Here is a 111,766-nt window from a genome sequence, read left to right as displayed (position 1 = left end):
CGGCTGGCGACGATCCTCAAGGCCGACCGGATCCTTGTCATGGATGGCGGGGAGATCGTTGAGGAGGGGACGCATGAGGAACTCGTGCGTCGCTCCGGCCTCTATGCGCGGCTCGCCGAGCTACAATTTGGCAGCGAAGCGGCCTGAGCCGCCTTCTCCTATCGCTCGGTGAGCTTCAGCTCGATGCGGCGGTTCTTGGCGTTGGCCTCGTCGCTGTCGCCCGGCTCGATCGGCTGGTATTCGCCGAAGCCAGCCGCGACTAGATGCGTCGGCTGCACACCGCGATCGATCAGATAGCGCACGACGGCGATGGCGCGGGCGGCTGAAAGCTCCCAATTGTTGCGGAAGCGCCCCGTCCCCGAGAGCGGGCGGGCGTCCGTGTGGCCATCGACGCGCAGCACCCAAGCGATTTCCGGCGGAATCTCTCCCTCAAGCTGCTTGATCGCATCAGCGAGCTTGTCGAGTTCCACCTTGCCGTCGGTGTTGAATTCGTCCGAGCCGGACGGGAACAGCACTTCGGATTGGAACACGAAACGGTCGCCAACGACGCGGATGTCGGGACGATTGCCGAGAATCTCGCGCAGGCGGCCGAAGAAATCGGAACGGTAGCGGGAGAGTTCCTGCACGCGCTGCGCAAGGGCGACGTTCAGCCGGCGTCCTAGATCGGCAATCTGGGTCTGGCTCTCCTGGTCGCGCTTCTCCGATGCGCCGATGGCTTCTTCCAGAGCCGCGATCTGACGTCGCAGCGCCGCGATCTGCTGGTTGAGGATCTCGACCTGCGACAGCGCCTTCTGCGAGACGACCTTCTCGTTGTCCAGCGCCTTGGTGATGATGGCGATCTGCCCATCCGCCGAGTTTGCCGCCGCCGACGAGGAATCGGCCGTCGATTTCAGCTTGTCGCGCTCGGACTGGGCCTCGGTAAGGCTCGCCTGGAGATTGGCCAGTTCGCTGGCCAGCTCCTGCTTGCCGGAGCGCTCCATGGCGAGCAATTCGGTGAGTTCGGCGATCTGCGAATTCAGACGGTTGAGCACCGTATCCTTGCCGCTGATCTCACGCGTCTGGAGAAATTGCAGGAGCGCGAAGATCGACAGCAGAAAGATGAAGACGAGCAGGAGATTGGACAGAACGTCGACAAAGGCTGGCCAGACGTCGCTTCTGGCCTCGCGGCGGCGGGCTCGCACGGCCAAGGTCTATTCTCCAGCAGGTTGCTTGAGCGCCCGGGCAATGACTTCCAGCAATTGCTGGATCTCGCGCTGCTGATCCGATTGCTGTTCGACCCAGCTGCGAACGACCTGCTGCTCGGAGCGCATATGTTGCACGAGGCCCTGTATGCCCTCGGCCAGATTGGCCATCGCCGTCGTGGCGCGCTGGTTCGAGCCGCCGGACTGACCCGGCGTTGAGCCTTCCTGAACGGCCTGGGTCAGCCGCTCGATCGCGACGCGCAGATCATCGCCCGAATTCGTCCCCTCGCGAACATCCATCATCGAAGGATCGAGGTCGGTCACGGTCGAGAGCCAGTCCTCCAACTCGGTGTAGAACTTGTTCTGGGCTTGGCCGGCCTGGAGATCGAGGAAGCCGAGGATCAGCGAGCCAGAGAGGCCGAACAGCGAGGACGAGAACGCCGTGCCCATGCCGGCCAGCGGCGCCTGCAGGCCCGCCTTCAGATCCTCGAAGATGACCGCACTGTCGCCGGAACCCACGTTCAGCGAGCCGATCGCGTTGGCAACGGCGCCAACGGTCTGCAGCAGGCCCCAGAATGTGCCGAGAAGGCCGAGGAAGATGAGAAGGCCTGTCAGGTACCGCGATGTGTCGCGGTCCTCGTCGAGGCGCATCAGGATCGAATCCAGCACCGAGCGCATGGTCTGCGTCGAAATCGACATGCGGCCGATGCGGTCGCCGAGAATCGCCGCCATAGGCGCGAGCAGAACCGGTGGACGCTCCAGTTCCACCGAACGTTCGGCGGTGCGGAAATTATTGACCCAGCGCACTTCGGGGAAAATGCGGATGACCTGCCGGAAACCCAGCAAGATGCCGATGAACAGCACCGCGAAAATCACCCCGTTCAGCGCCGGATTGGCGAGGAACGAGACATAGACCTGACGATACAGGATCACGGCGACAAAAGCGGCGATGATCAGGAAGATGATCATGCGCCACAGATACACCTGCGGACTGGCCAGCCTATAGGGATCGAAATCTCTTGCCATGGTCCGCCGCTGGGTCAGGTTCGCATCGGTTGCCGATGACCTAACGTTTAGCGTGATTTGGCTGACGATAGAAAGGGGGACGACGCCGCAGTTCTGTGCGCCGTCGTCCGTTTAGTGTCACGCAGCCTGGCGTTCCAGCTCCGGCTGCCACTCGCCGAGGGCAGCGAGGCTGTTCATATGGCAGCGATGCAGGAAGGCGCGCTGGCCGGCCGCGACATTCTCCGACTTGCCGCCCCAGGCTTCCAGCGACGAATGCTGAAGCGCGCGCCCGAAGGAGAAGGTGATCTTCCAGGGCAGGTTCGGAATCTGGTTCATGAGCGACAGCCGTTCCGTCGCCTCGGCGCCTTCCTGGCCGCCGGACAGGAAGGCGATGCCGGGAACCGCGTGCGGGACCGTCGCATGGAATACCGCCACCGTACGCTCGGCCACTTCTTGGCCAGTCACGATCTGGCCGCTGTCCTTGCCCGGAACGATCATGTTCGGCTTCAGGATCATGCCGGTCAAATCGATGCGGGCGCGGACGAGCTCCTCGAAGACAACGTCAAGCGTCTGCCGCGTGACCTCGTCGCAACGGGCGATGTCATGCGTCGCTTCGGCGCCGTCCATCAGTACTTCCGGCTCGACGATCGGGACGATGCCGGCTTGCTGGCAGAGGCCGGCATAGCGGGCGAGAGCCTGGGCATTCGCCCGGATAGCCTCCTCCGTCGGCAAGCCCTTGCCGATGGCGATCACGGCGCGCCACTTGGCGAAGCGGGCGCCGAGACGGCGATATTCGGCAAGCCGAGTGTCGAGACCGTCCAGCCCTTCCGTGATCGTCTCCCCGGGGAAACCGGGCAGGGGCTTGGCGCCGCCATCGACCTTGATGCCGGGTATCGAGCCGGCGGCCTTGATGATATCGACGAGCGGCGTTCCATCCTGAGCATTCTGGCGGATCGTCTCATCGTAGAGGATCACACCGGAAATATACTTCTGCATCGCCTCGTCGGCGCGGAACAGCATCTCGCGATAATCGCGGCGCGTGTCGAAAGTGGATGTGAGGCCGATCTGGTCGAAGCGCTTCTTGATCGTGCTCGAACTCTCGTCGGCAGCCAGGAGGCCCTTGCCGGGCGAGACCAGACGACGGGCGATTTCCTGCAGGCTTTCGGTCATGCGTGGCGATCTCTTCCAATGTCAGATGGCCGGACTGCCCAAGCCAACCGGTTTTGGGATAGCGCGCAACGTTAGATTTTGCACTGCAAAATAAAACGTCGCTGGTCGATTAAGCACCTGCAACGTTTAATTTTCATGACCGAACAAACAAATCGGCCCGACGGCTCTCAGTTGGCCGTTGTGCGTCGCAGCAAACTGGATCAGCTGCGCTTCAGAACCTCGACGCCCGGCAGCACCTTGCCTTCGAGCCATTCGAGGAAGGCGCCACCCGCCGTCGAGACATACGAGAAGTCGTCGGCGACGCCAGCCTGGTTGAGCGCCGCGACCGTATCGCCACCGCCGGCGACCGAGAGCAGGTGACCTGCCTTGGTGCGCGCCGCGGCATGACGGGCCGCTTCATTGGTGCCGATATCGAACGGACGCAGCTCGAAAGCGCCAAGCGGGCCGTTCCAGACCACAGTCGCCGCATCGTCGATCGCGGCCTTGATGCGCTCGATCGACTGCGGCCCGACATCAAGGATCATGCCATCGGCGGGTATAGCCTCGACACTGTAGTTCTGGCTCGGGCTATTGGCCTCGAAATGATAGGCAACATTGGCGTCGACCGGCAGGATGATGGCGCAGTTCGCCTCTTCGGCCTTGATCAGGATCCGGCGGGCCGTGTCGGCGAGGTCCTTCTCGCAGAGCGAGGCGCCCACATTGTAGCCCTCGGCGTTCAAGAATGTGTTTGCCATGCCGCCGCCAATGACGAGAGCGTCCACCTTGGTGACGAGATTTTCCAGGAGGTCGATCTTCGACGACACCTTGGCGCCGCCGACAATGGCGATCACGGGTCGCTTCGGCGCCGTCAGCGCCTTCTCCAGTGCCTCGAGTTCGGCCTGCATGGAACGGCCGGCATAGGCAGGCAGGATATGGGCGATGCCCTCGGTCGAGGCATGGGCGCGATGCGACGCCGAGAAGGCGTCGTCGACATAGAGGTCGCCGAGTTCCGCCAGCGCGGAGACGAAGATCGGATCGTTCTTCTCCTCGCCCTTGTGGAAGCGGGTATTCTCCAGCAGCAGCACGTCGCCGTCGCTCATCCTGGCAATGGCGGAGGCGGCGTCGTTGCCGATGCAGTCATCCGCGAAGGCCACGGCGCGGCCGAGCAGTCGCTCCAGCACCGGAGCCACCGGGGCGAGCGACATCTCCTTGACCCGCTCACCCTTGGGGCGGCCGAAATGGGCGAGCAGGATCACCTTGCCGCCCTTTTTCGAGATCTCCTCGATCGTCGGCAGCACGGCACGGATGCGCGTATCATCGGTAACCTTGCCGTCCTTGGTCGGGACATTCAGATCGACGCGGACGAGCACGCGCTTGCCCTTGAATTCGGCGGCATCGAGGGTGCGAAAGCTGGTCATGGCTGGATTCCTCGCGCTCGGGTCAGGGCATTGGCGGAGGCGGCGCAGGAGTGTCCGCCTCCGATCTTATCGATTGGGCTGGCTTCAGATCGTCTTCGCGAGGGCGACCGACATGTCGGCCATCCGGTTCGAGAAGCCCCACTCATTGTCGTACCAGGCCAGTACGCGGACGAAGGTGCCGTCGATGACCTTGGTCTGGTCGAGGTGGAACGTCGCCGAATGCGGGTCGTGGTTGAAGTCGTGCGAGACGTTCGGCTGGTCGGTGACAGCCAGCACGCCCTTCAGCGCGCCTTCCGACGCCGCGATCATCGCCGCATTGATCTCTTCCTTGGTCGTTGCGCGATCGGCGACGAAGGTGAGGTCAATCAGCGAGACATTCGGCGTCGGCACGCGGATCGCGCTGCCGTCGAGCTTGCCCTTGAGCGATGGGATCACCAGGCCGATCGCCTTGGCGGCGCCCGTCGAGGTCGGGATCGAGGAAAGCGCAGCGGCGCGGCCGCGGTAGAGGTCCTTGTGCATCGTATCCAGCGTCGGCTGGTCGCCGGTGTAGGAGTGCACCGTCGTCATGTAGCCATGGTGGATGCCGACGAGTTCCTGCAGAACCTTGGCAACCGGCGCCAGGCAGTTCGTGGTGCAGGAACCGTTCGAGATGACCAGATGGTCCTTCGACAGGCCGCTATCGTTGACGCCGTAGACGGCGGTGTAGTCGGCGTGGTCGGCCGGAGCCGAGACGATGACGCGCTTGGCGCCAGCCGTCAGATGCGCGGCCGCCTTGTCGCGAGAGGTGAAGATGCCCGTGCATTCGAGCGCGATATCGACATCGAGCTCCTTGTGCGGCAGCGTCGCGGGGTCCTTGATCGCGGTGACACGGATCTTCTTGCCGTCGACGACGATCGAATCACCCTCGACGGCTACCGTCTTGGGGAAGCGGCCATGCACCGAATCGAAGCGCAGCAAATGGGCGTTGGTCTCGACTGGGCCGAGGTCGTTGACCGACACGACCTCGATATCGGTACGGCCCGACTCGACGATCGCCCGCAGAATGTTGCGGCCGATCCGGCCAAACCCATTGATTGCTACCCGCACCGCCATGGTCGATCTCCTTGAGGCGCGAACAAGCGCCTTCTCTCTGTGTCCGGGGCCGGAACCCCAACGTCCCGGCCGTATTTGTCGCAGTTTCAGGCGTTCGAGGCCAGACGCGCAAGCGCCGCATCGGCGGCCGCCTCGGCCGTGATGCCGAAATAGGGGTAGAGCGCCTCAATCGGCGCGCTGGCGCCGAAGCTGCTCATGCCGATGAAGATGCCGTCCGTGCCGATGAAGTGGTCCCAGCCCTGGCGGATGGCGGCTTCGATCGCGAGCTTGACCGGCGAGGTGCCAATGGTTGCCGCTTTGTAGGCCTCGTCCTGCCTGTCGAACAATTCGAAGCACGGGACCGACACGACGCGGGCCGTGCGGCCGGCCGCCTCGATCTTGGCCTTGGCATCGATGGCGATCGCAACCTCGGAACCGGTGGCGAAGATCGTGACGTCCGCCTCGGCCGGGCCGGAGAGCAGGTAGGCACCCTTCGCTGTCTTGTTCTCGGACGAATGCTCGACGCGCTGGGTCGGCAGATTCTGGCGCGAGAGGGCTAGAAGCGAGGGATTGTGAGCGCTTTCGAGAGCGATCTGCCACGCTTCGGCCACTTCCACGGCATCGCCTGGACGGAAGACCTGGAGGTTCGGGATCGCACGAAGCGCGGCCAGATGTTCGACCGGCTGGTGCGTCGGGCCGTCTTCGCCGAGACCGATCGAATCATGCGTCATCACATAGATGACACGCGTTCCCATCAGCGAGGAAAGGCGGATTGCCGGGCGAGCATAGTCGCTGAACACCAGGAAGGTGCCGCCATAGGGCAGGAAGCCGCCATGCAGCGAAATGCCGTTCATGGCCGCCGACATGCCGAATTCGCGGATACCGTAATGGATGTAGCGGCCGGAATAGTCGTCCGGGGTCAACGCCTTCTGCGGCTTGCCGCGCGTAAGGTTCGACCCGGTCAGATCTGCCGAGCCGCCCACCATTTCCGGAACGACAGCCGTCAGCATGTCGAGCGCCATTTCCGAGGATTTGCGGCTGGCGACATTCGGCTTTGTCTCGGAGAGCGAGCGCTTATAGGCCTCAACCGCTGCCTCGAAATTGCCGGGCAGCACGCCTTCGAAGCGGCGCTTGAATTCCCACTTCTTGTCATGGTCGAGCGCGTCGAGCTTGGACTCCCAGGCCTCCCGGGCTCCTACCCACTGCCGCGCGGCCTCATGCCAGCCCGTGGCGACATCCTCGGGAATCTCGAAGGGCGGATACGGCCAGCCGAGTTTCTCGCGCGCGCCGGCGATCTCGGTGGCGCCGAGGGCGGAGCCATGCGAGGCGTGGCTGTCGGCCTTGGTAGGGGCGCCATAGCCGATGATCGTCTTGCAGGCGATCAGCGAGGGCTTGTCGGAATGACGGGCCCGCTCGATGGCGGCGGCGACCGCGTCCTGGTCGAAGCCGTCGACGCGTTCGGCATGCCAGCCGAAGGCCTTGAACCGGGCGATCTGGTCGACCGAGGTGGCGAGGTCCGTGTGGCCGTCGATCGTGATGCCGTTATCGTCGAAGAGAACGATCAGCTTATTGAGCTTCAGATGGCCGGCGAGGTCGATCGCTTCGTGGCTGACGCCTTCCATGAGGCAGCCGTCGCCCGCGATGACGTAGGTGTAGTGGTCGACAATGTCATTGCCGAATTCGGCGGCGAGCATGCGCTCGGCGAGCGCGAAGCCGACCGACATGGCGAGACCCTGGCCGAGCGGGCCGGTGGTCGTCTCGACGCCGACCGTGTCGAAATTCTCGGGATGGCCCGGGGTCTTCGAGTGGAGCTGACGGAAGCGCTTCAGTTCGTCCATCGTGACGACATCGGAGCCAAGCAGGTTCAGCACCGAATAGAGCAGCATCGAGCCGTGGCCGGCGGAAAGGATGAAGCGGTCGCGGTCCGGCCAGTGCGGCGCCTTGACGTCATATTTCAGGAAGCGGGTGAAGAGCACCGTCGCCACGTCGGCCATGCCCATCGGCATGCCCGGATGGCCCGACTTCGCCTTCTCGACTGAATCCATCGCCAGCGCGCGAATAGCGTTCGCCATGCGCTTGTTGAGTTCCGTGTCCGTCATGGTTCGCTTCTTCGCTAGAGGGCCGGGGCCGCTGTCAGGCCTGAGCCAGCCGCTTCGGTTTCCGGGACGCCACCAGGCCGTGAGACCGTCGGGAAAGGTCGACGCGACAAATATCAGGTCGCGAAGGGTAGTCAATCGCGCGGCCCCGGAGGCTGACGTCCCAAGCACGGACGAAATTCGCCAATTTCTTCGCTGGCTTGCTCGCATTGACGCGAGGTTTGGCCGGTGCCTAATCTCTGCCGCACGGCCTCGATGGCCGGATTCGATGCGCCAGCCATGGAGCGCCAGAAGCCAAGATGTCTTCCGCCTCGCCGATCGACCGGGCCGTGCGCCGCCTGCAGGCGGCCCTCGATGCCCTCGAGGGAGTAGTGGAGGATCGACTCGGCGCCGACGCCAAACTCGCCGAACTGGAAGGCGAACTGCAGCGCATCGGCCTCGACCGTTCGCGCCTCGCCCAATCGGTCGACGCGGCGGAATCGCGGGCCGAGCGTCTCGAATCGGCCAATCAGGAGGTCTCCCGCCGCTTGGTCGGGGCGATGGAGACGATCCGCGGCGTCCTTGATCGCGATGGAGCCGGCTGATGGCCCAGGTCAACGTCACCATTAATGGCAAAGTCTACCGGATGGCCTGCGACGACGGCCAGGAGCCCCATCTGGAGGGGCTCGCGGCCCGTCTGAACGAAGTCATCGAGCAGCTTCGCGGCAGTTTCGGCGAGATAGGCGACCAGCGGCTCATCGTCATGTCGGCGCTGACCATGGGCGACGAACTCGCCGAGGCGCATCGCCGGATCCGCAGGCTTGAGACCGAGATCGCCGGCGTCAACGAAACCAAGGCCGCGGTGATCGCCCGCTTCGAAGAGGCCGAAGGCGGCTTCGCCCGCGCCATCGAGCACGTCGCCGGCCGGATCGAAGGCGTGACGCAGAAGCTGCGCGAAGGCGGCGGCTGACGAGGCCTGTCCGGCGGCTTTTCTATCCGCTCTGGTATGCCGTCGCCTCGTCGCCTATATTCGGACTCGGCGATACTGCGCGGCCCGACAGGATATCTAATTCCCCGGGGCCTTATCGATCCAAACGGGGGCTGTCCCTGACTGGGCCCGTGGGCCCGGATACATGGCTCCCACCTACGCTGTAGGTTCCCGGGATCGATCAATCCATCGGCCCATCGTGGGTCGCCACCTCTTCCCTCCGCGCTGTTTCCTGCTGACCATGGGCGCCGATTTTTGCGCGATTTGCCGAACCTGAAGGCGGATCTGAGAGCCACCGCGCTCGCGCGGCGCGATGCGATCGATGTTTCGCTTCGTCAGGACGCGGCCGAAGCGGCTGCCGTTCACTCGGCGCCGCTGCTCGCCCGGCTTTCTCCCCGTATCGTCTCCGGCTATTGGCCGATCCGCTCCGAAGTCGATCCGCAGCCGATCCTGGCGGCGGCGCGGCGGGCTGGTGCCTCGATCGCGCTCCCGGTACTTGTCGACCGTGCGACGCTGCGCTTCCGTCTCCACGAAGCCGACGAGCCGCTGGTGCCGGCCGGCTTCGGAACCTATGGCCCGCCCGAAACCGCGCCCGAAATCGTGCCGGATCTCGTCATCCTGCCGCTCGCGGCCTTCGACCGTGCGCTCCATCGCATCGGCTACGGCCAAGGCCATTATGACCGCGCGCTTGCGGCGATGATCGATGCCGGACGACGTCCCTGTCTCGTCGGCCTTGCCTTCGCGGCTCAGGAAGTCGAAAGAATACCCTTCGAGCCGCATGACATTCCCCTCGACTTTATCGTCACCGAGCGGGAACTCATCGCGGCACCCTCGCGCGGCTGATCGTTCGGAGCCTTCCTTGCGCCTCTTGTTCCTCGGAGACATTGTCGGCCGCAGTGGCCGTGCCGCCGTCACGGCTCTGCTCCCCGGCCTCATCGACCGCTATTCGCTCGATTTCGTAGTGATCAATGGCGAGAACGCCGCCGGCGGCTTCGGCATGACCGAGGAAATCGTCACCGATCTGATCGATGCCGGTGCCGACGCCATCACCACCGGCAACCACGCCTTCGACCAGCGCGAGGCGTTGGTCTTTGCCGAGCGGCAGCCACGTTTCCTGAGGCCGGCGAATTTTCCCGCCGGGACGCCCGGTCGCGGCGCCAATCTCTATTCGGCTCGCAATGGGGCGAATGTGCTCGTCTGCAATGTCATGGGCCGGGTCTTCATGGACGCGCTCGACGATCCATTTGCCGCGGTCGACCGCGAGGTTTCCGCTTGTCCGCTGGGCGAGCAGGCCGACGCGATCGTTGTCGATTTTCATGCCGAGGCGACCAGCGAAAAGCAGGCCGTCGCCCACCATCTGGATGGCCGGGTGACGCTGGTCGTCGGCACGCACACGCATGTGCCGACCGCGGATCACCGCATTCTGGCCGGCGGCACCGCCTATCAGTCGGATGCCGGCATGTGCGGCGATTATGATTCCGTTCTTGGCATGGAGAAGGACGAACCGGTGCGCCGCTTCCTGACGAAGATCCCGTCGGGACGCTTCACGCCGGCCGCCGGCGCCGCGACCTTGTGCGGCGTCGCGGTCGAGATCGACGAGAGCACGGGCCTCGCGCTCGCGGTTGCGCCGCTGTCGATCGGCGGCGTGCTCGAACAGAGGCTGCCGCCCTTCTGGGGTTGACGGCGGCGGCCTTCCATGTTGGGAGAGGCGCCCGCATCCCCAACGACCCAATGCTCGTCCGCGATTTCGCCGGATGTGGCCTCAGGAGTGAAGGCATGGCCCGTTCGGCCCTTCTCAACGTCATGGTCGCCGCCGTCCTGAAGACCGGCCGCACGCTCGCTCGCGATTTCGGCGAGGTCGAGAACCTCCAGGTCTCCATGAAGGGGCCCGGCGACTTCGTTTCCGCCGCCGACAAGAAGGCGGAGAAGACGCTGATCGAGGAGCTTTCGCGGGCGCGGCCGGGATATGGCTTCCTCACCGAGGAATCGGCGCCGATCGAGGGTACCGACCGCTCGCATCGCTGGATCATCGATCCGCTCGACGGTACGACAAACTTCCTGCACGGCATCCCCATCTTCGCCATCTCGGTGGCGCTGGAGCGCGACGGCCAGATTGTCGCCGGCGTCATCTTCAATCCGGTGATGAACGAGCTCTATGTCGCGGAGAAGGGTGGCGGCGCCTTCATGAACGACCGCCGCATGCGCGTCGCGACCCGCAACACCCTTGCCGACGCAGTCGTCGCGACCGGTATCCCGCATCTGGGGGGGCCGGACCATGCCGGCTATTTGAAGAAGCTCCAGCGGGTCATGCTCGAAGTCGCGGGGATCCGCCGCAACGGCGCGGCCGCGCTTGATCTCGCATGGGTCGCGGCGGGCCGCTTTGATGCTTATTTCGAGGACCATATCCACGCCTGGGACATCGCGGCCGGCCTCCTGCTCGTTCGCGAGGCGGGCGGATTCGTGTCTGACACTTCCGGCGGCGATCGCATGCTCGAAACCGGCAGCATCTGCGTCGGCAACGAGTCGATTCATCGCCGATTGCTGGCGACGCTCAAGGCTTAACGGCGCCCGGTCCCGTTTTCGCCACAAGGCTCCTGTGCAATCCCCGTTCGACGGAGAGCTCCCGATGGCGAAGAAGAAGGCCCGCATTCCCGAAACCCTGTTCGGCAGGCTGTGCCTTGTCACGCCCGCCGGGTTTGATGCCGACTGCTTCGCCCCGGTGCTCGACGAGGCGCTGCGCTCCGGCGATGTCGCCACGCTGATCCTCGATCTCGCCGGCCTTTCCGCCGCTGACGGCCTCGCCGCGGCCGAGCGTCTGGTCCCGATCGCCCAGGCCAACGGTGTCGCGGCCATTATCGTCGACGATGTCTCGATCGCGCGCGCCTCGGGCGCCGACGGCATCCAGGTCGAGGGCGATCATGCCGAATTGCGCCGGGCGACCGAAGCCTTCCATCCCGACGCGATCGTCGGGGCGAGCGGCCTGCGCACGCGCCATGAGGCCATGCTCGCCGGCGAGACGGAGTGCGATTATCTTTTCTTCGGCCGGCTTGATGGGGATACGAGCGAGGCGATCTTCGATAAAGCGCTCGACATGGCGGCCTGGTGGTCGGCTGTGTTCGAGATCCCGGCGATTGTCATGGGCGGCAATTCGGTCGCGTCGGTGATCGAGGCAGTGGATGCGCGGGTCGAGTTCGTGGCGCTGCGGAGCGCCATATGGAACCACGCGGAAGGCGCGGCGGCGGCGGTGACTGAGGCGAACCGGCTGATCGCCGCGCGTCAGGCGGAAGCCGTGACGTGAGCCGGCCTCTCATCGTCCTTTTCCTGGCCTTCGCGGCCTTGCCAGCCTTCGCGGCCAATCCCCCGCCGAAGCCATTGGTTAAGCCCGCCGATACGGCCGGGACCGCCGCTCCGGCGACGCCGGATAACGATCGCGCGATTCTGTTCGAGCCGCCGCCGGATCCACTCCTTGGCGTGCCGCCACCGGCCGCGGGGCTCATGCCCTCGCCGCAGGATTTCCTCGATGCTGGGCGTGGCATCGAACCCGACCAAGGCGACGCCGCCTATGGCGCCTATCAGCGCGGCCTCTATGATCGAGCCTTCCTGTTGGCGCTGCCGCGTGCCGAACGCGGCGATCCGGTCTCGCAGACACTGGTCGGGCGGCTCTACCAGGAAGGGCTGGGCGCCAAGCAGAGCGACAAGGCCGCCGCCGCCTGGTTCCAGAAGGCGGCGCTTTCGGGCGATCCGGCCGCGCAGTTGGCGCTGGGGCTCCTGTTTCTCGACGGCAAGGGCGTCAAGAAAGACAAGTCCAAGGCCGCTGATGCGTTCGAGCAGGCGGCGATCTGGAACGACCCGTCCGCGCTTTATAATCTCGGTCTTCTCTATCTCGATGGCGACGTTCGCCCGCGCGATCCACTGAAGGCCGCTGATTTCTTCGGCAGGGCGGCGGCGCAGGGCAGCAGCAACGCCGAATTCGCGCTCGCCCAGCTTTATTCCGTCGGTGACGGTGTCGTGCTCGACGACGGCATTGCCACGATGTGGACCGCCCGGGCCGCCAAGAACGGGCATTCCGAAGCGCAACTCGAATATGGGATCCGTCTCTTCAACGGCACCGGTGTTCCGAAAGACATCATCGGGGCGGCGGGTTGGCTCCAGCGCTCGGCCGAGCGCGGCAATCCAATGGCGCAGAATCGCTATGCGCGGCTCCTGGCGAGCGGGCGCGGCGTCGATCCTGACCCGGTCGCGGCGGTGCGATGGCACCTGATTGCCACCCAGGCCGGTGCGAAGGACGAGTGGCTGGACGATTTCATGAAGACACTCTCGGATGCCGATATGAAACGGGCGCAGGCAGAGGCACAGCGCTGGGCGGCGGTGGCGAGGCTGACGAATACGGCGCGAGTCAGCAGCCAGCCAGAGGCGCCGACGGAGGCGAAAGCCGCCGCGCCGCCCGCGGCGTCTTCGAAGTCCAACGATGATGCCCCCGAGGTTGTCGCCCCCAACGCGGCGGCGCTCCAACAAAGCGCACCGCCCGCCGACGCGCTGAAATAGAGGGCTTTCGCCGGTTCGCGGTGAGCCCGGCTTTATTTCGCTCGATCGAAACCCTATAAGCGGCCATCAACCGATGGCGGTGCCAAGCCGCCGCAGTATTTGCGAGCCCTTTCTCAAGGACGTCCGAGATGGCGGGACATTCCCAGTTCAAGAACATCATGCATCGCAAGGGTGCGGCCGACGCCAAGCGGTCCAAGCTCTTTGCCAAGCTCGCCCGTGAGATCACGGTGTCCGCCAAGCTTGGCTTGCCGGATCCGAAGATGAATGCGCGCCTGCGTCTCGCGATCCAGAATGCGCGCGCCGAGAACATGCCCAAGGACAATGTCGACCGCGCCATCAAGAAGGCGATGGGCAGTGATGGCGAGAACTATGACGAGATCCGCTATGAGGGCTATGGCCCCGGTGGCGTTGCTGTCGTCGTCGAGGCGCTGACCGACAACCGCAACCGCACCGCCAGCGCGGTGCGCTCCTATTTCACCAAATCGGGCGGTGCTCTCGGCGAGACCGGGGCCGTCTCGTTCATGTTCGATCATGTCGGCGAGATCGTCTACAAGCTGACCGCCGGTTCACCGGACGCCGTGATGGAAGCGGCGATCGAGGCCGGTGCCGAGGATGTGCAGAGCGATGCGGACGGTCATGTCGTCTATGCAAGCTTCGAAAATCTCGGCGAGGTCGCCAAGGCGCTCGAAGACACGATTGGCGAGGCCGCATCGGTGAAGGCAATCTGGAAGCCGCAAAATCTCGTGCCGGTCGATGAAGAGAAGGCGGCAGCGTTGCTGCGCCTCATCGATTCGCTCGACGATGATGACGACGTTCAGGCTGTGTACACCAATTTCGATATCCCTGAAGACGTGCTGCAGAAGCTGGCGGCGGCCTGAGCCGTCGGCTCTTTTGCCGCTGCGCCCTCGACAGGCGCGGGTTCGGTCCTAGTTGGAAGAGAATTCAACTTCCAGATCAGGCCGGACCCTATCCATGCGAGCCAGGATTGCCTTTTCCACCCTCATTGTCGCGATGTCGCTGACGGCGGCCGTTGCCACGCCGCCGCCGAAGCATCAAAACCGGATAAAGGGCACCGTCGAGGCGCTTGTCGGCGATAGGCTGACCGTCAAGGCCCCCGATGGACAAGACTATTCGATCCAGCTCCCTGCCAATGTTTCGGTCACGGCGCTGGCCAACCGCCGGCTGAGCGACATCAAGGCCGGCGACTATGTCGGATCGGCCGCTGTTCAAGGCGCCGATGGCAAGCTGCACGCGCAGGAAGTCCACATCTTCGCCGAGGCGATGCGCGGCGCGGGCGAGGGGCACCGCCCCATGGACGGTCCCAGCCAGTCCATGACCAACGCCACCGTCACTACCGTGATGAGCGATCCAGAGGGACAAGTCCTGAAACTGAGCTATCCGGGCGGCGAGCAGGATATCGAGGTCGGTCCGGACGCCCGAATCGTCGCCATCATTCCCGGCGATCGCTCGCTGTTGAAGCCGGGCGCCGCCGTCTCCGTGTTCGTGAACCGGCAGGGTGACGGCACGCTCACGGCCCGCGGAGTTCAGGCGGAGAAGGACGGCGTTCCGCCGCTGTAGCGCAGCGAACCGCCGCTCTGTTCACCGAACGTTCTTCCCAATCGGCGCGCGCTCGGCTACGCCTTGGCCATGATCCACGCGATTCGCATTCTCGGCATCGATCCCGGCCTCCGCCGTACCGGCTGGGGGCTGGTGGAGGTGAGAGGAAATGCGCTCTCCTTCATCGCGTCGGGTACGGTTCGCGCCCCGCTCGACGGCGAGATGGCGCATCGTCTCGTGGCGCTTCATCAAGGGCTGACCCAGATCGTGGCAGGATTCCAGCCGGACGAGGCCGCGGTGGAGCAGACCTTCGTCAACAAGGATGCGGCGGGCACGCTGAAGCTTGGCCAGGCGCGGGGGATCGCGCTGCTGGTCCCGGCGCTCGCCGGCATTTCGGTCGCCGAATATTCACCGAATTCGGTCAAGAAGACGATCGTCGGCACCGGTCATGCCGGGAAGGATCAGATCCGCATGATGGTCCGCGTCCTGCTCCCCAAGGCCGATTTCGATTCCGACGACGCCGCCGATGCGCTCGGCGTTGCGATCTGCCACATCCATCACCGCGGCGCGATCGCCCGGCTGAAGGCCGCCGGTGGCTGACGGCTGGATCCCTTGACGGACCTTGTGAATGTTCGTCAAATGTTCTATTCTTTACTTCAGAAAGTAAAGACGAGGCTCCGGCATGCGCGTGAGTTCGAAAGGACAAGTGACGATTCCCAAACCGCTCCGTGATCGGATCGGCATTGGCGCGGGCGGGGAAGTCGAGTTTGGTCTCGACGGCGAGACGATCACGGTCCGCAAGACACAACGGCCGGCGGGTCCAGGCCCAACCCGCGGCGAGCGGCTGGTCGAGGCGTTGAGAGGCACGGCGACCGCCAATCGCGATCTGACGACTGACGAGATCATGAAACTGCTGCGTGGCGATGACTGAAACACTTGTCGACACCAACGTCATGCTCGACGTCGCTGGTGACGATCCGATCTGGGGCGAATGGTCAGAGCGGGCTTTGGCGCGGGCGGTGGACGATGGTGGCTTGGTCATGAACCAGATCGTCTATGCCGAATTGGCGGGCGGCTATTTGCGGCGGGAGCAACTGGACGAGGCGCTGAAGGCGTGGCCGTTCCAGCGTGAAGACGTCCCCTGGGATGCGGCCTTCATGGCCGGGCTGGCCTTCGTCAACTATCGCAGGCGCGGCGGAGCCAGAACCTCGACATTGCCTGATTTCTTCATAGGGGCCCATGCGGCAGCGCGCGGCTATCGACTGTTGACCCGAGACCGGGGCCACTACGCTTCCTATTTCCCGACGCTCGACATCGTCTCGCCGGAGCGCCAGCCATGATCGGGAAGCTCAAGGGCATCGTCGATTCATATGGCGATGACTATGTCATCCTCGATGTCGGCGGTGTCGGCTATCAGGCCTATTGTTCCACCCGCACGCTGCAGGCTCTGCCGCAGCCGGGCGAGGCGGCGCAACTCGCGATCGAGACCTATGTGCGCGAGGACCTGATCCGTCTCTATGGGTTCGGAAGTGACGTCGAGCGCGAGTGGTTCCGCCTGCTGATGACGGTGCAAGGCATCGGGTCCAAGGTTGCGCTGGCGATCCTCAGCGTGTTGAGGCCGACCGAACTCGCGACGGCGATCGCGCTGCAGGACAAGGCCCAGATCGCGCGCGCGCCCGGCGTCGGTCCCAAGGTGGCGGCGCGTGTCGTTGCCGAGCTTCGCGACAAGGCGCCGGCTCTTTCTTCGGCCGATCCGGCAGTGGCCTCGCTGCAGTCCGATCTGGCCGATCGCCGCGCGCCGCAGCCGGTTGCCGATGCGGTGTCGGCGCTTACCAATCTCGGCTATGCCCAGATCCAAGCCAGCGCCGCGGTCGCCGCCGCCTCGCGCAGCGCGGGGGAGGGGGCGACGACGGAGATGTTGATCCGCCTCGGCCTCAAGGAGCTGGCGCGGTGAGGGCGAGGGGCCCGGCGCCATTATCCTTCGCCCGGGTCGCTGCGACCCTCGCCGTCTATACGGTCGCCGGGCCGCTGATCGGAACGGCATTCGGCCTGCTGATACTCGTCCCGCTGGCGATGCTGACCTTCGGCAGCGGCATCGCGGCCATCATCGGCGCATACTTCCTCTCCAATCCATGGCTGCCCTATTTCTATGGCCTGTTGCCGGCCGCGGCGACGGGGATCCTGCTCGTGCTTCGCGAGGCGATCGCCGGCAGGCCGCGTCTCCTGCTGGTCGCGGCGATCGGCCTGTTGGCCGGACTCGTTGCAGGCTATTTCACGTTCGGCCAGAATCCCTATCTCGTTGGCGTCTTCGCCGTGAGCTGTCTCGTTGCGGCGCTTGGTTGCCATGGCTTGCTCGCGCTTTTTGGCCGGGGTCGTCCATGAGCGACAAGCCGAGCGCCAGCAAGGCTCCTCGTCCTATTGGAGCGCCGCGTGCCGCGAAGGGAGCCAAGGCCGCCAAGTCGTCAAAAGCCCTCAAGACGGCGAAACAGCCTCTGCTTCTGTGGCGTACGCCGCTGATCTTCGCGCTCGTGGTCCCTGGCCTGTTCATGCTGATCGACATGTCGTTCGAGCAGGCGACGCAGCCGACCGGTTTCTCGCCTGCGCGGCTCTGGAGCTGGATCGCTGATGACGGCTTCCTCATCTTGCGCGCCGTCTACGCCCTCGGCGCGCTACCGGCAGCCTTTGCAGGTCTTCTCGTGGCGCGGCGCGACCAGCGCGGCGGTTCCGCGCCCCGTTTCGCATTTGTCGTCTTTGTGTTGTTTGCCGTGCCGGTAGCCGTTCTCTTCGCGCGCAACCTCTTTCTCTTCCCCCCGCCGCCGATCTCCGAGCAAATTCTGATCGGGCTCCGCGTCATGACAAGCGTGGTGATCGCCGGCCTCGTCTGCTACGCACTCACGCGGTGGATCGTGAAGGGAAGCCGATGAGCGAAAAGCGCGTCCTCTCGCCTGCCGAGCAGGCCGATGACGACCGCACGATGCGGCCGCAGGTGCTGGCTGATTTCGTCGGCCAGGCGCAGGCGCGCGCCAATCTCTCGGTGTTCATCGAGGCGGCGCGCGGGCGGAAAGAAGCGCTCGACCATGTGCTCTTCGTCGGGCCGCCCGGCCTCGGCAAGACGACGCTGGCGCAAATCGTATCGCGCGAACTCGGCGTCAATTTCCGCGCGACGTCGGGACCGGTGATCGCCAAGGCCGGCGATCTGGCCGCGCTGCTCACCAATCTCGAGGAGCGCGACGTGCTCTTCATCGACGAGATCCACCGCCTTTCTCCGGCAGTCGAGGAAATCCTCTATCCGGCGATGGAGGATTTCCAGCTCGACCTCATCATCGGCGAGGGGCCGGCGGCGAGGTCGGTGAAGATCGATCTGGCGAAGTTCACGCTGGTTGCCGCGACGACGCGGATCGGCCTTCTAACCACGCCCCTGCGTGACCGCTTCGGGATTCCGGTCCGGCTGCAATTCTATACGGTACCCGAACTGGAGCACATCGTAACGCGCGGCGCTCGCATCATGGGCGTACCTATGACGGCGGATGGCGCGGCCGAGATTGCGCGGCGTTCGCGCGGTACGCCTCGCATCGCGAGCCGCCTGCTTCGGCGGGTGCGTGATTTTGCCCTGGTCGACGGTCCCGGACATATCGATCGCGCCGTCGCCGATCGCGCGCTGCTGCGTCTCGAGGTCGATTCGATGGGCTTCGATCAATTGGACCGGCGCTATATGCAGACGATCGCGATCTCCTTCGGCGGTGGCCCCGTCGGCATCGAGACCATCGCCGCCGCGCTTTCCGAGCCGCGCGACGCCATCGAGGAAATCGTCGAGCCCTATCTGATCCAGCAAGGCTTCGTGCAGCGAACACCGCGCGGGCGCGTGCTTACTGTTCATGCCTTTCGCCATCTCGGCCTCGAGGCGCCGCAGGCACCGGCGCAGGCATTGCCGCTTTTCGATACGGAAGAAGAATGAGCGAAAAGATCTTGCTGCCATCCTCCGGCCGCCACACGGCCGAGGGGCATATCTTGCCGGTCCGGATCTATTTCGAGGACACGGATTTCTCCGGCGTCGTCTACCACGCCTCTTATGTGCGCTTCTTCGAGCGGGGGCGGACGGAGTATGTCCGCCTGCTGGATGTGCACCATAGTGCCCTCGATGCAGGCGAAGCGGGCGAGCCGATGGCGTTCGCCGTGCATCGGATGGAGATCGAATTCAAGCGACCGGCGCGTATCGACGACGTCGTCGAGGTCGTCACGCGGCACAAGGAAACCCGCGGTGCGCGGATCATCCTCAACCAGTCGATCCGCCGCGCAGGAACTATCCTTGTTGATGCGGTTGTGACGGTCGTTCTGGTCAACAAGGAGGGGCGGGCATGCCGCATTCCCGAGCTCCTCGCGGAACGCTTCGCCGCAGCGCCGAGATAACCATTGATTAACCACGACATCCCTATCATAAGCCGTCGTGCAGGCACCGGGAAAAGCCAGCAAACGCCCTCATTTCGACAAATTTGAAGGCGAGTTACCCCAACGGAAAGTCGTGTCCGGCCCGAAGCTTGCAGGACCTATTCCATCGCTGGTGTCGGCACTCGCGTGCCGGGTGCCGCCCTCGTCCGCCATTGCGCCTGGCGAGGTACAACCCCGAGAGGTTCGAAGCGAATGAATGCGGCCGACGTGGGCCAGGCAGCGCTCGACGCGCCCGCCGCGAGCCTGTCCCTCATCACGCTGTTCCTGCAGGCTCACATCGTCGTCAAGATCGTGATGCTTGGTCTTGGCTTTGCCTCGATCTGGAGCTGGGCGATCATCGTCGAGAAGGTTCTGCTCTTCACGCGCGTCCGTCGCCAGATCGACCGGTTCGAGAAGGTCTTCTGGTCAGGACAGTCGCTGGAGGAGCTGTACCGATCCCTGTCGAGCCGGCCGGCCTCCGGCATGGCGGCGCTGTTCGTTGCGGCCATGCGGGAATGGAAGCGGTCGTTCGAGAGCGGGGCGCGATCGCCGATCGGGTTGCAGATGCGCATCGACCGCGTGCTCGATGTGACGATTTCGCGCGAGACAGAACGCCTTGAGAACCGGCTGCTGTTTCTCGCGACCGTCGGTGCCGCCGGACCGTTCATCGGTCTTTTCGGCACGGTCTGGGGCATCATGACGGCGTTTCAGGGCATTGCCGCGTCGAAGAACACGTCGCTCGCCGTCGTGGCGCCCGGTATCGCCGAGGCGCTGATGGCAACGGCGCTGGGCCTCATTGCCGCCATTCCCGCCGTTATCGCCTACAACAAGCTGTCCAATTCCGCCGGCAAGATCGGATCGCGACTGGAAGGCTTTGCCGACGAGTTCTCGGCGATCCTGTCACGTCAGATCGACGAGAGGAGCTGAACCGTGGGCATGTCGGTCGGTGGAAGCGGGGGAGGGGGCGGACGCCGCGGCGGCCGTCGGCGCCGCCATCGCTCGCACGCCGTCATGAGCGAGATCAACGTCACGCCGTTCGTCGACGTGATCCTCGTGCTGCTCATCATCTTCATGGTGTCGGCGCCGCTTCTGACGGCCGGCGTGCCGATCGACCTGCCCCAGAGCCAGGCCAAGGCGCTTTCGGCCGACAAGGACCCGATTTCGGTGACGATCGACCCGGCCGGCAAGATCTTCATCCAGGACACGGAAGTCCAGTTCGACGAACTCGTTCCGAAGCTGAAGGCCATCGGCGGCAATGGCTATGAAGAACGCATCTTCGTGCGCGGCGACAGGACATCTAACTACGGCGCGATCATGAAGGTCATGGGCGCGATTTCGGATGCCGGCTTCCGCAACATCGGTCTTGTCACGATCGACGCCCAGGGCGGCTGACCGCGATGCGGACCGGGCTCATCACCTCGATCGTTGCCCATTTGCTCCTGATTTTCTGGGGTCTGTTCGGCCTGCCCGACACCAAGCCGTTCGACACGACCATGGTGGAAGCGCTGCCCGTCTCGCTCGTGCCGATATCGGAAGTGACGAGCCTCGCCAAGGGCAAGAAGACGGCCGATGTGAAGAAGCCGCCGGCGCCGGAGAAGACCGCCCAGGTGGATGCGCCGAAACCGGCGCCCGAGCCGAAGCCCGCCCCGCCGAAGCCGACCCCGGCGGCTGCCCCGCCGCCAGCCGCCGCGCCGCCGCCTCCGCAGCCGGAAGCCCCGACCCCGCCACCGGAGCCTCAGCCGGCGCCCGAGCCGCCAAAGGCTGCCGAGCCGGCACCGACCCCCGAACCAACACCGGAGCCGAGCCCCGAGCCGCCGAAGCAGGCGGATGCAACGCCGCCTCCGCCGGCCCCGAAGCCGCGCGCGCGACCGACGCCGCCCAAGCAGCCCGATACCGCCAAGAACGACGCGAAGTCGCAATCGGAACTGAAGAGCACGGCGCAGTCGAAGTTCGATCCGGATAAGATCGCCGCGCTGCTGGACAAGTCCAAACCCACTGGCGGCGCGCAGGCCGACCCGCAGCCAGCCGGCTTCGGGGCGGAAGACGCGCGCAATCCGACCCAGATGATGACGCAGAGCGAGCTCGACGCCCTTCGTGCGCAGGTGCAGCGCTGCTGGAACCTGCCGGTCGGCTGGACCGATCCGGCCGAGGTGACCGTGACGATCCGCTTCAAGCTTAATCAGGACGGCACGGTGAACGGCGTTCCGAGCATCGAGCAATATCCGGCGAGCCAATATGGAACGGTCGCGGCCGAGGGCGCGGTTCGCGCGGTGCTGCAATGCGGTCCCTATCAGCTGCCGCTCGAGAAATACGACCAGTGGAGCGAGGTTCAGATGCGCTTCAGCCCACAAGGATAGAGCGCGTCACCGCGTCGCCGTTATCTTCCGCCACAATTCGCCGAGATCGATACGATTCGCACGACAGGAACATCACCATGACGGTTCATGCCCTCGACCCAGGCGCCGCCGGGCAGCGCCGCGCTTCCCGGACGACCCTCGCGGCGCTCGCTCTTGCGATCGCCGCCTGTGCGGGCGTGATGCTGCCTGCTCAGCGAGCCGAAGCGCTGGTCCAGCTCGACGTGACCCAGGGCAATGTCCAGCCGCTGCCGATCGCCATTCCAACCTTTATCGGCTCCAACGAGGCCGACGCGAAGGTCGCGGCCGACATTACCGGTGTCATCGCGGCGGATCTGAAGCGTTCCGGTCTGTTCCTGCCGCTCGATCCGGCCGGCTTCATCGACAAGATCACCAGCGCCGACCAGACGCCGCGGTTCCAGGACTGGACCGTGATCAACGCGCAGGGCCTCGTCACCGGCGGCGTGGCGCGTCAGGCCGACGGCAAGCTCAAGGTCGAGTTCCGCCTTTGGGACGTCTATGCCGGCCAGCAGATGGCGGGGCAGCAATTCTCGACCGCGCCGGATAACTGGCGCCGCATCGCCCACATTATCGCCGACGCAATCTATCAGCGCCTTACCGGCGACAGCGGCTATTTCGATACCCGTGTGGTCTATGTCGACGAGAGCGGTCCGAAGGACAAGCGCGTCAAGCGCCTCGCGATCATGGACCAGGACGGCTTCAATTCGCGCTATCTGACGCGCGGCAACGATCTCGTGCTGACGCCGCGGTTCAATCCGTCGTCGCAGGAAGTCGTCTACATGTCCTATTCGGGCGACCAGCCGAGCGTCTATCTGCTCAATATCGAAACCGGTCAGCGTGAGCTCGTCGGCAATTTCCCAGGCATGAGCTTTGCACCGCGCTTCTCCCCGGATGGGCAGAGCATTGTCATGAGTCTCGAAGACCAGGGCAATGCCAACATCTACCGGATGGATCTGCGCTCGAAGCGCACGACGCGCCTCACCAATTCGGCTTCGATCGATACCAGTCCGTCCTATTCGCCGGATGGCTCGCGCATGGTCTTCACCTCGGATCGCGGCGGCAGCCAGCAGATCTACGTGATGGGCTCCGACGGCTCCAATCCGACGCGCATATCCTTCGGCCAGGGCTCCTATTCGACCCCGGTTTGGTCGCCGCGCGGCGATCTGATCGCCTTTACGCGGCAGGGTGCCGGCGGCTTCGCCATTGGCGTCATGAAGCCGGACGGCTCGGGCGAGCGCATCCTGACGGAAGGCTTCCACAATGAGGGGCCGACCTGGGCGCCGAATGGCCGCGTCATCATGTTTTTCCGCGATACCCCCGGGGCGAGCGGTGGACCGCAGCTGTGGTCGATCGATCTGACCGGCTACAACGAGTTCCGCGTGCCGACGCCGTCCTTCGCGTCGGATCCGGCCTGGTCGCCGCTGATCAATTAGTCGCAAGGCCACCGTCAGTCGCCATCTCGCGCGACCTACGGTGGCCTTGCCGTTTCATCGGCTCGGGGCGGCCGTACCGCGCCCCCGTACCGCGTTGCGTCCGTCGTGAGATCACGACGTTAAGTTTTGTTCAACCATGTTGCTGCACCCCAACTTAACCAAGCCGCTGCTATCAGCGGCTACGGTTCGAGTATGGTGGACAAGGAGTTACCTCGATGATGAGAATGGGATCGATTTCGCGGAGCGCCGGCATTGCTACGGCGCTTGTTGGCGCCTTGCTGCTCTCTGCTTGCGCCAACAAGCCGGGTGGACCCGAGACCGCCGGCCTCGGCGCCGCTACGCCGGGTAGCCAGCAGGACTTCGTCGTCAATGTCGGCGACCGCGTCTTCTTCGATACCGACCAGACGGACGTCTCGGCCCAGGGCAAAGTCACGCTCGACAAGCAGGCGCAGTGGCTGACGCGCTTCCCGCGCTACACCGTGACGATCGAAGGCCATGCCGACGAGCGCGGCACGCGCGAGTACAACATCGCGCTCGGCGCCCGCCGCGCCACCAACGTCAAGAACTACCTTGTGTCGCGTGGTATCAATCCGGGCCGCATTCGCACGATTTCCTATGGCAAGGAGCGTCCGGTCGCCGTCTGCAACGACATCTCCTGCTGGTCGCAGAACCGCCGCGCCGTCACGGTGCTGAACAACTAGTCCCGCCGCTCGTGCGGGTGCCGGGGTTCGTCGCGATAGGGCGGCCAACCCGGAAGACCGCGTTCCGCGATCGGGCGGAGCGTCGACAGGCGCCTAAAGGCTCCTACCACCATTGGAACACACTGACGGCGGCCCAAGGGGCCGCCGTCTTCGATTCCGCCCCAATTTGGCCGAACCCCCTGTGCCATAGTGGTTGCGAGACGAAGGCGCGATCCGGCGCCAAGGGTCATGGATCAGGGTATGAACAGGCGATTCATCCTTCCCGCGGTTGTCGCTCTGGCGACGGGGCTCCTGGCAAGCCAGCCGCTACCGGCCGAGGCCGGCCTCTTCGACATGTTCCGCCGCAATCCGGATCAGGCAGCGCCGGCGCCTCCCGCCGATCTCGACCCGGGTTCAGCCGGGCAGGGGGGCGATGCGATGCCGATCCAGTCCTCCTCGGCGGAGGCCCAGGCCGCGCTGCGCATGGACCGGGTGGAGCAGCAGATGCGCATGCTCACCGGCCAGGTCGAGGAACTGACCTATCAGGTCCGCCAGTTGCAGGACCAGCTCCGTTCCGTGCAGCCAGGCGGGGCAAAGCGCGCTGCGCCGGTACCTGCACCGGCTCCTTCGCCGAGGGCAGCGGCTCCCGCGGCTGCTGTCGACCCGGTTGGCGCGGCGATCGCCGCGCAAACGGATGTGCCGGACCCGTCGGCCCCCGGCGCGCCGCCGCGTCCTCTCGGGCAGATCGCCGTCGATCCAACCATTCCGCAGCCGCTGGATCTGAGTGCCGCCGGCAGCGGCGCCGCGACGGTTCCGCCAGCGCAGACGGGGAGTTCGCGCGGCGATTACGATGCCGCCTACGAACTCATTCTGAAAGGCGATTACGATGTCGCCGAGACGTCGTTCCAGCGCTTCCTCGCTTCCTACCCCGGCGATCCACTGGCGCCGGACGCGCAATACTGGATCGGCGAAAGCCTGTTCGCGCGCCAGGATTATCGCGGTTCCGCCGATGCGTTCCTTGCCGGTTACCAGCAATATCCCAAGAGCAGCAAGGCACCGGACATGCTGTTGAAGCTCGGCCTTTCTCTGAACGGCCTCGGCCAGCGCGAAGCCGCCTGCGGCACTTTTGGCGAAATCCTGAAGAAATACCCGAAGGCCTCGAATGCCCTGATCCAGCGCGTCAAGGCCGAGCAGGCCAGCGCGAGCTGCTGAGAACCGGGCGGGTGATCGACGAGGCGACACTGCGCCGCTGCTTCGCCCCGCTGGAGGCGGCGGATCATGTCGCGCTGGCGGTATCGGGCGGCGCCGATTCGCTGGCGCTGACGCTGCTGGCGAAGCGCTGGCGCGATCGCGATCATCCCTCCATCCGCCTGACCGTGCTCACGGTCGACCACGGCCTCCGCCCCGAGTCGGCCGAGGAGGCGGAGACCGTGGCGCGGGTCGCGGCGTCGCTCGGGCTCTCCTGCCAAATCCTGCGCTGGCACGGGCCGCATCCACTTGCCGACGTCGAAGCCGCGGCGCGCGCTGCACGCTATCGCCTGCTCATCGCGGCGGCGCGGGAAATGGGGGCTGGCCATCTCGCCGTCGCCCACCATCGCGACGATCAAGCTGAGACCTTCCTGCTGCGGCTTGCGCGCGGATCGGGTGTCTATGGTCTCGCCGGCATGGCGCGCTTGGCTGAGCGCGACAGCGTCCGTATCGTCCGGCCGTTGCTCGATTTGTCGCATTCCGATCTCCTGGCGGTCATCCGCGCGGCCGGTCTCGACGCCGCCGAGGATCCGCACAATCGGGACGAGCGCTTTGCGAGGGCGCGCATCCGGGCGCTGGCGTCGACCCTGGCGCGTGAGGGCCTCACGGCGGAACGCCTCGCGGCGACGGCGGGTCGGCTACGCCGAGCGGCCGCGGCGCTGGACCACTACACCGGGCGGCTGCTTGCCGCCGCCGTCGATGTCGACCCGCTCGGCGCGATCCGGCTGAGCACCGATGCGTTTCGGGGTGAGCCTGAGGAAGTGCGGTTCCGCGCCCTGGCCCGTATCCTCCGCGCCGCCGGTGGTGCCGAGCATGTTCCGCGGCTGGAAAGCCTCGTGGCGCTCGAAGCGGCGCTCGGCGACGGCCCCGTTCAGCGCACGCTCGCCGGCGTAGTTGTGAGCCCGGAAGGGAAGGCCATCCGCTTCGAGCGGGAGCTTGGCCGAGCCGGGCTCCCCGACATCGATGTGAGCTCCGGTTTCGACGGCATCTGGGATGGTCGTTTCCACGTGGCGATCACCGGCACGGGGGCATCGGCAAGGCTTGCCGCCCTCGGCCCGTCTGGCCGAACACAGCTGAATGCCGATATGCGGAGCGGGTCCATGCGAGCGCTGGAGGCGCTGCCGGCACTCTGGTCGGACGGCGTTCTGATCGCCGTTCCAACGCTCGCAATCGCGCCGCCGACGGCCCTGGGCATCAAGATCGAGGCCAAATCGATCGTTGGGAGTCGCCTCGCCGAGGGGGTCGAGGAAGATGAATCATGATCTTCCTCAACCATTGCCACATTTTGTGCGATATGCTTGGCGCTGGTGTTCTTGGCTTCGCAGGCTTGGCCACCTATCTTAGTCTCGACGAGCGGCTCCATCCTGCGGCTCCCATGCCCTTGAAGGGATTCTGATGAACGCGAATTTTCGCAACTTTGCAGTCTGGGTCATCATTGGCCTGCTGCTGATTGCCCTCTTCAATCTGTTTCAGAATCCCGGTCCCCGTGCCGCTGGGCAGGACATTGCCTATTCCCAGTTCCTGACCGACGTCGATACCGGACGCGTCAAGAGCGTGGTGATCGCGGGTCAGCAGATCAGCGGTTCCTACAGCGACAACACGCCGTTCCAGACTTTCGCCCCGCAGCAGGACAATGACCTGGTCGGCCGGCTGGAGGCGAAGAATGTCGGCATCACGGCAAAGCCGCCGACCGAGGGCGGTACCTCGCTGATCGGCGTGCTGATCTCCTGGTTCCCGATGTTCCTGATCCTCGCCGTCTGGATCTTCTTCATGCGCCAGATGCAGGGTGGCGCCGGCGGCAAGGCGATGGGCTTCGGCAAGTCGAAGGCCAAGCTGCTGACCGAGGCGCATGGCCGTGTCACCTTCGACGACGTCGCGGGTGTCGACGAGGCCAAGGAGGATCTGCAGGAGATCGTCGAGTTCCTGCGCGATCCGCAGAAGTACCAGCGGCTCGGTGGACGGATTCCCCGCGGCGTGCTGTTGGTCGGCCCGCCCGGTACCGGCAAGACCTTGACGGCCCGTGCTGTCGCCGGTGAAGCCAACGTTCCCTTCTTCACCATTTCCGGTTCAGACTTCGTCGAGATGTTCGTCGGCGTCGGTGCCAGCCGCGTCCGCGACATGTTCGAGCAGGCGAAGAAGAATGCACCCTGCATCATCTTCATCGACGAGATCGACGCCGTCGGACGTCACCGCGGCGCCGGCCTTGGCGGTGGCAATGACGAGCGCGAGCAGACGCTGAACCAGCTGCTCGTCGAGATGGACGGCTTCGAGCAGAATGAGGGCGTCATCATCATCGCGGCCACCAACCGGCCCGACGTGCTCGATCCGGCGCTGCTGCGCCCCGGCCGTTTCGACCGGCAGATCACCGTGCCGAACCCCGACGTCAATGGCCGCGAGAAGATCATTCGTGTCCATGCCCGCAAGGTGCCGATGGCGCCGGATGTCGAGATCAAGACCTTGGCACGCGGTACGCCCGGCTTCTCAGGCGCGGATCTGATGAACCTCGTCAACGAGGCGGCCCTTTTGGCGGCGCGGCGCAACAAGCGCATCGTCACCATGGCCGAGTTCGAGGACGCCAAGGACAAGGTCATGATGGGCGCCGAGCGCAAGTCTCTCGCCATGACGGCGGAAGAGAAGCGCAACACCGCCTATCACGAAGCCGGCCACGCGATGATCGCGCTGCTGCTGTCCTCGACCATCGACCCGATCCACAAGGCGACGATCATCCCGCGCGGCCGCGCGCTTGGCATGGTGATGACGCTGCCGGAATCGGATCGTTATAACTGGACCTATGAGAAGGCGATCTCGCGTCTCGTCATGCTGTTCGGCGGGCGCGAGGCCGAGATCCTGACCTTCGGTCCGGAGAAGGTGACGACCGGCGCTTCGGGCGACATCCAGATGGCGACCAGCCTCGCCCGCTCGATGGTCATGGAGTGGGGCATGTCGGAGCGGCTCGGCCGCGTTCGCTATCGTCCCAACGAGCAGGAGGTCTTTCTCGGCCATTCGGTCACCCAGTCGAGCAACATGTCCGACGAGACCGCCAAGATCATCGACGAGGAAGTTCGCAAGCTGATCGAGCATGGTGAGAGCGAAGCCAGGCGGCTGATAACCGAGAATCGCGACACGTTCGTCGCGATCGCCGAAGCGCTGCTCGAATATGAGACGCTGACCGGCGACGAGATCCGCGGCCTGCTTGAAGGCAAGACCCCGATCCGTGATTCGGGCGACAGCTCACCGCCCTCCCGCCCCTCTGCCGTGCCAACGACGCGGGGACCGCGGCCAAAGGGCGATACCGGCCTCGAGCCGCAGCCCCAGGCCTGATCGGTCTTCACAACGGCTAGATTGACGGGCGGAACCAGCAAGTTCCGCCCGTTGTCATTTGGGCGCTTGCCGCAGCCGTAAGGCGCGACTTAACAAACGCTCATCAATTTTGAACGGTTTCGGCATAGTCATCAGTCTATGAAGGGCCGGTCGACGTTAAGACGGAAGAACAAGATGGCGCGCAAGTTCTTCGGAACGGACGGTATCCGCGGCAAGGCGAACAGCTTTCCGATCACCCCGCAGATGGCGCTGCAGGTTGGGATTGCGGCTGGCATTGCTTTCCGCAATGGCGGCCATCGCCACCGCGTGGTCATCGGCAAGGATACGCGTCTCTCCGGTTATATGATCGAGCCGGCGCTGACCGCCGGCTTCACGGCTGCGGGCGTCGACGTCTTCCTGCTCGGTCCGATGCCGACCCCGGCCGTCGCCATGCTGACGCGCTCGCTCCGGGCCGATCTCGGCGTGATGATCTCGGCTTCGCACAATCCTTACGAGGACAACGGCATCAAGCTGTTCGGGCCGGACGGCTACAAGCTCTCCGACGAGATGGAAGCCAAGATCGAGGAGCTGATCGAGGAGGACCTATCGGGTCGCCTTGCCAAATCCGCCGATCTCGGCCGCGCCAAGCGCATTGACGGCGCGCGCGAGCGCTATGTCGAATTCGCCAAGCGCACATTGCCCAAGACGCTGGACCTGTCGGGCCTCCGGATCGTCATCGATTCGGCCAATGGCGCCGCCTATAAGGTGGCGCCGGAAGCGCTCTGGGAACTGGGTGCCGAGGTCATATCGATCGGCGATTCCCCGGACGGCCTCAATATCAACCGCGATGTGGGCTCGACCTCGCTGGAGGCGCTGCGACGCAAGGTGCATGAGGTGCGCGCCGATATCGGCATCGCGCTCGACGGCGACGCCGACCGCGTCATTCTCGTTGACGAATGCGGCGAGATCGTCGATGGCGACCAGCTGATGGCAGTTGTCGCTGCGTCCTGGGCCGAGGACGGCAAGCTCTCGAAGCCCGGCATCGTTGCGACGATCATGTCCAATCTCGGCCTGGAGCGTTATCTCGGCTCGCTCGGCCTGTCGCTCGCCCGTACCAAGGTCGGCGACCGCTACGTCGTCGAACATATGCGCCAGCACGGCTATAATGTCGGCGGCGAGCAGTCGGGCCACCTGATCCTCTCGGATTTTTCGACGACCGGCGACGGCCTCGTTTCGGCGCTGCAGATCCTCGCTGTCGTCCGCAAGACCGGCAAGCCGGTGAGCGAAGTCTGCCGGCGATTCGAGCCGGTGCCGCAGATTCTCAAGAATGTCCGCTTCTCCAGTGGCAGGCCGCTCGAATCGGCAAGCGTCCAGTCGGCGATCGCCGATGGCGAGGCCCGCCTGAAGGGTGGCGGCCGGCTGGTGATCCGCCCCTCGGGCACGGAGCCGCTGATCCGCGTCATGGCCGAAGGCGACGACCATGCTCTGGTCGAATCCGTGGTTGACGACATCGTCGGCGCGTTGAAGCAGGTCGCGGCCTGACGCCAAGCTGGCGTGCTTGGCGATCTACGACGATGGGCGGCGCGTTGCGGGGTTCGCTAAGCCCAGAATTCCCGGATTTTCGGCGCTTCCACCTTGGCCCGATCGTATCCGGCCTTGAGGGCTGGCTCGATCTCGCCGGCATCCAGCAGATTGACCCCTGCGGGCGTGCCGGCAATGATGAGCATTGCCTTCGTCCCGGTCGCCTCCAGCGCTGCGATTTCCTTGTAGATGTCGTGCGGGATGCCGCTGAGGAGGCTGCCCTCATAGCCGTTGGTCAGCGTGATCACGAGGGCGCGCTTCGATCCTGCGACGAGGTCGGTATGCGCCCAGGTCTTCGAAATGCCGCCGTCCATGCAGAAGCGTTGACCGAGCAGAGTCGGGCCGATGACGCCGGGGAGCGAGGAACTCGCTCCGGCCGCATGCGCCAGGGGAATACCGTTCTTCCGTGCAACAACCTGACCGACCACCAGCCTTTCGCCCGTGTAGCAATCGTTGGCGGTCGTATACATCTTCGCGACCGGCCAATCGGTCCGGCTATCTCCCGTGAGCAGCCAGGCGAGCCGCTCGACGCCGTCCCCGTTCAAGTGGTTGTCGGCAGCGAGCGCGGCGTGGCCGATGGCGCGGATCGATTCCGGGCTGCCGTCCTTCACGGCGAAGTTGATCTCCTGGGCCCGCTTCTGGCTGGCATTCGGCGCCGTTACGGGCGCAAGCTTGGCGAAGAGGCCAGGAAAGTGGCCGAAGAAGTCGAATTCGGTTCGAAGCTGCGCGAAGCGGCCCGAGGTCAGTGATGATCCGGCATAGGCTCCGGCGGACGTGCCAACGACCATTTCCGCCATGGATGCCGGATCGACGCCGAGGTCGAGCAGTCCGTGGAAGAAGCCGCAATACCAGGCGACGTAATATTCCCCGCCGCCGCCGAGCACCAAGGTCCGGTCGAGGCCGCGCGCCAAGTCGGAGATCACTGGTATTTCGGGAGCCAGTCTCGCCAGGCCGTCATCGTCGAACAGTTTGGCCGAAATCGACGCCGCCATCTCGTCCGGCCCGGCATCGCCAGCGGCCGTTTCGGCGGCGCTGGCGCCGTGGATGAGCGGCGTCGCCGATGCCGCCGACATAGCGGCGGCCGTGGTGAGAAGTGATCTGCGCGACAGCATTCCGCGTTCCTCCCTGCGCTATTCTGCCAGCGCAACGCGCCGGGAATTAGCAGCGGAATTCTCTCGCTGCTTCCATGAACAAACCCTCAAGGGAACGCCGACCGTTCGATCGGACCGCCAGCACTGGGCCGACAAAACTCGGTGCCCAGCAACCAGGGACAAATCGAGGGGTTTTTAAGAAAAGTTATCGAGCGCCGTCAGGCCAGCAAGCAATTCGTGACGAAAGAGACGCGTCGATGTTGCATGCGCGCAGATTTACGATCTGTTAACCTAAACAATCGTGGTTAAGCAGCGTGGTTAATCGCTTCTTAAGCGTTCGCGATCATGATCGGAGACAGAGAAGCGGGAGGCATTGGTCGCCTTGCCGATTTGCACCTTCGACCGGGAGACAGTCATGGCGAATGTAAGAAAGTTCATGCTCGCGGCGGCATTTGGCGCGGCAATGGCCGCGTCGGGTATGGCATCGGCCGCCGATCTTGCGGAGCAGCCCTATATCGAGCCTCAGCCGGTCATGGCGACGGGCGGCTGGTACCTGCGCGGCGATATCGGGTACAAATGGTACAATAACCCCGACATCAGCTTCGTGACGCCAACCTATAGCGACCCGTGGAACAACACGTCGCTCGACAATACCGGCCTGCTCGGCGTCGGCGTCGGCTACCAGTTCAACAACTATTTCCGCGCGGACGCGACCATCGACTATGAATTCAGCGCTGGTGCTTATGGCGAGGGCTATTGCGGCGGCTGCGGCGGTGTCGGACACACCATCGAATCAGCGGATATCTCAGCCTGGACGCTGCTTGCTAACGGCTATATCGACCTTGGCAACTATGCTGGCTTCACGCCCTATGTCGGTGCCGGCATTGGCACGTCCTATCTGGAAACCAGCAATGTCGGCTACATCAATCCCAACGGTGTAACCGGCGGCTGGGATGGGGCAGGGCAGTGGAACTTCGCCTGGGCGCTGATGGCCGGCGCCTCCTATGCGATCTCGCCCAACACCTCGATCGATCTGAACTACCGCTACCTGAACCTCGGCGACGCGGTTTCCGGCTATATTCCGGCGGGTGGCGGCGGTACGATCCAGTACGACAACATCACCGCCAACGAGATCCGTCTGGGCCTGCGCTACAAGTTCTACTGAGCCTTTTCCGGTCTCATCCTCTCTCCCTCGAAGGGCGCGCCGCGGCATCGTGGCGCGCCCTTTCTCGTGATCGCGGCCGCCGTTGACTTCATCTGGGGCCGGGCGTACACGCAGCGGCGGGACACCCCTCCCCAACGAGGGGCTACTATCTGAGAGGGTAGAGATGACTGACGTAGCGACTCCCGGCCAGAAGCCGGTGAATGCGAACTATTCTTCCGGCCCCTGCGCCAAGCGCCCCGGATGGACGCTCGAAGCGCTCAAGGATGCGGCTCTCGGCCGGTCCCATCGGGCCAAAATCGGCAAAACCAAGCTTCTTGAGGCGATCGAGCTGACGCGCGAGGTTCTCGGCGTACCGGCGGATTATCGCATCGGCATCGTTCCCGCTTCCGATACCGGCGCCGTCGAAATGGCGCTCTGGTCGCTGCTTGGCGCCCGCGGCGTCGATCTCCTCGCCTGGGAAAGCTTCGGCGAGGGCTGGGTCACCGACGTCGTCAAGCAGCTCAAGCTCGCCGATGTGCGTACCTTCACCGCGGACTACGGCGCGCTTCCGGATCTGACCCGCGTCGATTTCGACCGCGACGTCGTCTTCACCTGGAATGGCACCACCTCCGGCGTGCGTGTACCGGACGGCAACTGGATCGATGCGGACCGCAAGGGTCTCACGATCTGCGACGCGACCTCCGCCGCTTTCGCGCAGGATCTCGCCTGGGACAAGCTCGATGTCGTGACCTTCTCCTGGCAGAAGGTTCTCGGCGGCGAGGGTGCGCATGGCATGCTGATCCTGTCGCCCCGCGCGGTCGAGCGGCTCGAAACCTACAAGCCGGCCTGGCCGCTGCCCAAGATCTTCCGGATGACCAAGGGCGGCAAGCTGATCGACGGCATCTTCGTCGGCGAGACGATCAACACGCCCTCGATGCTGGCGGTCGAGGATTATCTCGACGCGCTCCGTTGGGCTAAGTCGCTCGGCGGCTACAAGGGCCTCGCTGCCCGCGCCGACGCCAACCTCGCGGTCCTCTCCGATTGGGTCGCCAAGACGCCTTGGATCGACTTCCTGGCGGAGAGCGAGCCGACGCGGTCCAATACCTCGGTCTGCCTGGTCGTCGTCGACCCGGCGGTCAAAGCGCTCGATGCGGATGGACAGGCGGCGTTCGCCAAGGCCCTCGCTACCTCGCTCGACAAGGCTGGTGTCGCCTATGATATCGGCGCCTATCGCGATGCGCCTCCTGGCCTCAGGATCTGGGCCGGCGCGACGATCGAGGCCTCGGATCTGAAGATCCTCACGCAATGGCTCGACTGGGCCTTCGCGTCGCAGAAGGCCGGCCTGAAGAAGGCCGCCTGAACTCCAAAGTTCGCTTCCTTTCCTGTCATTGCCGGGCTTGACCCGGCAATCCAGCCTCACCGCGCAGGGCGCGAAGTCTGGATGCCCGGTTCAAGCCGGGCGTGACGGCAGGTCGCTTCAAATCATACGTAAGGAAACCACTCCGATGGCACCGCGCGTTCTCATTTCCGACAAGCTTTCCAAGACCGCCGTCCAGATCTTCAAGGATCACGGCGTCGAGGTCGACTATCAGCCCGATCTCGGCAAGGACAAGGAGAAGCTCCTCGAGATCATCGGCAATTACGATGGCCTCGCGATCCGCTCCAATACCAAGGTGACCGAGAAGGTCATCGCTGCCGCCAAGAACCTTCGCGTCATCGGCCGCGCTGGAATCGGCGTCGACAATGTCGACATTCCGGCCGCGACGGCGAAGGGCATCATCGTGATGAACACGCCCTTCGGCAATTCGATCACCACGGCCGAGCATGCCATTGCGATGATGTTCGCGCTCGCCCGTCAGATCCCCGAGGCCAATGCCTCGACCCAGGCCGGCAAGTGGGAGAAGAACCGCTTCATGGGCGTCGAGGTGACGGCCAAGACGCTCGGAATTATCGGCTGCGGCAATATCGGCTCGATCGTCGCCGACCGGGCCGTCGGCCTCAAGATGCGCGTCATCGCCTTCGATCCGTTCCTGTCGGAAGAGCGGGCGCTGGCGCTCGGCGTCGACAAGGTCGAGCTCGACGAACTCTTCCGCCGCGCCGATTTCATCACGCTGCACACGCCGCTGATCGAGAAGACGCGCGGCATCATCAATGCGGCGGCGATCGCCCAGATGAAGGATGGCGTGCGCATCATCAATTGCGCGCGCGGCGGCCTCGTCGTCGAGGCGGATCTCGCCGAGGCGCTGAAATCCGGCAAGGTCGGCGGTGCCGGTTTCGACGTTTTCGTCGAGGAGCCGGCGACCGAGAACGTGCTGTTCGGCCTGCCGAACTTCATTGCGACGCCACATCTCGGCGCTTCCACGACCGAGGCGCAGGAGAATGTCGCGCTGCAGGTCGCCGAGCAGATGTCGGACTATCTGACCAAGGGCGCGGTTTCCAACGCGCTGAACATGCCGTCGATCACGGCCGAAGAGGCGCCGCGGCTGACCCCGTTCGTCAAGCTCGCCGACCTGCTCGGCTCCTTCGCCGGCCAGCTGACGGAAACCGGCATCCAGGCGATCAAGCTCGAATATGAGGGCGATGTCGCCGGCATGAACGTCAAGGCGCTGACCGCCGCGGCGCTCGCCGCCGTGCTGCGTCCGCAGTTGCAGACCGTAAACATGGTCTCGGCCCCAATCGTCGCGCGGGAACGCGGCATCGCGGTCGAGGATGTCCGCCGCGAGCAGCAGGGCGCCTATGAGAACTACATCCGCCTGACGATCGTCACCGACAAGCAGGAGCGCTCGGTCGCCGGCACGGTCTTCGCCGACGGCAAGCCGCGGATCATCCAGATCAAGGGCATCAATATGGAGGCCGAGATCGGCCCGCATATGCTCTACGTCACCAACAAGGACAAGCCGGGCTTCATCGGCCGCTTCGCCAGCCTGCTCGGCGCCGAGGGCATCAACATCGCCACCTTCAATCTCGGACGGAAGGCGGCGGGCGAGGATGCGATCGCGCTGGTCGAAGTCGACGAGGCGATTTCGGAAGATGTCATTGGCCGCGTCGCTGCGTTGGAAGGCGTGGTGCAGGCGAAGCGGCTCACCTTCTGAGGCGCGAAAAGCTATCGAGAGTTGCGACGGGCGGCCTTCGGGCCGCCCGTTTCGCTTTGGTTCAACCGAAGCGATTGCGGCCTTGTGTTCCACGCCGGCAGAACCAGACGATCAGGATGATTGTGCCGACGATTGGGAGGAAGTGGAGCAGAACCCACCAGCCGCTGAGGTCCTTGTCATGCAGGCGACGCACCGATACAGCGAGGCCCGGAAGGAAGACAACAAGCGAGAACAGCGAGTTAATCGGCCAGTATGTATGGAGACCGAAGCGGATTCCGAACTCGAGGTACTCGTCGGGTCTGAAGACCGCCCCGTCGATGGTCGTGGTCAAGGACGCACCCAGCACGACGAACAACGTGAACCACCAGAACTCCGGTCGATTCGCGCGGCCCGAGAAGGTCACGTATTTCCGGAAGCAGGTGGAGATGGCCTGGCCGAAGCCGGCGACGGGCGGGTCATACACGGCCGCCATATCTCCCGCCGCAACGGGCCCGGATGCCGGCAGGGGCGGAAAATTCGGTCCTGCATGGAGCGGGGTATCGGAGAGCGCCGCCCATTCCGCCATGCCATCCGTCCAGACCAGCGTCGTCTCGTCGATCACGCCGGCGCTCTGTAGTGCAGCCATCTGATCCGCGGTGAGAGGCCCTTTCCGCTCACTGCCGACGACGTAGAACCATTGCGTCCCGCTCGCCATCCAAACTTCCCCCTGGACCGGTGAGCGAGGACAAGAGCGTGCGCTTCCGGTGCCCTGTCATGATAGGTTGTCTCAGGACTTGGTCGCAAGCCGCCGACCGCCGCGTTGGACCGCGGACAGCTTTGCCGGGAGGGGTCGCATCAAGGCCACGGAGTCGTTATAGTCCGGCCGCCTCGCCCTGGCCTCGGCGCCGCGGCGAGTTTTGTTGTGCGATCGAATTGCTGTCGTCCGATGCGGCGACAACCAGGAAGGACAGGTTTATGGCGAATGTAGTCGTCGTCGGGTCTCAGTGGGGCGACGAAGGCAAGGGCAAGATCGTCGACTGGCTTTCGGAGCGAGCCGACATCGTCGTGCGCTTCCAGGGCGGACACAATGCCGGCCACACGCTCGTCATTGACGGCGTCTCCTACAAGCTCAGCCTTTTGCCGTCTGGCGTGGTGCGGCCCGGCAAGCTGGGCGTCATCGGCAATGGCGTCGTCGTCGATCCGCATGCGCTGCTGGCCGAGATCGATCGTCTGGCCGCGCAGGGCGTCGCTGTTTCTCCCGCCAATCTGCGGATCGCCGAGAACGCCTCGCTCATCCTGTCGCTGCATCGCGACCTCGATGCCTTCCGCGAGAATTCGAACTCCGGCACGCGCATCGGCACGACCAAGCGTGGCATCGGCCCCGCCTATGAGGACAAGGTCGGCCGGCGCGCCATCCGCGTCATGGACCTCGCGGATCTGCCGACGCTGGAAGGCAAGATCGAACGGCTGCTGGCGCACCACAATGCGCTGCGCCGCGGCCTAGGCCAGAACGAGATCGATCCCAAGACGCTCTATGATGAACTGGCCTCGATCGCCGACAAGGTTCTTCCGTTCATGGATTCGGTCTGGCGGCTGCTGGACGAGGAACGCCGCGCCGGCAAGCGCATCCTGTTCGAGGGCGCGCAGGGCGCTCTCCTCGACATCGACCATGGCACCTATCCCTATGTGACCTCGTCGAACACCGTCGCCGGGCAGGCGGCGACCGGCTCCGGCGTCGGGCCGGGCGCGGTCGGCTATGTCCTCGGCATCACCAAAGCCTATACGACGCGCGTCGGCGAGGGCCCGTTCCCGACCGAGCAGATCGGCGAGGTCGGCGACTTCCTGGGGACGCGCGGACACGAGTTCGGCACGGTCACAGGGCGCAAGCGCCGCTGCGGCTGGTTCGACGCGGTCCTGGTGCGCCAGACCATCAGGACTTCCGGGATCAACGGAATTGCGCTAACGAAGCTCGATGTCCTCGACGGCCTTGAAGAAATCAAGATTTGCGTCGGATATACGCTTGAGGGTCGTAGGATCGATTATCTGCCGGCCGCGCAGGCGGCACAGGCCGCGGTGGTGCCGATCTACGAGACGCTTGAGGGATGGAAAGATTCGACGGCGGGCGCCCGAAGCTGGAACGATCTTCCAGCCCAGGCGGTCAAATATGTACGGCACGTTGAGGAATTGATCGGTGCCCCGGTTGCGCTACTTTCGACCAGTCCGGAGCGCGACGATACGATTCTGGTTCAGGACCCGTTCCAGGGCTGAAGCCGGAGCCGAAGACGGGCGCCGCGTCGCACGGATCACTTAGTAGAATGGTACGATGACCGATTACTACGCGGTACTCAAGAAGGCGATCAGCGGGCTCGAGCACGAATCGGGGGAGGTTCGACGCTCGGTCTATGACAAGGCGCGGACCGCCCTCATCGGCCAGCTCAAATCAATTCAGCCTCCGCTGACGACGTCGGAGATCTCTCGCCAGCGTCTCGAACTCGAAGAGGCGATCCGCAAGGTCGAGCGAGAAGCGGCGATCACGGCCGCTGGACCGGTGCCGGCGCGTGCCCGCGCCGCCGCAGCGGTCGTCGATGCGCGGCCTGTGGACGTCGAGCCGATCGACGAGGAGTTCGAGCCGGAGGAGCCGGCGCCGGAAGAGTACGCCGCCGAGCCGGAATATGAGGTCGAGGAGGAGCCGGCCCCGCCGCCACCTCCGCCGCCCCCACCTCGTCCGGCTCCGCGGGCCACGCCGCGCCCGATTCAGCAGCAGGCCCCCGTGCCACGGCAGGCGCCCCCGCCGCGTACGCTTCCCGACGCGAATATTCCGATCCATGTCGAGGCGATCGAGGACTCGTATGACGAGCCGGAGGCGCCGATCGAGGTGCCGGCTGCCCGTCAGTCCTGGACGCAGCCGGTCGCCCCGGCGCCAGCCAGTCGGCCGGCGCAGGCGCCTTCTGGAAAGGCGTCGCCCTTCCGTCAGGAGCCGCGGATCGAGCCATCGCAGCCGCAGGCTTCCCGAGCCGCCCCTTGGGTGCCTCAGGTTGAGCCTGCCGATGCGCCGCGCGGTCGCCAGCCGGCCCAGCGCCGCGAGCCGCCGCAATTCCAGGCCGAGCCCAATTTCGGCCCGGATCCGATTTTCGAACCCTTGGCGGATGAGTATCCGGCGGTCGATAGCAGTGCCGAATGGCAGGAGCCATTCGAGGATGCGCCGACGCTCGATCACGATTTCGCCGACGAGGCACGGGATCGCGGCCGCCGTCCTGCGCCCCGTCGCAAGCGCGAGGCAGACGACCTCGGCGGCGGTGGTTATGGTGAGAAGCCTCGCCGCTCGCGCTGGCCCGCGCTGATTCTGCTGGTGGTAATCGGCCTGATACTTGGCGGCATCGCGGCGCTCGCCTGGTCGCAGCGGACCATCGTCAAGGATGTGATCGGCGATCTGATCAGCACCAACGACTCGTCGAGCACGAAGTCGGCGCCTGCTGTGCCTGCCGCTTCGACGGATTCGTCCGCCAATTCCAAGAATGGCGACAGGCTCGGGGGCGCGGCTCCCGAAGAAGCGCCGCGCGCCGTGCGTACGGTCGACGCGGCTCCGGCCCCTGACGATGCGATGAGCGCAATGACCGCTCCGGATCAGCCGGCGGCTCCGCCAGCTGCCGATGCCCCTGCGACGGCGGCGACCGATGCGCCGCTTCCCGGTGTTGAGCCGATCGCTCCGGCTGCCGCGCCTGCGGCAGAAGACGCTTCCGGTTCGGATCAGGCGCTGGTGGCGCAGAAGGCCATCCTCTACGAGCAGCCATCCGGCGCCAACGCGACGGTGACCGCGCTCAATGGCTCTGTCGTCTGGAAATTCGACGCCAACAGCTCGAACGGACCGGAGATCCAGGCGCTGATCGACGTGCCGGATCGCAAGATGAAGGTCACGGTCAACATCCGCAAGAATACGGATTCGACCTTGCCCGCCAGTCATCTTGTCGAAGTCATTGTCGATACGTCGGCGGATTTCCCCGGCGGCGGCATCAAGGCGGTGCCTGCCTTCGTGATGAAGCCGACGGAAGAAGCGCGGGGTCAGCCGCTTGACGGGGCTCCGGCCAAGGTTGCCGACGGCTTCTTCTGGATCGCCTTCTCGAGCGACGCGGCGCCCATGGCGCAGAACATCGCCCTGCTGCGCGAGCGCAACTGGATCGATATTCCGTTGATCTACGAGAATGATCAGCGCGCCATACTAACTCTGGAGAAGGGCACGCCCGGCCAGAAGGCCTTCGAGCAGGCTTTTGCTGCCTGGGGCAACTGATCCGCGACGCGGATATTGATCCACGATCGCCGCCTCGTCCCTCCCCTGGATCGGGGAGGCATTGCGCTTGCGGGTCTGCGAGCCGATTCACTCACCGCCCATCGTCGCAATCGGCTGGCCTGCTCGCCTGCGACCAACGCAGAGATGGGATGCCATGACGTCGGCTGTGTCGCCGCAACGTCGATGCGCTTGCGCTTGCCGCCATCATCCGCCATTGTCGTCTCATTCCGAGGGGAGTTCGCAAACGCGAGCTGAGATGGCCTAGGGCCGAACCCTTCGAACCTGATCCGGTTCATGCCGGCGAAGGGACGGGAAAAGATGGCGCTGGATTCCACTCGTTCGCATCGTCGTGTCATGGCCTCCGTTTTTCAGCGGAGGAGGTGATAAGGCTCATGCTTCAACGCTTCAGGCTTGGATCGCCCGCTCTGGCGATGCTGGCCAATGCCGTGCTCGTTGCCGCAGCGATCCTGCTCATCTGGCAGGCCGCGATTGTGATTTTCGCCCCGCCGCCCTTCATGCTGCCGCCACCCTTGCGCGTCTGGCGGGCGTTGGTCAGCCGGCCGGAACTCCTGACGCGCGACGCTGTGGCGACGCTGATCGAGACGCTGGTCGGACTTGTGACGGGCGCGGTGGCTGGTGCCGGGCTGGCCCTCATCATGGCGTTTGCGCCGCTTCTGCGGCGGCTGCTGATGCCGGTGCTGGTCGTCAGCCAGGCCTTTCCGGTTTTTGCGATCGCGCCTTTGCTCGTGTTGTGGTTCGGCTTTGGTATCGGTTCGAAGATCGTCATGGCGACGATCGCGATCTTCTTTCCCGTCGCCTCCGCCTTCCATGATGGTTTGACGCGCACTGATGGCGGGCTGCTCGACCTTTCGCGCCTCTACCGGGCTCGCCATTGGCAGGAAGTCATCTTCTTCCGCATCCCGGACGCGCTGCCGGCGCTGGCCTCGGGCCTTCGCGTCGCCGCTGTCTATGCGCCGGTCGGCGCTCTGATCGGCGAATGGGTCGGGGCCTCGTCGGGCCTCGGCTACGCCATGCTGATGGCCAATGGCCGCGCCCAGACCGACGTCGTCTTCGCGGCTCTCGTGATTCTCGCGGCGATGGCGGTGCTGCTGCGCGCCGCGGTCGATGCCGCCACCCGCCATATCGCGCCCTGGGCGCCCGAAACGCTCTCCTGACCAGAAACGGATACCCGATGACACCTATTCTCCGAACCTGCCTGCTCGCCGCGGGTCTCGCGCTCACCGCAGCGCCCGCCTCGGCCGCCGACAAGCTCACCGTCCTGCTCGACTGGTTCGTCAACCCGGACCATGCGCCACTGGTGATCGCGAAGGAGGGCGGCTATTTCGAGCGGCACGGGCTCGATGTCGATATCATCGCCCCGGCCGATGCCAGCGCTCCGCCGCGCCTCGTCGCCGCCGGTCAGGCCGACATCGCCGTCACCTACCAGCCAGACCTGATGCTGCAGGTGAAGGAAGGCCTGCCGCTGACGCGCATCGGGACGCTGGTCGAAACACCGCTCAACGCCTTGATCGCGCTGAAGGACGGCCCGATCCAGAAGCTTGAGGATCTGAAGGGCAAGAAGATCGGCTATTCGGTTGCGAGCCTGCAGAACGCCTATATCGATTCGATACTCGCCTCGGCCGGCCTGACGTCGAAGGACGTCGAGATGGTCAACGTCAATTTCAACCTGTCGACGTCGCTGATGTCGGGACAGGTCGATGCGGTGATCGATGGCTATCGGAATTTCGAACTGACGCAACTCGCGATCGAGGGCAAGCCGGGCAAGGCCTGGTTTCCCGAAGAGCACGGCGTGCCGCCCTATGACGAGCTCATCTATGTGACGCGCAACGAACTGAGGACGGACCCGCGCATGGCGCGCTTCATCGCCGCCGTCGAAGAAGCGACGATTTTTCTGACGAACCATCCGGACGAGGCGCTGGCGCTGTTCCTGAAGGCGCATCCCGATCTGAATGACGAGCTCAATCGCAAGGCGTTCGCCGATACTCTGCCGCGCTTCGCCAAGCGTCCGGCAGCCTTGGATCCGGGCCGGTACGATCGGTTCGCGCTTTACCTCAAAGAGCGCGGCCTGATCGATGTGGTGCCGCCAATCGACAGCTACGCGATTGCGCCTCGCTGATACTCAGCCTTCAGGGAGGCCGGCGAGCCGCAGGCCTTCCATGTAGCGCTCCAACTGGTCGCCGCCGAGATTGTGGACGGCCAGCCGGACTTCGGCGAGCGTCATGTCGGGGCGATCGCGCCGGAGTTGGGCCACGGCACGCCGCGCGGTGTCGAGATCGCCGGCGAGAGATGCCGACGTCGCCAGGAGGCGATTGGCCCAGATCATGCCGGGACGCGAATCGAGCGCCAGCCTGGCGAGGCGGGCGGCATCGGCATAGTCGCCCAGCATGAAATGGCAGGTGGCCATGCCGGCATAGGCGTTGAAGCGGATGGGGTCGTCAGGCGAGAGCGCGATCGAGCGCTTCAGGCTTTCGAGGCCCTGGCTCGGTTCGCCGGAATAGGCCTGGATGTATCCAAGCCGTGTCCAGGCCCAGGCAAAGGTCGCATCAAGGGCCAGCGCCCGCTCGATGAACACACGGGCGCGCGCCTGGTCGACATGCAGAATCGATAGCGTGGCACCGATCATGGTGTAGACGAGCGGATCCGATTCGCTTGTCTCCGCGGCCCTCTCGGCGAGCGCCAGGGCGAGCTTGCGATCGCCCTCGATGTCACTCGACCAGAGATAGGTCACCTGTTGGCTCAAGCTCCAGGCCTTGAGCCCCAGCGCCTGACCGGAGCGCGGATCGGAGGCGAGCGCTTCGTCGAGGAGCTTCAGCGCGATGTCGTTGTCCTCGCGCCGGTGCGCCCAGAAATGGGGCATCGCCTTCAGGACCAGATCATGGGTGCGGAGCGCCTCGGTTTCCTTGCGGCGGGAACGCTCGATCTCCGCCGTGCGGATCGTGGGCTGCGCGGCCCCGGCGATTTGACTGGCGACATCGTCCTGCAGGGCAAAGACATCCGCCATGCTGCCGTCTGTGCGCCCGGACCACAGATGCGCACCACTTTCCGTATCGATGAGCTGCGCGGTGACGCGCAGCCTATCCCCGGATTTACGGACGCTGCCCTCTATGACGTAGCGTACGCCCAGATCGCGAGAGAGTGCGCGCACATCGGTCGCCCGGCCCTTGTATTGGAAGGCGGAGTTGCGGGCGATGACGCGGAGCGTCCGCACCCGCGACAGCGTGGCCGTCACTTCCTCGACGATGCCATCGGCAATTTCGCTGGCGCTGCCATCGGGCGAGAGGTCGTCGAAGGGCAGCACGACGACGAGCGGGCGCTGGTCTTCCGCCTTGGCGGCGGAAAGCCCGGGAAGAGCCAGGACGCCGGGCGTCAGCATCTGGTTCTGCGAGGGCTGGATATCGGGCAGCGTCTTGCCGGGCGGAACCCAGAACCAGGCCTCGACAGGGTAGGGGATGCTTCGCAGCATCAGGAAGCCAACAGGCTTGAAGGCCGAGGCTGGTTCGCCGAGCAATTGCCAGCGCACGGAATGGGTGATGGCGATGCCGCCTGGCGGCGCGGCGGTCTGCAGGCGCATCGCAAAACCGATGGCGGCGCCGAAGCGATCGCTATCCGAAAGGATGACGTCGGCCAGCACGATGGCCGCGCGCACGTCGATCTTGATCCTCTCGGGCTGGGCGTTGCGCTCGGCCATGGCGAGTTGGAAGCCCATGGTCCACTCGACCGCGTCCAGCACGCTGGGAAATTCGACCAGTCCTCCATCGCCCATCAGCTTGATGATGTGCGCGCCATATTTGACGAGGCTGGGACGGACAATATTGCGGAAGATGATCCGCATCTCGCGTAGCGTGCCGAGTTCGTCCCGCTGGACGAGCTCTGAATAGCCGACCATGTCCAGGGCGGCAATCACCGTCAATCGGCGACGTGGGCGCGCCATGACCGAACCTCGACTATCCGCAAGTGGAGGATGTGCCTTAGCGGCCCCGGGCCGGTATGGCAAGCAAACTCCTAACGGCTTGCCTACAGGCTCGGCGGTGCGGGTGGAAACCGCCTCGCGTCAGGCGTCGGCCGAGGCGAGATCCGCCTCGTCCTCTCTGTGCTCAAGTTCCTTGGCGCCTCGGCGGACCGCCTTTTGGACCTTCTCGAAAGCGCGCACTTCGATCTGGCGGACGCGCTCGCGGCTGACGCCGAATTCGCCCGAGAGTTCCTCCAGCGTGATCGGATCCTCGGCGAGGCGGCGCGCCTCGAAGATCCGCCGCTCGCGCTCGTTGAGGACGCCCATGGCATCCTTCAGCAGCTTGCGCCGGTTGTCCGCCTCTTCCTGATTGGCGAGCACGGTTTCCTGGTTGTCGCTGTCGTCGACGAGCCAGTCCTGCCACTCGCCGCCTTCGATATCGGCACGCAGCGGCGCATTCAGCGAACTGTCGCCGCCGAGGCGACGATTCATCGAAATGACGTCCTCCTTGGTGACGCCGAGCTTCGTGGCGATCTGCTGAACCTGATCGGGCTTGAGGTCGCCCTCTTCGAGCGCCTGGATCTGGCTCTTCATCTTGCGCAGATTGAAGAACAACCGCTTCTGGTTCGCCGTGGTGCCCATCTTCACGAGGCTCCACGACCGCAGGATGTACTCCTGGATCGACGCCTTGATCCACCACATGGCATAAGTCGCGAGGCGGAAACCCTTCTCAGGCTCGAACCGCTTCACCGCCTGCATCAGACCGACATTGCCTTCCGAGATGACCTCGCCGATCGGCAGGCCATAGCCGCGATATCCCATGGCGATCTTGGCGACGAGACGCAGATGACTCGTCACCAGCCGATGCGCGGCCTGGCGGTCGTCATGTTCCTTGTAGGCCTTGGCGAGCATATATTCCTCGTCAGGCGCCAACATCGGAAAGCGCCGGATCTCTTCGAGATAGCGCGATAGGCCCGCTTCGCCGGAAGCGATGACGGGAAGACTTGCTCTGGCAGCCATAGTGCCCCCTCCTTCTTGCCGGCGCCGCATGAAAGCCAGCGCCCGGCGCGGCCGTAACGGCCCGCATGGAGATATATAGGCGCAATTTCCAACTTTAACAGGCGTGGGGCCTGGCAAGGACCTCCGCTTGCTTCACAAGGCCTTGAGGGCTTCCAGCAATTCGGTGAGATCCTCCGGCAGCTCGGATTCGAAATGCATCGTCTCGCGCGTCACCGGATGCTGGAAGCCGAGCAGCCAGGCATGCAGAGCCTGTCGCGGGAATTTCGCCACGAGGCCACGGGCCGGCTCTGGGAGCAGGCCGACCTTGGTCAGGAAGCCCTTGCCATAGTCCGGATCGCCCAGCAGGGGATGGCCGAGTGCGGCCATATGGACACGGATCTGATGGGTGCGGCCGGTTTCCAGCCGCAGATCGAGCAGGCTCGCGATCGGCGTCCGCCCGGCGCCGTAGCTCTCCACGAGCTGGTAATGCGTCACCGCTTCGCGTCCGCCCGTCTTCACCACCGCCATCTTCTGGCGGTTGACCGAGGAGCGGCCGAGCGGCGCGTCGACGAGGCCATAGGGCAGGGACGGCACGCCCCAGACGAAGGCGCGATAGCCGCGCTCCAGCGCGCCGGTCCGGCCGTGATCGGCGAACTGGTTGGCAAGATGGCGATGGGTGCGGTCGTTCTTGGCGACGACCATCAGTCCGGTCGTGTCCTTGTCGAGACGGTGGACGATGCCGGGACGCTTGACGCCGCCTATGCCCGAGAGGCTGTCGCCACAATGCGCGATCAGCGCATTGACGAGCGTGCCGGTCCAGTTGCCGGCGCCGGGATGGACGACGAGCCCGGCGGGCTTGTTGATTACCAGGAGATTCTCGTCCTCGAAGACGACATCGAGCGGAATATCCTCGCCCTCCGGCTCGGCCTGCTCGGGCTCGGGCAGGGTCAGCTGGATCTGGTCGCCTGAATTGACCGGCCTTTTCCCCTCGACTATGGTCGCGCCGCCGAGCCGGACGTGGCCGGCCTCGATCAGGGCCTTGAGACGGCTTCGGCTCATATCGGGTATCGCGGCGGCCATATAGGCGTCGAGCCGGCGGCCCGCGGCCTCGGGCTCGACCACAATGTCGATGACCGCCTCCGTTCCTTCCGGATCCTCGTCCATGGTTCTTCCTTCCCGATCTGTCCGACCGATCTCTTCTTCCGATGACGAGGATGACGAGGCGCCGCTCGATCCCGCCATTGAGCGGGTGCGGGTGCGGCTGAAACGCCTGATGCTTGTCTCCGTCGCGACGCTGATGATCGGCCTCGTCGCCGTTATCATCGCCGTGCTCTACAAGGTTGGCCCCATGCGAGACAAGCCCGCGCTCGCGGCGGCGGCGGGCGAAACGCTGGTCGACGGTGTTCTGCCGCCCGGGTCGCGGTTGATTTCGACCGCGCTGGATGGTCGGACGATGACCCTCACCTTCGAGGATGGCGGCAAGCTGCGCGTCGTCATCGTCGATATCGAGCGAGCGAAAGTGCTGCGCCGACTCGTCCTCGGATCGGGAGCGCCGCCGGATTCGCCATAGCGCAGGAAGCGGAAATTGCAGCGCCTGACCGCTTGCCATTCCAGCGAGGCTCGGCTATATCGCGCTGGTCCGACGCAAGCGCGGACTGAACAATGCGCCCTTCGTCTAGCGGTTAGGACGTCGCCCTCTCACGGCGAAAACAGGGGTTCGATTCCCCTAGGGCGCACCAATTAAAACCTGAAATCATTGGGTATTGAGGGACGGATTGCATCATTTGGCAACCGCCTAATGTTTGCGGCTCACAATACCGACGACAAGAAAAGTTCGCCGGCGAGGGCGATCCGGCAGGCGACGTTGCCCGCCGCAGTGCTCCATTCGACGGACGAACAGGAGACGGGGTACTCGATCTCCCTTCTGGTCGCGCCTTGCGGGGGGCCGCAATAGCCGAGGAGCGGCTCGTCTCGCGACAGTGCTCGAAACCGCCGCCTCGGAGAGGTCTAAAAAAGGTTGTACGCGCGCTTCGCGTGGGTGAAGAGAACGCGGCTGTACTTGAACACGGCATCAGCCTATTAGCCGATTGTTGGCTGATTCAAATTCCGAGGAGTCGCGATGACCGAAAACCGCGCGTTGACCGAGATAACGTCTTCCATCGTGGCTGCATATGTTTCGAACAATTCGGTATCGGCGAGCGCCATCGGCCAGTTGGTGGGCCAGGTTTACGGCGCGCTTGCCCGTCTCGGCGCCGCCGCGGAGGAGCCGGAAGCGGAGAAGCCCAAGCCCGCCGTCAATCCGAAGAAGTCGGTGTTCCCGGACCATATCGTCTGTCTCGAGGACGGGAAGAAGTTCAAATCGCTGAAGCGCCACCTGAGAGTGAGCTTCGGACTCTCGCCGGAAGACTATCGAGAGAAGTGGGGCCTGCCGGCCGACTATCCGATGGTGTCGCCGAACTATGCGGCGGAGCGTTCCTCACTGGCTCTGAAGCTGGGCCTTGGCCGCAAGGCTGGGGCCGTGGCGCCTGCTGCGCCTGTCAAGCGCAAGAGCACACCGAAGCCGAGAGCCTGACACTCAGGGAGGTGGCCGTGAGGCTCATCATCCGCATTCAAGAGCGAGCCTATTCGTCGGGCCAAATTTGCGGTGCTCCTGGCTGCCATTAGGACCTGCTCCGGGTAGCGCGTCCTGTGCGGCCCGTATTTATTCGTTGCATCCTTTCACAACAGGCCGTCGCGGACTACGTCGATGATCCCGCTGACAACCCGCCTGTCATCGACGCACGGCACCTCCGTGAGCCACCGCCGCAATTCAAGCTTGTTCCAGCAGGACAAGGCCTTCCGTTCCGGTCATGTCGCGCATTTCGGCGAGGGTGCGCTTGTCTAGAACGCCGGCAATCGCCTCGCGAACCTCCAGCATGACATGGCGGACGCGGCAGGTTTCCTCGTCGCAATCGTCGCAGCGCTCGTAACGGGTGCGGCTGGCGCAGGCGATCGGCGCGAGCGGCCCGTCGAGTGTGCGTATGACGTCGCCGATGCGGATAGTCTCTGGCAACTGGGCAAGGCGATAGCCGCCGCCCTTGCCTTTGCGAGAGCTTACGAAGCCCGCATTGCGCAATTCCCCAAGGATCGCGTCGAGGAACTTCTTTGGGATGCTGTTGGCCCTCGCAATGTCGCCGACGAGCGCGAGTTCGCCGGTCGGGACGCGCGCGAGATGGACCAGCGCCTTGAGGCCGTATTTGCCTTTTCGGGTCAACATGGCGCTCGACTCGCGATCTCGGACGCGCTGGGGTGGCGCATTCGCGTGGGGCGGCGGGCCCAGGAAGGAGAATCCTGTCTGGACGCGAGCATTAGACATAATTTCTATCGTCTCAATAGATAATAACGGAAGCTCCCAGGGCCAATCGAGATCGACAGGTTTGATGGGCGGCTACGCTGTCCGATCGGACAGGTGTCGATAGGCACCGTGTCAATAGAGCAGCGGCTTGGTCTCGGCCGTATCGCGACGGCTTGGACGCTGCCGATCCGGATGGAATGAGAATGGCGCGTGATTGCCTCTTCGAGCATGCAGCCAGCACGGTCATCACCCAAGCGGCCGATTCGTCGGGTCTATACGGGTCACTGCTGAGACTGGCCGCAGTTGCGAGGATAGTTGCGTGATCGCATCGGAGCTGATGCCGGCAATGCAGCGGCTGCTATTCGCGCCGGTAGAGACGCATCCGCCGCTCTATTTCGGCGGCTCGTCCGACATTGGCATCGATGTCGCGGCCGAGACGGTCGACACACCTCTGACCTGGGGCGAGCCGCCTGAGCAGGTTGCGGAGAAGCTAGCCATCATCCGCGCCCGTGCCGAAGCGTGCGCGGACGCTTTCCTACGGCATACGCCTGCACGTCATCGTGCGCGAGACCAACGAAGCGGCCTGGGCAGCGGCGGATGAATTGATCAGCCGGCTCGACGATGCGACAATCGCCTCGGCTCAGGAGGTGTTCGCCCGCATGGACTCCGTCAGTCAGAACCGCATGTCCCGGCTGCGCGGCGGCCGGCGCGATAAGCTGGAGATCAGCCCCAACCTCTGGACGGGCGTCGGGTTGGTGCGTGGCGGCGCGGGCACGGCGCCGGTGGGCGACGCGGAGACGGTCGCGGCCCGCATCGACGAATATCGACGCCTCGGCATCGACAGCTTCATCCTGTCCGGCTACCCGCACCTTGAAGAAGCCTATCGCTTTGGCGAACTGGTGCTGTCGCGCCTGCCGCTCGCCCATCCTGGCCCCAAGGCCAGTTCCTCTGTGAGTATGGGACCTTTCGGCGAAACGATCGCGGGCGATCACCGGCCCATCGTTCCTGGGGCATCGTGAGCAAGGCCGGCCGACGCCCGCCCGCGATCGGCATCATCGGCGGCGGCTTCACCGGAGCGGCGATCGCCTGGAATTTGGCCCGCGAAAGCGGTGTGGCGGCTCGCATCATCGTCGTCGAACCGCGCGAACGTCTCGGCGGCGGGCTCGCCTATTCGTCGCGAGATCCCGCATTTCGCATCAATGTTCCGGCCGCGAAGATGAGCCTCGATCCCGACGACATCGAGGATTTCGCGCGCTGGGTCGAGACCGTGGGAGCGGTCGATGATGATGCGGCGGCGCGGCTCGACGATGGGCGCGTTTTCCCCCAGCGCTCCGAATTCGGGCGCTATGTCGCCGAGCGCCTCTTGCCGTTCCTGGCGAACGGGGTCGTCGAGCATCGCCGCGCGAGCGCGCTCGGCGCGAAGCGGACGGAGGGCGGGTTCCGCGTCGAGCTCGACGACGGCACTGCGCTCGACGTCGACCGTCTCGTTCTGGCTGTCAGCCATCCGCCGCCGCAGCCGCCTGAACGGCTCCGGTTCGCCTTCTCCGGCCATCCGAAATTCGTCGCCGACACGACGACGCCTGGTGCGCTAGCCGTTGTTCATCCCGACGACCGCGTGCTCGTGGTGGGCACGGGCCTGACGGGGGCCGACGTCATCGCCTCGCTCGACCGGCGCGGACATCGCGGCCCGATCACGGCGATCGCGCGCCGCGGCCTGCGCTCCAAGGGGCACGCCCCCTTCGCTCAGGAGCAGACCGGCGACTTCACCACCAAGCCGGCGACGACGACGCTTCAATTGCTGAAATGCATACGCGCCGAGGTTGCCGCCGTCGAGGCGAGGGGACTGACCTGGCATGCCGTGCTGGACGCGGTGCGCACGCAGGGACCCGCGATCTGGGCTGCGCTGCCGCTTGCCGAACGGCGGCGGCTCGTCCGGCATCTGCGCGCCTATTGGGACGTGCACCGCTTCCGCGTCGCGCCGCAGGTCGAGGCGGCGCTGGATCGGCGCATCGCGGCGGGCGGTCTCGATCTTTTCGCCGCCTCGATTGCCGGAGCCGAACTGCAAGACGACGTTTTTGAAGTCGCGCTGCGCCGACGCCGTTTGTCCGAAGTCGTCTCCCACCATTTTGATAGCGTGCTGGTTGCGACAGGCCCGGCCCATGGCGCTATCCTGGAAACCGCGCCTCTGCTTATCGATCTGGCCCGTCAGGGCCTCGTCAAAGCGGATCCAGTGGGCCTTGGCATCGCGACGGACGAGCAGGGCCACGCCATCGGCGCCGATGGCACCCCTGTCGACACGCTCTTCATCGGCGGTCCGCTCGCCCGCGGAACCTTCGGAGAACTGATGGGCCTCCCGGAGGTCGCCGCCTATGCCAAACGCGTCGCAGAGGCGCTGGGGCGGTAGCGAAGCGCCGAGCTCTCTCAAACGTCGAAAGAACCTCGTCTGGTTGGTCGGTCTTCGGCGCTGGGTGGATTGCACAACGGTCCGTCAAGTTCCCTCATGGCTCCGATCTTCCAGCTTCGCTGGGAGGCCTGTTGGTTTCGGAGCTGACCGGCGTGCTCTCGCCTGCTGTCCGATCCTTGGAAGCTGATCTGGGGTGTGGGCTGCCCTTGGTTTGGCAGGCATTTCCCAGCCTCATGCTGCGGCGGTTTCAAGCGATCGGGAACGAGGTCCCCTTTCCCGTTTTCTGCTGCGTCAACTGTCCTGGCTGCCGCAATGATGCGGCGAATATCGGCATCAGCTAGGATTTGTTGCTCACGAGCGACTGGCGCTACCGCTTCCGTCATGGCGAGGCCGTTCTGGATACGATAGCGCGGGCTTGGGATCGCGCCGCGGTCCGGATGCCGGCCTCAGCGGTGCACGATGGAGACCAACTCCTTCAGCGTCTGTCTGATGTCTTGGCGCTGGAAGACGTTCCGGCCGAACATGAGGCCAGCGGCTCCTGCGGCTATCGCTTCGCCGGCGAAGGCGTAGAGTGCCGCCTCGTCGCCGGAACTTGCGCCTCCCGCCACGGCGACGGGCGCGAGCGATTGCGTCGCAACGCGGGCAAATCCATCGGCGCCGCACCAGTCCGTCTTGATGACATCGGCGCCCAGCTCACCGGCCATGCGGCAGTTGAGGCCGACGATTTCCGGATCCTCGGCCTTGGCGAAGCCGCCCTTGGCGGCCATCGCCTCGATGAAATGAACCAGTCCGAAGCGACGTGCATCGCGCCCGACATCGGCGCAGATCCGGAAGCAGGCCGTCTCCTGCGCCGGGTCGTTGTTGCAGGTGAACAGATAGGTGATCACGGCCTCCGCGCCGAGCTGGACCGCCTCCTCGACCGCCACGACCTGGCGGGTATGGGTGTCGGGATAGCCGGTAGGCGAGCCGGTCCGCCACATCGTCGTCTGGTCGACGCGCAGGATCACCGCCGGGCCACCCTCGAAGCGCTTGTGGTGGCGCATCAGCATGCCTGGATTGACGATCACCGCGTCGACACCCGCCGCCTCGACCGCATCCAGAACCGGGCCCGGATCAGCAATGCCCGGGATTGGGCCGACCATCATCCCATGGTCGAGGGGCAGGCAGAGCATGCGCCCCGAGGATTTGCGAAACAGCCGCGCCATGCGGCGTGCCTTGCCGATTGCCATCATTATATCCCTCCCTGTGCGGCCCGACGCCGTCGGTGTCAGACCAGTTCAAATGTCACTCCGGCCTTGCGCAGCATTTCGAGATTGGCCGGCGGCACGTCGCCGGTCAGCAGTACGAGGTCGAAATCGGTGATCTCCGCGACATAGTTCAGCGCGGTGAAACGGAACTTCGTCGCGTCGGCCAGCAGGATCTTGCGGCGCGCGATTTCCATCATCGCCTGCTTGGCGCGAACGACCGTCTCATCCGGGGTGAAGAGCGACAGGCCCTGGATCGTCGTCGTCGACAGGATCGCCACGTCGACATGGAAGGAGCGGATCGCCCGCTCGCAGATCGCGCCGAAATAGCCATTATAGCCGGCGTGGTAGCGCCCTCCGGCGGCGATGAGGTCGATGTCCGGCATGGTCCGCAGCCGGTCGAGGATTGGGACCGCATTGGTGATGACGGTGAGCGGGGTCATCTCCTCGATGAAGTCGCAGATGTGGTAGGTCGTCGTGCTGTCGTCGCAGACGATGGCATTGCCGGGCTGGAGCTTGGACACGGCCGCGCGGGCGAGCCGTCTCTTCTCCTCCACCTGCTTGCGTCCGCGATAATTGTAGCTGCTCTCGAACAGCAGCGACTTCTCCGCCGACACGGCGCCGCGGAGCCGGCGGACCAGTCCTTCCTTTTCCAGCTCGGCGAGATCGCGATGCACCGTCATCAGGCTGACGCCGAGGGCCTCGGCGAGATCGCGAATTTGCGATGTCGCGCCGCTCATCAGGATCTGGAGGATGCGCGCACGCCGCCGCTCGGACTTCGAAAGCGCTTCGCTGGTCTCTAGCTCGTTAGCGTTCATGGCAGGCTCGATGGGATACGTAACATTTTTCCATTGAAGCACGATCCAGAATGATAAGTCTACAGCGACTTACGGCCGCCATTCCGCCATTTCCGTTCTGCAGCATATTCCGTTATCTTACTGTAATTGCAAGAATTTTATCGGAAAATTGGTTGATTTTATGCTGCGATGCACTGAATCGGATTCGATCGCACTGAGAGGATAAGACTGAAAATTATGGTGTTTGTATCATTTTTCTTGATTGATTTGGTTTCGTGTCGTTAAGTTGGCGATGAGGGTTGCGGGCCGGTGAGGGGGCCGCGGTGCCCTTGATCAGGGAGGAATGAGATGATTTATCGGAGCACGCTTCTGGCGTCGGCGGCCCTTGCGGGCTTTCTGGGCGCCGCCTCGGCTGCCTCAGCCGAGACTACGCTGACATTCGTCTGGCACGCTGGCACCTGCGCCGACGCGCTGATGGCCATTGCCAAGGACTATCCCGACAAGAACGTGAAGATCGTGCCGGCGCTGGTCCCGTACGGGCCGGAATGGCACAACAAGATCGCGTCGGAATTCGCGATCAAGGGTGACGCATTCGACTTCGCCATGTGGGACAGCCAGTCGACGGCGGAATTCGCCGGCGGCGGCCATGTCGTGAAGATGAACGACATCTTCGACAAGTCGAGCTACCTGAAGGCCGATCTGTTCCCGGCGGCATCGCTGTCGCAATATGGCGAATATCCGGACGGCTCGGGCCAGTTCTACGGCCTGCCGGCGAACCAGGACGCCTATGGCCTGATGTATCGCAAGGATCTCTTCGACAACCCAACCGAACAGGCCAATTTCAAGGCCAAATATGGCCGCGACCTGCGCGTGCCGGAGACCTATCAGGAGGCCAAGGAGGTCGCCGAGTTCTTCACCCGTCCAGACCAGGGCCTCTATGGCTGGGGTCAGATGGGCGGGCGCGACTATGACTTCGCCACGACGGCCTCCAACAGCTTCCTCTGGTCCTTCGGCGGCGAGCTCTACAATCCGCAGACCATGGAGGTGAAGGGCTATCTGAACTCGCCGGCCTCGATCGACGGCGTTCAGGCCTATGTCGACATGTTCAAGTTTGGCCCGCCCGGCAGCGGCAATTGGGGCTTCGACGAGGTCAACGCCTCGTTCCAGCAGGGCCAGCTCGCCATGGCGATGCAGTGGTTCTACTTCAACGGTTCGAATGCCGACCCCAAGGTGAACAAGTTCGCCAAGGAGACGGGATTCGGCATCCTGCCGGGCGCGTTGGGGCGCGACGGCAAGTTCCGCCGCCAGTTCTCGGTCGGCGGCCAGGGCATGGGCATCAACAAATATTCCAAGAAACTTCCCGAGCTCGTGAAGTTCATGGAATGGTATTTCCAGCCCGAGCAGCAGAAGCGTTATGCGGCGGTCTGCCAGACCGGCCTGAAGGCGGTGCTGGAAAGCCCGGACTGGCAGAGCCTCAACAGCTACAACGCCCAGTTCGCCAATGCCCTGCAATATCTGAACGATTACTGGCACCTGCCGGAATATCCGGTGATGCTCGACATCCTGCAGGAGGAAGTGTCCAACGCGATCTCCGGCTCGAAGACGGTCGAGGAGGCGCTGAACGACGCGGCCGCGCGGCATGAGAAGACGCTGGAACGGGCCGGCTACAAGATCGACCACAAGGGCAACGCGCCCGAGGTCCCCGATACGGCCATCTCGCCGGTCGGCAAGGACGCCGTGGTTCCGGTCAACAACTGATCCTGACGACAATCGCCGGGGCTGTTTTACCAGCCCCGGCCCGTCGCCCTCCCGAGGAAGCCATGCCGCAATCCCGCAATCAGGCCCTTGCACTGCTGAGCCGGTGGACCCTGCTCCTGATGCTCGTCCTGTACACGATCTACAATCTCGGCCCGATCCTGTGGTTGATGATCTCGTCGCTGAAGAGCCGCGCCGATCTATTCGCCATGCCGCCAAAGCTCGTCTTCTCGCCCGATTTTTCGGGCTACCAGAGCGTGTTCGGTGTCGGTGCCGCGCGGGACAGCGCCTCTTCGGTCGGTGTGTTCGACTCCCTCGTGACCAGCGTCATCGTTTCGACGGTCGGCACCGCGGTCGCCGTCTTTCTGGGGACGCTTGCCGGCTACGTCTGCTCACGCTTCGACTTCCGCGGCAAGGGCGATTTCATGTTCTTCGTCCTGTCGACCCGCATGCTGCCGCCGGTGGCGGTGCTCGTTTTCTACCACATGATGTTTGCCCGCCTCGGCCTGGCCGACACCCGCATCGGGCTGGTACTGATCGCCGTCTTCATCAATGTCGGCCTCGCGACCTGGATCATGAAGGGCTTCTTCGACGGCGTGCCGAAGGAGGTCGAGCAGATCGCCTTCGTGAATGGGTATAGCCGCAACTATGCCTTTCGCCGGCTGGTGCTGCCGATGGTCAAGGGCGGCATCGCGGCAACCGCTGGCTTTTGCTTCATCTTCGCTTGGAATGAATTCGCCTTCGCCTCGATCCTGACGACGACCCAGGCCAAGACGCTGCCGGTCAAGATCTCGACCGCGTCAGGCGCGACGGGGATCGAATGGACCCAGATCTGCGCCGCGGGCGTGGTGCTGATCCTGCCGGTGCTGGTCTTCTTCTACCTGATCCGGCGCCACCTGCTGATGGGCATGACCTTCGGCGTTCTGGGGCGGAGGTGAGCCATGGATACCCGTCTCGAACCCCGGTCGACCGGCACGGGCATGATCATCGGCTTCCTGTCGCCGACGGTGATCCTGCTCCTGTTCATGGTCGCCTATCCGATCTTCTCGCTGGCCTATTACTCTTTCCACGATTTCTCGGCCCTCCAGCCAGACAAGGGCATGAACTGGATAGGACTGGACAACTACATCTATCTGCTCTCGGATACCGGGATCTGGAAGCGCTTCGTCTTCACGGGAAAATTCGTCTTCCTCTGCGTGACCATGCAGATGATCCTCGGCGTCTTCGTCGGCTATCAATTGCAGAAAACCTTCCGCGGCCGCGATGTCCTGTTCACGGCGCTGATGCTCCCGATGATGCTGTCGCCGGTCGTGGCCGGCTTTCTGTGGCGTTACATGTTGAATTCGGAATGGGGCGTGGTGAACTATATCGTCACCCTGTTCGGGTTCGGAAAAATCGACTGGCTGGGGCAGGCCGGGCCGGCGCTCTGGGCCGCGGCGGTTGTCGATACCTGGATGTGGACGCCCTTCATCGTCCTGCTCGCCACGGCGGCGTTTCGAGGCATCCCCGAGACGATCTATGAGGCAGCGGAAGTGGACGGCGCGAGCGCTGCCTATGTCTTCTTTCGTGTCACGCTGCCGATGTCGGCACCGGTTCTGTTCATCGCGCTGATCCTGCGGCTCATCGACAGCTTCAAGCAATATGACCTGTTCGTCGCGCTGACCGGCGGCGGCCCCGGCTCCTCGACGGAGACGGTGTCCTTCGCCGTCGCCAAGACCGCCTTCAGCTACTTCTACACGGGCGAGGCCTCGGCGCTCGCCGTCATCCTGCTGTGCATCATCATGGGGCTAGCGATGATCCTGGTGCGCCACCTCTCGCAGATGGGAGCGCGGCACTGATGGCTAAGATCGAGCTTCGACACCTCTCCATCGAGTATGGTGCCTTCCGGGCCGTGGACGATGTCAACCTGACTGTTAATGACGGCGAGTTCGTCGTCTATCTCGGCCCGTCGGGCTGCGGCAAGACGACGACGCTACGTGCGGTCGCGGGCCTCGTTCAAGCGACCTCGGGCGACATCCTCTTCGACGGAAAGCGCGTCAACGAACTGAAGCCGAGCGAGCGCAACATCGCGATGGTTTTCCAGTTCGTCTCGCTCTATCCGAACCTCTCCGTGGCCGAGAACATCGTTTTCCCCCTGCGCGCCCGGAGCGTCGCGAGGGCCGAGATCGCCCGCAAACTCGACTGGGTGACGGGCGTATTCAAGCTTGGCGACGAATTGCGGCGCTATCCGTCGGCGCTACCGCCGGGTGCGCGGCAGAAGGTGGCGCTGGCGCGGGCCGTCATCCGCGATCCCGCCGTGCTGCTGCTCGACGAGCCGCTCTCGGCGATCGACGAGCAGTTCCGCGAGGAGATGCGCTGGGAACTCGGCCATCTCCAGCGCGAACTGGGCGTCACAACCATCTACGTCACGCATGACCAGCGCGAGGCGATGTCGCTCGCCGATCGCATCGTGCTGATGAACCATTCGAAAATCGTGCAGGTGGCCGAGCCCGATCGCATGTTCTTCGAACCGGCCAGCATCTTCGCAGGACAGTTCATCGGCTCGCCGTCGATGAACCTCCTGGATCTCGTCCCGGTCGCGGGCGGGCTTCGACTGGCGGAGGGTCCCGTGGTGCTGAGCGAGGCGGACCTGCCGCGCGGCCTTGCCGCGTCGAGCCGGAAAGTGAAGCTCGGCGTCAGGCCCCGCGATCTGCGGCTGGTCGATGGTCCGGGCCATGAACTCGCGGTGGAAGATGTATTCTCTGTCGGACGCGAGCGGTTCTTCACCTTCCGGGTCGGTGAGACGCTGATGCAGGGCACCGACCATCGCGATGGCTCGGGCAGCGGCCGCGTGTGGTTTGTGCCGGAGGGGCTGATGTTCTTCGACGCCGAGACCGGGCTGCGTATCGACGGCGAGAGGGTGGCGGCATGAGCCCGATGCTGGAGATCCACGGGCTGCGCAAGGCCTATCGCGGCAGGACGGCGCTGCGGGGCATCGACCTCACCGTGGAAGAACACGAGATCCTTGCCCTGCTCGGGCCGACGGGCGCGGGGAAGAGTTCGACCCTCCTCGCCACCGCCGGGTTGATCGTTCCCGATGCGGGCGCGATCCATCTTGGCGGCCGCGACGTGACCGGCGCCGAAGCGTCGAGCCGGGACGTCTCGATCGTGTTCGAGGGCTTCAATCTGCTGCCCGTCCTCAATGTGCGCGACAATATTGCCTTCGCTCTGCGCTCGCCGAAATATCGCGAGGCGGAGGACGAGATTTCCCGGCGCGTCGGTCGCACCGCCGAACTTCTGCGCATCTCGCACCTGCTGGACAGGGACACGGGCACGCTGTCAGGCGGAGAGAGACAGCGCGTGTCGATCGCCCGCGCGCTCGTCCGCCGCCCCATGCTCTATCTGCTCGACGAGCCGCTCTCGGCGCTCGATCTGAAGCTGAGGGAGGGGCTTAGGGCGGAGCTGCGGCAGATCCACCGCGAGCATGGCACGACGATGCTTTATGCGACGCACGACTATCACGGCGCGATCGCCATCGCCGACCGCATCGCCGTCATCAATGAGGGGCGGATCCTGCAGACTGGCCGCATCGAGACATTCTATGCCCGTCCCGCCAATGCCTTTGTCGGCCGGCTGATCGGCAGTCCGTCCATGGCGTTCTTCGAGGCCGAACTTCGGGACGGCGCTGTCCGCGTCAAGGGCTGGGACGCCGTCCTGCCCCTGGGGCGTTTCGGCACTGTCTCGGCTCAGCCGGGCCCGATCTCGCTCGGCGTCTGGCCGGAGGACATCGCACTCGGCGAGACCGGCGAGGCGGGCCGGGTCTATGCCCTCGACAATCGCGGCTACGAGGCGGCGCTCCAGGTCGACACACCCGCCGGATCGTTCCGCAAGGTCCTGGAGAGCCGTACACCGGTCCGTCAGGGCGACACGATCCGCTTCGCTCTCAAGGAGGGTGTGGGATTCCTGTTCGACCCCACGACGGGCGCGCTGGTCTCGCATCAGGGAGACGGAGCATGACCCACGCCTATCGCGTTGCCAGCGCGCTCATCATCCTGGGCTTCGTGATGCTCTGCCAGCCACTGGCGCATGATCTGTTCGTCTGGGGATTTCCGGTGCTGCTTTGTGGGGTGATCCTGTTCATGATCCTGGATCACATACCGGACCGCCGTCCGAGGGAAGAGGGGGAAAGCCGTGGCTAAAGTAATGAAGAAGATCCTGAACGATCCGCGTCACGCCGTGAGCGAGATGATCGATGGCCTGGTGTTGGCCAGCGGTGGCCGCACGCGGCGGCTGGATGGTCTTGACGCCATCGTGAAGACCGAGATTCCCGATGGGAAGGTGGCGCTGCTGATCGGCGGCGGTTCCGGTCACGAGCCGATCTTTCACGGTTTCGTCGGCGACAATCTCGGCGATGGCGCCGCCTGCGGCCAGTTCTTCGCGGCGCCCGCGCCGCACATCATCTGTGCCGCGGCGAAGGCGGTGCATCGGGGGAAGGGCATCCTCTTCCTCTATGGCAACTATGCCGGCGACAATATGAACTTCGACATCGCCGCTGAAATGCTCATCGACGAGGGGATCGATGTGCGCACCGTGCGGGTCCGCGACGACGTGGCCGCTGCGCCGCGAGAGCGGGTCGAGGACCGCCGCGGCATCGCCGGCGACGTGCTGATGATCAAGATCGCCGGTGCCGCCGCCGCGGCGCTGGATAACCTCGACGAGGTCGAGCGCATCGCGCGCAAGGCGGCGGCGAACGTCTGCTCGATGGGCGTCGCGGTCTCGGCCGGATCGATCCCCGAGACCGGCCGGGCGACCTTTGAACTGGCCGACGACGAGATCGAGGTCGGCATGGGCGCGCATGGCGAAGCCGGCATTGCCCGCCAGAAGCTCGCGCCGGCCGACCAGGTGGCCGACCAGCTGATGGCGCGCATCCTGCCGGACCTGCCTTTCGGGGCGGGCGATGAAGTCGCGCTGCTGCTGAACAATCTCGGTGCTACCACCATGATGGAAATGCTGGTGATCAACCGGCGGATCCGTAAGACGCTCGACGAGCGCGGCATCCGCGTTCACCGCACCGATGTCGGCACTTGGCTGACGGTCCAGGAGATGGCCGGCTTCTCGGTCACGCTGATGAAGCTGGACGAGGAACTGAAGCACTATCTCGACGCGCCCTGCCGCTCGGTCGGGTTCACCAATTGGGGAGGACTCTGATGGGCGCAAGGGTTCTCGACGCGGCTGGGGCGACCGAGATGCTGCGGGCCGTGTCGCGCGCGGTGATCGCCAATACCGACCGGCTGACCGATGCCGACCTTGCCATCGGCGACGGCGATCATGGCATCGGCATGCGGCGCGGCTTCGAGGCGGCGCTCACTGCGCTCGAAGCGCCGCAGCCTGGTATCGATGGCGCGTTCCGTGCCACCGGCATGGCGATCATGGCAACGACCGGCGGGGCGGCCGGTGCCGTCTTCGGTACGGTCTTCACCGCTGGGGCAAAGGCCTTTGCCGGCGAGCCGCAGATATCCGCCGAGAGCTTTCGCCGCTTCCTTGCGGAGGCGCAGGCGTCGGTGGCGCGGCGGGGCGGCGTCGGCGAGGGTCAAAAGACGATGTTCGATGCGCTGGCCTATGCCGCCCGCGCTGCCGAGGGGACGGACGACCTCACTGCCGCCGTGCATGCAGCGGCCGCTGGCGCGCTGGCGGGCGTCGAGGCGACCAAGGACATGATCGCCACCACCGGCAAGGCCCGCAGCCTCGGCGAGCGTAGCCTTGGACATCCCGACCCGGGGGCGATTTCGGTCTCGGTCATCCTGGGCGCGATGCAGGAATTTGTGTCCGCCTGAGCGGCTTACTGACCAGACGAAAGACGGTCCGCCGCTTGCGGCGGCCCGATCGTGCGGCTGTGTCCGCGCAGAAGGAGGAAACCGATGCGCAATCTCTGGGATCAGGTCGAGGCGGCGAAGGCCGGATCGGAACTCGATCGACGCGTCTATTCCTCGCGCCTGATCGGCAGCGATCCAGCTTTGGTGCTGCATGGCGGCGGCAACACGTCGCTCAAGGGGCGCGTCACCGACCGCTTCGGCGATACGCATGAGGCCATCTGGGTCAAGGCCAGCGGTTTCGATCTCGGCGCGATGGGGCGGGAGGGGTTCACGGCTCTCGATCTTCCCACCGTGCTCCGTCTGGCGGAACTGGAGCAACTATCCGACACCGACATGGTGAGCGAACTGAAGCGGGCGCGATTCGATCCGTCCGCCGCGGCTGCCTCGATCGAGGCGATCGTCCATGCGCTGATCCCCTTCGTCTATGTGGATCATTCGCATGCCGATGGCGTCCTGACGCTGTCGAATGGCGGCGGACGAGCATTGCTCGAGCGTGTCTATGGCCAGCGCGTCCTGATCCTGGCCTATGTGAAGCCCGGCTTCGATCTTGCCCGGCAGATCCGCGCCGCTCTCCTGAGCCACGACCTGTCGGCGTTCGAGGCGATACTTCTCGAACATCACGGCGTCTTCACCTGGGGTTCGACGGCCAGGGAGAGCTACGACCGCATGGTGGCGATCTGCGCCGAGGCGGAGGACTGGCTCGCCGCGCATGGGGCGTTGCCGACCCCATCGACCCCGCCGGAGACCGATCCGGTGGTCGTTGCCACCCTGCGCGGCGCCGTCAGCCGGTTGGCAGGGCGGGCGATGATCTCGCTTCCCGCGACGGCGTTGCCGCCGGAGGAGATCGCGGGCGTCGCCGAGCGGGCGCTGCATGGCACGCTCACACCCGAGCACGTCATCCACAACAAGCCGTTCCCGGCCGTCGTGAACGACGATCCGCTGCCGGGGCTGCAGCATTTCGCCGAGGCCTACAGGGCCTATGTCGGCCGCGCCGGCAATCCGGACCTGGTACCATTGAGCCCGCATCCGCACTGGGCGCTCCTTTCGGACGGCGCTGTACGCAGCTTCGGGCCCACGCTGGCACGGGCGCGTGTTTCGGCCGATGTGGCGCGGGCGACTGTCCGCGCGCTGCGCACCGCCGGCCGGCTCGGCCATTGGCAGGGTCTCTCCGAATCCGAGCTGCGCGATCTCGAATATTGGGAACTGGAGCAAGCCAAGCTGAAGGCGCAGGGCACGCCGCCGCCCCTCGCCGGAAAGATCGCGGTCGTGACCGGAGCGGCCGCCGGCATAGGCCGCGCTTGTGCGGAGCTATTGCGCGACCGCGGCGCGGTCGTCGTGGGCATCGACCTCGATCCGTCCATCCGCGATCACATGAACCGGCCTGGCTATGACGGCGTCGTCGCCGACCTGAGAAGCGACGAGGCCGTCACGCCGGCGCTGGACGATATCGTGCGCCACTATGGCGGCGTTGATATCCTCGTCTCCAACGCCGGCATTTTCCGCGCCGGGGCGCCGATCGAGGCGTTGAGCGACGTGGACTGGGACGACACGCTGGAGGTCAATCTCACCTCGCATTGGAAGCTTCTGAAGCATGCCGTGCGCTTCCTACGGCTCGGCATCGATCCTTCCGTCGTCTTCATCGGCTCGCGCAACGTCGCGGCGCCGGGGGCAGGCGCCGCCGCCTATTCCGTGTCGAAGGCGGGGCTCACGCAGCTCATGCGCGTCGCCGCGCTGGAACTGGCGCCGGCAGGGGTCACGGTCAATGCGGTCCATCCCGATGCTGTGTTCGATACGCGCTTGTGGACCGAAGAGGCCCTCGAAACCTCGGCGCGGCGATACGGGATCACGGTCGCCGAATACAAGTCGCGCAACCTGATGCGGGCGGAAGTGAAATCGACCGACGTGGCCCGCGCCGTGGCCGCACTCGTCGACGGCACGTTCTCCCGCACGACCGGGGCGCAGATCCCCGTGGACGGCGGCAATGACCGGGTGATCTGATTGCGGTTGAACGTTACTCCGCCCATTCCCGGTCGCCGGTGAAGACGACAGTGAGCCAGCGGTCGGAGCTTTCGCCCCCGATGGCCTCGCCGACCTCGTCGCGGAGCGCATCCCATTCGCCGATCGTCCGTGCCGGCGAATCGGGTGGCACGATGAAATAGAGTTCGATCTGCTTGGCGCGGCCGACCTTGGCGGCGTAGACGCGGTAGGACTGGAAGTTGTGCTTTGCCACGAAGGCCTTGGCGACCGCGTCGACATGCAGCTTGAGGTCAGGCGGCGTCATCAGCAGGATGTCGGACAGCGCTTGGCGGACGGTCGAGATCGGCATGGGAATGATGATCACGCAGACCAACGCCAGCACGGCGGGGTCGATATAGGGCGATATCCACTCCCAGCGAGTTCCCTGTACGGCATAGCCGACGCAGAAGGCGACAAGCAGCGCCGCGGTGATGCTGCCGGACATGATCCAGGAGCGGACGTCGAGACGGATGAAGTCGGAGCGGATCTTCCGGTTGGCGCGGGCCTCGATCCACGCTGCGCCAAAGCAGGCGATGACCGTGACCACGCCATAGAGGATCGCGTAGCCGAATTCGAGATCGCGACCGCCTTCCAGCAGGCTGCTGATCGCGTTGATCAGAGCATAGAAGGCGACGCCGATCAAAAGCACGCCGTTGAGGCCGAGCACGATCGGTTCCAGGTGCCAGAAGCCCATGTTGAAGCGCTCGCGCAGGCGCGCGGAATGGGGTTCGGACGTCGCCGTGAAGGCGATCAGGTTCACGACGGTGAGCGCCAGCGCGCTCATGCTGGCATCGACGAGCGAATAGAAGCCGTCGAACATGATCGAGAAGGATCCGGACAAAAGGCCGAAGACGATGCCGATCGCCGCGACGCAGAGCGTCACGGCGATGGAGGTCCTAAGCGCGCCGCGCTCGCTGCTCCAGTCGAAGAACGCTGCGGGCGATGCCATGGCGGTTTGCGTCTCCTGCGGTCCCGGTTTCCCGACCGTGTCGCATCTTCGCAGCCATTTGAGAATGGCCGAAGCGTTTCTGCGCCAAGGTCTCCGGGAGGGGTCGCGACCGGCTAGTCGAAGCGGGCGTCGGTCCAGCTGCCTCCGGCGGCGTTCGATTCGACGGCGGCCGCCACGAACTGCACGCCGCGCGCACCGTCGACGACGTCGGGGACGCGCGCCAGTAGCGCCGCGTCGGGTGTCCCCCCCGCCCGGTGCGATAGAATGATCTCGGCGGCGTCGCGATAGAGATTGGCAAAGGCTTCGATATAGCCCTCGGGATGGGCGGCTGGCATGCGCGAGACGCGGCGAGCCTCCGCCGTCGAGCCATGGCCGCCACGGATAATGGTGCGGCTGTCCTCGCCGAAGGGCGAAAAGCGCAGCGTCTCCGGATCGGCGCCGCGCCATTCGAGTCCGGCCTTCTCGCCATAGATGCGCAGGGAGAGGTCGTTATAATGCCCTGGCGAGGTCTGGCTGGCGAGGAGCGTTCCCCGCGCCCCGCCTGTCCAGCGCACCATCACATTGGCGTTGTCATCGAGCCTCCGGCCAGGCACGGCGGTGAACAGATCGGCCGCGACACTCTCCGCCTGCTCGCCGGAGACGAAGCAGGCGAGGTTGAAGGCGTGGACGCCGATATCGGCCAGCACCGCCGATTGGCCGGCACGGGCCGGGTCGGTGCGCCATTCGGCCTGCTTCTGCCCGTCGGCATCGATCGGCTGGGTCAGCCAGTCCTGGATATAGGCGGCATGGATCGCGACGATCCGGCCAAGTTCGCCGGCGGCAACCATCTCGCGGGCCTGACGGACCATGGCGTAGCCAGTATTGTTGAGCGTCACGAGGAGCTTGCGGTCTCTTGCCCGGCTGAGCGCGACGAGGGCTCGGGCTTCTTCCAGCGTCGTCGACAGCGGCTTGTCGCAGATGACGTCGATGCCGGCTTCTAGGAAGGCGGTGGCGATGGGCGCATGCAGATGGTTCGGCGTGACGATCACGACCGCCTCGATCCCGTCCGGCCGAGCCGCCTCGGCGCGGGCCATCTCGCGATAATCCGTATAGCTGCGATCGGGCGCCAACCCGAGATCGGAGGCCGAGGCTGCGGCATTGGCCGGGTCGGACGATAGCGCGCCGGCGACGAGCATGATCTGGTCATCGAGCCGGATCGCGAAGCGGTGCACGGCGCCGATAAAGGCGTTCCGCCCGCCGCCGACCATGCCAACACGCAGGCGCGAGCCCGCGGACCCATCGGCTGTCGCATAGACCATCGAAGCAACTCCCTCTCCAGAACGCGGCGACGATAGCGCGGCACGGCGATATTTCGAAGAGGGTTTCTATTTTTTGGATTGTGAAACGCTTCCGCCACGTGACAATACGCCGGGAGCGTTTCGGCGAAGGTTTGGGCGCCATGGTGGAAAGCGAGCCGAAGGCGGCGAAAAAGGCGAGCGGGCGGGTCGCGCTCGGCTATGCCAAGCCGAACAGCTACGAAGAACTGCGCGCCGTGCTCGCCTCGGGCACGTTACATTTCCCGAAGCGCTTGCGGCAGGTCGCGATTTTCCTGTGGCAGCATCCCGGCGAGGTCGCGCTCGGCACGATCGTGCAGGTGGCGGAGAAGGCCGGCGTCCAGCCCTCGACGCTGGTGCGCTTCGCGCAGATCTTCGGCTATGCCGGCTTCTCGGATTTCCAGGCGCTGTTCAAGGCGCATGTGAAGGCCTCCTGGCCGGATGCGCCCGGCGGCGAGGGGGGAGGGCGTCCGATTATGGACGATTCGAATCCCGACCTTCATTTCCTCAAAGGGTTGGTCGCTGCGTCGCAGGCCTCGCTGGCCCGGATCGGCGAGAGCTTCGACGCCGATCGTTTCGCGGCGATGATCGACATCCTCGCCGGCGCCGACCTGGTCTATCTCGTCGGCAGCAAGCGCGCCTTTCCGGTGACCGCCTATCTGTCGCTGACGCTGTCGCAGCAGGGCGTGCGCAACGTTCTCGTCGACAATGTCGGCTCGGCCGCGCTCGACCAGATCGGCTGTATCGGCACGGGCGACGCGGTGCTGGCCGTAAGCTTCAGCCCTTACAATTCGATCACGCCTGACCTCGTCGCCATCGCCCATGAGCGCAACGCGCGGATCGTCACCATCACCGACAGCACCTTCAGCCCGCTGGTGCCGCTCTCCGATGCCTGGGTGGAGGTGGTCGAGTCCGAATTCGGCGGCTTCCGCTCGCTTGCCGCCTCGCTTGCTGCCGGCATGGCCCTCGTCCATGGCGTCGTCGCTCGCCGGGCAGGGTAAGGACGACAACCCCCGTTGACGAACGGGAAGTGTCGTTCCATGATGAAAAAAATAGAAACGTAATTCCGAAACGGGACGGGAAGCGCGGATGGGCCACGGTCATTGGCTTGTGGGAGGGCGGCGTTGAGCGCCGCCTTGCAGACAGGCGAGGCCCTCGGGAGCGCGCTACTCGGCCGCCTGCCGGCCGGCGTCGCTGGCCCGGCCTATGACCGCTCGGCGCTTCGTCCCGGCATCGCCCATATCGGCGTCGGCGCGTTTCATCGTGCGCATCAGGCCGAGTTCACGGAGGATCTTCTCGCCGTGGAATTCGGCCGCTGGGGCATCGTCGGCATCAACATCCGCCCGCCGCTGATCATCGGCACGCTCGGCCGGCAGAATGGGCTCTATACGCGGCTGCTGCGCGAGAACGAGCGGGTCGAAGCGCGGGTGATCGGCAGCCTCCTGCGCGTAGTCGACAGCCAGGATCGTGCCGAACCGGCGCTCGCCGTGCTGGCGTCGCCAGAGATAGACCTGATCTCGCTGACGGTGACGGAGAAGGGTTATTGCCACCGGCCGGCGAGCGGGGAACTCGACGAGGCCCATCCCGATATCCTGCACGACCTCGCTTATCCCGAAACTCCGCGCAGCGTGCCGGGCCTCATCCTCAGGGCGATGGAACTGCGCCGGTGCTCGCATGACCGGCCCGTGACGGTCATGAGCTGCGACAACATCCCGTCGAATGGGGCGATCCTCGAACGGGTCGTCACGACGCTCGCCGAGCGCCGGGGTGGCGGCATCGCCGACTGGATCGCCCGCAACGCCGCCTTCCCCTCGACCATGGTCGACCGCATCGTTCCGGCGACGTCTGCCGCCGATATCGACTTCGTCGAGCAGAATCTTGGCTATCGCGATGATGGCGTCGTCGTCGGCGAGCCGTTCCGGCAATGGGTGATCGAGAACCGCTTCGCCGGGCGGTTCCCGGCTTATGACCGCGTCGGTGCTTCGATCGTGGACGATGTTGAGGCGTTCGAGCATCTGAAGATGCGCATCCTGAACGGCGCGCAGACGACGCTTTCCTATCTCGGTGTCCTGGCGGGACATGAGTATAGCTTCGACGACATGGCCGACCCGCTGCTGGCCAGCTTCATCCGCCGCATGCTGGTCGAGGAGAGCCTGCCGACCTTGCAGCCGATCCCGGGCGTCTCGCCGGAGGCCTATGTCGAGCAGAGCCTTAGCCGGCTTACCAACACCGCGATCCGGCACCGGAACCACCAGATCGCGACCGATGGCTCGCAGAAGATCGTCCAGCGCATCCTGAGCCCGATCCGCGAACGGCTGGCGCGCGGGCACGGCATCGCGCTGCTTTCCGTGCCGGTCGCCGCATGGATGACCTATCTGATCCGCGCCTCCGAACGCTTCGGCAGGGCGTGGCGGGTGGAGGATCCCTATGCCGCGCGGATCGCGGCGATCGCCGACCGGATCGGCAACGATCCAAAGGCGCTGTCGGAGGCGGTTCTTGCCATCGACGCGATTTTCGTTCCGGAACTCTCGGAGAACCCGGTGTTCCGCGCGTCGGTCGCTGAGCGGCTGGCGGGTCTGCTTTCGGCGGATCCAATCGGCTATCTGCGGACGATCTGCGAGGCGCAAGAGACAATAGGGAGGAAGGGATGAAACTGGGTCTGCTGACCGCGCCGTTTCCAGATTTGTCGCTGCTGGATGTCGCGGACTGGGCGAATTCGGTCGGGTTTGACGTGCTCGAAGTCGCCTGCTGGCCGCATAGCGCTGGTCCGAGCCGCCGCTATGCCGGGACGAGCCATATCGACGTGGCCGGACTATCGGTGACGCAGGGACAAGAGATTGTCGCCGCTCTTGCCGAGAAGAACATCGCGATCTCGGCGCTCGGCTACTATCCCAATCCGCTCCATCCCGATCCGGCGCATCGCGAGGCGGTGATTGGCCATCTGAAAGAGGTCATCATCGCGGCGGGACGCATGGGAGTCTCCGTCGTCAACACCTTCTGCGGCGGCGATGCCTCGAAGAACGTCGACCAGAACTGGGCCGAGGCGCTGAAGATCTGGCCGGATATCGTCGCCCATGCCCGGGACCACGGCGTCCGGCTGGCATTCGAGAACTGCCCGATGATCTTCAGCCGCGACGAGTGGCCGGGCGGGCACAACATTGCCTATTCCCCGAATGTCTGGCGGCGCATCCTTGATGCGTTCAGCGGCGAGGTGGGCATGAATTTCGATCCCTCGCATCTCATCTGGCAGATGATCGACATGGAGCGCTTCATCCGCGAGTTCGGCCCGCATATGTTGCATGTCCATGCCAAGGACCTGATGATCGACCGCGACGGGCTCTATGAACACGGCATTCTCTCGGCCGGCATCGGCTGGCAGGTGCCGCGCATGCCGGGGCTCGGCGAGGTCGACTGGCGGGTGTTTTTCTCAGGCCTCTATCGTGCCGGCTATGACGGGCCGGTGGTGATCGAGCATGAGGACCGCCAGTTCGAGGGGAGCGACGACAAGGTCAAGCGCGGCTTCCAGATCGCGCGGGACGTGTTGCAGCCCTATGTAAAGTGAGTTGAAATCACACGCAGAGTGAAACGCTTGTCGGCGCCGCGAGGAGGTGGCCCCGGCAAGATCAGAAGACGTCTCAAAGGGAGGAAAGACCATGAAGAAGTCGAGTTTCGTATTGCCGCTCGTCGCCGCCGCGCTGCTGGCGTCGGCCGGGGTCGCCGCAGCCAAGGAATACACGATCGGCATCTCGAATACGGTGCAGGGCAATGGCTGGCGCGAGGAAATGATCTGCGCGATGAAGGCCGAGGCGCTCGCCTCGGGCAAGGTTGCCAAGCTCAACATCGCGCACCGCAATACCGATGCCGCCGGCCAGCTTGAGGATGTCCGCAATCTGATCAGCGCGGGCGTCGACGCCATCGTCGTCAATCCAGCCGATCCGGCGGGCATCAATGCCGCGCTGAAGGAAGCGACTGCCAAGGGCATCGTCGTCGTCGCCGTCGACCAGGCCGTGACCGAGCCTTCCGCCTATGTCATCTCCAACAACCAGGAAGAATACGCTTATCTCGGCGCCAAATGGCTGTTCAACCAGATCGGCGGCAAGGGCGGCGTCGTCTATATGCGCGGCGCGGCGGGCGCATCGGCCGACAGCGACCGCGACAAGGGCTTCAAGCGGGCGCTAGCCGAGTTCCCAGACGTCAAGGTCGTGCATGAGGTCTTCACCGGCTGGCAGCAGGACCAGGGCAAGCAGCAGATCCTCGACTTCATCGCCACCGGCACGCCGTTCCAGGGCATCTGGACGTCGGGCATCGACAATGTGATCGTCGACGCGCTGGTGGAATCGCAGGCGACGATGGTGCCCGTCGTCGGTGCCGACAATGCCGGCTTTGTCGGGCAGCTCTCCTCGGTCAACGGCCTCGTCGGCGCAGCGGTGACCAATCCTGGCTCGATCGGCGGTGCCGGCGTCGCGCTGGCGCTGCAGATCCTCGACGGCAAGAAGCCGGATCAACAGATCGTGCTCGTCAATCCCGAGATCTGGGAAAACGCCACGGATGCAGGCAAGGCCAAGCTGAAGGCCGCTGCCGATCCGTCGCTCTCGCCCGAATGGCCGGTCTCGATCTCGATCCCCGACTGGACCCACTACACCAAGGACCAGATCGTCGCCTGCAAGGGTCCGGGCGAATAGGGCTGGCGAGCAGCCCCCAGCATAGTCTTTCCGGGAGGGGGCCTCGCTCGCTCCCGGCCTCAAAATCGACCGGCGCGGAACGGCCCGTGACATCCAATCCCCTCCTGGACGCCACCGGCGTCGCGAAGAACTACGGCGCCGTCGCCGCGCTGCGCAATGCCTCGCTCTCGGTGCTGCCAGGCGAGGTACATGCGCTCATGGGGGCGAACGGCGCCGGCAAATCGACGCTGGTCAAGATCCTGACCGGTGCCGTCCGGCCGAATGGCGGCCGTATCCTGATCCGCGGCGAGGCGCGCGACTTTCATTCGCCGGCCGCCGCGCGCCGGGCCGGGCTGGTTCCGGTCTATCAGGAACCCTCGCTGATCCCCGATCTCGACATCGCCTCCAATCTCCGGCTGACGCGCACGCCGGTCGAGCCCTTCGCGCAGTGGGTGCGCGAACTCGGCGTGCCTGACCTCGATCTGTCCGTCGTGGCGCGCGACGTGCCGCTCGCGATCCAGCGGGTGCTGGATCTCGCCCGTGCGCTCGCCGTCGAACCTGACGTACTGCTGCTCGACGAGATGACGGCGGCGCTGCCGGCCGATCTGGCCGAGCGTGTCATCGACGTCGTCCGTCGTCAGAGCGAGACTGGTCGGTCGGTGATCTTCATCTCGCACCGCTTCGTCGAGATCGCGGCGATGTGCGACCGCGCCACCGTGCTGCGCGATGGCGAGACCGTCGGCGTCGTCCAGATCGAGCCGGGCGTCGAGGAACGCATCGTCGACTTGATGCTCGGTGGAAAAATCGAGAAGACCAAGACCTTCGCGCCTTCGGAAATACGTCATGCCGCGCCCTCCGGTACGCCCCGCCTCGTCGTGCGCAACCTGTCCGTCGGCAAGCTGGAGGATGTCTCCTTCGATCTGGCCCATGGCGAGGTGGCGGGTGTCGTGGCGCTGGAAGGGCAGGGTCAGGACGAGTTGTTCGAAGCGTTGGCCGGCGCCCGCCTTCCCTCGGGCGGAACGATCGAGGTTGACGGGGTAGGCATGCGCTTCGCCCATCCCGCCGATGCGATCCGCGCCGGCCTCGCGCTCGTGCCCGGCGATCGCTCCGAGGCGCTGCTGATGCACCGCTCGGTGCGGGAGAATATCGCGCTGCCCTTCAGCGCGCCCTTTCGTCGCTGGGGCCCGATCCCGCTCAAGCGCGAGCGCGAGACCGTCAGCGCCGCGATCGCGCGGCTGCAGATCGACACGCGGGCGCAACGCGAGGTCCAGCGCCTCTCCGGCGGCAACCAGCAGAAGGTGACCATTGCCCGCTGGATCGCCGCGGGGACGCGCACCATCCTGTGCTTCGACCCGACGCGGGGCATCGACGTGCGCACCAAGCGTGAGATCTACCGGTTGATGCGCGAACTCGCGGATCAGGGTTTTTCCGTCCTCTACTACACCTCCGAACTGGAGGAGGTGCAGCGCGTCTGCGATCGCGCCATCGTCATCTTCGGCGGCCGCGTGGTCGATATCCTGCCGATCGAGATCGCGGACGAGGCGGCACTGACACGTGCCGCCTATGGATTGCCGCGCCAGAGCAGGGCGGCGTCATGACCCGCCTCATCCGCCGCAATGGCTGGGTCGCCGGCCTCATCTTTCTTTTCCTGGCGCTGGCTGTCACGACCCGGCTGATCCAGCCGGATTATGGCGCGGGTGATTTCGGCTCGCTGATGCGCGCCGTGCTTCCCTATGCGTTCGCGGTTGCCGCGCAGACCGTCGTGGTGATCGCCGGCGGCATCGACCTTTCCGTAGCGGCGATGATGGCCGTGACCTCGGTCACGGCGGCGGCGATGATGAATGGCGCCAGCGAATCCTATGCGCTCTTCGTCGTGCCCTTCGTGCTGTTGCTCGGGCTCGGCCTCGGCGCCCTGAACGGCGTCCTGATTGTCGTCACGCGCGTGCCGGACATTGTCGTGACGCTCTCGACCTTGTTCGTTTTCCAAGGCGTGGCGCTGCTCATTCTAGGCGCGCCCGGCGGCGCGGCGGCCGAATGGCTGAAGGCGATGATCGTTGGAACCGTGCCGATCCCCTTCCTGCCCGAGAGCGTCACAGCCTGGGTTCCGAAGGCCCTGATTGTGCTCGTTGTCTGCCTGGTCGTCGTCTGGGTTCCCTTGCGCCGCTCGCAGCTTGGCCTTTCCATGTACGCCATCGGCTCCAGCGAACTCGCCGCGTTCCGCAGCGGCGTCTCCGTGGCGCGGACCAAGATCGCCGCCTATGCCTTTGGCGGCCTCTTCGCCGCCATGGGCGGATTGTCCCTGACGCTCTCGACCGGCATCGGCGCGCCGATCCCCGGACCCTATCTGCTTGCATCCGTCGCGGCCGTCGTGCTCGGCGGGGTCACGCTTGGCGGCGGGCGGGGCGGTCTGCTCGGTCCGATCATCGCGGTGATCGTGCTGCGCCTGGTCCGCACCGACCTGACACTGCTGGCGGTCGATCCGAACGCGACCTCCATCATCGAGGGGCTCATCATGGTGGTGGTGGTGATGTTCGGCGCGTTCATCGCGATGCGCAGCAAGGCGAGATGAGGGGAGGTCTTTCATGAGCGCGACATCCGTCCCAGCCGAGACCGTGCCCCTTGGCAAACGCGTCCGCCGCTTCATGAGCGACCGGCCGCTGGTTCCGCTCGTCATTCTGCTCGTCCTGCTGGTCGTCGTGCTGCAGATCCTGCGGCCCGGCATCGTCAATGAGCGCTGGATCGCCAATACGGTGAAGTTCGCGATTCCGCTCGCGATTCTCGCCGGCTGCCAGACCATGGCGATGCTCACCGGTGGCATTGATCTTTCGGTCGGCACGGTCGCGACTATGGCGGCCTTCATCGTCTCCACCCAGGCGGCCGAGCATGGCCCGGTCATCGGTATCGCGATCGCACTTGTCCCAGCTCTCTTGATCGGCCTTGCCAATGGCATCGGCGTCGGCATCTTCCGCGTTCACCCGCTGATCATGACGCTCGGCACCAGCCTCGTCGGAATTGGATGCTTGCAGGTCTACCAGCGCACAGTCATCGCCACCGGAACCAAGGTGCCGCCCGGCCTCGCCTGGCTCGGCACTGGGACTACGGGCGGTTTCCCGAACGCCCTCCTGCTGTTTATTCCCGTCGCGGCGCTGATCCTCTTCGTGCTGAACCGCACCGGCTTCGGCCGGCTGCTCTATGCAGTCGGCGACAATGAGCGCGCGGCGCGGCTCTCAGGCGTCGTCTACTGGCAGGTCATTTTGACGCTCTATGTCGGCTCATCGCTTCTGGCCGGTATCGCCGGGCTGCTCTATGTCGGACTGATCAAGGCGCCGTCGCTGTCGCTCGCCGATCCGCTGGTTCTGCCCTCCGTCGCCGCGGCTGTGATCGGCGGCACCTCGATCTTCGGCGGGCGCGGCGGCTATACCGGCACCATCATCGGCGCCCTGATCCTGACCGTGCTGACGACGTTGCTCACCATCCTGCAAATGCCCGAAGGGGCGCGCCGGATCCTGTTCGGCCTGATCGTGCTGCTCGTGACGGCCGCCTATCTGCGGATCGTCGAGGACCGCTGACGGGAAGAACTTCGTCCTCTGATGGCTGAGGTTGGAACCAGGGGGCCATTGCCGCGTTGTTTGGGCAGGCAGGTCGGGGGCGGTCGCTTGTAGCGGCCAATGCCCCATCGGAATTCCCCACAATGTTGATGAACATCTTCTATGGCGCGGTAGCCATGGCTGTTGCCGGCGCGATCTGCGCGACGGTCGCGGCGGTTGCCGCCGAGCATTTCCGGCGCGAGGACAAGCTGGTCCTGGCGGATGCAGCCGCGCCGCCGACGGGCGTCAGCCGGCGTCAGTTCGCGCTGCGTTACGGTATGTTGTGCATGAGGTTTTCCGCGGTCTTCGCGGTGGTCGCGGCCGCAGCCTATGCCGCGACCCATTTTTCCGCCTAGGGACTGCGCGCCCGTTCTGTCGAGCGCCGCGCATGCGAGCAACGCGATCCAGGGCCTCAGTCCTGACGCCCGCGCCACAACCCGTCTCATCCTCATGCCGGAACCCCGGCGCGAGGGAATGCCCAAGGAGGGCTTGGTATGTCGATGATTCTGCTGGTCATAGTGTTGATCCTGCTATTCGGCGGCGGCGGCTATTATGGCTATAGCCGCCATGGCGGACGCGGACTGGGCGGTGTCCTCGGGCTCATTCTGATCATCCTCATTCTGGTCTGGCTCTTTGGCGGCGTCCGCCTCTGAGTCTTAGTCTCCCCGGCGGTGACGGCGCGGCGATCTACCTTCGTGCTTGAAGTCAGCGCGAAGCTGTCGCAGCGTTGATCCGCCGGAATGGGGGAGACGTCGGATGCGGATTGCGGCGCTCGGAGCCTGGAATCAGCTCGGGTCCTGGAAGACGCGCCATCCGGTGCTCTTCGAGCTGTCGATATCGATCCTGCTCGGCATCCTGATCGAGATCGCACTGCTCGCCTTCCAGCCGCCGACCCTGCTGATCGTCCGCCGCGTCGCTGACGATACCGCAGACCGGATGATCCGCCTTGCCGAACGCACAACCGACCGCATTGCCGCGTCGCCGGCCTTCACCTTTCTCGACATCGATGACGCGACATGGGCGGAGTGGGGCTGGCCTCTGGTCACTCCGCGCGGCAAGATCGAGGCGCTTCTCGAACGCGTGGCCGGGTCCGGGCCGCTGGCGATCCTCCTCGATGTCGACCTCGCCTTTCCAGGCGACAAGGACGAGGAGGCCTCGCTCCACGATTTTCTCGCCGCCTATGCGCCGACCTCGCCCCCATTGGTGCTCGTCCGCTCGATGATCGACACGCCGAGTGGGAAGCTGCCGCTGTTGCGCCCGACCGACTATGACGACGCTGTGGCGGGCAAGGCGAATATCGTCTTTGCCTCGCCGCTCTTCGAACGCGATGGCGACGGCAAGATCCGGCGCTGGCGACTTCTCGCCGAGGCCTGCGAGGGCAACAGGCCCATGGTCGTGCCGTCCATGCATCTTGCCGGAGCCATGATCGCGAGGCAGGCGATCCATGGGCCGCCGCCTGGCGTTCCCGCCCCGGCGCTGCAGCGTATGGACCGGAACCTCGCTGCTTTCGTCCCGGCGAATTGCGCCGCACGCGCGGTCGAGCGCGAAGGCGAACTCGACGATTGGCCGGCCTCGATCCCGATCGCCGTCGCGCCGGAGGATGTCAGCAAGCGCGTGATCTACCGCGTCGGCTGGGAGAAGGGCACGGTCGGCCTCGGACCGCTGGTCGACAGCCCCGCTGGCGGCGAGACGCAGCTCGTCGCGGTGCGACCGGCCCGTCTGGCGCTGGCAGCTGATCCGGGGGCGCCGCTGCCGGGTATCGCCGGCCGCATCGTGATCATCGGCGGCAGCTTCTCCGGCAGCGGAGACTGGCACGACACGCCGATCGGGCGCATGCCGGGTTCGTTGCTGCTGGTCAATGCCGTCGAAGCGCTGACGCAGAACGGCACGCCGCGCGAGCCATCGGCGGCCGAGCGGCTCGCAATCAGCCTGATGATCATCGTCGCTGCCTCGCTTCTGACCTCGTTCCTGCGTCCCACCGTTGCTGCCTGGGCGCTCGCCTTCGGCATCGTGCTCCTGATGATCGTGTCGATCGGACGCTTCAAATCCGGCGTCATGCTCGATCTCGCCGTACCAGCGGTCGGTGCGGTGATGCACGATATCGGGGAATCGCTGATCGCCATGGCGCGCGACATTCGCGCCCAGGGCTGGCGCTGGATCCTGAAGTCACATGGTCACGCGCGGCCCATTGCGTCCGGCCACGACCGTGATGATATGCAGCATGACGTTCCGTCCATCGGGGAGGGGGGTACGAAATGATCCGTTGGATCGTGGCTCTGGCGCTGGTCGTCCTTTCGGCTGGAACGGCACTGGCGAGCGGCAAGGCCGTCGAGATCGGCTATGTGGAGAGTTTCGAACGCGGCGCCGACGGATATTCGATCGTCAGCGACGGCGTGCCGAAAAAGGTCGCGATCCTCGAGCCGATCCTGAACGGAGACCTGATCCAGGTAAGGGACCCCACGGGCAGCATTACGCTGCGCCTCGTCGGCCGCGATGACCCGGTGGTGATCTCGCAGGCCAACCAGAGCGTTCCGATCACCGCCGAAGTGCCGGAGAAGGGGTTCTGGTCAGGGCTGTTCAGCTGGACCAGCGGCTCGGTCGCGGTCTTCGACGACGAACAGCGCCAGCAGGTCACGGCTTCGATCCGCGGCGACGACGGCAAGGAGCTCATCGCGCCGCTGTTTGCCACGCCGCAGACGCTGGTCGCCGGTCGTCGCAAGCTTTCGATCGGCTGGTCTACGCCGCGAACCGTCGACATCCAGATTCTCGCGAAGGGCGCAAAGCGGGTAGCGGAGGGCCGCGCGTCGGGCGGATTGTGGGCCACCCCGGAAATCGACTGGAAGGCAGGCACCTACCGAATCGAGATCGCCTCCGGCGCCGACGTCGTTCGTCAGACCTTGACTTTCGTGGCGCCGAAAAAGGCGCCTCCCCTGCCGGCCGAGTTCTCGGACCCCGCCGTCCCAGCGCCGCTCCGCGCCGTGGCGTCGGCGGCCTGGTATGCGGCGAAGGACCCGGCCTATCTCCTTGAGGCGCTGCAATATGTAGCGCCCGACGCCAGAACTTCGCGGCCGGCGAAACTGCTTACCCTCGCTTTCATTGACGGCAAGCGCCCGCCACCCCCGCCCGCAATGCCGTAAGACTCAAAGCCGCGCCGGGCCGCTCTCGCCGACGACCGCGAAGGGAGCCCAGATTGCCGGATGGGCATAGGCGCCGGACGGCTCGTCGAGCAATTCGGTCATCGCCTCGCGGATCGCTTCGGCGCGTCCGAGCTTCGGATCCGCCTTCATATGCGAGAAGGCCGAGGTTGTGATCAGCACCGCCGCATCGGTGCGCACCGGCCAGTGCGAGACGAGCAGCGCGCGGGCGCCGGCATAGAGGAAGGCGCTGGCCAATCCCGACATGGCCTCGCCGCCAAGGCTCGATCCAGCCGCCGTGTTGCAGGCCGATAGCACCACCCAATCGGCGTTGAGCTTCAGCGTCGCGATCGTGCTGGCGCGTAGCAGGCCGTCATTATCCGGTGTCGGCGTCGGCGGCGGCGTCATGACGAGGGCCGGCTCCGATACGGTGCCATCGTCGCTGGCCATCTCGCCGGCCAGCAAACCGTGGGTGGCGAAATGCACGATGCGGAACTGGTCGAGATGGGCGCCAAGCACATCCGGAACCGTGGCGTGGTCGCCGACATGAACGGCATTTGCCCCCGCATCGACGCTGCCGGCGACGCATTGGAGTTCCAGAGCCGTCTCCGGGAGCGGGCAGAGTGCACGCACGGCCTCGACATCGGCGAGTTCGCCGCCGCCGCGCAAAACGCTGTCGATCCGCGCCTCGCCAACCGCGACGAGGCTCGCTCCCGCCTCGGGCGGCGCGGTGAGGCTTGGGCAGGTCGAGGGCACCTGCGTTTCCGGGCAATCAAGCCCGCCGACCAGTGTCGGGTCGCCGAAGCCGATATAGGGGTTCGGTGCGTCGCTCGCTGCCCCGGCCCTTCCGCCGCGCAGCGATGCGGCCGAGGGCAGCACGGCGACGGCGTTGGAGCGAGCTAGGAAAGCGACGCGGCGATAGTCGCCGCCTTGCGGAAACGGTTTTTCCGGCTGGGCTGTGACGAGGATCTGGAAGGGCAGGCTCGCTAGCGGATCGGGCGCGACGACGAGCAGCGTCTTGCCGGAGAGCATGGGCGCCAGCTCGCCGAACAATTCGGTATAAAGATGCCAGGCAAGATCGGCATTGAAGGGGAGTTCATTGCCTTGCGGCTCGGCATTGACGAGCTGGATACAGTTCGCCTTGCCTTCCTTCGTGCTCCATTGGCCGATGTCGAGGCCGCAGCGCAGCGCCTGCACCGCGCCGGTCATCTGCGTCTGGCCGATGGTGCCGGAGCGCCATTTCGCGCCTTCGCGGGTGATCACGAAGGTAAAGCTGCCTTCGCCATTCGATCCGCCGAAGGGTGCGAACAAGGCTATCGCTTCCTTTTCGCCAAGCAGGGACTGCGCCTCGGTGACGCTGAGCGGCTTCGGGTCGGCGAGGCGGGCATAGTCGGGGAATCCCTTCTCTATGTCCGCGCTGATCGCCGTGATCCGATCAGCGGTAGCGGCGAGCTGTTCGCGCGCCGCCGTCTCCTGCTTCAGGTCCCGCTTCGCCTCCGGCATGCCGAAGGCCGCCGTCAGGCGGTCCTCCAGCGTACGGTGCTGTTCGGCAAGGTCCTGCCTTTCGCGGATCAAGTTCGCCAGCGGCGTGTCGCCGACGGCAAAGCGCGCCGTCGTCAGCGCCAGCGCCTCTGCCGCCTTGCCGCGATGCACCTGCTGCGCCGCCTGGAAGGCCTCGTCCATCAGCCCTGGCGCCGCGGCTGGATCGGCGAGGGAAAGCGCGTTGGCGGTCGTCAGGAAGCCGAGGATGGTGCGCGCCACCTCGCGCTCGCTGACGGCTGCGCCCCGGGCATTGGGTCCAATTTTCTGCAGTTCGCGATGGTTCAGATAGGTGGCGAGCGCCGGGCGCAGATACGCCATCGCCTTTGGATAGTTCTTCCGCGACAGCTCCACCCAGCCGATATTGTTGCCAACATGGGCCGTCAGCGGATTGTCGTCGCCATAGCGTAGCCGGGTCTGTTCGAGCACGGTCTCCAGCGCGACGGCCGCCTCATCATACCGGCCCATGATGCCGAGCAGGACGCCGTAATTGCCCAGCGCGAGATTGGTGTTGGGGTGGTCAGCGCCCTGATATTCGAGATCGAGCTCGTAGGCTTGGCTGAAATAATCGAGCGCCTTTTCGTAATTGCCGGAGAACTGGTAGGCGTTGCCGAGATTGACCATGACGTCCGCCGTGGATTGCCGGTCGGCCTTGGTCTTGCCGCGCTGGAAGATCTTCAGAACGCCTTCCAGGATCGTCTGTGCCTTGGCTGTTTGGCCGGTTCGCAGATAGAAGGCCGCGAGCGCGTTCATCGCCTCGGCCGTCGCCGGATGGTTCTTGCCCGCATCGCGCTGGATGATGTCGCGCGCGCGCAGAAGCAGTGGCTCGGCCTCGGCATAGCGACCTTGCAGCATGTAGAGTTGGGCGAGCGTCGAAAACGGGATCGAACTTGGATCGCGGCTCTTTCTGGTCGTCGATTCGGCCTCGAAGATGAGCTGCTTCAGCAGCGTTTCGGCCGCATCATATTGACCGGATTGCATCAGGATGCGCGCTTTCATTCCGCGCGCGAACTGGTCGATGGCGGTTCCGTTCGGGCCGCGGACGGTCCTGTTGAGCTCGATCGCCTTGTCGACTTCCTCGTTCGCCTCCTGCAGTCGGCCCGCGTCGATGAGCAGCGTCGCCTGCGTGAGCAGGTCCTTGACCTCGTTGCTCGACGCCCGCACCAGCATGACGAGGCTCGGCGGGGCAACTGGGGACATGGCGGGCAGGCCGGCGGCGGACGCTGAGGCGGCCGAGAGCGTGATCGTTCCGAAGAGAAGGATGGTTGGAAAAAACCGCATGGCATCTCCGACAGGCCGCGGCGGATCATCACGGCCTCATCATAGCGCCGATCCGCGTCCCTGGCTGCGGCCTTGATCGGGTTCTTACGCCTACATCCAGCCCTGTATTCTTCTCGTGCTAAGGCTTCCGGGCTAGACGGTACACGCGTCGTCCGCGCGTCTCATGCTAGCGTGATACAAACAGGCTCACACCGATCGATGGTAGAAGACACGCCCAAGCCGCTGTTTACCCCCTCCGCCATTCCGTTGCCGCTCTGCCTCACCGATCTTCGGGGGCATATCGTCGAGGTGAATGAGGGGTTCGCGGTGCTGGTGGGCGCAGATGCGGCTGGGATGGCGGGCCGGCCGATGGAGGCGCTGGGTCTGGTGGGGTCGGATGTCTTTCGCTTCGCGCTAGAGGCGCTGGCGAGCGGAGTATCGCCGTCCGCCGAACCCCTTTCTTGTTTGGGCCGATGGGCTGGCCGCGAGGCGATTTTGTCGGTGGCGCGGGATCGTGAAGGCCGGCCGGCGGGGCTCGTCATCCTGATCCTCCCCGCCAGTGCGATGCAGTTCGCCGCTCAGGAGCGGCGTGCGAGCTTCGCCATGGAGAGCGCCGGCCAATGGGTCTGGGAGCTCGATCTCGTCAGCGATATGGTCTGGCGCTCGCCGGGCTGGCAGCGCGCGCTTGGCTTTGGCGAGGTGGACTCCGCCGATGATGCCGAGCCATGGAGCATCGTCCATCCAGAAGACCGGTCTACCGCCGAGGGCGCCGTCGAAAAGCTCGTCTCCGGCGAGGCGGCGATGTTCGAGGCGACGTATCGGCTTCGCCATCGCGATGGCAGCTGGCGGTGGTTCCTGAGCCGCGGCCGCATCGTGGCGCGGGACGCCGAGGGGCGGCCCGAGCGGCTGCTCGCCACGACAATCGACGTGCATCGCCAGAAGGAGACCGAGGCGCAACTCACCCAGGCAATGGCTGAAAGCGCCGAGATCAGCCGCCGCCTCGCCGAACTCAACAGCCAGCTCACCGAGCTTTCCGACCGTGACGGCCTGACGAGCCTTGCCAATCGCCGTGCCTTCGAGCGCGAGTGGCGCCGTCAAGTCGGGATGGCAGCCGAACGGCCGGATGCCCTGTCTCTGCTGATGATCGACGTCGATTATTTCAAGCAATACAATGATCGCATGGGGCACGTCGCCGGCGACCAGTGCCTGCGCCGCGTCGCCGCGGTGCTGGCGCGGTCGTCCGATCCGGGAGATTTCGTCTGTCGCTATGGCGGCGAGGAATTTGCTGTGCTGCTCGGTGGGGCCGGTCCGGCGGTCGCGGAGGCCTATGCCGGCCGCGTCATGGCGACGATCGAACGGCTGGGAGAACCGCATCCGGATAGCCCGTTCGGGAGGCTGACGGTGAGCATCGGCGTCGCGACGCTGGAGCCCGGCGAAACCGCCGATGCGTTGCTCCAACGGGCCGACGATGCTCTCTATGCGGCGAAGCGGGGTGGACGCAACAGCCTGCAGGTCGCCGCGTCGTCCTCCGGCTGGTCGGCAAGCGCCTGAGCCCTCGCCCTATCCGATCGGCTTCGGAAAGATCAGATGGTCGCGGCCGATATCGTCGATGCGGGTGACGCCGCAGAGGCCCATGGTCGTGAACAGTTCCTTGCGGATGATCTCGAGCGCCTTGGTCACGCCGGCTTCACCGAAGGCGCCGAGGCCATAGAGCATGCTCCGGCCGATATAGGTTCCTTGGGCGCCGAGAGCGACGGCCTTGAACACGTCCTGGCCCGAGCGGATGCCGCCATCGAGATGAACTTCCGTTTTCTGACCCACGGCAGCGACGATGTCCGGCAGCGCGGCAATCGAGGAGAGGGCGCCGTCGAGCTGGCGTCCGCCATGGTTGGAGACGATGATCGCATCGGCGCCGCACTGGACCGCGAACGCCGCGTCCTCCGGGTCGAGCACGCCCTTCAGGATCAGCTTGCCGGGCCAGAGGTCGCGGATGCGGCGAATATCGTCCCAGTCGAGACTCGGATCGAACTGCGAATCCGTCCATTTGGCGAGCGAGACCGTATCGCCGAGGCCTTCGACATGGCCGATCAGATTGCCGAAGCCGCGTCGCTTCGTGCCCAGCATGCCGAGGCACCAGCGCGGCTTGGTGGCGAGATTGGCGAGGTTGCGCAGCGTCGGCTTGGGCGGTGAGGACAGGCCGTTATAGATGTCCTTATGGCGCTGCCCGACCATCTGCAGATCGAGCGTTACGACAAGGGCCGAACATTCGGCCGCGCGCGCCCGCGCAATCAGCTTCTCGACGAAGCCGCGATCGCGCATGACATAGAGCTGGAACCAGATCGGCGACGAGACGCTGCGGGCCACGTCCTCCAGCGAGCAGATGCTGACCGTCGAGAGCGTGAAGGGAATGCCGAACCGCTCGGCGGCGCGCGCGGCGAGGATCTCGCCGTCGGCATGGACCATGCCGGTCAGTCCCGTCGGGGCTATCGCGACCGGCATCGACGCCGCCATGCCGACCATGGCGGTGGATAGATCGCGCGCCGACACATTGACGGCGACGCGCTGGCGCAGGCGGATCGTATCGAAATCCATGCTGTTGGCGCGGTAGGTCTGTTCGGTCCACGAGCCGCCATCGACATAATCATAGAACATGCGCGGCACGCGCCGCCGGGCGATCGCCTTCAGATCCGCGATGCAGGCAACAGGCTTCATCGACGGATTCCCGACAAAGTCATTTGGACATCGGACAAGAGAGGCGAGTTGTGTCGGGGCGTTTCTTCACCTTTTGCCGAGGATAGCCTAGCAAACGTCGCCTTCGGTCTTGATCCATCCCCTTGAGGGAGGGTCGAAAACGCTCCGGCGTTCTCGTGGAAGGGGCGCGGCGGATCCAGCGGATAAAAGCCGTCGGCATCGTCACAATGGGCCGACAACCAGACCCTTGTCCACGACCGTTGTCGGGGTTTTGAGCCTCCCTCAAGGGGAAGGTTCCAGAAGAGAGCCTTGCCAGCGAATTTCTGGAGGCCATGCGTGCGAGACCCGCGCGCCGACGCACGCAGCGTCCCTTTCCCCGTCTCCAACTCTCTCCCCAACATCGGCACGCCTCGTCTGCAACATTCTCTGCGACCAACTTGTCGGATGACCGAATATCTGGTACTCGGCTGTCGTGTCAATCCAAGGGAGGATCCTTTGACATCACTTCGCACCAACGGACGTGCCGTCATCGTCGGCGCTCTTCTCGCAGTCGCGGCCAGTGCCGCGAGCGCCGCTGACGGGCCCGTCGCCATCGCCGCCAAGTCGTTTTCGGAGGAGCTCTGCCAGCCGAAGGACATGGCGGCCGTCGCCGATATCCCGAAGGCCGTGTCGGGTTTCACCGGCTATGAACAGGCTCCCGGCGACTGGCTTGCCACACCGGAATCAAGCCCGCTCAAGGGCAAGCGCGTCGCGCTCTCGGTGATGGGCCTCGGGCAACCCTTCTTCCTGGCGATTAAGAAGCAGTGGGAAATGCTCGCCGCCAAATATGGCTTCGAGCTCAAGGTCTATGACGGCCGCTTCGACGCCGGCACCGTGCAGAAGCTCGTCGACGACATCATCGCCGACGCGCCCGACGCGGTCGCCTTCGCTCCGCTCGACAGCGGCGCTGCCGTGCCACAGGTCCAGCGCATGCTCGACGCCGGCCTGAAGGTCGTTACCTACAACGTCCAGCCGACCCAGGTCGTGGCGCCGCGTGTCTTCGCCAATGACTTCGCCGGCTCGCAGCTCGTCGGCTGCAACACGGCCCGCTACTTCATCGAGAAGTTCGGGGACAAGAAGGCGATCCTCGGCATCGTCGACCTGCCGAGCCTGCCGCAGGTGCAGGATCGCAAGAACGGCTTCCTCTACGGCTTCAAGTCGCTGATCCCGACGGCGACCGTGGCGCAGGCCGTCGATGGCGGCGGCGTCATCGACAAGGCCAATCCGGCGGCGGCCGATCTGCTGCAGGGCCATCCGGACATCAATGTGATCTTCGGCATCAACAACGACTCTTCCCTCGGCGCCATCGCGGCGATGAAGGCGGCGAACCTCTATTCGCCGGACTGGGGCGTCGTGTCCTCGGTCGACGGATCGGAGCCGGTCATGGCTGAACTCGGCAGCGACGAGTCGCCGCTGAAGGCCGAGAGCGGTTATCCGCCTTATGATTTCAGCGTCGCGACCTTCAACCTGCTGGGCGCCACGCTGGACGGCAAGACCACGAAGGACACGCAGGTCGTCGTCGGCTACCCGCCGATCAAGCCGACCGCCGAAGGCATCGCGGCCTGGCTCAGCCGCCAGTACCCTCGCTGATGTGATCCGCGGCGGCGCCCGCCTTTCGCGCGGACGCCGCCGCATTCCTTCCCGCTTCGGAATCTCCTCATGCCGACCCATGCTCCGTCACCGGACGCGGCCGTGCCCCTCTTGAGCGTCGCCGGCCTTTCCAAGCATTTTCCCGGCGTCAAGGCGCTGACGGATGTCTCGTTCGATCTCCGCCCCGGTGAGGTTCATTGCCTGATCGGCGAGAACGGCGCTGGCAAATCGACCTTCGTCAAGATCATCGCCGGCGCCCAGCGTCCCGATGCCGGCACGATCCATGTGCGCGGCGACAGTGTGACGCTGAACGGCCCGCGCGATGCCAAGGCGCTTGGCCTCGCTTTCATCTTCCAGGAACTCAGCGTCGTCGACGGGCTGACCGTTGCCGAAAACATCGTGCTAGGCGACGAGCCGGGGCGGGGCGTGCGCTTCGACCGGCGCGCGGCCGAGGCTATCGCCGCGGATCTGCTCGCCGGCATCGGCTTCGGCCAGCTCGATCCGGCGACGCGCGTCGGGCGGCTTTCGACGGCCGAGAAACAGGCGGTGATGATCGCCAAGGCGCTGTGCGCCAATGCCGACATCATCGTCATGGACGAACCGACCTCGCCGCTCGAGGAGCAGGAGGTCCGCCGCCTGTTCGAGATCATCGCCAGGCTGAAGGCGGCCGGCAAGGGCATCGTCTATGTCTCGCACAAGATGCGCGAGATCGACGAGATCGGCGACCGCGTTACCATCTTCAAGGACGGACGCAAGGTCGCGACGCTGGCGCGCGGCGAGGCGGAGCCGCGCGAACTGGTCCGCCTGATGGTCGGGCGTGACCTCGGCGACATCTTTCCGGCCAAGGGGCGCCGGCCCGGCCGCGTGGTGCTGGCGGCCGAGAAGCTCTCCGGCGCGCGCATCCGCGATGTGAGCCTGACCGTCCGGGCCGGCGAGATCGTCGGCATCGCCGGCCTCGTCGGGGCCGGGCGAACGGAATTGATGCGCTCGATCTTCGGCGCCGACACCGTCGTTTCCGGCAGCGTCACCGTCGACGGTGCGCCGCTCGGCGCCAACTCCATCCGCGGCGCGATCCGCTCCGGCCTCGGTCTAGTGCCGGAGGAGCGCCGGGCGCAGGGCATTGTCGGCGTGCTCAGCGTCTTCGACAATCTGCTGCTGCCCTGGAACGAATTCCCCGCCAGCCGCCGCGAGACCGGCGCGCCGCAGGCGGTCGCGCAGCGTACCGCCGAGACCATGGATGTGCGCACGCCCTCGCTAGCCCAGCGCATCAGCCTGCTCTCCGGCGGCAACCAGCAGAAGGTCGTCGTCGGCAAGTGGCTGACGATGAACACCAAGGTACTGCTGCTCGACGAGCCGACACGCGGCGTCGACATCGGCGCCAAGCGCGAGATCTACCGTATCATCGACGAACTGGCTCGGCAGGGCCTCGCCATCCTGCTCGTCTCGTCGGAACTGCCCGAAGTGATCGGGCTCGCCGACCGCATCATCGTGCTCAACCAAGGCCGCGTGGTGGGCGAATTGCCCGGCACCGCCTCGGAATCGGAAGTCATGGAGCTTTCGATGCTGCATGAGCCCGCCGCATGACCCGTCCCGTTCCCTCCACGAGCCGACCGACATCATGAATACCAACCCGGCCATCCGCTGGATCATCGCCGATCGCCAGCGCCTGCAGACCGTCGTAACGCTGCTGGTGCTGATCACGATGATCATCGTCTTCAGCTTCTTCAACCAGCGCTTCCTGACGCTCGCCAATTTCCAGAACGTCGCCCGCAACACCGCGCCGCTGATCATCTCGGCCAGCGCCATGACGATGGTGATGATCGCGCGCGGGCTCGATCTTTCCGTCGGCAGCGTGCTGGCGGCGGCTTCCGTGGTCGCCGCGACGCTAGCCGTCCATGGTGTGCCGCTGCCGATCGCCTTTGCCGGGGCGCTGGCGCTCGGCGCCGTCATCGGCTTCGCCAATGGCGCCATCATCGTCAAGATGCGGGTGTCGCCGATTATCGTGACGCTCGGCGCGCTCAACATCGCCCGCGGTATCGCCTATCTGATCACGCCGAGCGCGATCCTCGTCGGCCTGCCGCGCAATTGGGGCTCGATTGGCACGTCGAGCCTCGGGCCGCTGCCGGTGCCGATCGTGCTCGCCGCGATCGTCGTCGCCGTCTATGCCTGGGTCAGCCGGGCGACCAAGTTCGGCAAGCACATCTACGCCGTCGGCGGCAATGAGGAGGCGGCCCGGCTTTCCGGCGTCAATGTCGAGCGCACGCTGATCACGCTCTATGTGCTCTCGGGCGTCATGGCGGCGCTGGCCGGGCTCGTGCTCTCGACGCGCGTCGGCTCGGGTGACCCGAATATCGGCGTCGGCTTCGAGCTGGAGGTGATCGCGGCGGTGATCATCGGTGGCACCAGCCTGTCCGGCGGCGAGGGGCGCATTTTCGGCACGGTGATCGGCGCTGTGATCGTCGGCGTGCTTTCCAATGGACTAAACCTCTCCGGCGTCGAACCATTCTGGCAATATGTGGCGCAGGGGCTTGTGCTGATCACCGCTGTCGTGGTCGACAAGCGCGTGAACGAGGGCGTGCTCAGGATGGGCGCGCGGGCATGAGGCGGAAAGGGAGGAAGAACAATCCATGAGCGAACTTTCGGGAAAGATCGCGGTCGTCACCGGCAGCAGCGGCATTGGGCTCGGCGCGGCGCTGAAGCTCGCCGAACTTGGCGCCAAGGTGCACCTCTGCGGTATCGACGAGACGCATAACCGCAATGCCGCCTCGATCACGGCCGGACGGCACATCACCGTCGAGACGCTCGACGTATCCAAGGACGACGAGGTCTTCGCGCTCGCCGAGAAGCTCAAGCATGCCGGCGTCGATATCCTCGTCAATACGGCGGCGATCCAGCCTTATGGCACGATCGAGACGACGACGCCCGACGCCTGGGACCAGGTGATGAACGTCAATCTTCGCTCCTGCTATCTGATGTCGCATGCGCTCTATCCGCTGATGAAGGCGCGCGGCGGCGGCTCGATCATTCATCTCGCCTCGGTGCAGGGGCATATGAACCAGCGCAACGTGCTGGCCTATGCGACCTCGAAGGGCGCCGTGCATGCGCTGACACGGGCGATGGCGGTCGATTGCGCCAAGGACAATATCCGCGTCAATTCGATTTCGCCGGGCTCGATCCGCACGCCGATGCTCGAATTCGCTGCACGCGAGATGACGCCGGCGGGCGGTGATCCGGAGGAAACGCTGAAGGGCTTCGGCGCCGGCCATCCGATCGGCCGCGTCGGCACCATCGCGGAAGTCGCCGAACTCATCGCCTACCTCGCCGGCCCGCGCTCGAGCTTTTCGACCGGTTCCGACTATGCTGTCGATGGCGGGCTCCGGGCAGCGCTCGGCGTTTGAGGATTCGCGGGTCGATGGAACGAATGCGCGACGGCGAGGCCGTCGCGCCGGCAGGAAGGGCAGGACATTTGGAGAAGCCCCCGAACAAGGTCATGCGGCTCGGCCTGCCAGCCCAGGTTGCCGGCTTCATCCGGGAGCAGGTCGTACGCGGGGCGCTGAAGCCGGGTGACCGGCTGCCGACCGAACAGGAGTTCGCGGCCGAGCATGGCGTCAGCCGGGCCGTGATCCGCGAGGCGATCGCCAAGCTGCGCCATGAGGGGCTGGTCGTGTCGCGCCAGGGGCTGGGCGTTTTCGTCGCCTCGCCGGACGCGGCCAATTCGCTGACGCTGGAGCCCAACAGCCTCGCCGACCCCGAGGACTACCGTCATCTCTATGATCTGCGCCTGATCCTTGAGAGCGGTGCCGCGGCCATGGCGGCCGAGCATTGCACGGGCGAGGATCTCGCCGACATCGAACGCTGCATCGACGACATGGCGAAGGTGGACGAACTGCACCGCGACTATGTCGAGACGGATATCTCTTTCCACCGCGCCGTCGCCGCGGCGACGAAGAACCCTTTCGTTGCGCTGTTCATCGCCTTCGTCGATGTGAAGCTCAAGGAGAGCATCTATGTCGCCCTGCGCTCGCTCGATTTCGCGCAAACGCGAGCGATTTCCGAGCGCGAGCATCGTGCGATCTTCGAGGCGATCCGCGCGCGCGATCCCGGCGCCGCCGCCGACGCGATGCGGTCGCATCTGCGGAATTCCTCGCGCCGCCTCGGTCTTTGACCCCGGGCTTGTCGTGGCGGTCGAACGCGGGCAGGCTTCCCCAAAACAGGGAGGAAACCATGCCCGAGACGCCAACCATCGAAAGCCTGCTGGAAACTTGGATCGGCGCCTTCAACAGCCGCGATCTCGATCGCCACATGGCGCTCTATCTTGAGGACGCCGTGCTGTTCGGCTCGGTCGATGAACTGCAGATCGGCCGCGCGCGCATCCGCGCCTATTTCTCCGGCCGCCCGCCCGGCGTGCGGGTCGCCGCCTATCCGATGCCGCGCGTCGCTATGGTCACGCCCGATGTGGCGTCGACGGCGGGTCATGTCGAGTTTGCCGACGGCGACGCGCCGATGCCCTACCGAATGACATGGCTGCTGGTTCGCAAGGCCGGCAATTGGCGCATCGCCCAGCACCACGGCTCGCCGCGGACCGGGGCTTAGCGGTCTTCTGCCTCGATCTGCGCGATCGCCGCGGCAAGTTCCGCGTCGATGTCGCCGTCCAAGTCGATGCGGATCACGTCCTCGTCGGGGCCCGGGCGCTCCAGCGTCGCGAGCTGGCTGTCGAGCAGCGAGGCTGGCATGAAATGGCCCTTGCGCGTCGCCATGCGCGCGGCGAGCAGGGCGTGGGAGCCGTCGAGGAAGACGAAGCTCGTCCGCCGCTTCGTCTTCGCCGTCAGGATGCGGCGATAAGCGCGCTTCAGCGAGGAGCAGGCCGCGACAACACCGCTCGGACCGTCATCGGCCGCGGCAAGGCGTTCGGCGATCGTTTCCAGCCACGGCAGGCGATCCGCATCGGTCAGCGGCGTGCCGGCCGCCATCTTGGCGACGTTCGCAGGCGGATGCAGCGCGTCGCCCTCGATGAACGGCGCGCCGAAATGCTTCGCCAGCGTCTCGCCGGCCGTGGTCTTGCCGGAGCCGGACACGCCCATGACGATGAGGTTGCGCTTCAGCGCCGGTATATTCACGCTCATCGCAGACCTCTATCCGGTCGGGGTTGGGGTGGAAAGAAGCTCCGTCGCCCCCAGATGGACGCGCAGCGCCTTCGGTCGGCATTCGGCTCGGAAATGGCGGGTGCGAATCGGCTCGCCGTCGAGATTGACGTAAAGATCCTCGTCCGAATGATATTCGATCCACGGACTGCGGACGGTGACTTTCAGCGTATCGATCGCGGCCGCGCCCTGCTTCAGCAGGAGCGAGAGCGTATCGAGCCGCGCCTCGGGCGGCACATCGGGCAGAATCATCAGATCGAGCGCGCCGTCATCGAGGAGGGCCGTCGGGCAGAGGGGGATGCCGCCACCCGCCTGCCGGCCATTGCCGATGGCGAGCGCCAGGAACGAGCCTTCCCATTCGAAATTCTCGGCCTTGAACACGCCCCGGCTGGAGCCGATCTCGGCGAACCGGGCAACGCCGGTCACGACATAGGCAAGGCCGCCCAGCCGGCGCTTCAGATCCGGATCGGTTTCGACGGTGACGCGCGAGCCGAAGCCGCCCGAGACAAGATTGATGAAGGGCCGGCCATTCAGCAGGCCGACGTCGATCGGAACGGCAGGGCGTGTCGTGACGAGGCGCAGAGCTGCCGTCAGGTCATCGACGGGGATTCCGGTTGAATGGGCGAAATCATTGGCGGTGCCGAGCGGCAGGACGCCGAAGGAAAGGCTCGGCGGCGGATTGGCCAGGAACGCCGCCGCGAACACCTCGTTGACCGTCCCATCGCCTCCGCCGGCAATGATCGCGTCGAGGCTCTCATCCTCTACCGCCTCGCGGGCGAAATGGCTGGCATCGCCCGCTTCAAAGGTGACGCGCACCTCGACCTCGTGGCCATCGCCGCGCACGGCCTCGATCGCGCCGCGCACCCGCGCATCGCCCGCCGCCTTGCCGTGCAGGATCAATCTCAACCGCATGGAATCCCTCCGTTGTCGGGGCATTGGAGGAGAGAATGGGGCGTGGCTCAAGGGGGCGGCCATGGACGCCGCGTCTCAAATCACCGCGCAGACCGTCTTCGTCTCCAGATAATTCTCCAGCCCCTGCGCGCCGTTCTCATAACCCCAGCCGGATTCCTTATGGCCGCCCTTGGGCAGCTCGGGCGAGAAATAGGAGTGGCAGTTGATCCAGACCGTGCCGGCGCGGATCTCGGCCGCCATGCGGTGGGCCGACGACAGGCTTTCGGTCCAGAGGCTGGCGGCGAGGCCGTAGCGGCTGTCATTAGCGAGCGCCAGAACCTCGTCGGTCTCGTCGAAGGGTGTGACGGCGACGACCGGGCCGAAGATCTCCTCGCGCATCAGCGCCATGTCAGGCCGGGTGTTGGTGACGATGGTCGGCTCAAAGAAGGTTCCGAACTCGCCATCCTGCCGGCCACCCGCAACGATCTCGGCGCCATCCGCGCGGCCGCCCTCGACATAGGAAGCGACGCGGTCGGCCTGGCGTCTTGAGACCAGCGGGCCGAGGTCGGTATCCGGTGCGAGGCCGTGGCCGAGCTTCAGTTTCGTGGCTTCCGAGGCCAGCCCCTCGACCAGCGCGTCATAGATGGACCGATGTGCATAGACGCGCGATCCGGCGACGCAGACCTGGCCGCCATTAGCGAAGATGCCGCGTGCAACGCCGGGAACGGCGAGCTTCAGGTCCGCATCGGCGAGCACGATCGCAGGCGACTTGCCGCCAAGTTCCAGCGTCAGCCGCTTCAGATTGCCCTGCGCCGCACCGAGCAGCGCCTTGCCGGTGGCCGTCGAGCCGGTGAAGCCGATCTTGTCGACGCCGTCATGGGCCGCGAGCGCCGCGCCGACCGTCCGTCCATAGCCGGTGACGATGTTGACGACACCCTTCGGCAATCCGGCCTCGATCATCAGTTCGCCGAGCCGCAGCGCGGTGAGCGAGGTGTCTTCTGCCGGCTTGAGGATCACGGTGCAGCCGGCAGCCAGCGCCGGGGCAAGCTTCATCGACGCCATCAGCAGCGGCGAGTTCCACGGCGTGATCGCGGCGACGACGCCAACTGGCTCGCGGGTCGTATAGGCGAAGATCTTCTTGCCGGGAGGCTGGTAGCCGATCGAGGTCGGGATCGTCTCGCCGAGGATTTTGTTGGCGAAGCCGGCATAATAGCGGAATTGGGCGATCGCGCCGGGAATCTCGCCGAAGCGTGCCGTTTTCAGCGACTTGCCCTGATCGAGCGTCTCGATCTCGGAGAGTTCGTCCGCATGCGCCTCGATCAGGTCGGCGATCTTGCCGAGCAGCCGGCCCCGGTTGGTCGGCGTCATGCCGCGCCATGCGTCGCTCGTGAAGGCGCGCCGCGCGCTCGCCACCGCCGCATCGACATCGGCGGCGTCGCCCTCGCCGATCATCGCGAGCGTCGCGCCCGTGGCCGGGTCGATGCTGGCAAAGTGGCGGCCGGAGGCGGGGAGGATCCATTCGCCGTCGATGAGTAGGCGCTTCGGTCCTGTGGCGAGGAAGGCGCGGGCGCTTTCGGTCTTCGGCGCGACGGGAGCGATGTGGAGGGTCATGAGGGATTGTCCTGTTCGGATGCGCTTCTGCCCGCCAGCGCTGCGACCGCCGCCTTCGCACCACGCAGGATCGAGAGATAGCCGGTGCAGCGGCAGATATTGCCTTCGAGCGCTGTGTGGATCGCCTCGTCGTCGGGCGCCGGGTTCTGGGAGAGGAGCGCGGTGAGCGCGATGGTGAAGCCGGGGGCGCAATAGCCGCACTGGAACGAGACGTCGGCGATCAACGCTGCGCGCACGATTTCCGCCGCGGGCACGGCGGCGAGGCCCTCGGCCGAGACGATTGTCGTGCCTTCCAACTGATACGCCATTACGAGGCAGGAATTCACCGCCTCGCCATCCTTCAGCACCAAGCAGGAGCCGCACCGGCCGATCCGGCAGGCGGCCTTGGTCGCGGTCGCGCCGGCCTCCTCGCGGATCAGGTCGATCAGGCGAGTATCCGGCGCCGCCGTGAAGGCGACCTCCGTGCCGTTCAAACGGAAGGCGATGGTCTCGCTCATCGGTTCACCCGTTGCAGAGCATCGAGGATCGCCTCGGGCGCAATCGGCGTCACCTCCGGCCAGAAGCCGATCGCATCGGCGATCGCCGCCGCGATGGCCGGCGTCACCGCGCCGATGCCGATCTCCCCGACGCCGCGAGGCCCGTGCGGATCGCCTTCGTCGAGGGATTCAAGCGCCGTGGTGCGGCTCGTGAGCGGCGCGTCGCGGATGGAGGGCATCATGTAGCTATCGAAGTTTCGCGTGACATAGGCGGCGTCCTGCATCACCGCATCCTCGGTCAGCGTGAAGCCGAGGCCCTGGCCGCCGCCGCCCTCGATCTGGCCGAGATAGGCGGCCGGATCGACGATCGGCCCCGCGGCGATGTGCTGGTCGAGATCGAGGACGCGGATTTCGCCGCTGATCGGATCGACGGCGACGCGCGCCACGGCCGCGCCGAAGCAGAAGACGTAGCGCGAATTGCCATGTTTGTAGTCGGCCGCCGGAAAGTGAAACTCGCTCGACGCGGTCGGCAGCGCTTCCGGATCCAGTCTGGCTGCCAGATCGGCGAAGGAGAGCAGTACCTCGCCGCTATTGGAGCGCGCATCGGCAAAGCCGCCCGGCACGATCGCGAGATCCTCCGCCGAAACGCCGAGCCGTTCGGCCGCTTCGGCCTTGAGCTTGGGACCGAGAATGGCGGAACTCTCCCCCGAGGCGCGCCAGACGACATAGGTCGCACGCGCCGCCGTGGTCGAGCCCGATTCCGGCGTGCGGGCGGTATCACCGACCACCGGCACGACATCGTCCCGACCGCAGCCGAGAGCCTTCGCGACCGAGGCCTGGATCGCCGTCATCACGCCCTGGCCCATCTCATCGAGGCCGAAGGCGGCTTCTATTTTGCCGTCCGAACGGAAGGTCAGCCTGCCGCCGCCCGGATCATGCGGCAGCGAGCCGAGGCCGGTGCCCTGATGATGCAGCGCCATGCCGACGCCGGCGATGCGTCCATCGGGGAGGGGACCGCGAGACATCGCCCAGAGACGGTTCGTACTCGCCGCGTCCAGCACCTCGTCCAGCCGATCGGTCGGCGCCACCTCATGGCCGAAAAAGCCGGGCGAGCCGGGCTCGCGTAGGTTCCGCCGCCGCATCTCGGCCGGATCGAGCCCGCAAAGGTCAGCGAGGCGCCCCATCTGGCTCTCGATCGCAAAGACCATCTGGTTGGCGCCAAAGCCGCGGAACGCGCCGCAAAGGCCGTTATTCGTATAGGCGAGGCGGCCCCGGCTCACGATATTGGCGATGACATAGGGGCCGGCGACATGCTCCAGCGCCGTTTCCAGCACGGCGGGGCTGAGCGAGGCATAGGCGCCGCATTCGGAGAGGACATCGACCTCCTGCGCCAGCAGCATGCCATCCGCGTCGCACGCGGTCTTCATGCGGATCCGCATCGGATTGCGGCGGATCCCGGCCAGTACCGATTCATAGCGATCGAGGTGCAGGCGGACCGGCTTGCCGGATTTCAACGCCAGCAGGGCCAGAGCCGGCTGTACCGTCAGTTCGTCCTTGCCGCCGAACGCTCCACCGGTGGGTGAAGTCACGACGCGAATCTTTTCCTCGGGATAGCCGAGGATCTTCGCAAGCTGATTCCGGTCGCGCGTGCCGTGCTGTCCGCCGACGCAGACGAGGAGCGAGCCGTCTACGCCGGGCACGACATAGCCGCCCTCGGTTTCCATGAAGCCGTGCATCTGGCGCGGCGTCACATAAGTCGCCTCGACGATATGGGCGGCGCGCGCAAAGGCAGACGCGATGTTGCCGCGATGGTGGCGGAACTCGGCGCGGAGATTGCCTTTGTCGTGGATCGCCGGCGCGTCCGGCTCCAGCGCCGCTTCCATGTCGGTGACGGTCGGCAGCGGTTCATAGTCGACGCGGACCAGCGCGAGGGCTTTCTCGGCCGTCTCGGCATCGATCGCGGCGACGGCCGCCACCGGATCGCCGCGATGGCGAACCTTGTCAAAGCAGAGTGCCGGCTGGTCGGCTTCCATGATGCCGAAGGCGTTGTCGCCCCGGATATCGGCGGCGGTGACCACGGCGACGACGCCCGGCAGCACCTCGGCGGCGGATGTGTCGATCGCCAGGATCCGTGCATGCGGCACGCCGGCCCGGAGAATGCGCCCGACCAGCATGCCGGGTTCGCGATGGTCGGTGAGATATTCGAGACCGCCGCGCACCTTCGCATCGATGTCGGGGCGCACGGCCCAGCGGCTCGCCAGCGCCGCATGCGAGACCTCGACGGCATCGTCGGGCCGGTCATGCGGCGCGGGGGAGGCGTGCTTGCGCACAGAGCGACGCAGTACGGCTCCACCCAGACCGGCGAGGAGAGCATTGGCGGCGACGCGGCGGCGATAGGCGGCGCTGCGGAATGGGTCGCCTGCCGTGTCGATCGACGCCAGCAGCGTCGCATGAACGGCCGGCCAGTCGACGGCATCGACAGGCGAGCCGACCAGCAGCGCCTCCGCCTCGACGAGGCGCTGCGGCGTCGTGATGCCACCTCCGACGGCGAGGCGGGCCGCAGCGATCCGCCCGCCATCGAGAACGAGGCGGCCGGCGGCGCCGATGACGCTCGGCGTGAAGGCGGCGCGCAGCCCGGTCTTGCGATGGGACCAACGCTCGGCATCGCCTTGGACCGGGACAAGGATGGCGGTGAGGATGGCGCCGTTCGGCAAAGCGAGTGCATCGAGCAGCGGACGCTCGGCGATGGCGCCGTCGGCGAAGATCTCGATGGTGGCGTCGAGGGCGAGAAGCGCCGGATAGAGACAACCGATCTTGCCCGCGAGATTGCCGCCGAGAGTCGCCAGCCGGCGCACCGGTTGTGCGGCGACGGCGAGCACGGCCTTGGCCAGCAGCGGCAGGCGCAGCGAGACCTCAGCGCTGGCTTCAATCGCCGAAAGCCTTGTCAGCGCGCCGATGCGCAGCCTGCATTGCGTCTCCGTGATGCCGGAGATCGGAAGGCGCGACAGATCGCAGAGCAGCGCTGGCTGCGCCTCGCCGCGCGCCCAGACGAGCTGGATCAGCGTCCCACCCGCCACCGGCACCGCGCCGTCGGCCACCAGCGCCGAGGCTTCGGCCAGCGTAGCGGGGCGGAGGACGCGGAGGGGAGCGGTATCCATACCGTCAGGCAGCCTTTCCGGTGGTGCCGTAGACGATGCCCTTTTCCTTCAGCCAGCGGCGATAGGCGACGGAGGAACTGTCGGCGCGGGTCGGGATTTCGGCGCGGGGCTCCAGCGGCAACAGCAGCGGGCGCTGGTTCTCGACGATGATCTTGTCCTGCAGGAAGATGACCTGCTCGAAATTCAAGAGGTCGATGTGCTTCGAGCGGTCGTCGACCAGATACATGATCGGCTGGCAGCGGCAGAGATCCTCCTCGATTGGCTGGATGAACAGGGCGATGGCATCGAGTCGGTTCGGCGAGGTCGGGCAGATGCGGTACAGCATCACGATGAAGGGGGAGGGGACGCGGTAGGTCAGATGGACGAAATCGCCCTTGTCCTCCGTCGCGGCGATGCGGGGCTGGAAGAAGGTGCAGTTCGTCGCCCAGACCTCGTCGACGTCGCGGCGGATCTCGGAATGATAGTGCGGCACCTCGGTATAGGGTTCGGCGCCGAGGATATCGGTGTGGACGAACGGGAAATGCGCCATGTCGAGGAAGTTCTCGACGATGCGCAGGCCCGAGGCACGGAGCATCACCCAGCCGCAGGGGACGAAGCGCCGGTCGTCCTCGCGCGATTCCGGAATGTCGCAGATGTCGCGCGTGGGATAGCCCAACGTCGTCCAGACGCAGCCATAGCGCTCCTGGACTGGCAGGGCGGGGCCGAGCGCACCGCCTTCCCGGATTTCGCGCACGTCGGCCGTGCCATCCTCCAGCCGCCGCAGCGTCAGGTCCTGGCCCAGCAGCCGCTGGCGGATCGGCGCGGCGGTCAGGTCGGTCGAGGTTTCGATGGCATACCAGGCATCGAGCGCGACGGGATCGGTGGTCTTGGTCATCCGCCCATCCTCACCCCTTCGTCCATTGCTTGGTCCCCTGATTGTTCTCCGCCAGCCAGGCCTTCCTCCGTGCGAACAGGGCGGGCGCGACGTCGTGGATGCGGGCGATCAGCTCCTTCATGTCCCCGGTCTTGAGCTCACCGTTCTCGACCACGACCTTGCCGTCGATCACCGTCATGTCGACATCGCCGCCGCGCACGGCATGGACGAGATTGTGCTGCAAATTGAAATATTCGCCCTCGCCGAAGAGCGGCGTCATGCGCGGCGTGTCGGTGCGGACCGCGATGAAATCGGCCTTCTTGCCGACTTCCAGGGAGCCGATTTCGTTGGCCTTGCCGATGGCGCGGGCGCCGCGAATCGTGCCCATCTCCAAGGCCCGCCAGCTATCGAGAGCCGCGGCGTCGAGGCTCTTCAGCTTGCCTAGCAGCGAGGCGACCTTCATCTCCTCGAAGACGTCGAGATTGTTGTTCTCCTTCTCGCCATCCGTACCGACGCCTACCGCGACACCGGCCGCCAGCATCGCATCGATCGGCGCGATGCCGCTGGCAAGCTTCATGTTGGAGACCGGATTATGCGCGACCGAGACGCCGCGCCGCGCGATCAGATCGACCTCGTCCTCTTCGAGCCAGACGGCATGGGCCATCATCGCCTTGGGCGTTTCGAAGAAGCCGAGATCGTCGAGAACGAACATCGCCTTCTTGCCATAGCGCTTCTGGAACTCGGCCGCCTCAATGTTCGATTCCGAGCAATGGGTATGGAAGCCAGTATCGTATTGCTTCGCCATGTCGATGGCGCGGCGCTGGCCGGCCTCATCGGCGTAGAAGAGATGCTCAAGCCCGACCCAGACGTCGATGCGGCCATCCGCCTTGCCGCGCCATTCCTGGATCATCCGTTCATTGTCGTCGAGCGTGTCGAAATAATCATAGTCGGGATGCTCGCCGACATAGGGCACGGCGACGAGGCGATTGCCGATCGCGCTTGCGGCCCGGGCGCTGCCATCCATGAAGCGCCACATGTCGACCAAGGTCGTCGTGCCGGAAAGGACGCTCTCGGCATAGCAGAGGAACGACGCCGCCTCGGCCTCGTGCGGCTGCAGCATGCGGTGCATCGGGTTGATATGCAGCGTTAGCCAGTCCCACACCGGCAGATGCTCGGCCGTGCCGCGCAGGAAGCCCGAATGCATGTGGGCGTTGATCAGTCCCGGCATGATGAGGCGGTCCTTGAGGCGGACGAGCTTCGCCTTCGGATGCGCCTTGGTCAGCTCCGAGGCTGTCCCCACCGCGATGATGGCATTGCCGGAGACGAGGATCGCGCCGTCCGGAATCGTCCGGTTGTCGGCATCCATGGTGAGGAGGAAATCGGCGGCATAGATGGTGTCGGTCATGTGCAATTCCTTGTGGCTGCCGTCGACATGCTAGGATCCTGCCAACACGAGATCCGCCGCGCGCTCGGCGATCATCGTTACCACCGAATGGGTGTTGCAGGTCGGGATGAGCGGGATCACCGAGGCGTCGGCGATGCGCAGCGCCTCGATGCCGTGCACCTTGAGCGCCGGGTCGACGACGGCTTCCTCATCCAGGCCCATCTTGGCCGTTCCGCAGGTGTGGAAGAAGGTCGAGCACGCGTTGCGCACGAATTCCACCGTCTTGGCCCGACAAAGTCGGCCGGAGGGCGCGGCGTAGCCGGCAAAAAGATCGGCAAAGGCGGTCGTGCCGGCGAGATCGAGGACGAATTCGACGCCGGTGACCAGCGCGTCCAGATCGTCCTTTTCGGCCAGATAGTTCGGCTGGATCTCGATGCGGCCGTCAGGTCCCGCTTCATGCAGCTTCAGATAGCCGACGCTCGTCGAGCCCATCAGACCGGCGGCGACCGCGAACACATCGCCCGATAGATCGTGCGTCCCGGCGATCTCCGGCACGGCGCTGCGGCCCTGGATCGGGAAAGCGTGCAGGTCCGGCTTGGCGAGTTCCGGTCGGCTCTTCCAATTGAGCATCGAGCCGCCGCCATTGTCGCGCATCGGCCCCATCGGGCGCTTCGAATGGAAATTCACGGCGCGGACCAAAGGATGGTCCTGCAGGTTCTGGCCCACGCCGGGAAGCGCGGTATGCACCGAAATGCCGAGCCGCATCAAATCGGCCGGGTCGCCGATGCCGGAATTCAAGAGCAGGCGCGGCGTGTCAATCGCCCCGAGGGCGAGGATGATCTCGTGGCTCGCCCGCGTCGTGACGGCGACGCCTTCGACGATATGGGTGACCGAAACGCAGCGCGTTCCTTCGAAGCCGAGCGTCGTCGCCAGCGAGCCGGTCAGGATGGTGAGGTTGGCGCGGTTCGCGACGGGGCGCAGATAGCCGCGGGCGGAACTCCAGCGCTCGCCCGCCGCGATGTTGAAATTGGAGAGTGTCGCGCCCTCGTTCAGCGGGCCGTTCGGGTCGTCGACCGGGGACATGCCTAGCTCGATCGCACCGTCGCGGAGCGCGATCGCAAGCGGATGCGGATCGGCACTGCGCTCGATCCTGAGCGGACCGCCGACGCCGCGAAATTCGGTCTCGCCGTCCACCCAATCCTCGCAGCGCTTGAAATAGGGCAGGCAGGACGCGAAGTTCCAGCCGGTCGCGCCCGCTGCTTCCCAGGCGTCATAATCGGACGGGTGGCCGCGATACCACATCATCGCGTTGATCGATGAGGAGCCGCCGAGCACACGCCCACGCGGTATGCCGATGGTGCGGCCGTTTACATGGGGCGTCGGCGTATAATCATAGCCCCAATCATAGGGTCCGCGCGTCAGGCTGACCCATTTCGTCGGATCGTCGATAGCCTCGAGGCCGAGATCGAGCGGTCCCGCCTCGATCAGCAGGACGGTGGCGTCGCTCCCGTCGGCAAGGCGTCGTGCCATGACCGAGCCGCCCGAGCCGCCGCCGACGACAATGAAGTCGTAGGCGGGAAGAAGCTCGGAGGCTGCGCCGACATAGGGCATCAGTTCAGGGCCATCAATTGTGCTCGCTCGGGCCCATGATGGTGATGCCCTCGCTCGCCTCGACATGGCGCACGAAGATATATTTGTCCTCGCGGCCGTCCGAATGCTTGCGCTTGATGTCGGGCTGCACCGTGCCGGAGACCTTGGCGACCACGACATAGGGCACCTCGGCGGCGAGTCCCTTGGCGCAATGCTCGTCGAATTCCTCGATTGTCAGCGCCGTGAACGCGTTCTCGATGCCGGCGCCGCGGGCGATCGCCGCGATGTCGACGCGGCCGAAGGCCGTATGCGTCGGCGGGCCGCCGATCGACTGGTACATTTCATTGTCCCAGACGACGATGAAGAGGTTCTTCGGCTGCTCATTGCCGAGCGTCGCCAGGATGCCGAGATTGAACATCATGCCGCCGTCGGTATCGAGCGAGACGATACGCCGATGCGGCAGGCCGACGGCCAGCCCGAACGCTTCCGGGGTGACGCAGCCGAGCTGCTGCTGAAAGAGGCTCGCCTCGCGCATATGCGGCGCGGCGTTGTACCATTCATCGACGCTGGCGCCGAGCGAGAGGATGACCAGCTCGCCCTTGAGGCGGGCGGCCAAGGCCTTCATGCAGTCATAGCGTTTCATCGCACGACGCTCCCGCCGAGCGCCACGGCGCTGTGATAGTAGGACGCATAGGACCAGTCATAGGCGTCCGTGATCGCCCGCTCGATCTCGTCCTCCTCGCGCACGACGCGGTAGGGGATACGCAGCGCGTTCAGCACCGGCTCCATGGTGATGCCGTGCGGGATCGCCCACCAATTATTCTCACCCATCTCGCCGCGATAGCTCATCAGCATGACGACCGGGATGCCGGCTCCGAGCCCCATGCGGGCCAGCGGTTCGACGGAGGCGCGCAAGCCCGAATTCTCCATGACCAGCGCGGCGCGCTTGCCGGAGAGGAAGACGCCGCCGCAGATCGCCGCGCCCTCGCCCTCATTGGTGACGCGGATGGTGCGAATGTCGGGATCGGCGTCGAGCGCCGGATAGAGTGGCTTGAACAGCGAATCCGGCAGATAGCAGACGATCGAGACGCCGGCCTTCTTCAATCCCCGGATCACCGCATCGACGGCGCTTGGCTTCATCGCATTCCCTCGTGACTGGACGCACCATCGCAAAGCGGCAGCGATGCGCATAGATCCAGAAAATCGAATGCGTTGTTGCTTAGGAAGCAACAGGCGCCAAATGTGGCGCGCTGCAGCCGCCGGCGAGCCGCCTACCGGATGAACTGGTCGACGTAATCGGCGCCGAGGCCAACTTTGGTGTAATGCTCGCGGCACATGTCGATCTTGGTGAACACGTCCTCGAAGCCGAGCGGTTCGCCATAGGCATCGACGTAATACATAATGCCGTTGACCTGGAAGAGCGTGATCATCTCCTCGACATCGTCGGGGACGACGAGCGTATGGGTCTCGCCCGGGGGCTCGAAGACATAGCCGCCTTCCTCGGCGACCCAGTCATGCTCAAGGTAGTGCCAGCGGCCCTTGATGACATAGCCATGCACCGCCTGGGGATGGCGATGTCGGCTGAGGACTCCGGACTTGCGGACCCGCAAGAGGTTCATCCAATAGCCCTGCGAGCGGTTGAGGCAGAGCGGACGAAACCAGACGCGCTCGCCCTGCGGCACCCAGATGCGCTCGTCCTCCGGCACGGCCTTTGGAATGACGATGTCCGGCAGCGTCTCCTTCGGCATCGGCAACTGGTAGGGCATTCGTGGGTTCGGATCGATCTTCATCGGCGGCATGGTTCACTCCCTGTCTCTAGTTCTGTCCGGCGGTTGGGCCGGCCACTCGTTCTATCCGCTTTCGCGTTCGTCCATCGCCTCGATGCGGTGGACCAGCAGGGTGGCGAGCGCCAAGGCCGCTTCCGAGATCTCGGCCTTACGGCCCGTGACCAGCACCAGCTTGCGCGGCTTCAGGCGCGGGTCGCGGACCGGAACGAAGACGAGGTCGCCCCGTGCCAGTTCGCGCTCGACGCCGACGCGGGTCTGCAGCGCAACGCCGAGGCCGCGCAGCGCCAGATCGACCATCAGTTCGATAGAATTGGTGCGCGTGCGTTTCAGGAAGCCCACCACCGAGCCTTCGAGGGCCTCCTCGACCGAAAGGCCGAGAGTCAGGCTGCGGTCGGAAAGAAGCACGCGTTCGCCGGCCAGTTCATAGAGGCGGAGCGATGGCTGTCGCGCCAGCCGATGGTCGGGCCGGACCAGGGCGCCGATGCCGATCTCCGCGCCGGCCAGGCGCTCGGTCCGACGGGGCGTGCGCGTATCGAAGGCGACGCCGATCTCGCAATCGCCTTCCGCTACCGCCTCGAAGGCATGCTGCGAATCGGCAATGCGCACATCGACCGCGATGTCGGGGTGGCGCTGCCAGAAGGTGGCGAGCACGTCCGGCATCGGTCCCCGCGCCACGCTCTCGATGACGGCGATGGCGAACGAGCCTCGGCGCAGGCCCTTCAATTCGCCGATCTCCTTCACGGCGCGCGCCAGTTCCGTCCCGCTGGAGCGGGCATGGTAGAGCATCAATTCGCCGGCGCTGGTCAGCTTCAGCCTGCCTCCGGCGCGATCGAACAGCGGCGCGCCGAGCTCTTCCTCGAATTGCGAGATCGCGCGGCTGATCGAGGAAGGCGCGATGTTAAGCATCCGCGCCGCCTCCCGGATTGAGCCGAGCCGGGCCACGAGCTGGAAATAATGGAGACGCGGAGAAACGAGGCCGAGGCGCTGCGGATCCATGCGATTCTATAGCCTTGGGAATGGCGGAATGCGGCCCCGGCTCATCGCCGAAACTCGTCTGTCCGCCCCGTCGGAATATGGCGCTTGTGCGGCGCAATAATGTTTGGTCCGGCCATGTTGCTCTGCATCATACGCATTGCTGCCATTCCATTTTTGGCGGTGCTCAAATCCGATCAGTTCCCCTATCTTTCAATCATCGAAACGGCGCAAGGCAATCAGCGCCGCAGAGAATGAGATTTGAAGGACTGACTATCATGGCAAACGGCCTCGTTGCTTCCTACAAGAACTGGATGAAGTATCGCCAGACTTGCAATGAGCTCAACCGTCTGACGAACCGCGAGCTGGCCGATCTCGGCATCAACCGCGTCGATATCGTCTCGGTCGCCCGCCAGTCGGTTGGATACTGAGTTTTACGAATTCGCCGGGACGAACCTCCTCCCTCGTCCCCGCGATATGGCGCAAAGCGAACCTCCTCCCTCGCTGAGCGCCTTTCAAAGAAACGCCCGTCGACCTCCTCCCCGACGGGCGTTTTCTTTTGTCCGGATTTTGCCGCGTCGTCGCGCTTCCGGACCGATTTCGCCGAGGGCGGCCTCCGGGCGACGTCAGGCGATCATGCCGAACTTCACATTCATCGAGACGAGCAGCGGCTTCATCGCAGCTCCCAGTCCCGGCATGCGCGGGTTCTTCTCGTGGATCGCGACGGCAGCCTCGTTTTCATAGACCTCCGTCAGCATCAGCCTTCCGGCAATCGGCGTTCCGTCGCGCTCGATCGGCTTCACCACGTCGAAGCGAAGGCATCCCGGCTCTTCCGCGAGCGTCAGCCGCGCATGCTCGGCGATGAGGGCCGTCAGTTCCTCGTCCTTGCCCTCGATGATCTCGAAGTCGACGAGGAGGGTAATGTTCGGCATGTCATGTTCTCCCATGGACGCCGAATCCTAGCATCGTTCTCTCAAGCTGGTAGATGTTGGCCCGCGATATAGACGCCGAGGCCCTCGGCGAGGTGGTCGAAGAGGAGGCGCATGCGGCGGACGCGGCGCAGATCCTCATGCATCGCCAGCCAGCCATCGAGCGGGAGGCTGACGGCAGAGGCGAGCACGCGCCGGAGCGCCGGATCGCGGCGCGCAATACCCACCTGACACATGCCGATGCCATAGCCGGCGCGAATCGCCGCCAAATGGGCAAGGTCACTGTCGGTGCGGAGCGAAAACCGTTCCCGCGCGGGAATCAGCCCGCTTTGCTGCAGGGACCGGACCACCGGCGTTTCCTCGTCGAAGCCGATCAGGGCATGGTCCCGTAATTCCTCCAGCATTTCCGGCGTGCCGTGCCGTTCGAGATAGTCGGCTCGGGCATGGAAGCCGATCTCGATCGTGCCGATTCGCTTCTGCACCAGAGCGGCCTGGGTTGGCGGAACCATGCGGACGGCGATGTCGCTGTTCCGGCGCAGCAGGTCCTCGTTCCGGTTGGAGACGACCAGCTCGACGGCGATGTCGGGGTGAAGCTCCCGGAACTCCGCCAGAATCGACGGCAGAACCTCGACGCCGACCACCTCGCTTGCCGTCAATCGTACCGTCCCCCGATCTCCGCTCGCCTCTCCCGTGGCCACGCGTCGGAGCGAATCGGCGGCGGCCGCCATCGCCTCGGCCTGCGGGCGCAGCGCCAGCGCCGTGTCCGTCGGGTCGAGGCCGGATGGGCTGCGGGTGAAGAGCGCGGCGCCAAGCTGCTGTTCCAGTTCGTCGATATGGCGCCCGATGGTCGGCTGGGACAGGCGCAGCTTCCGGGCCGCTGCGGAGAGGCTCCCCTCGGACAGTACAGCGAGGAGCGAGCGGATGTGGTCCCATGATGGTGTCATCGATACATTATCGTATAATAATCATACGAAGATCAACAATTTCGTTTCGCTCGCTTGGGTCCCATTGTCCCTTTCAGATGAAACGAAGGAGACGATCATGACCAAGGGAAGCACAGCTCTGATCATTGGCGCCACGGGCGGTATCGGCGGGGAGGTGGCCAGGGTCCTGGTGGCGCGTGGCTGGAAGGTTCGTGGCCTTCACCGAGACCCGGACGCGGCGCGGCGGCGGCGCGGCGATGCCGCGATCGAATGGGTCGCCGGCGACGCCATGGACGCGGAGGCGGTTCGGCGCGCGGCGGCCGGCGCGGCGCTGATCTTTCATGGCGCCAATCCGCCCGGTTATCGCAACTGGGCCGGCCTGGCTCTGCCAATGCTGGATAACACCATCGCCGCCGCGAAGGCTGTGGGCGCCAGGATCGTTTTTCCCGGCACAGTCTATAATTTCGGGCCCGAAACGTTCCCGCTGGTCGGCGAGGATGCTCCCCAGCGTCCGCTCACGCGCAAGGGCAAGATTCGCACCGAAATGGAAGCCCGGCTTGAACGTGCCGCCATGACCGGAACGCCGGTGCTGCTCGTCCGGGCCGGCGACTTCTTCGGCCCCAGCGTTGGCAATAGCTGGTTCGGCCAGGGCATCGTCAAACCGGGGAAGCCGGTGCGATCGCTCACCTATCCCGGACGACGCGAAATCGGCCATGACTGGGCCTATCTGCCGGATCTGGCCGAAACCTTCGCCCGGCTGATCGAGCGCGGCGACGAACTGCCGCCCTTCGCCCGTTTCCATTTCCGTGGCCATTTCTTCGAGCGCGGCGTGGAGATCGCCGAGGCTGTCCGCGATGTGGTTGGCTGGCCAGCCCTGCCGATCCGCGGGTTCCCATGGCCGGTGTTCTATCTCGCAGCGCCCTTCGTCGAGACATTCCGGGAGGTTCTGGAGATGCGCTATCTCTGGAAAGAGCGGCTCGAACTCGACAATCGCCGTCTCGTTGCCTTTCTCGGCGAGGAGCCGCATACGCCGCTGGACCAGGCGATCACCTCGACGCTGGCGGGACTCGGCTGCCTGGAGAGCGCGCCTGACGCGACGAAGCCGCTGGACCCGGCGCGTGCCTGAGGATCAGCGGCCATCAGCCAGGCACCCGGCTTGGCTGACGGCGGCCGATCTGCCTCAGCCTTTATTCATTCGCTCCCGAAGCCGGTTTTCCAGTTCGGCGACCTCCGGGGTGAGCGCGTCGCCGAAATCCGAAGCCTCATACAACGGACGGATCTCGATCTCGCTCGGGCCCGGCATTGGATTGGGGCAACGCTTCACCCACTCGACGGCCTCGGCCATGTCCTTGACTTCCCAGAGCCAGAAGCCAGCCACCAGTTCGCGCGTTTCCGCGAAAGGTCCGTCGATGACGGTTCGCGATGCGCCGTCAAAGGCGATCCGCTTGGCCTCGACGGTGGGCTTGAGGCCTTCACCGGCCAGCATGATGCCGGCATTGACGAGCTCTTCGTTGAATTTCCCCATCGCCTCGAACATCTCGGTCGGGGGCATGACGCCGGCTTCGCTGTCGCTCGTCGCCTTGACCAGAACCATGACACGCATCGGATTCTCCCTGGGTTGACGGAGGCCTCCGGGCCATCCTCCTCAACAACGAACGAGCGGCTACGGAATCGACATCGATCCAAACATTATCTTCCGAAAGGCAGCAGCGAGCCGAGAGAGGCCCGCCGCAGCGCGGCCGCCGCGATCTTAGAAACTGCCGCTGGCATGCTGGAGCGCGCGGATGCGTTCGGCGAGGCTGATGGCAGCCGGGGTCGACTCGCCCTGGCCGGACTCGTCGTCGAGCTTGGGCTTTGCCGGCTCTTCTGCGATTGCGGGGACGAGCGTGGGTCCTTCCGTGCGCGCCGAAAGGCGGGCAACGGCGGCGCCGATATCGATCAGCTTGGCGCGCAGCAGCGTCGTCTCATCCTCGTTCGCATTAGCGGCCTCCGTCTTCGCCTGCGCCAGTTCGGCTTCCAGACGACGGTTAACGGTTTCGAGATGGGATAGACGGGCTTCGAGCTCGGCTTTGCTCTCCTCGATGGCGATGAGGTTCATGCCGGCGGTCTCGGCCTCGACCAGTCGGAACGAGAGCTCCTCGATGCGGGTCTTCGCCGCCTGCGTCTCGCCGCGAACCCTGGCAAGCTCCTCGTCGCGCGCCGAGATCTCGGCGAAAGCCGCCAGATGCTTCGCCTCGGTCGCCACCACGAGCGCATCCGCTTCCGCGAGCTTGCGGCGTTCGATCGTCAGGCTGGTCCGAAGCTCCGACATTTCGGTGTCGATGCCGGCCCGCGCGACCTCCTCGACGGTCGACGTCGTCTTCACGGCCGCGACGGAGTCGCGAAGATTATCGAGTTCGGTATCGCGGGCGACGATCTCGAGACGCTGGGTCTCGCGCTCGCTGACCAGCTTGTCGAAGGCGGCTTTCGCCTCTCCAAGGCTCGCTTCGACCTCGACGATCCGCGCCTCGAGCGAGCTACGCAATTTCGCCGCCTCGCCGCTCTCGCGCTGCTGGGCCGCGACCTGGATGAGAAGGTCGTCCCGCTGCTTCTCAAGGGCGATCATGTCCTCGGCCGACATGGACCCCTCGGCCGTCAGATGGGAAATGATCTCGCGCTTGCGGTTGATGTCGATCAGCTGCTCGGTGACCTGGCTTTCCAGCCGCTCGATGGTCGAATCGAGCCGCCTGGCCGAAACCGCGAAGGCGGCGCGGATCTGGTCCTTCTCGGCCTGGATCTCGGCCCGCGTCATCGGCATCGTCTGTTCGATATGCCGGCGCGTCAGCCGAACCGCGCGGCGCCAGAGCGGCGGGGCGACGATCAGCGCGAGGATGCCGGCGGAAAGCACCCCGAGCGCGTAGAACATCAAGGCTTCGATCAACGCCACACTCCGTATGTCGACCCGCGCGCCGGCGCGGGCTGGGCCATCGGGTACCAGTTGCGGGCATCAACCCTGACAAATGACACCGTCCACCCGCGCGAGTCCAGCGGCTGGCCGCCGAAAACGGACACAGAGCCGCTCACGCTCGTTCCTTTTGCACTCGCCGGGCGACGAGGGGCTGCTGGGGCGGAAATCGGCACCGCTGCGGCTTTGGCTCAGCCTGCCGTTCAGAAGGGATTCCAGGTCTGGCGGTCGGTGAACTTGAGATATCCGACATTGAAGCCAAGCCGGGCCCCGATCCCGGACACGATCGGCACTACATAGATGTTGTTGCGCGAGAGCACGGTCATGCCGACGCCACCGACGAGAAAGGCAGAGCCGTTGACGCCTACGAAGCGGTCATAGATCGCCGATACGGACGGCAGATTGTAGACCAGCATCATCACGCGGGACCCGTCGCCGCCGAAGTCCCAGCCGATGGACGGGCCCTGGAAGAAGACCGGATGCTGGCCGGCGTTCTTCGTGTAGAGCGTGCCATTGCCATAGCGCACACCGGCGATCAGCGCTCCGCTGCCCTGTTCGCCCAGCACATAGCCGTTCGGAAGGCCATATTGCGAGACGGCATGCTCGACGACCGAGGCCAGGCCTCCCGAAACTTCGCCGAAGAAATTGCCTCCGGCCTTGACGATCTCATCCGAGGAATAATTCTCCGAGGATTGCGCCTCCGCCCTGCCGGCAAAGGCGAGGGGAAGCGCCAACACCAGCATGAGAAGGCAGGCGGTCAATCGGTTCGGGCGCGCCATGTGTCGATCCTTCACTCAGCCGATCGGCGGAAAGCCGAGCCGCAAGATTGACGCAGCGACTCGCCTGGAACAAGACGTTGGCGGGCAAAAGCGGCGCGATCACGGCACGCGTGCCCCGCGTCGTGCCGGTTGGCAGGGAAGCCCGCGCGGTGTATCCGAAACTGCCCTTTTCTGGATCCGGGCGATTCGGTACCTCATCGGAGTGGCTCATGACCGACGCGGTCGAAATCGAAGCGCTGGACCTCGCGGCTCTCCTCTGCAGCCGGGTCTGTCACGACATCATTTCCCCTGTTGGCGCGATCAACAATGGCCTTGAGGTTCTCGACGAGGAGAATGGCGAGGAGATGAAGGCCTTTGCCTTCGATCTGATCCGCAAGAGCGCGCGTCAGGCCTCGGCGAAGCTCCAATTCGCCCGGCTTGCCTTCGGTGCCGCCGGTTCCGCCGGCGCGGAAATCGACCTCGGCGATGCCGAGAAGGTCGCGCGCGGCTGGATGGACGGCGAGAAGGCCCAGTTCTCCTGGACCGCACCGGTAGCGCTCATGGCCAAGAATCGGGTCAAGCTGCTGCTGAATCTCGTTCTGCTGGCGACGTCGGCCGTGCCGCGCGGCGGCTCGATCAAGGTCATGGTGTCGCCATCGGCCAGCGAGCCGTCCTTCACCTTCCATTGCTCGGGGCCGAATGCTCGCATTCCCCCGGCCTTCGAAAAGCTCGTGCCTGGCCATATCACCGATGTGCATCTGGATGCGCATGCCGTGCAGCCCTATTATACCGGCCTCCTGGCACGGGCCTGCGGCATGAGCGTCGCCGCCGTACTCGACGGGGCGGACGTCGTCATCACGGCGACCAGTTCGCCCGTCTGAGCGGCGCTTTTCCAGTCACTTCGCCAAAGAAAAAGCCCCGGAACGCCGGGGCTTGAAGTCGCTCGCGGGAGGGCGAATGAGACGCATTCGGCGCATCGAAGTTTCGCCGAATGCCTCCATCTCGTCGTCGGTTCGCGCTGCTACCGCGCGAACCGGTGTCCGTATCAATCGCTAGGCGCTGGCGCGCAGATCATTGTCGTCGGGCTCGCGCAGCACATAGCCGCGGCCCCAGACCGTCTCGATATAATTGTGGCCGCTGGTGGCGGTGGCGAGTTTCTTGCGCAGCTTGCAGATGAAGACGTCGATGATCTTCAGCTCGGGTTCGTCCATGCCGCCATAGAGATGGTTGAGGAACATCTCCTTGGTCAGGGTCGTTCCCTTGCGGAGCGATAGCAGCTCCAGCATCTGGTATTCCTTGCCGGTCAGATGGACGCGGCTGCCATTCACTTCGACGGTCTTGGTGTCGAGATTGACGGTCAGATCGCCGGTATTGATCACCGACTGAGCGTGGCCCTTCGACCGGCGGACAATCGCGTGGATACGGGCGACCAGCTCGTCCTTGTGGAACGGCTTGGTCATGTAGTCATCCGCGCCGAACCCGAGGCCGCGCACCTTGTCCTCGATGCCGGCGAGGCCCGAAAGGATCAGGATGGGCGTCTTCACCTTGGAGACGCGCAGCGCCCTCAGCACCTCATAGCCCGACATGTCGGGCAGGTTCAGGTCGAGAAGAATGATGTCGTAGTCGTAGAGCTTGCCGAGATCGACACCCTCTTCGCCGAGATCCGTCGTGTAGACGTTGAAATTCTCGGACTTGAGCATCAGCTCGATGCTCTGCGCCGTCGCGCTGTCGTCCTCGATCAGCAGAACTCGCATACCAATCCCCTCATTGCCTATCCCGGGCTTGGCGCGCCGATCCTTTCGAACCGGCACTAAACGCGGCTCACCCCCGATTCGAAAGCTAACGAATAATGGTTAACAAATTCTGATTCGGCACCCAAGCGATTTGATCGACTTGCGGTGGATAACGCTCGATCCCCTTGGAAAATCGACCGTTTCGATCCCAGCGCTGACGATCCGCTCAATTGCACGGAATTCGGTAACCAATTCGTCGGACTCGCGGAATTAGGATGGGCAAGCCTTCAACGAGGTTTACCCGGCCTTAAGCCCTCGGTCGCCATGATTAACGGGACGCGTAAACGAAAGGTTATCGCCGGGCTAGGATTTTAAGGATTCGACAACGCGGACGGTCGTCGGCCGCGCCGGAGTCGGGTTGCCATGCGGAAACCGAAGGTCACGATGCTCGGGGGCGGGCGGTGTGAACTGTCTGGGGCGAAGGGAGTATTGAGTCAATGAAGTCGCGGGATAGTCTCATCCGGCTGAAGCGGTTCCAGGCCGACGAGAAGCGTCGGCAGGCCAACCAGATTCAGGTGATGATCGCCGAATTCGAGAAGATGGCCAGGGATCTCGACGAGCAGATCGCTGTCGAGCAGGAGCGCAGCGGCATCCGCGACGCGGGGCATTTCGCCTATCCGACCTTCGCCAAGGCGGCGACCCAGCGCCGCGACAATCTCCGCGCTTCGGCCGCGGAGCTGCAGGGCCAGCTCGAGCAGGCGCAGGACGAGCTGCATGCCGCGCTTGATGAGCTGAAGAAATACGAGCTTATGGCCGAGCGAGACCGTGCCGGGGCGCCCGAGGGCGAGGCGGTGGTGGAACCGGCTCCCGCGCGGGCCCGGTCACATCTGGCCGGCGAACGCCGCTGGTAGCTCATTCCGCCTTCGGACGGATCAAAGCCACATGTGGGCCGGCAGTCTCCGGCAGGACACCCTCGAGTCGCGGATCGGGCGTCACTTCGATCGCGAATTTGAACGGCGTGAAGCCCATCCGGCGGTAGAAATGCACCGCGGCGGGGTGATCGAATGAGCAGGTGTGCAACCAGACCCGCTCGGTCGGCGCCTGCCACGCGGCGTCCAGCGCGGCTGACAGGAACCCCTTGGCGGCGCCCGTGCCCTGCACCTCGGGCACGATGCCGAACATCTTGATCTCGACATCCGTGCCGAGGCGATGGATTTCGCAAAGCCCGACCGCTTCCTCGCCGCGCATCAGGAACAGGAGTTCCGTGGTCGGACGGCGCAGAATGGCCGCGAGTTCTGCCTCTGGCATGGCGATGCGCGACACCCACAGCCATTCATGGCCAATGCGGCGATAGAGCGCGCGATAGGCCTCGACGTCCGGGCGCTCGATGCGGCGAACGGAGAAATCCGCGGGAAGCGGATATCCCCCGGCTTCGTCCGGCGAGCGCATCTCGAAATAGGTCACCACATTGGCGATATGGCCCGGCGGCAGGTCTGTGTAGCCGTCGAGGTCGAGTTCAATCGTCGGCATCAGCGGCTCTCGTCGTCGAGAAGGTAGCGGGCGGCGGCGAAAAGCGTCGGCCGGACGTTCTCCCTTGCGCAGAACACCAGGAGAAGCGGTTCGCTGGCCATGAAATATTCGAGCACGCCGGCCAGGAAACCGCCATCGGCGGCCGCGGCGCGGAGGTTTTCCGGCCCGAGCCCGACCAGCGCCAGGAAGCGGCCCAGTTCTTCCGGCTCCTCGGCCAGATAGGCGAGGGCGCGTATGGCGAGGCTTTCCGCCTCGTCTCTCGACAGCGGCAACTTGCGGTCGCGGATCATCCATTTTCCTTTCCGAAACGAATCTTCTTTAAATCGAAAGCCGATCGGCAACCAGACGGTGGCGTCCCTTGGCGCCGGAACCGGAAATCGGTGGCGGGCAGAAATGGCGAAGACCGTTCTGGTCGTGGAAGACAACGAGCTCAATATGAAGCTCTTCCACGACCTTCTCGAGGCGCATGGCTACAATATCGTCCAGACCCGCAATGGCCTGGAGGCGCTGGAACTCGCGCGGACCCATCATCCGGATCTGATCCTGATGGATATCCAGCTTCCCGAGGTCTCCGGTCTCGAGGTGACGAAGTGGATCAAGGAGGATGATGACCTCCGCTCCATACCGATCATCGCGGTCACTGCCTTTGCGATGAAGGGCGACGAGGAACGCATCCGACAGGGCGGCTGCGAGGCCTATCTTTCCAAGCCGATTTCGGTGGCCAAGTTCATCGAAACCGTCAAGGCCTATCTCGGGGACGCCTGATGACTGCGCGGGTCCTCGTCGTCGACGACATTGTCGCCAATGTGAAGCTGTTGGAAGCGCGACTTTCGGCCGAGTATTTCGATGTCGTGACGGCTAGCAACGGCATCGACGCGCTGGAGATCTGCGCCGGCGGGCAGTGCGACATCGTCCTGCTCGACGTCATGATGCCCGGCCTCGACGGCTTCGAGGTCTGCCGCCGCATCAAGCACAATCCTCTGACCGCCCATCTGCCGGTCATCATCATCACCGCGCTCGACCAGCCATCGGACCGCATCAAGGGACTGGATGCCGGCGCCGACGATTTTCTGACCAAGCCGATCAACGAACTCGCGCTGATCACGCGGGTGAAGAGCCTCGTCCGTTTGAAGGCGCTTACCGATCAGCTGATCCTTCGCGCTTCGGCCGCGGCTGACCTTGGTATCGACGAGCCTCTGGATGGCGCCATCGTCTCGGGGGAGGGCGGGCGCATCCTGCTGGTCGACGACAGCGCTTCGACGCGCAGCCGTCTCGTCGAGGCGCTCGAATCGCGCCATCAGGTCGATGTCGAACCCGATCCGCAGGAGGCGCATTTCCGCCTGGCGGATGTGAGCTACGACCTCGTCGTCGTGTCGCTGGACCTCGTCGGTTTCGACGGCCTGCGCCTTTGCTCTCAGATCCGTTCGATCGAGCGCACGCGCATGCTGCCCGTGCTTGCCATCGTCCATCCCGACGACACGCGGCGCCTGGAACGCGGGTTGGAACTCGGCATCAACGACTATCTCGTCCATCCGATCGACCGCGACGAATTGCAGGCGCGCGTGCGCACGCAGATCCGCCGCCACCGCTTCACCGAGCGGCTGCGCGAGACGCTGCATGCGACGATGGAGATGGCGATCACCGACGGGCTGACCGGCCTGCATAATCGCCGCTATCTCGAGCGGCATCTCGCGGGAATGTTCGACCAGTCGGTGGCGCGCCGCAAGCCGCTCAGCGTGCTGATGCTCGACGTGGATTTCTTCAAGGCCGTCAACGACACCTATGGCCATGACGCCGGCGACGATGTGCTGCGGGAATTTGCGCGCCGCGTACGCCGGACTGTGCGCAACGTTGATCTCGTCTGCCGGCTGGGCGGCGAGGAATTCGTCGTCGCCATGCCGGATACCGATTCGCCGATCGCGAGCATCATCGGCGAGCGCGTCCGCCAGCGCATTTCGGGACAGTCCTTTCTGATCGAGGGCGGCGAGCAATCGATCTCCGTGACCGTCTCCATCGGCCTCGCCAGCCGGCGCGACGACGGCACGGACAGTCCCGAAGCGATGCTGCGCCGCGCCGACGAAGCGCTCTACCGGTCGAAGCGCGAAGGCCGCAACCGCGTCAGCAGCGCCGTCGCCTGACGTCCCGCGCGGTTCCTCCGCCCCGATTGCGCATTGTCCGCCGCCTTCCGGGCGGCTAGAACGCGATGCCTGTCAGCCCGGAGCCGTGACCATGAGCCAGAAGAGCCAGAAAACCGCCCTGATCACGGGAGCGACGGGACAGGATGGGGCGTATCTTTCGGAGCTTCTGCTTTCGAAGGGCTATGTGGTCCA

The 111,766-nt window shown here is 65.2% G+C and carries 110 protein-coding genes, 1 tRNA gene, 1 other RNA gene, 1 pseudogene and 1 riboswitch (1 of these 114 cut by a window edge); of the genes and pseudogenes, 75 read left to right on the top strand and 38 right to left on the bottom strand.

Going from position 1 to position 111,766, the window contains the following annotated elements; all coding sequences use genetic code 11:
- On the top strand, positions 1 to 147 hold the 3' end of the coding sequence (locus OSH05_RS22840) for an ABC transporter transmembrane domain-containing protein (RefSeq protein WP_104220180.1). The gene continues 1,641 nt to the left of window position 1, outside the view; 147 of the gene's 1,788 nt are visible here — the last part of the coding sequence; its start codon lies off the left edge, out of view; its stop codon occupies positions 145 to 147.
- A gap of 11 nt (positions 148 to 158) precedes the next feature.
- On the opposite strand, the gene OSH05_RS22835 is transcribed toward OSH05_RS22840, so the two are convergent.
- From OSH05_RS22835 to tkt, 6 genes are all read right to left on the bottom strand, one after another.
- Positions 159 to 1,187 (bottom strand): peptidoglycan -binding protein, encoded by a 1,029-nt coding sequence (locus OSH05_RS22835; protein ID WP_104220078.1) that lies wholly within the window; start codon positions 1,185 to 1,187, stop codon positions 159 to 161.
- Positions 1,188 to 1,190: 3 nt separating this feature from the next.
- Entirely contained in the window at positions 1,191 to 2,207 is a 1,017-nt protein-coding gene (locus OSH05_RS22830) for a flagellar motor protein MotA (protein ID WP_165801639.1), read from the bottom strand.
- A 117-nt stretch (positions 2,208 to 2,324) separates the two neighbouring features.
- On the bottom strand, positions 2,325 to 3,356 hold the full coding sequence (locus OSH05_RS22825) for a class I fructose-bisphosphate aldolase (protein WP_104220079.1): 1,032 nt from the start codon (positions 3,354 to 3,356) through the stop codon (positions 2,325 to 2,327).
- A 200-nt stretch (positions 3,357 to 3,556) separates the two neighbouring features.
- The gene (locus OSH05_RS22820; protein ID WP_104220080.1) at positions 3,557 to 4,753 is read right to left on the bottom strand and encodes a phosphoglycerate kinase; all 1,197 of its coding nucleotides are present in this window, start codon (positions 4,751 to 4,753) and stop codon (positions 3,557 to 3,559) included.
- Positions 4,754 to 4,837: 84 nt separating this feature from the next.
- A complete protein-coding gene (gap, locus tag OSH05_RS22815) occupies positions 4,838 to 5,845 on the bottom strand; it encodes a type I glyceraldehyde-3-phosphate dehydrogenase (protein WP_104220081.1) in 1,008 nt (335 codons plus the stop codon).
- Between the two features lie 86 nt (positions 5,846 to 5,931).
- Positions 5,932 to 7,923 (bottom strand): transketolase, encoded by a 1,992-nt coding sequence (gene tkt, locus OSH05_RS22810; RefSeq protein WP_104220082.1) that lies wholly within the window; start codon positions 7,921 to 7,923, stop codon positions 5,932 to 5,934.
- 296 nt (positions 7,924 to 8,219) lie between these two features.
- Here tkt and OSH05_RS22805 point away from each other — a divergent pair, with 296 nt between their 5' ends.
- The 28 genes from OSH05_RS22805 to glmM all read left to right on the top strand — a co-directional run bounded on the left by OSH05_RS22805 (position 8,220) and on the right by glmM (position 29,992).
- Complete coding sequence (locus OSH05_RS22805) at positions 8,220 to 8,504, top strand: DUF4164 domain-containing protein (protein ID WP_104220083.1); 285 nt, start codon at positions 8,220 to 8,222, stop codon at positions 8,502 to 8,504.
- A complete protein-coding gene (locus OSH05_RS22800) occupies positions 8,504 to 8,869 on the top strand; it encodes a cell division protein ZapA (protein ID WP_104220084.1) in 366 nt (121 codons plus the stop codon). Before OSH05_RS22805 ends, OSH05_RS22800 begins: the two co-directional genes overlap by 1 nt.
- Positions 8,870 to 8,938: 69 nt before the next feature.
- A non-coding RNA gene (ssrS, locus tag OSH05_RS22795) (6S RNA) lies at positions 8,939 to 9,096 on the top strand.
- Positions 9,097 to 9,142: 46 nt separating this feature from the next.
- On the top strand, positions 9,143 to 9,730 hold the full coding sequence (locus tag OSH05_RS22790) for a 5-formyltetrahydrofolate cyclo-ligase (RefSeq protein WP_104220085.1): 588 nt from the start codon (positions 9,143 to 9,145) through the stop codon (positions 9,728 to 9,730).
- A gap of 16 nt (positions 9,731 to 9,746) precedes the next feature.
- On the top strand, positions 9,747 to 10,568 hold the full coding sequence (locus tag OSH05_RS22785; protein WP_104220086.1) for a TIGR00282 family metallophosphoesterase: 822 nt from the start codon (positions 9,747 to 9,749) through the stop codon (positions 10,566 to 10,568).
- A 95-nt stretch (positions 10,569 to 10,663) separates the two neighbouring features.
- Positions 10,664 to 11,449, top strand: coding sequence for an inositol monophosphatase family protein (locus tag OSH05_RS22780; protein WP_104220087.1), 786 nt, complete (start codon positions 10,664 to 10,666; stop codon positions 11,447 to 11,449).
- A 64-nt stretch (positions 11,450 to 11,513) separates the two neighbouring features.
- The gene (locus OSH05_RS22775; protein WP_104220088.1) at positions 11,514 to 12,185 is read left to right on the top strand and encodes a thiamine phosphate synthase; all 672 of its coding nucleotides are present in this window, start codon (positions 11,514 to 11,516) and stop codon (positions 12,183 to 12,185) included.
- The gene (locus tag OSH05_RS22770) at positions 12,182 to 13,432 is read left to right on the top strand and encodes a tetratricopeptide repeat protein (protein WP_104220089.1); all 1,251 of its coding nucleotides are present in this window, start codon (positions 12,182 to 12,184) and stop codon (positions 13,430 to 13,432) included. The genes OSH05_RS22775 and OSH05_RS22770 overlap by 4 nt, the downstream gene beginning before the upstream one ends.
- A gap of 128 nt (positions 13,433 to 13,560) precedes the next feature.
- Complete coding sequence (locus tag OSH05_RS22765; protein WP_104220090.1) at positions 13,561 to 14,310, top strand: YebC/PmpR family DNA-binding transcriptional regulator; 750 nt, start codon at positions 13,561 to 13,563, stop codon at positions 14,308 to 14,310.
- 94 nt (positions 14,311 to 14,404) lie between these two features.
- Positions 14,405 to 15,010, top strand: coding sequence for a hypothetical protein (locus OSH05_RS22760; RefSeq protein ID WP_133163128.1), 606 nt, complete (start codon positions 14,405 to 14,407; stop codon positions 15,008 to 15,010).
- 69 nt (positions 15,011 to 15,079) lie between these two features.
- A complete protein-coding gene (gene ruvC / locus OSH05_RS22755; RefSeq protein ID WP_104220182.1) occupies positions 15,080 to 15,589 on the top strand; it encodes a crossover junction endodeoxyribonuclease RuvC in 510 nt (169 codons plus the stop codon).
- 82 nt (positions 15,590 to 15,671) lie between these two features.
- Positions 15,672 to 15,920, top strand: a complete 249-nt coding sequence (locus OSH05_RS22750; protein ID WP_104220092.1) for an AbrB/MazE/SpoVT family DNA-binding domain-containing protein — start codon at positions 15,672 to 15,674, stop codon at positions 15,918 to 15,920.
- Positions 15,913 to 16,329: a type II toxin-antitoxin system VapC family toxin gene (locus OSH05_RS22745; RefSeq protein WP_104220093.1), complete on the top strand. Its 417-nt coding sequence runs from the start codon at positions 15,913 to 15,915 to the stop codon at positions 16,327 to 16,329. The genes OSH05_RS22750 and OSH05_RS22745 overlap by 8 nt, the downstream gene beginning before the upstream one ends.
- A complete protein-coding gene (gene ruvA, locus OSH05_RS22740) occupies positions 16,326 to 16,943 on the top strand; it encodes a Holliday junction branch migration protein RuvA (RefSeq protein ID WP_104220094.1) in 618 nt (205 codons plus the stop codon). Before OSH05_RS22745 ends, ruvA begins: the two co-directional genes overlap by 4 nt.
- Complete coding sequence (locus tag OSH05_RS22735; RefSeq protein ID WP_104220095.1) at positions 16,940 to 17,371, top strand: type 1 periplasmic-binding domain-containing protein; 432 nt, start codon at positions 16,940 to 16,942, stop codon at positions 17,369 to 17,371. The genes ruvA and OSH05_RS22735 overlap by 4 nt, the downstream gene beginning before the upstream one ends.
- Positions 17,368 to 17,913 carry a hypothetical protein gene (locus OSH05_RS22730; RefSeq protein WP_104220096.1) on the top strand — a complete coding sequence of 182 codons (546 nt, stop codon included), beginning with the start codon at positions 17,368 to 17,370 and terminating at the stop codon, positions 17,911 to 17,913. Before OSH05_RS22735 ends, OSH05_RS22730 begins: the two co-directional genes overlap by 4 nt.
- A complete protein-coding gene (ruvB, locus tag OSH05_RS22725) occupies positions 17,910 to 18,944 on the top strand; it encodes a Holliday junction branch migration DNA helicase RuvB (protein WP_104220097.1) in 1,035 nt (344 codons plus the stop codon). The genes OSH05_RS22730 and ruvB overlap by 4 nt, the downstream gene beginning before the upstream one ends.
- Positions 18,941 to 19,396: a tol-pal system-associated acyl-CoA thioesterase gene (gene ybgC / locus OSH05_RS22720; protein WP_104220098.1), complete on the top strand. Its 456-nt coding sequence runs from the start codon at positions 18,941 to 18,943 to the stop codon at positions 19,394 to 19,396. Before ruvB ends, ybgC begins: the two co-directional genes overlap by 4 nt.
- A 231-nt stretch (positions 19,397 to 19,627) precedes the next feature.
- Positions 19,628 to 20,341: a protein TolQ gene (gene tolQ / locus OSH05_RS22715; protein WP_104220099.1), complete on the top strand. Its 714-nt coding sequence runs from the start codon at positions 19,628 to 19,630 to the stop codon at positions 20,339 to 20,341.
- A 3-nt stretch (positions 20,342 to 20,344) separates the two neighbouring features.
- Entirely contained in the window at positions 20,345 to 20,806 is a 462-nt protein-coding gene (gene tolR, locus OSH05_RS22710; protein ID WP_104220100.1) for a protein TolR, read from the top strand.
- A 5-nt stretch (positions 20,807 to 20,811) separates the two neighbouring features.
- A complete protein-coding gene (locus OSH05_RS22705; RefSeq protein WP_104220101.1) occupies positions 20,812 to 21,771 on the top strand; it encodes a cell envelope biogenesis protein TolA in 960 nt (319 codons plus the stop codon).
- A gap of 179 nt (positions 21,772 to 21,950) precedes the next feature.
- A complete protein-coding gene (tolB, locus tag OSH05_RS22700; protein WP_266353030.1) occupies positions 21,951 to 23,222 on the top strand; it encodes a Tol-Pal system beta propeller repeat protein TolB in 1,272 nt (423 codons plus the stop codon).
- A gap of 215 nt (positions 23,223 to 23,437) precedes the next feature.
- On the top strand, positions 23,438 to 23,923 hold the full coding sequence (gene pal, locus OSH05_RS22695; protein ID WP_104220103.1) for a peptidoglycan-associated lipoprotein Pal: 486 nt from the start codon (positions 23,438 to 23,440) through the stop codon (positions 23,921 to 23,923).
- 240 nt (positions 23,924 to 24,163) lie between these two features.
- Entirely contained in the window at positions 24,164 to 25,114 is a 951-nt protein-coding gene (gene ybgF, locus OSH05_RS22690; protein WP_165801640.1) for a tol-pal system protein YbgF, read from the top strand.
- Positions 25,115 to 25,125: 11 nt separating this feature from the next.
- Entirely contained in the window at positions 25,126 to 26,412 is a 1,287-nt protein-coding gene (gene tilS / locus OSH05_RS22685) for a tRNA lysidine(34) synthetase TilS (protein ID WP_165801641.1), read from the top strand.
- Positions 26,409 to 26,546: a hypothetical protein gene (locus tag OSH05_RS22680; RefSeq protein ID WP_165801642.1), complete on the top strand. Its 138-nt coding sequence runs from the start codon at positions 26,409 to 26,411 to the stop codon at positions 26,544 to 26,546. The genes tilS and OSH05_RS22680 overlap by 4 nt, the downstream gene beginning before the upstream one ends.
- Entirely contained in the window at positions 26,546 to 28,471 is a 1,926-nt protein-coding gene (ftsH, locus tag OSH05_RS22675; RefSeq protein ID WP_104220105.1) for an ATP-dependent zinc metalloprotease FtsH, read from the top strand. Before OSH05_RS22680 ends, ftsH begins: the two co-directional genes overlap by 1 nt.
- A gap of 174 nt (positions 28,472 to 28,645) precedes the next feature.
- Positions 28,646 to 29,992: a phosphoglucosamine mutase gene (gene glmM / locus OSH05_RS22670; RefSeq protein ID WP_104220106.1), complete on the top strand. Its 1,347-nt coding sequence runs from the start codon at positions 28,646 to 28,648 to the stop codon at positions 29,990 to 29,992.
- A gap of 56 nt (positions 29,993 to 30,048) precedes the next feature.
- On the opposite strand, the gene OSH05_RS22665 is transcribed toward glmM, so the two are convergent.
- The gene (locus tag OSH05_RS22665; RefSeq protein WP_104220107.1) at positions 30,049 to 31,143 is read right to left on the bottom strand and encodes a patatin-like phospholipase family protein; all 1,095 of its coding nucleotides are present in this window, start codon (positions 31,141 to 31,143) and stop codon (positions 30,049 to 30,051) included.
- A gap of 394 nt (positions 31,144 to 31,537) precedes the next feature.
- Here OSH05_RS22665 and OSH05_RS22660 point away from each other — a divergent pair, with 394 nt between their 5' ends.
- From OSH05_RS22660 to serA, 3 genes are all read left to right on the top strand, one after another.
- On the top strand, positions 31,538 to 32,287 hold the full coding sequence (locus OSH05_RS22660; protein WP_207778787.1) for an outer membrane protein: 750 nt from the start codon (positions 31,538 to 31,540) through the stop codon (positions 32,285 to 32,287).
- Positions 32,288 to 32,450: 163 nt separating this feature from the next.
- Entirely contained in the window at positions 32,451 to 33,626 is a 1,176-nt protein-coding gene (locus OSH05_RS22655; RefSeq protein ID WP_104220108.1) for a phosphoserine transaminase, read from the top strand.
- A gap of 145 nt (positions 33,627 to 33,771) precedes the next feature.
- The gene (serA, locus tag OSH05_RS22650; RefSeq protein WP_104220109.1) at positions 33,772 to 35,358 is read left to right on the top strand and encodes a phosphoglycerate dehydrogenase; all 1,587 of its coding nucleotides are present in this window, start codon (positions 33,772 to 33,774) and stop codon (positions 35,356 to 35,358) included.
- A 61-nt stretch (positions 35,359 to 35,419) separates the two neighbouring features.
- On the opposite strand, the gene OSH05_RS22645 is transcribed toward serA, so the two are convergent.
- Complete coding sequence (locus OSH05_RS22645; RefSeq protein WP_104220110.1) at positions 35,420 to 36,052, bottom strand: DUF805 domain-containing protein; 633 nt, start codon at positions 36,050 to 36,052, stop codon at positions 35,420 to 35,422.
- Positions 36,053 to 36,312: 260 nt separating this feature from the next.
- Here OSH05_RS22645 and OSH05_RS22640 point away from each other — a divergent pair, with 260 nt between their 5' ends.
- The 4 genes from OSH05_RS22640 (at position 36,313) to OSH05_RS22625 (ending at position 41,759) form a co-directional block, all read left to right on the top strand.
- On the top strand, positions 36,313 to 37,605 hold the full coding sequence (locus OSH05_RS22640; RefSeq protein WP_104220111.1) for an adenylosuccinate synthase: 1,293 nt from the start codon (positions 36,313 to 36,315) through the stop codon (positions 37,603 to 37,605).
- Positions 37,606 to 37,660: 55 nt separating this feature from the next.
- Entirely contained in the window at positions 37,661 to 39,622 is a 1,962-nt protein-coding gene (locus tag OSH05_RS22635) for a hypothetical protein (protein WP_104220112.1), read from the top strand.
- Positions 39,623 to 39,842: 220 nt separating this feature from the next.
- A riboswitch (TPP riboswitch) is annotated at positions 39,843 to 39,948 on the top strand.
- Between the two features lie 66 nt (positions 39,949 to 40,014).
- The gene (locus OSH05_RS22630) at positions 40,015 to 40,797 is read left to right on the top strand and encodes an ABC transporter permease (protein ID WP_407660459.1); all 783 of its coding nucleotides are present in this window, start codon (positions 40,015 to 40,017) and stop codon (positions 40,795 to 40,797) included.
- A gap of 17 nt (positions 40,798 to 40,814) precedes the next feature.
- Positions 40,815 to 41,759, top strand: coding sequence for an ABC transporter substrate-binding protein (locus OSH05_RS22625; RefSeq protein ID WP_104220113.1), 945 nt, complete (start codon positions 40,815 to 40,817; stop codon positions 41,757 to 41,759).
- Positions 41,760 to 41,762: 3 nt separating this feature from the next.
- Here OSH05_RS22625 and OSH05_RS22620 read toward each other — a convergent pair whose 3' ends face one another.
- The 3 genes from OSH05_RS22620 to OSH05_RS22610 all read right to left on the bottom strand — a co-directional run bounded on the left by OSH05_RS22620 (position 41,763) and on the right by OSH05_RS22610 (position 45,755).
- Positions 41,763 to 43,574, bottom strand: a complete 1,812-nt coding sequence (locus OSH05_RS22620) for a tetratricopeptide repeat protein (RefSeq protein WP_104220114.1) — start codon at positions 43,572 to 43,574, stop codon at positions 41,763 to 41,765.
- 120 nt (positions 43,575 to 43,694) lie between these two features.
- Complete coding sequence (gene rpoH / locus OSH05_RS22615; protein ID WP_104220115.1) at positions 43,695 to 44,612, bottom strand: RNA polymerase sigma factor RpoH; 918 nt, start codon at positions 44,610 to 44,612, stop codon at positions 43,695 to 43,697.
- Positions 44,613 to 44,744: 132 nt separating this feature from the next.
- The gene (locus OSH05_RS22610) at positions 44,745 to 45,755 is read right to left on the bottom strand and encodes an RluA family pseudouridine synthase (protein WP_104220116.1); all 1,011 of its coding nucleotides are present in this window, start codon (positions 45,753 to 45,755) and stop codon (positions 44,745 to 44,747) included.
- On the opposite strand from OSH05_RS22610, the gene OSH05_RS22605 reads away from it, so the two are divergent.
- The 3 genes from OSH05_RS22605 (at position 45,754) to OSH05_RS22595 (ending at position 47,163) form a co-directional block, all read left to right on the top strand.
- Positions 45,754 to 46,161 carry a hypothetical protein gene (locus OSH05_RS22605; RefSeq protein ID WP_104220117.1) on the top strand — a complete coding sequence of 136 codons (408 nt, stop codon included), beginning with the start codon at positions 45,754 to 45,756 and terminating at the stop codon, positions 46,159 to 46,161. The two genes, OSH05_RS22610 and OSH05_RS22605, sit on opposite strands and share 2 nt — an antisense overlap.
- 94 nt (positions 46,162 to 46,255) lie before the next feature.
- Positions 46,256 to 46,330: transfer RNA gene (locus OSH05_RS22600), tRNA-Glu, on the top strand.
- A 380-nt stretch (positions 46,331 to 46,710) separates the two neighbouring features.
- Positions 46,711 to 47,163: a MucR family transcriptional regulator gene (locus OSH05_RS22595; protein ID WP_104220118.1), complete on the top strand. Its 453-nt coding sequence runs from the start codon at positions 46,711 to 46,713 to the stop codon at positions 47,161 to 47,163.
- 237 nt (positions 47,164 to 47,400) lie between these two features.
- Here OSH05_RS22595 and OSH05_RS22590 read toward each other — a convergent pair whose 3' ends face one another.
- Complete coding sequence (locus tag OSH05_RS22590) at positions 47,401 to 47,847, bottom strand: RrF2 family transcriptional regulator (RefSeq protein ID WP_104220119.1); 447 nt, start codon at positions 47,845 to 47,847, stop codon at positions 47,401 to 47,403.
- 430 nt (positions 47,848 to 48,277) lie between these two features.
- On the opposite strand from OSH05_RS22590, the pseudogene OSH05_RS22585 reads away from it, so the two are divergent.
- Positions 48,278 to 48,944: pseudogene (locus OSH05_RS22585) on the top strand (LLM class flavin-dependent oxidoreductase); the annotation flags it as partial.
- Positions 48,941 to 50,329: an FAD/NAD(P)-binding protein gene (locus tag OSH05_RS22580; RefSeq protein ID WP_266352989.1), complete on the top strand. Its 1,389-nt coding sequence runs from the start codon at positions 48,941 to 48,943 to the stop codon at positions 50,327 to 50,329. The pseudogene OSH05_RS22585 and the gene OSH05_RS22580, both read left to right, overlap by 4 nt.
- Positions 50,330 to 50,775: 446 nt before the next feature.
- Here OSH05_RS22580 and OSH05_RS22575 read toward each other — a convergent pair whose 3' ends face one another.
- Together OSH05_RS22575 and OSH05_RS22570 are read right to left on the bottom strand one after the other, a co-directional pair.
- Positions 50,776 to 51,561, bottom strand: coding sequence for a class I fructose-bisphosphate aldolase (locus OSH05_RS22575; protein ID WP_104220121.1), 786 nt, complete (start codon positions 51,559 to 51,561; stop codon positions 50,776 to 50,778).
- 35 nt (positions 51,562 to 51,596) lie between these two features.
- Complete coding sequence (locus OSH05_RS22570; RefSeq protein WP_104220122.1) at positions 51,597 to 52,391, bottom strand: DeoR/GlpR family DNA-binding transcription regulator; 795 nt, start codon at positions 52,389 to 52,391, stop codon at positions 51,597 to 51,599.
- A gap of 327 nt (positions 52,392 to 52,718) precedes the next feature.
- Between OSH05_RS22570 and OSH05_RS22565 the strand changes: the two genes are divergently transcribed.
- The 9 genes from OSH05_RS22565 (at position 52,719) to OSH05_RS22525 (ending at position 61,975) form a co-directional block, all read left to right on the top strand.
- Complete coding sequence (locus OSH05_RS22565; RefSeq protein WP_104220123.1) at positions 52,719 to 54,128, top strand: ABC transporter substrate-binding protein; 1,410 nt, start codon at positions 52,719 to 52,721, stop codon at positions 54,126 to 54,128.
- A gap of 62 nt (positions 54,129 to 54,190) precedes the next feature.
- Positions 54,191 to 55,063: a carbohydrate ABC transporter permease gene (locus OSH05_RS22560; protein WP_104220124.1), complete on the top strand. Its 873-nt coding sequence runs from the start codon at positions 54,191 to 54,193 to the stop codon at positions 55,061 to 55,063.
- A 3-nt stretch (positions 55,064 to 55,066) separates the two neighbouring features.
- Positions 55,067 to 55,963, top strand: a complete 897-nt coding sequence (locus tag OSH05_RS22555; protein WP_104220125.1) for a carbohydrate ABC transporter permease — start codon at positions 55,067 to 55,069, stop codon at positions 55,961 to 55,963.
- Complete coding sequence (locus OSH05_RS22550) at positions 55,963 to 57,036, top strand: ABC transporter ATP-binding protein (protein WP_104220126.1); 1,074 nt, start codon at positions 55,963 to 55,965, stop codon at positions 57,034 to 57,036. Before OSH05_RS22555 ends, OSH05_RS22550 begins: the two co-directional genes overlap by 1 nt.
- A complete protein-coding gene (locus OSH05_RS22545; RefSeq protein ID WP_104220127.1) occupies positions 57,033 to 58,121 on the top strand; it encodes an ABC transporter ATP-binding protein in 1,089 nt (362 codons plus the stop codon). The genes OSH05_RS22550 and OSH05_RS22545 overlap by 4 nt, the downstream gene beginning before the upstream one ends.
- On the top strand, positions 58,118 to 58,303 hold the full coding sequence (locus OSH05_RS22540; RefSeq protein ID WP_104220128.1) for a hypothetical protein: 186 nt from the start codon (positions 58,118 to 58,120) through the stop codon (positions 58,301 to 58,303). The genes OSH05_RS22545 and OSH05_RS22540 overlap by 4 nt, the downstream gene beginning before the upstream one ends.
- A complete protein-coding gene (locus OSH05_RS22535; protein WP_104220129.1) occupies positions 58,296 to 59,312 on the top strand; it encodes a dihydroxyacetone kinase subunit DhaK in 1,017 nt (338 codons plus the stop codon). The genes OSH05_RS22540 and OSH05_RS22535 overlap by 8 nt, the downstream gene beginning before the upstream one ends.
- Positions 59,312 to 59,938: a dihydroxyacetone kinase subunit DhaL gene (dhaL, locus tag OSH05_RS22530; RefSeq protein ID WP_104220130.1), complete on the top strand. Its 627-nt coding sequence runs from the start codon at positions 59,312 to 59,314 to the stop codon at positions 59,936 to 59,938. The genes OSH05_RS22535 and dhaL overlap by 1 nt, the downstream gene beginning before the upstream one ends.
- Positions 59,939 to 60,022: 84 nt before the next feature.
- Positions 60,023 to 61,975: an SDR family oxidoreductase gene (locus OSH05_RS22525; protein ID WP_104220131.1), complete on the top strand. Its 1,953-nt coding sequence runs from the start codon at positions 60,023 to 60,025 to the stop codon at positions 61,973 to 61,975.
- A 13-nt stretch (positions 61,976 to 61,988) separates the two neighbouring features.
- Here the strand turns inward: OSH05_RS22525 and OSH05_RS22520 are convergent, their stop codons facing one another.
- Together OSH05_RS22520 and OSH05_RS22515 are read right to left on the bottom strand one after the other, a co-directional pair.
- Positions 61,989 to 62,942 carry a cation diffusion facilitator family transporter gene (locus OSH05_RS22520; protein ID WP_104220132.1) on the bottom strand — a complete coding sequence of 318 codons (954 nt, stop codon included), beginning with the start codon at positions 62,940 to 62,942 and terminating at the stop codon, positions 61,989 to 61,991.
- A 113-nt stretch (positions 62,943 to 63,055) separates the two neighbouring features.
- A complete protein-coding gene (locus tag OSH05_RS22515; RefSeq protein ID WP_104220133.1) occupies positions 63,056 to 64,240 on the bottom strand; it encodes a Gfo/Idh/MocA family protein in 1,185 nt (394 codons plus the stop codon).
- A gap of 140 nt (positions 64,241 to 64,380) precedes the next feature.
- Here OSH05_RS22515 and OSH05_RS22510 point away from each other — a divergent pair, with 140 nt between their 5' ends.
- The 11 genes from OSH05_RS22510 to OSH05_RS22460 all read left to right on the top strand — a co-directional run bounded on the left by OSH05_RS22510 (position 64,381) and on the right by OSH05_RS22460 (position 75,640).
- Complete coding sequence (locus OSH05_RS22510) at positions 64,381 to 65,256, top strand: MurR/RpiR family transcriptional regulator (protein ID WP_104220134.1); 876 nt, start codon at positions 64,381 to 64,383, stop codon at positions 65,254 to 65,256.
- 123 nt (positions 65,257 to 65,379) lie between these two features.
- A complete protein-coding gene (locus OSH05_RS22505) occupies positions 65,380 to 66,906 on the top strand; it encodes a mannitol dehydrogenase family protein (protein WP_104220135.1) in 1,527 nt (508 codons plus the stop codon).
- Positions 66,903 to 67,817 carry a sugar phosphate isomerase/epimerase family protein gene (locus OSH05_RS22500; RefSeq protein WP_104220136.1) on the top strand — a complete coding sequence of 305 codons (915 nt, stop codon included), beginning with the start codon at positions 66,903 to 66,905 and terminating at the stop codon, positions 67,815 to 67,817. The genes OSH05_RS22505 and OSH05_RS22500 overlap by 4 nt, the downstream gene beginning before the upstream one ends.
- Before the next feature lie 91 nt (positions 67,818 to 67,908).
- Positions 67,909 to 68,937 (top strand): ABC transporter substrate-binding protein, encoded by a 1,029-nt coding sequence (locus OSH05_RS22495; protein WP_104220137.1) that lies wholly within the window; start codon positions 67,909 to 67,911, stop codon positions 68,935 to 68,937.
- Between the two features lie 86 nt (positions 68,938 to 69,023).
- Positions 69,024 to 70,514, top strand: a complete 1,491-nt coding sequence (locus OSH05_RS22490; RefSeq protein ID WP_104220138.1) for a sugar ABC transporter ATP-binding protein — start codon at positions 69,024 to 69,026, stop codon at positions 70,512 to 70,514.
- Positions 70,511 to 71,485, top strand: coding sequence for an ABC transporter permease (locus OSH05_RS22485; protein ID WP_104220139.1), 975 nt, complete (start codon positions 70,511 to 70,513; stop codon positions 71,483 to 71,485). Before OSH05_RS22490 ends, OSH05_RS22485 begins: the two co-directional genes overlap by 4 nt.
- Before the next feature lie 13 nt (positions 71,486 to 71,498).
- Positions 71,499 to 72,485, top strand: coding sequence for an ABC transporter permease (locus OSH05_RS22480; RefSeq protein ID WP_104220140.1), 987 nt, complete (start codon positions 71,499 to 71,501; stop codon positions 72,483 to 72,485).
- A 122-nt stretch (positions 72,486 to 72,607) separates the two neighbouring features.
- Positions 72,608 to 72,859: a hypothetical protein gene (locus OSH05_RS22475; protein WP_104220141.1), complete on the top strand. Its 252-nt coding sequence runs from the start codon at positions 72,608 to 72,610 to the stop codon at positions 72,857 to 72,859.
- A gap of 138 nt (positions 72,860 to 72,997) precedes the next feature.
- Positions 72,998 to 73,156 carry a DUF3309 family protein gene (locus OSH05_RS22470; RefSeq protein ID WP_104220142.1) on the top strand — a complete coding sequence of 53 codons (159 nt, stop codon included), beginning with the start codon at positions 72,998 to 73,000 and terminating at the stop codon, positions 73,154 to 73,156.
- A gap of 103 nt (positions 73,157 to 73,259) precedes the next feature.
- Complete coding sequence (locus OSH05_RS22465) at positions 73,260 to 74,762, top strand: CHASE2 domain-containing protein (RefSeq protein ID WP_104220143.1); 1,503 nt, start codon at positions 73,260 to 73,262, stop codon at positions 74,760 to 74,762.
- Positions 74,759 to 75,640 (top strand): hypothetical protein, encoded by an 882-nt coding sequence (locus OSH05_RS22460; protein ID WP_104220144.1) that lies wholly within the window; start codon positions 74,759 to 74,761, stop codon positions 75,638 to 75,640. The genes OSH05_RS22465 and OSH05_RS22460 overlap by 4 nt, the downstream gene beginning before the upstream one ends.
- 3 nt (positions 75,641 to 75,643) lie before the next feature.
- Here OSH05_RS22460 and OSH05_RS22455 read toward each other — a convergent pair whose 3' ends face one another.
- Positions 75,644 to 78,457, bottom strand: coding sequence for a CHAT domain-containing protein (locus OSH05_RS22455; protein WP_104220145.1), 2,814 nt, complete (start codon positions 78,455 to 78,457; stop codon positions 75,644 to 75,646).
- Between the two features lie 198 nt (positions 78,458 to 78,655).
- On the opposite strand from OSH05_RS22455, the gene OSH05_RS22450 reads away from it, so the two are divergent.
- A complete protein-coding gene (locus tag OSH05_RS22450; RefSeq protein WP_104220146.1) occupies positions 78,656 to 79,987 on the top strand; it encodes a sensor domain-containing diguanylate cyclase in 1,332 nt (443 codons plus the stop codon).
- Positions 79,988 to 79,996: 9 nt separating this feature from the next.
- Here OSH05_RS22450 and OSH05_RS22445 read toward each other — a convergent pair whose 3' ends face one another.
- On the bottom strand, positions 79,997 to 81,148 hold the full coding sequence (locus OSH05_RS22445) for an alpha-hydroxy acid oxidase (RefSeq protein ID WP_104220147.1): 1,152 nt from the start codon (positions 81,146 to 81,148) through the stop codon (positions 79,997 to 79,999).
- A 474-nt stretch (positions 81,149 to 81,622) separates the two neighbouring features.
- On the opposite strand from OSH05_RS22445, the gene OSH05_RS22440 reads away from it, so the two are divergent.
- The 6 genes from OSH05_RS22440 to OSH05_RS22415 all read left to right on the top strand — a co-directional run bounded on the left by OSH05_RS22440 (position 81,623) and on the right by OSH05_RS22415 (position 87,349).
- Positions 81,623 to 82,756, top strand: coding sequence for a sugar ABC transporter substrate-binding protein (locus tag OSH05_RS22440; protein ID WP_165801644.1), 1,134 nt, complete (start codon positions 81,623 to 81,625; stop codon positions 82,754 to 82,756).
- Positions 82,757 to 82,825: 69 nt separating this feature from the next.
- The gene (locus tag OSH05_RS22435; RefSeq protein ID WP_104220149.1) at positions 82,826 to 84,340 is read left to right on the top strand and encodes a sugar ABC transporter ATP-binding protein; all 1,515 of its coding nucleotides are present in this window, start codon (positions 82,826 to 82,828) and stop codon (positions 84,338 to 84,340) included.
- A complete protein-coding gene (locus tag OSH05_RS22430; protein ID WP_104220150.1) occupies positions 84,324 to 85,358 on the top strand; it encodes an ABC transporter permease in 1,035 nt (344 codons plus the stop codon). Before OSH05_RS22435 ends, OSH05_RS22430 begins: the two co-directional genes overlap by 17 nt.
- A 25-nt stretch (positions 85,359 to 85,383) precedes the next feature.
- Complete coding sequence (locus tag OSH05_RS22425) at positions 85,384 to 86,154, top strand: SDR family NAD(P)-dependent oxidoreductase (RefSeq protein ID WP_104220151.1); 771 nt, start codon at positions 85,384 to 85,386, stop codon at positions 86,152 to 86,154.
- Positions 86,155 to 86,168: 14 nt separating this feature from the next.
- Complete coding sequence (locus OSH05_RS22420; protein ID WP_104220152.1) at positions 86,169 to 86,921, top strand: FadR/GntR family transcriptional regulator; 753 nt, start codon at positions 86,169 to 86,171, stop codon at positions 86,919 to 86,921.
- A gap of 59 nt (positions 86,922 to 86,980) precedes the next feature.
- Positions 86,981 to 87,349 carry a YybH family protein gene (locus OSH05_RS22415; protein WP_104220153.1) on the top strand — a complete coding sequence of 123 codons (369 nt, stop codon included), beginning with the start codon at positions 86,981 to 86,983 and terminating at the stop codon, positions 87,347 to 87,349.
- Here OSH05_RS22415 and OSH05_RS22410 read toward each other — a convergent pair.
- From OSH05_RS22410 to OSH05_RS22355, 12 genes are all read right to left on the bottom strand, one after another.
- A complete protein-coding gene (locus tag OSH05_RS22410; RefSeq protein ID WP_207778788.1) occupies positions 87,346 to 87,879 on the bottom strand; it encodes a gluconokinase in 534 nt (177 codons plus the stop codon). The two genes, OSH05_RS22415 and OSH05_RS22410, sit on opposite strands and share 4 nt — an antisense overlap.
- 9 nt (positions 87,880 to 87,888) lie before the next feature.
- A complete protein-coding gene (yegS, locus tag OSH05_RS22405; RefSeq protein WP_104220154.1) occupies positions 87,889 to 88,809 on the bottom strand; it encodes a lipid kinase YegS in 921 nt (306 codons plus the stop codon).
- A 75-nt stretch (positions 88,810 to 88,884) separates the two neighbouring features.
- On the bottom strand, positions 88,885 to 90,399 hold the full coding sequence (locus OSH05_RS22400) for an aldehyde dehydrogenase family protein (protein WP_104220155.1): 1,515 nt from the start codon (positions 90,397 to 90,399) through the stop codon (positions 88,885 to 88,887).
- Complete coding sequence (locus OSH05_RS22395; RefSeq protein ID WP_104220156.1) at positions 90,396 to 90,896, bottom strand: (2Fe-2S)-binding protein; 501 nt, start codon at positions 90,894 to 90,896, stop codon at positions 90,396 to 90,398. The genes OSH05_RS22400 and OSH05_RS22395 overlap by 4 nt, the downstream gene beginning before the upstream one ends.
- Positions 90,893 to 94,033: a molybdopterin cofactor-binding domain-containing protein gene (locus OSH05_RS22390; protein ID WP_104220157.1), complete on the bottom strand. Its 3,141-nt coding sequence runs from the start codon at positions 94,031 to 94,033 to the stop codon at positions 90,893 to 90,895. Before OSH05_RS22390 ends, OSH05_RS22395 begins: the two co-directional genes overlap by 4 nt.
- 4 nt (positions 94,034 to 94,037) lie before the next feature.
- Positions 94,038 to 94,907: a (2Fe-2S)-binding protein gene (locus OSH05_RS22385; RefSeq protein WP_104220158.1), complete on the bottom strand. Its 870-nt coding sequence runs from the start codon at positions 94,905 to 94,907 to the stop codon at positions 94,038 to 94,040.
- Between the two features lie 10 nt (positions 94,908 to 94,917).
- Positions 94,918 to 96,291, bottom strand: a complete 1,374-nt coding sequence (locus tag OSH05_RS22380; protein WP_104220159.1) for an amidohydrolase family protein — start codon at positions 96,289 to 96,291, stop codon at positions 94,918 to 94,920.
- A gap of 30 nt (positions 96,292 to 96,321) precedes the next feature.
- Complete coding sequence (locus OSH05_RS22375; RefSeq protein WP_104220160.1) at positions 96,322 to 97,881, bottom strand: GMC family oxidoreductase; 1,560 nt, start codon at positions 97,879 to 97,881, stop codon at positions 96,322 to 96,324.
- Between the two features lie 13 nt (positions 97,882 to 97,894).
- A complete protein-coding gene (locus OSH05_RS22370; protein ID WP_104220161.1) occupies positions 97,895 to 98,503 on the bottom strand; it encodes a thiamine pyrophosphate-dependent enzyme in 609 nt (202 codons plus the stop codon).
- Positions 98,500 to 99,000, bottom strand: coding sequence for a thiamine pyrophosphate-binding protein (locus OSH05_RS22365; protein WP_104220162.1), 501 nt, complete (start codon positions 98,998 to 99,000; stop codon positions 98,500 to 98,502). The genes OSH05_RS22370 and OSH05_RS22365 overlap by 4 nt, the downstream gene beginning before the upstream one ends.
- A 131-nt stretch (positions 99,001 to 99,131) precedes the next feature.
- Positions 99,132 to 99,659 carry a 2,4'-dihydroxyacetophenone dioxygenase family protein gene (locus OSH05_RS22360; protein WP_104220163.1) on the bottom strand — a complete coding sequence of 176 codons (528 nt, stop codon included), beginning with the start codon at positions 99,657 to 99,659 and terminating at the stop codon, positions 99,132 to 99,134.
- A 51-nt stretch (positions 99,660 to 99,710) separates the two neighbouring features.
- The gene (locus OSH05_RS22355) at positions 99,711 to 100,643 is read right to left on the bottom strand and encodes a LysR family transcriptional regulator (RefSeq protein ID WP_104220164.1); all 933 of its coding nucleotides are present in this window, start codon (positions 100,641 to 100,643) and stop codon (positions 99,711 to 99,713) included.
- Positions 100,644 to 100,897: 254 nt separating this feature from the next.
- On the opposite strand from OSH05_RS22355, the gene OSH05_RS22350 reads away from it, so the two are divergent.
- Positions 100,898 to 101,050 (top strand): DUF1127 domain-containing protein, encoded by a 153-nt coding sequence (locus OSH05_RS22350; protein WP_104220165.1) that lies wholly within the window; start codon positions 100,898 to 100,900, stop codon positions 101,048 to 101,050.
- A gap of 195 nt (positions 101,051 to 101,245) precedes the next feature.
- On the opposite strand, the gene OSH05_RS22345 is transcribed toward OSH05_RS22350, so the two are convergent.
- Together OSH05_RS22345 and OSH05_RS22340 are read right to left on the bottom strand one after the other, a co-directional pair.
- Positions 101,246 to 101,551: a putative quinol monooxygenase gene (locus OSH05_RS22345; RefSeq protein WP_104220187.1), complete on the bottom strand. Its 306-nt coding sequence runs from the start codon at positions 101,549 to 101,551 to the stop codon at positions 101,246 to 101,248.
- A gap of 41 nt (positions 101,552 to 101,592) precedes the next feature.
- Entirely contained in the window at positions 101,593 to 102,492 is a 900-nt protein-coding gene (locus tag OSH05_RS22340) for a LysR family transcriptional regulator (protein WP_104220166.1), read from the bottom strand.
- Between the two features lie 97 nt (positions 102,493 to 102,589).
- On the opposite strand from OSH05_RS22340, the gene OSH05_RS22335 reads away from it, so the two are divergent.
- A complete protein-coding gene (locus OSH05_RS22335) occupies positions 102,590 to 103,597 on the top strand; it encodes an NAD-dependent epimerase/dehydratase family protein (RefSeq protein WP_104220167.1) in 1,008 nt (335 codons plus the stop codon).
- A gap of 54 nt (positions 103,598 to 103,651) precedes the next feature.
- On the opposite strand, the gene OSH05_RS22330 is transcribed toward OSH05_RS22335, so the two are convergent.
- From OSH05_RS22330 to OSH05_RS22320, 3 genes are all read right to left on the bottom strand, one after another.
- Complete coding sequence (locus OSH05_RS22330; RefSeq protein ID WP_104220168.1) at positions 103,652 to 104,074, bottom strand: YciI family protein; 423 nt, start codon at positions 104,072 to 104,074, stop codon at positions 103,652 to 103,654.
- A 147-nt stretch (positions 104,075 to 104,221) separates the two neighbouring features.
- Entirely contained in the window at positions 104,222 to 105,391 is a 1,170-nt protein-coding gene (locus OSH05_RS22325; protein ID WP_104220169.1) for a coiled-coil domain-containing protein, read from the bottom strand.
- Between the two features lie 227 nt (positions 105,392 to 105,618).
- Positions 105,619 to 106,194: a DUF1134 domain-containing protein gene (locus OSH05_RS22320; RefSeq protein WP_104220170.1), complete on the bottom strand. Its 576-nt coding sequence runs from the start codon at positions 106,192 to 106,194 to the stop codon at positions 105,619 to 105,621.
- Between the two features lie 209 nt (positions 106,195 to 106,403).
- Here OSH05_RS22320 and chpT point away from each other — a divergent pair, with 209 nt between their 5' ends.
- The gene (chpT, locus tag OSH05_RS22315) at positions 106,404 to 107,054 is read left to right on the top strand and encodes a histidine phosphotransferase ChpT (protein WP_104220188.1); all 651 of its coding nucleotides are present in this window, start codon (positions 106,404 to 106,406) and stop codon (positions 107,052 to 107,054) included.
- 171 nt (positions 107,055 to 107,225) lie between these two features.
- On the opposite strand, the gene ctrA is transcribed toward chpT, so the two are convergent.
- On the bottom strand, positions 107,226 to 107,927 hold the full coding sequence (gene ctrA / locus OSH05_RS22310) for a response regulator transcription factor CtrA (RefSeq protein ID WP_104220171.1): 702 nt from the start codon (positions 107,925 to 107,927) through the stop codon (positions 107,226 to 107,228).
- A gap of 476 nt (positions 107,928 to 108,403) precedes the next feature.
- On the opposite strand from ctrA, the gene OSH05_RS22305 reads away from it, so the two are divergent.
- Positions 108,404 to 108,817: a flagellar export protein FliJ gene (locus OSH05_RS22305; RefSeq protein ID WP_104220172.1), complete on the top strand. Its 414-nt coding sequence runs from the start codon at positions 108,404 to 108,406 to the stop codon at positions 108,815 to 108,817.
- A 1-nt stretch (position 108,818) separates the two neighbouring features.
- On the opposite strand, the gene OSH05_RS22300 is transcribed toward OSH05_RS22305, so the two are convergent.
- Together OSH05_RS22300 and OSH05_RS22295 are read right to left on the bottom strand one after the other, a co-directional pair.
- The gene (locus OSH05_RS22300) at positions 108,819 to 109,436 is read right to left on the bottom strand and encodes a GNAT family N-acetyltransferase (RefSeq protein WP_104220173.1); all 618 of its coding nucleotides are present in this window, start codon (positions 109,434 to 109,436) and stop codon (positions 108,819 to 108,821) included.
- Positions 109,436 to 109,726 (bottom strand): DUF3572 domain-containing protein, encoded by a 291-nt coding sequence (locus OSH05_RS22295; RefSeq protein ID WP_104220174.1) that lies wholly within the window; start codon positions 109,724 to 109,726, stop codon positions 109,436 to 109,438. Before OSH05_RS22295 ends, OSH05_RS22300 begins: the two co-directional genes overlap by 1 nt.
- A 103-nt stretch (positions 109,727 to 109,829) precedes the next feature.
- On the opposite strand from OSH05_RS22295, the gene OSH05_RS22290 reads away from it, so the two are divergent.
- From OSH05_RS22290 to OSH05_RS22280, 3 genes are all read left to right on the top strand, one after another.
- Positions 109,830 to 110,201, top strand: a complete 372-nt coding sequence (locus OSH05_RS22290) for a response regulator (RefSeq protein ID WP_104220175.1) — start codon at positions 109,830 to 109,832, stop codon at positions 110,199 to 110,201.
- On the top strand, positions 110,201 to 111,574 hold the full coding sequence (locus OSH05_RS22285; RefSeq protein ID WP_104220176.1) for a PleD family two-component system response regulator: 1,374 nt from the start codon (positions 110,201 to 110,203) through the stop codon (positions 111,572 to 111,574). Before OSH05_RS22290 ends, OSH05_RS22285 begins: the two co-directional genes overlap by 1 nt.
- 91 nt (positions 111,575 to 111,665) lie before the next feature.
- The coding region (locus OSH05_RS22280) for a GDP-mannose 4,6-dehydratase (protein WP_266353029.1) at positions 111,666 to 111,766 on the top strand (101 nt) is incomplete at its 3' end.

This window comes from Kaistia algarum (assembly GCF_026343945.1).
GTDB lineage: Bacteria > Pseudomonadota > Alphaproteobacteria > Rhizobiales > Kaistiaceae > Kaistia > Kaistia algarum.
This window is presented reverse-complemented; position numbering and strand designations above follow the sequence as displayed.

Bases quoted from the DNA above. Each gene is read 5' to 3' on its own strand.
- OSH05_RS22830 (WP_165801639.1), bottom strand. From the start codon at position 2,207: ATGGCAAGAGATTTCGATCCCTATAGGCTGGCCAGTCCGCAGGTGTAT.
- OSH05_RS22825 (WP_104220079.1), bottom strand. From the start codon at position 3,356: ATGACCGAAAGCCTGCAGGAAATCGCCCGTCGTCTGGTCTCGCCCGGC.
- OSH05_RS22820 (WP_104220080.1), bottom strand. From the start codon at position 4,753: ATGACCAGCTTTCGCACCCTCGATGCCGCCGAATTCAAGGGCAAGCGC.
- gap (WP_104220081.1), bottom strand. From the start codon at position 5,845: ATGGCGGTGCGGGTAGCAATCAATGGGTTTGGCCGGATCGGCCGCAAC.
- tkt (WP_104220082.1), bottom strand. From the start codon at position 7,923: ATGACGGACACGGAACTCAACAAGCGCATGGCGAACGCTATTCGCGCG.
- OSH05_RS22805 (WP_104220083.1), top strand. From the start codon at position 8,220: ATGTCTTCCGCCTCGCCGATCGACCGGGCCGTGCGCCGCCTGCAGGCG.
- OSH05_RS22800 (WP_104220084.1), top strand. From the start codon at position 8,504: ATGGCCCAGGTCAACGTCACCATTAATGGCAAAGTCTACCGGATGGCC.
- OSH05_RS22780 (WP_104220087.1), top strand. From the start codon at position 10,664: ATGGCCCGTTCGGCCCTTCTCAACGTCATGGTCGCCGCCGTCCTGAAG.
- OSH05_RS22775 (WP_104220088.1), top strand. From the start codon at position 11,514: ATGGCGAAGAAGAAGGCCCGCATTCCCGAAACCCTGTTCGGCAGGCTG.
- OSH05_RS22765 (WP_104220090.1), top strand. From the start codon at position 13,561: ATGGCGGGACATTCCCAGTTCAAGAACATCATGCATCGCAAGGGTGCG.
- OSH05_RS22760 (WP_133163128.1), top strand. From the start codon at position 14,405: ATGCGAGCCAGGATTGCCTTTTCCACCCTCATTGTCGCGATGTCGCTG.
- ruvC (WP_104220182.1), top strand. From the start codon at position 15,080: ATGATCCACGCGATTCGCATTCTCGGCATCGATCCCGGCCTCCGCCGT.
- OSH05_RS22750 (WP_104220092.1), top strand. From the start codon at position 15,672: ATGCGCGTGAGTTCGAAAGGACAAGTGACGATTCCCAAACCGCTCCGT.
- OSH05_RS22745 (WP_104220093.1), top strand. From the start codon at position 15,913: ATGACTGAAACACTTGTCGACACCAACGTCATGCTCGACGTCGCTGGT.
- ruvA (WP_104220094.1), top strand. From the start codon at position 16,326: ATGATCGGGAAGCTCAAGGGCATCGTCGATTCATATGGCGATGACTAT.
- OSH05_RS22730 (WP_104220096.1), top strand. From the start codon at position 17,368: ATGAGCGACAAGCCGAGCGCCAGCAAGGCTCCTCGTCCTATTGGAGCG.
- ruvB (WP_104220097.1), top strand. From the start codon at position 17,910: ATGAGCGAAAAGCGCGTCCTCTCGCCTGCCGAGCAGGCCGATGACGAC.
- ybgC (WP_104220098.1), top strand. From the start codon at position 18,941: ATGAGCGAAAAGATCTTGCTGCCATCCTCCGGCCGCCACACGGCCGAG.
- tolQ (WP_104220099.1), top strand. From the start codon at position 19,628: ATGAATGCGGCCGACGTGGGCCAGGCAGCGCTCGACGCGCCCGCCGCG.
- OSH05_RS22705 (WP_104220101.1), top strand. From the start codon at position 20,812: ATGCGGACCGGGCTCATCACCTCGATCGTTGCCCATTTGCTCCTGATT.
- tolB (WP_266353030.1), top strand. From the start codon at position 21,951: ATGCTGCCTGCTCAGCGAGCCGAAGCGCTGGTCCAGCTCGACGTGACC.
- pal (WP_104220103.1), top strand. From the start codon at position 23,438: ATGATGAGAATGGGATCGATTTCGCGGAGCGCCGGCATTGCTACGGCG.
- ybgF (WP_165801640.1), top strand. From the start codon at position 24,164: ATGAACAGGCGATTCATCCTTCCCGCGGTTGTCGCTCTGGCGACGGGG.
- OSH05_RS22680 (WP_165801642.1), top strand. From the start codon at position 26,409: ATGATCTTCCTCAACCATTGCCACATTTTGTGCGATATGCTTGGCGCT.
- ftsH (WP_104220105.1), top strand. From the start codon at position 26,546: ATGAACGCGAATTTTCGCAACTTTGCAGTCTGGGTCATCATTGGCCTG.
- glmM (WP_104220106.1), top strand. From the start codon at position 28,646: ATGGCGCGCAAGTTCTTCGGAACGGACGGTATCCGCGGCAAGGCGAAC.
- OSH05_RS22665 (WP_104220107.1), bottom strand. From the start codon at position 31,143: ATGCTGTCGCGCAGATCACTTCTCACCACGGCCGCCGCTATGTCGGCG.
- OSH05_RS22660 (WP_207778787.1), top strand. From the start codon at position 31,538: ATGGCGAATGTAAGAAAGTTCATGCTCGCGGCGGCATTTGGCGCGGCA.
- OSH05_RS22655 (WP_104220108.1), top strand. From the start codon at position 32,451: ATGACTGACGTAGCGACTCCCGGCCAGAAGCCGGTGAATGCGAACTAT.
- serA (WP_104220109.1), top strand. From the start codon at position 33,772: ATGGCACCGCGCGTTCTCATTTCCGACAAGCTTTCCAAGACCGCCGTC.
- OSH05_RS22645 (WP_104220110.1), bottom strand. From the start codon at position 36,052: ATGGCGAGCGGGACGCAATGGTTCTACGTCGTCGGCAGTGAGCGGAAA.
- OSH05_RS22640 (WP_104220111.1), top strand. From the start codon at position 36,313: ATGGCGAATGTAGTCGTCGTCGGGTCTCAGTGGGGCGACGAAGGCAAG.
- OSH05_RS22635 (WP_104220112.1), top strand. From the start codon at position 37,661: ATGACCGATTACTACGCGGTACTCAAGAAGGCGATCAGCGGGCTCGAG.
- OSH05_RS22630 (WP_407660459.1), top strand. From the start codon at position 40,015: ATGCTTCAACGCTTCAGGCTTGGATCGCCCGCTCTGGCGATGCTGGCC.
- OSH05_RS22625 (WP_104220113.1), top strand. From the start codon at position 40,815: ATGACACCTATTCTCCGAACCTGCCTGCTCGCCGCGGGTCTCGCGCTC.
- OSH05_RS22620 (WP_104220114.1), bottom strand. From the start codon at position 43,574: ATGGCGCGCCCACGTCGCCGATTGACGGTGATTGCCGCCCTGGACATG.
- rpoH (WP_104220115.1), bottom strand. From the start codon at position 44,612: ATGGCTGCCAGAGCAAGTCTTCCCGTCATCGCTTCCGGCGAAGCGGGC.
- OSH05_RS22605 (WP_104220117.1), top strand. From the start codon at position 45,754: ATGGTTCTTCCTTCCCGATCTGTCCGACCGATCTCTTCTTCCGATGAC.
- OSH05_RS22610 (WP_104220116.1), bottom strand. From the start codon at position 45,755: ATGGACGAGGATCCGGAAGGAACGGAGGCGGTCATCGACATTGTGGTC.
- OSH05_RS22595 (WP_104220118.1), top strand. From the start codon at position 46,711: ATGACCGAAAACCGCGCGTTGACCGAGATAACGTCTTCCATCGTGGCT.
- OSH05_RS22590 (WP_104220119.1), bottom strand. From the start codon at position 47,847: ATGTTGACCCGAAAAGGCAAATACGGCCTCAAGGCGCTGGTCCATCTC.
- OSH05_RS22575 (WP_104220121.1), bottom strand. From the start codon at position 51,561: ATGATGGCAATCGGCAAGGCACGCCGCATGGCGCGGCTGTTTCGCAAA.
- OSH05_RS22570 (WP_104220122.1), bottom strand. From the start codon at position 52,391: ATGAACGCTAACGAGCTAGAGACCAGCGAAGCGCTTTCGAAGTCCGAG.
- OSH05_RS22565 (WP_104220123.1), top strand. From the start codon at position 52,719: ATGATTTATCGGAGCACGCTTCTGGCGTCGGCGGCCCTTGCGGGCTTT.
- OSH05_RS22560 (WP_104220124.1), top strand. From the start codon at position 54,191: ATGCCGCAATCCCGCAATCAGGCCCTTGCACTGCTGAGCCGGTGGACC.
- OSH05_RS22555 (WP_104220125.1), top strand. From the start codon at position 55,067: ATGGATACCCGTCTCGAACCCCGGTCGACCGGCACGGGCATGATCATC.
- OSH05_RS22550 (WP_104220126.1), top strand. From the start codon at position 55,963: ATGGCTAAGATCGAGCTTCGACACCTCTCCATCGAGTATGGTGCCTTC.
- OSH05_RS22545 (WP_104220127.1), top strand. From the start codon at position 57,033: ATGAGCCCGATGCTGGAGATCCACGGGCTGCGCAAGGCCTATCGCGGC.
- OSH05_RS22540 (WP_104220128.1), top strand. From the start codon at position 58,118: ATGACCCACGCCTATCGCGTTGCCAGCGCGCTCATCATCCTGGGCTTC.
- dhaL (WP_104220130.1), top strand. From the start codon at position 59,312: ATGGGCGCAAGGGTTCTCGACGCGGCTGGGGCGACCGAGATGCTGCGG.
- OSH05_RS22525 (WP_104220131.1), top strand. From the start codon at position 60,023: ATGCGCAATCTCTGGGATCAGGTCGAGGCGGCGAAGGCCGGATCGGAA.
- OSH05_RS22520 (WP_104220132.1), bottom strand. From the start codon at position 62,942: ATGGCATCGCCCGCAGCGTTCTTCGACTGGAGCAGCGAGCGCGGCGCG.
- OSH05_RS22515 (WP_104220133.1), bottom strand. From the start codon at position 64,240: ATGGTCTATGCGACAGCCGATGGGTCCGCGGGCTCGCGCCTGCGTGTT.
- OSH05_RS22510 (WP_104220134.1), top strand. From the start codon at position 64,381: ATGGTGGAAAGCGAGCCGAAGGCGGCGAAAAAGGCGAGCGGGCGGGTC.
- OSH05_RS22500 (WP_104220136.1), top strand. From the start codon at position 66,903: ATGAAACTGGGTCTGCTGACCGCGCCGTTTCCAGATTTGTCGCTGCTG.
- OSH05_RS22495 (WP_104220137.1), top strand. From the start codon at position 67,909: ATGAAGAAGTCGAGTTTCGTATTGCCGCTCGTCGCCGCCGCGCTGCTG.
- OSH05_RS22485 (WP_104220139.1), top strand. From the start codon at position 70,511: ATGACCCGCCTCATCCGCCGCAATGGCTGGGTCGCCGGCCTCATCTTT.
- OSH05_RS22480 (WP_104220140.1), top strand. From the start codon at position 71,499: ATGAGCGCGACATCCGTCCCAGCCGAGACCGTGCCCCTTGGCAAACGC.
- OSH05_RS22475 (WP_104220141.1), top strand. From the start codon at position 72,608: ATGTTGATGAACATCTTCTATGGCGCGGTAGCCATGGCTGTTGCCGGC.
- OSH05_RS22470 (WP_104220142.1), top strand. From the start codon at position 72,998: ATGTCGATGATTCTGCTGGTCATAGTGTTGATCCTGCTATTCGGCGGC.
- OSH05_RS22465 (WP_104220143.1), top strand. From the start codon at position 73,260: ATGCGGATTGCGGCGCTCGGAGCCTGGAATCAGCTCGGGTCCTGGAAG.
- OSH05_RS22460 (WP_104220144.1), top strand. From the start codon at position 74,759: ATGATCCGTTGGATCGTGGCTCTGGCGCTGGTCGTCCTTTCGGCTGGA.
- OSH05_RS22455 (WP_104220145.1), bottom strand. From the start codon at position 78,457: ATGCGGTTTTTTCCAACCATCCTTCTCTTCGGAACGATCACGCTCTCG.
- OSH05_RS22450 (WP_104220146.1), top strand. From the start codon at position 78,656: ATGGTAGAAGACACGCCCAAGCCGCTGTTTACCCCCTCCGCCATTCCG.
- OSH05_RS22445 (WP_104220147.1), bottom strand. From the start codon at position 81,148: ATGAAGCCTGTTGCCTGCATCGCGGATCTGAAGGCGATCGCCCGGCGG.
- OSH05_RS22435 (WP_104220149.1), top strand. From the start codon at position 82,826: ATGCCGACCCATGCTCCGTCACCGGACGCGGCCGTGCCCCTCTTGAGC.
- OSH05_RS22430 (WP_104220150.1), top strand. From the start codon at position 84,324: ATGAGCCCGCCGCATGACCCGTCCCGTTCCCTCCACGAGCCGACCGAC.
- OSH05_RS22425 (WP_104220151.1), top strand. From the start codon at position 85,384: ATGAGCGAACTTTCGGGAAAGATCGCGGTCGTCACCGGCAGCAGCGGC.
- OSH05_RS22420 (WP_104220152.1), top strand. From the start codon at position 86,169: ATGGAACGAATGCGCGACGGCGAGGCCGTCGCGCCGGCAGGAAGGGCA.
- OSH05_RS22415 (WP_104220153.1), top strand. From the start codon at position 86,981: ATGCCCGAGACGCCAACCATCGAAAGCCTGCTGGAAACTTGGATCGGC.
- OSH05_RS22410 (WP_207778788.1), bottom strand. From the start codon at position 87,879: ATGAGCGTGAATATACCGGCGCTGAAGCGCAACCTCATCGTCATGGGC.
- yegS (WP_104220154.1), bottom strand. From the start codon at position 88,809: ATGCGGTTGAGATTGATCCTGCACGGCAAGGCGGCGGGCGATGCGCGG.
- OSH05_RS22400 (WP_104220155.1), bottom strand. From the start codon at position 90,399: ATGACCCTCCACATCGCTCCCGTCGCGCCGAAGACCGAAAGCGCCCGC.
- OSH05_RS22395 (WP_104220156.1), bottom strand. From the start codon at position 90,896: ATGAGCGAGACCATCGCCTTCCGTTTGAACGGCACGGAGGTCGCCTTC.
- OSH05_RS22390 (WP_104220157.1), bottom strand. From the start codon at position 94,033: ATGGATACCGCTCCCCTCCGCGTCCTCCGCCCCGCTACGCTGGCCGAA.
- OSH05_RS22385 (WP_104220158.1), bottom strand. From the start codon at position 94,907: ATGACCAAGACCACCGATCCCGTCGCGCTCGATGCCTGGTATGCCATC.
- OSH05_RS22380 (WP_104220159.1), bottom strand. From the start codon at position 96,291: ATGACCGACACCATCTATGCCGCCGATTTCCTCCTCACCATGGATGCC.
- OSH05_RS22375 (WP_104220160.1), bottom strand. From the start codon at position 97,881: ATGCCCTATGTCGGCGCAGCCTCCGAGCTTCTTCCCGCCTACGACTTC.
- OSH05_RS22370 (WP_104220161.1), bottom strand. From the start codon at position 98,503: ATGAAACGCTATGACTGCATGAAGGCCTTGGCCGCCCGCCTCAAGGGC.
- OSH05_RS22365 (WP_104220162.1), bottom strand. From the start codon at position 99,000: ATGAAGCCAAGCGCCGTCGATGCGGTGATCCGGGGATTGAAGAAGGCC.
- OSH05_RS22360 (WP_104220163.1), bottom strand. From the start codon at position 99,659: ATGCCGCCGATGAAGATCGATCCGAACCCACGAATGCCCTACCAGTTG.
- OSH05_RS22355 (WP_104220164.1), bottom strand. From the start codon at position 100,643: ATGGATCCGCAGCGCCTCGGCCTCGTTTCTCCGCGTCTCCATTATTTC.
- OSH05_RS22350 (WP_104220165.1), top strand. From the start codon at position 100,898: ATGGCAAACGGCCTCGTTGCTTCCTACAAGAACTGGATGAAGTATCGC.
- OSH05_RS22345 (WP_104220187.1), bottom strand. From the start codon at position 101,551: ATGCCGAACATTACCCTCCTCGTCGACTTCGAGATCATCGAGGGCAAG.
- OSH05_RS22340 (WP_104220166.1), bottom strand. From the start codon at position 102,492: ATGACACCATCATGGGACCACATCCGCTCGCTCCTCGCTGTACTGTCC.
- OSH05_RS22335 (WP_104220167.1), top strand. From the start codon at position 102,590: ATGACCAAGGGAAGCACAGCTCTGATCATTGGCGCCACGGGCGGTATC.
- OSH05_RS22330 (WP_104220168.1), bottom strand. From the start codon at position 104,074: ATGCGTGTCATGGTTCTGGTCAAGGCGACGAGCGACAGCGAAGCCGGC.
- OSH05_RS22320 (WP_104220170.1), bottom strand. From the start codon at position 106,194: ATGGCGCGCCCGAACCGATTGACCGCCTGCCTTCTCATGCTGGTGTTG.
- chpT (WP_104220188.1), top strand. From the start codon at position 106,404: ATGACCGACGCGGTCGAAATCGAAGCGCTGGACCTCGCGGCTCTCCTC.
- ctrA (WP_104220171.1), bottom strand. From the start codon at position 107,927: ATGCGAGTTCTGCTGATCGAGGACGACAGCGCGACGGCGCAGAGCATC.
- OSH05_RS22305 (WP_104220172.1), top strand. From the start codon at position 108,404: ATGAAGTCGCGGGATAGTCTCATCCGGCTGAAGCGGTTCCAGGCCGAC.
- OSH05_RS22300 (WP_104220173.1), bottom strand. From the start codon at position 109,436: ATGCCGACGATTGAACTCGACCTCGACGGCTACACAGACCTGCCGCCG.
- OSH05_RS22295 (WP_104220174.1), bottom strand. From the start codon at position 109,726: ATGATCCGCGACCGCAAGTTGCCGCTGTCGAGAGACGAGGCGGAAAGC.
- OSH05_RS22290 (WP_104220175.1), top strand. From the start codon at position 109,830: ATGGCGAAGACCGTTCTGGTCGTGGAAGACAACGAGCTCAATATGAAG.
- OSH05_RS22285 (WP_104220176.1), top strand. From the start codon at position 110,201: ATGACTGCGCGGGTCCTCGTCGTCGACGACATTGTCGCCAATGTGAAG.